The 95606-nt window shown below is 74.3% G+C and carries 86 protein-coding genes and 2 pseudogenes; 36 read left to right on the top strand and 52 right to left on the bottom strand.

Annotated elements, in window-relative coordinates; all coding sequences use genetic code 11:
• Positions 1–265: 265 nt before the first annotated feature.
• From AB0D08_RS10110 to AB0D08_RS10095, 4 genes are read right to left on the bottom strand one after another with little or no spacing between them, the layout of a single operon-like run.
• Complete coding sequence (locus tag AB0D08_RS10110) at positions 266–1051, bottom strand: DNA-formamidopyrimidine glycosylase family protein (RefSeq protein WP_033822348.1); 786 nt, start codon at positions 1049–1051, stop codon at positions 266–268.
• A gap of 26 nt (positions 1052–1077) precedes the next feature.
• Positions 1078–2574 (bottom strand): phosphatase PAP2 family protein, encoded by a 1497-nt coding sequence (locus AB0D08_RS10105; RefSeq protein WP_359887494.1) that lies wholly within the window; start codon positions 2572–2574, stop codon positions 1078–1080.
• Positions 2575–2583: 9 nt separating this feature from the next.
• Positions 2584–3132: a hypothetical protein gene (locus AB0D08_RS10100; RefSeq protein WP_359887491.1), complete on the bottom strand. Its 549-nt coding sequence runs from the start codon at positions 3130–3132 to the stop codon at positions 2584–2586.
• A complete protein-coding gene (locus tag AB0D08_RS10095; protein WP_359887490.1) occupies positions 3129–4289 on the bottom strand; it encodes an MFS transporter in 1161 nt (386 codons plus the stop codon). The genes AB0D08_RS10100 and AB0D08_RS10095 overlap by 4 nt, the downstream gene beginning before the upstream one ends.
• Before the next feature lie 210 nt (positions 4290–4499).
• Here AB0D08_RS10095 and AB0D08_RS10090 point away from each other — a divergent pair, with 210 nt between their 5' ends.
• Both AB0D08_RS10090 and AB0D08_RS10085 read left to right on the top strand, forming a co-directional pair.
• A complete protein-coding gene (locus AB0D08_RS10090) occupies positions 4500–5576 on the top strand; it encodes an NAD-dependent epimerase/dehydratase family protein (protein ID WP_359887488.1) in 1077 nt (358 codons plus the stop codon).
• Between the two features lie 135 nt (positions 5577–5711).
• Entirely contained in the window at positions 5712–7325 is a 1614-nt protein-coding gene (locus AB0D08_RS10085) for a serine/threonine-protein kinase (protein ID WP_359887485.1), read from the top strand.
• Between the two features lie 69 nt (positions 7326–7394).
• Here AB0D08_RS10085 and AB0D08_RS10080 read toward each other — a convergent pair whose 3' ends face one another.
• Positions 7395–7925, bottom strand: coding sequence for an ATP-binding protein (locus AB0D08_RS10080; RefSeq protein WP_359887482.1), 531 nt, complete (start codon positions 7923–7925; stop codon positions 7395–7397).
• A gap of 95 nt (positions 7926–8020) precedes the next feature.
• Here AB0D08_RS10080 and AB0D08_RS10075 point away from each other — a divergent pair, with 95 nt between their 5' ends.
• Entirely contained in the window at positions 8021–9586 is a 1566-nt protein-coding gene (locus tag AB0D08_RS10075) for a S8 family serine peptidase (RefSeq protein WP_359887479.1), read from the top strand.
• Between the two features lie 15 nt (positions 9587–9601).
• Here AB0D08_RS10075 and AB0D08_RS10070 read toward each other — a convergent pair whose 3' ends face one another.
• Positions 9602–10774 carry a HAMP domain-containing sensor histidine kinase gene (locus tag AB0D08_RS10070; RefSeq protein ID WP_033825736.1) on the bottom strand — a complete coding sequence of 391 codons (1173 nt, stop codon included), beginning with the start codon at positions 10772–10774 and terminating at the stop codon, positions 9602–9604.
• A 6-nt stretch (positions 10775–10780) separates the two neighbouring features.
• Positions 10781–11464 (bottom strand): response regulator transcription factor, encoded by a 684-nt coding sequence (locus tag AB0D08_RS10065; RefSeq protein ID WP_051814343.1) that lies wholly within the window; start codon positions 11462–11464, stop codon positions 10781–10783.
• Positions 11465–11620: 156 nt separating this feature from the next.
• On the opposite strand from AB0D08_RS10065, the pseudogene AB0D08_RS10060 reads away from it, so the two are divergent.
• The 4 genes and pseudogenes from AB0D08_RS10060 to AB0D08_RS10045 form a co-directional block, all read left to right on the top strand.
• Positions 11621–12310 (top strand): annotated as a pseudogene (locus AB0D08_RS10060) (glycosyltransferase family 2 protein); the annotation flags it as partial.
• A complete protein-coding gene (locus AB0D08_RS10055) occupies positions 12284–13069 on the top strand; it encodes a DUF2064 domain-containing protein (protein ID WP_359887510.1) in 786 nt (261 codons plus the stop codon). The pseudogene AB0D08_RS10060 and the gene AB0D08_RS10055, both read left to right, overlap by 27 nt.
• The gene (locus tag AB0D08_RS10050) at positions 13066–13752 is read left to right on the top strand and encodes a methyltransferase domain-containing protein (RefSeq protein ID WP_051814341.1); all 687 of its coding nucleotides are present in this window, start codon (positions 13066–13068) and stop codon (positions 13750–13752) included. The genes AB0D08_RS10055 and AB0D08_RS10050 overlap by 4 nt, the downstream gene beginning before the upstream one ends.
• Before the next feature lie 52 nt (positions 13753–13804).
• On the top strand, positions 13805–14641 hold the full coding sequence (locus AB0D08_RS10045) for a GNAT family N-acetyltransferase (RefSeq protein ID WP_359887476.1): 837 nt from the start codon (positions 13805–13807) through the stop codon (positions 14639–14641).
• Between the two features lie 202 nt (positions 14642–14843).
• Here the strand turns inward: AB0D08_RS10045 and ligD are convergent, their stop codons facing one another.
• Positions 14844–15734, bottom strand: coding sequence for a non-homologous end-joining DNA ligase (gene ligD, locus AB0D08_RS10040; RefSeq protein ID WP_033825739.1), 891 nt, complete (start codon positions 15732–15734; stop codon positions 14844–14846).
• Positions 15735–15766: 32 nt separating this feature from the next.
• Between ligD and AB0D08_RS10035 the strand changes: the two genes are divergently transcribed.
• A complete protein-coding gene (locus tag AB0D08_RS10035) occupies positions 15767–16789 on the top strand; it encodes a Ku protein (protein ID WP_033825740.1) in 1023 nt (340 codons plus the stop codon).
• A 52-nt stretch (positions 16790–16841) separates the two neighbouring features.
• Here the strand turns inward: AB0D08_RS10035 and AB0D08_RS10030 are convergent, their stop codons facing one another.
• Together AB0D08_RS10030 and AB0D08_RS10025 are read right to left on the bottom strand one after the other, a co-directional pair.
• Entirely contained in the window at positions 16842–17834 is a 993-nt protein-coding gene (locus tag AB0D08_RS10030) for a hypothetical protein (protein WP_359887473.1), read from the bottom strand.
• 102 nt (positions 17835–17936) lie between these two features.
• Positions 17937–18566 carry a glyoxalase gene (locus tag AB0D08_RS10025; protein ID WP_359887470.1) on the bottom strand — a complete coding sequence of 210 codons (630 nt, stop codon included), beginning with the start codon at positions 18564–18566 and terminating at the stop codon, positions 17937–17939.
• Positions 18567–18719: 153 nt separating this feature from the next.
• Here AB0D08_RS10025 and AB0D08_RS10020 point away from each other — a divergent pair, with 153 nt between their 5' ends.
• Positions 18720–20327, top strand: coding sequence for an alpha/beta hydrolase (locus AB0D08_RS10020; protein ID WP_359887467.1), 1608 nt, complete (start codon positions 18720–18722; stop codon positions 20325–20327).
• Between the two features lie 58 nt (positions 20328–20385).
• Here the strand turns inward: AB0D08_RS10020 and AB0D08_RS10015 are convergent, their stop codons facing one another.
• A complete protein-coding gene (locus tag AB0D08_RS10015) occupies positions 20386–21033 on the bottom strand; it encodes an NAD(P)H-dependent oxidoreductase (RefSeq protein WP_033825206.1) in 648 nt (215 codons plus the stop codon).
• Positions 21034–21138: 105 nt separating this feature from the next.
• Here AB0D08_RS10015 and AB0D08_RS10010 point away from each other — a divergent pair, with 105 nt between their 5' ends.
• A complete protein-coding gene (locus AB0D08_RS10010; protein ID WP_033825207.1) occupies positions 21139–21501 on the top strand; it encodes a helix-turn-helix domain-containing protein in 363 nt (120 codons plus the stop codon).
• A gap of 108 nt (positions 21502–21609) precedes the next feature.
• Here the strand turns inward: AB0D08_RS10010 and AB0D08_RS10005 are convergent, their stop codons facing one another.
• The 6 genes from AB0D08_RS10005 to AB0D08_RS09980 form a co-directional block, all read right to left on the bottom strand.
• Entirely contained in the window at positions 21610–22971 is a 1362-nt protein-coding gene (locus AB0D08_RS10005; RefSeq protein ID WP_359887463.1) for a carotenoid oxygenase family protein, read from the bottom strand.
• A 75-nt stretch (positions 22972–23046) separates the two neighbouring features.
• Positions 23047–23487: an SRPBCC family protein gene (locus tag AB0D08_RS10000; protein WP_359887460.1), complete on the bottom strand. Its 441-nt coding sequence runs from the start codon at positions 23485–23487 to the stop codon at positions 23047–23049.
• Between the two features lie 68 nt (positions 23488–23555).
• On the bottom strand, positions 23556–25067 hold the full coding sequence (locus AB0D08_RS09995) for an MFS transporter (protein WP_359887457.1): 1512 nt from the start codon (positions 25065–25067) through the stop codon (positions 23556–23558).
• Between the two features lie 157 nt (positions 25068–25224).
• Complete coding sequence (locus tag AB0D08_RS09990) at positions 25225–26928, bottom strand: beta-1,3-glucanase family protein (RefSeq protein ID WP_359887454.1); 1704 nt, start codon at positions 26926–26928, stop codon at positions 25225–25227.
• 365 nt (positions 26929–27293) lie between these two features.
• Positions 27294–27566 (bottom strand): hypothetical protein, encoded by a 273-nt coding sequence (locus AB0D08_RS09985; RefSeq protein ID WP_149038645.1) that lies wholly within the window; start codon positions 27564–27566, stop codon positions 27294–27296.
• A gap of 125 nt (positions 27567–27691) precedes the next feature.
• A complete protein-coding gene (locus AB0D08_RS09980; protein ID WP_033825214.1) occupies positions 27692–28624 on the bottom strand; it encodes an oxidoreductase in 933 nt (310 codons plus the stop codon).
• Positions 28625–28724: 100 nt separating this feature from the next.
• Between AB0D08_RS09980 and AB0D08_RS09975 the strand changes: the two genes are divergently transcribed.
• A complete protein-coding gene (locus tag AB0D08_RS09975; RefSeq protein ID WP_033825215.1) occupies positions 28725–29336 on the top strand; it encodes a TetR/AcrR family transcriptional regulator in 612 nt (203 codons plus the stop codon).
• Between the two features lie 154 nt (positions 29337–29490).
• On the opposite strand, the gene AB0D08_RS09970 is transcribed toward AB0D08_RS09975, so the two are convergent.
• From AB0D08_RS09970 to AB0D08_RS09960, 3 genes are all read right to left on the bottom strand, one after another.
• A complete protein-coding gene (locus AB0D08_RS09970; protein WP_359887450.1) occupies positions 29491–30435 on the bottom strand; it encodes a hypothetical protein in 945 nt (314 codons plus the stop codon).
• 229 nt (positions 30436–30664) lie between these two features.
• Positions 30665–31489: a hypothetical protein gene (locus tag AB0D08_RS09965; protein ID WP_033825217.1), complete on the bottom strand. Its 825-nt coding sequence runs from the start codon at positions 31487–31489 to the stop codon at positions 30665–30667.
• Positions 31490–31610: 121 nt separating this feature from the next.
• A complete protein-coding gene (locus AB0D08_RS09960) occupies positions 31611–32342 on the bottom strand; it encodes a hypothetical protein (protein ID WP_051814174.1) in 732 nt (243 codons plus the stop codon).
• A 133-nt stretch (positions 32343–32475) separates the two neighbouring features.
• On the opposite strand from AB0D08_RS09960, the gene AB0D08_RS09955 reads away from it, so the two are divergent.
• Positions 32476–33300, top strand: coding sequence for a VOC family protein (locus tag AB0D08_RS09955; protein ID WP_359887446.1), 825 nt, complete (start codon positions 32476–32478; stop codon positions 33298–33300).
• 70 nt (positions 33301–33370) lie between these two features.
• Here AB0D08_RS09955 and AB0D08_RS09950 read toward each other — a convergent pair whose 3' ends face one another.
• Both AB0D08_RS09950 and AB0D08_RS09945 read right to left on the bottom strand, forming a co-directional pair.
• Positions 33371–34945 carry a multicopper oxidase family protein gene (locus AB0D08_RS09950; protein WP_359887443.1) on the bottom strand — a complete coding sequence of 525 codons (1575 nt, stop codon included), beginning with the start codon at positions 34943–34945 and terminating at the stop codon, positions 33371–33373.
• 332 nt (positions 34946–35277) lie between these two features.
• Complete coding sequence (locus AB0D08_RS09945; protein ID WP_359887440.1) at positions 35278–35739, bottom strand: MarR family winged helix-turn-helix transcriptional regulator; 462 nt, start codon at positions 35737–35739, stop codon at positions 35278–35280.
• 62 nt (positions 35740–35801) lie between these two features.
• Between AB0D08_RS09945 and AB0D08_RS09940 the strand changes: the two genes are divergently transcribed.
• Together AB0D08_RS09940 and AB0D08_RS09935 are read left to right on the top strand one after the other, a co-directional pair.
• On the top strand, positions 35802–36203 hold the full coding sequence (locus tag AB0D08_RS09940) for a VOC family protein (RefSeq protein ID WP_033825221.1): 402 nt from the start codon (positions 35802–35804) through the stop codon (positions 36201–36203).
• A 98-nt stretch (positions 36204–36301) separates the two neighbouring features.
• Positions 36302–36949, top strand: a complete 648-nt coding sequence (locus tag AB0D08_RS09935) for a GPP34 family phosphoprotein (protein WP_033825222.1) — start codon at positions 36302–36304, stop codon at positions 36947–36949.
• Positions 36950–37039: 90 nt separating this feature from the next.
• Here the strand turns inward: AB0D08_RS09935 and AB0D08_RS09930 are convergent, their stop codons facing one another.
• The gene (locus AB0D08_RS09930) at positions 37040–37879 is read right to left on the bottom strand and encodes a potassium channel family protein (protein ID WP_063794528.1); all 840 of its coding nucleotides are present in this window, start codon (positions 37877–37879) and stop codon (positions 37040–37042) included.
• A 130-nt stretch (positions 37880–38009) separates the two neighbouring features.
• Between AB0D08_RS09930 and AB0D08_RS09925 the strand changes: the two genes are divergently transcribed.
• On the top strand, positions 38010–38576 hold the full coding sequence (locus tag AB0D08_RS09925; protein ID WP_359887436.1) for a stealth conserved region 3 domain-containing protein: 567 nt from the start codon (positions 38010–38012) through the stop codon (positions 38574–38576).
• A gap of 129 nt (positions 38577–38705) precedes the next feature.
• Entirely contained in the window at positions 38706–39149 is a 444-nt protein-coding gene (locus AB0D08_RS09920) for a low molecular weight phosphotyrosine protein phosphatase (protein WP_359887433.1), read from the top strand.
• Positions 39150–39189: 40 nt separating this feature from the next.
• On the opposite strand, the gene AB0D08_RS09915 is transcribed toward AB0D08_RS09920, so the two are convergent.
• From AB0D08_RS09915 to AB0D08_RS09895, 5 genes are all read right to left on the bottom strand, one after another.
• Positions 39190–39555 (bottom strand): cupin domain-containing protein, encoded by a 366-nt coding sequence (locus AB0D08_RS09915; protein WP_033825223.1) that lies wholly within the window; start codon positions 39553–39555, stop codon positions 39190–39192.
• 505 nt (positions 39556–40060) lie between these two features.
• Positions 40061–41203, bottom strand: a complete 1143-nt coding sequence (gene tgmC / locus AB0D08_RS09910; protein ID WP_359887431.1) for an ATP-grasp peptide maturase system methyltransferase — start codon at positions 41201–41203, stop codon at positions 40061–40063.
• Positions 41200–42171: an ATP-grasp ribosomal peptide maturase gene (gene tgmB, locus AB0D08_RS09905; RefSeq protein WP_359887428.1), complete on the bottom strand. Its 972-nt coding sequence runs from the start codon at positions 42169–42171 to the stop codon at positions 41200–41202. Before tgmB ends, tgmC begins: the two co-directional genes overlap by 4 nt.
• Complete coding sequence (locus AB0D08_RS09900; protein WP_359887507.1) at positions 42171–42407, bottom strand: putative ATP-grasp-modified RiPP; 237 nt, start codon at positions 42405–42407, stop codon at positions 42171–42173. Before AB0D08_RS09900 ends, tgmB begins: the two co-directional genes overlap by 1 nt.
• A gap of 826 nt (positions 42408–43233) precedes the next feature.
• Entirely contained in the window at positions 43234–43356 is a 123-nt protein-coding gene (locus AB0D08_RS09895; RefSeq protein WP_359887425.1) for a hypothetical protein, read from the bottom strand.
• A 566-nt stretch (positions 43357–43922) separates the two neighbouring features.
• Here AB0D08_RS09895 and AB0D08_RS09890 point away from each other — a divergent pair.
• Entirely contained in the window at positions 43923–45263 is a 1341-nt protein-coding gene (locus AB0D08_RS09890) for a tetratricopeptide repeat protein (RefSeq protein ID WP_359887423.1), read from the top strand.
• Positions 45264–45796: 533 nt separating this feature from the next.
• On the opposite strand, the gene AB0D08_RS09885 is transcribed toward AB0D08_RS09890, so the two are convergent.
• Positions 45797–48127 carry a tetratricopeptide repeat protein gene (locus tag AB0D08_RS09885; RefSeq protein ID WP_359887421.1) on the bottom strand — a complete coding sequence of 777 codons (2331 nt, stop codon included), beginning with the start codon at positions 48125–48127 and terminating at the stop codon, positions 45797–45799.
• 232 nt (positions 48128–48359) lie between these two features.
• Between AB0D08_RS09885 and AB0D08_RS09880 the strand changes: the two genes are divergently transcribed.
• The gene (locus AB0D08_RS09880; protein WP_359887419.1) at positions 48360–48995 is read left to right on the top strand and encodes an RICIN domain-containing protein; all 636 of its coding nucleotides are present in this window, start codon (positions 48360–48362) and stop codon (positions 48993–48995) included.
• Between the two features lie 280 nt (positions 48996–49275).
• The gene (locus tag AB0D08_RS09875; protein ID WP_359887416.1) at positions 49276–49896 is read left to right on the top strand and encodes an RICIN domain-containing protein; all 621 of its coding nucleotides are present in this window, start codon (positions 49276–49278) and stop codon (positions 49894–49896) included.
• Positions 49897–49971: 75 nt separating this feature from the next.
• Here the strand turns inward: AB0D08_RS09875 and AB0D08_RS09870 are convergent.
• Positions 49972–50226, bottom strand: a pseudogene (locus tag AB0D08_RS09870) (VOC family protein); the annotation flags it as partial.
• Between the two features lie 212 nt (positions 50227–50438).
• Here AB0D08_RS09870 and AB0D08_RS09865 point away from each other — a divergent pair.
• Entirely contained in the window at positions 50439–50984 is a 546-nt protein-coding gene (locus AB0D08_RS09865; RefSeq protein WP_359887414.1) for a hypothetical protein, read from the top strand.
• 40 nt (positions 50985–51024) lie between these two features.
• Here AB0D08_RS09865 and AB0D08_RS09860 read toward each other — a convergent pair whose 3' ends face one another.
• The gene (locus tag AB0D08_RS09860; RefSeq protein WP_359887504.1) at positions 51025–51396 is read right to left on the bottom strand and encodes a nuclear transport factor 2 family protein; all 372 of its coding nucleotides are present in this window, start codon (positions 51394–51396) and stop codon (positions 51025–51027) included.
• Positions 51397–51526: 130 nt separating this feature from the next.
• Between AB0D08_RS09860 and AB0D08_RS09855 the strand changes: the two genes are divergently transcribed.
• The 3 genes from AB0D08_RS09855 (at position 51527) to AB0D08_RS09845 (ending at position 53177) form a co-directional block, all read left to right on the top strand.
• A complete protein-coding gene (locus tag AB0D08_RS09855; RefSeq protein WP_359887411.1) occupies positions 51527–51817 on the top strand; it encodes a muconolactone Delta-isomerase family protein in 291 nt (96 codons plus the stop codon).
• Between the two features lie 31 nt (positions 51818–51848).
• Positions 51849–52412: a redoxin domain-containing protein gene (locus AB0D08_RS09850; protein WP_199520524.1), complete on the top strand. Its 564-nt coding sequence runs from the start codon at positions 51849–51851 to the stop codon at positions 52410–52412.
• An 87-nt stretch (positions 52413–52499) separates the two neighbouring features.
• On the top strand, positions 52500–53177 hold the full coding sequence (locus tag AB0D08_RS09845) for a flavodoxin family protein (RefSeq protein WP_359887501.1): 678 nt from the start codon (positions 52500–52502) through the stop codon (positions 53175–53177).
• A gap of 57 nt (positions 53178–53234) precedes the next feature.
• Here AB0D08_RS09845 and msrA read toward each other — a convergent pair whose 3' ends face one another.
• The 5 genes from msrA to AB0D08_RS09820 all read right to left on the bottom strand — a co-directional run bounded on the left by msrA (position 53235) and on the right by AB0D08_RS09820 (position 58717).
• Positions 53235–53741: a peptide-methionine (S)-S-oxide reductase MsrA gene (gene msrA, locus AB0D08_RS09840; protein ID WP_033825237.1), complete on the bottom strand. Its 507-nt coding sequence runs from the start codon at positions 53739–53741 to the stop codon at positions 53235–53237.
• Between the two features lie 126 nt (positions 53742–53867).
• The gene (locus tag AB0D08_RS09835; protein ID WP_359887408.1) at positions 53868–54794 is read right to left on the bottom strand and encodes a hypothetical protein; all 927 of its coding nucleotides are present in this window, start codon (positions 54792–54794) and stop codon (positions 53868–53870) included.
• Between the two features lie 787 nt (positions 54795–55581).
• Positions 55582–56412, bottom strand: a complete 831-nt coding sequence (locus AB0D08_RS09830) for an MBL fold metallo-hydrolase (RefSeq protein ID WP_359887405.1) — start codon at positions 56410–56412, stop codon at positions 55582–55584.
• On the bottom strand, positions 56405–57277 hold the full coding sequence (locus AB0D08_RS09825; protein ID WP_359887403.1) for an NAD-dependent epimerase/dehydratase family protein: 873 nt from the start codon (positions 57275–57277) through the stop codon (positions 56405–56407). The genes AB0D08_RS09830 and AB0D08_RS09825 overlap by 8 nt, the downstream gene beginning before the upstream one ends.
• A 225-nt stretch (positions 57278–57502) precedes the next feature.
• A complete protein-coding gene (locus AB0D08_RS09820) occupies positions 57503–58717 on the bottom strand; it encodes an MFS transporter (protein ID WP_359887401.1) in 1215 nt (404 codons plus the stop codon).
• A 177-nt stretch (positions 58718–58894) separates the two neighbouring features.
• On the opposite strand from AB0D08_RS09820, the gene AB0D08_RS09815 reads away from it, so the two are divergent.
• Positions 58895–59779, top strand: a complete 885-nt coding sequence (locus AB0D08_RS09815; protein WP_359887398.1) for a LysR family transcriptional regulator — start codon at positions 58895–58897, stop codon at positions 59777–59779.
• Positions 59780–59923: 144 nt separating this feature from the next.
• Here AB0D08_RS09815 and AB0D08_RS09810 read toward each other — a convergent pair whose 3' ends face one another.
• Together AB0D08_RS09810 and AB0D08_RS09805 are read right to left on the bottom strand one after the other, a co-directional pair.
• On the bottom strand, positions 59924–60817 hold the full coding sequence (locus tag AB0D08_RS09810; RefSeq protein WP_233289388.1) for an endonuclease/exonuclease/phosphatase family protein: 894 nt from the start codon (positions 60815–60817) through the stop codon (positions 59924–59926).
• 122 nt (positions 60818–60939) lie between these two features.
• Positions 60940–61482, bottom strand: coding sequence for a carboxymuconolactone decarboxylase family protein (locus tag AB0D08_RS09805; protein ID WP_033825245.1), 543 nt, complete (start codon positions 61480–61482; stop codon positions 60940–60942).
• Between the two features lie 114 nt (positions 61483–61596).
• On the opposite strand from AB0D08_RS09805, the gene AB0D08_RS09800 reads away from it, so the two are divergent.
• The 5 genes from AB0D08_RS09800 (at position 61597) to AB0D08_RS09780 (ending at position 66602) form a co-directional block, all read left to right on the top strand.
• Positions 61597–62190 carry an ABATE domain-containing protein gene (locus AB0D08_RS09800; RefSeq protein ID WP_359887394.1) on the top strand — a complete coding sequence of 198 codons (594 nt, stop codon included), beginning with the start codon at positions 61597–61599 and terminating at the stop codon, positions 62188–62190.
• Between the two features lie 38 nt (positions 62191–62228).
• The gene (locus AB0D08_RS09795) at positions 62229–63659 is read left to right on the top strand and encodes an amidase (RefSeq protein ID WP_359887391.1); all 1431 of its coding nucleotides are present in this window, start codon (positions 62229–62231) and stop codon (positions 63657–63659) included.
• Between the two features lie 162 nt (positions 63660–63821).
• The gene (locus tag AB0D08_RS09790; protein ID WP_359887388.1) at positions 63822–64886 is read left to right on the top strand and encodes a class I SAM-dependent methyltransferase; all 1065 of its coding nucleotides are present in this window, start codon (positions 63822–63824) and stop codon (positions 64884–64886) included.
• 58 nt (positions 64887–64944) lie between these two features.
• Positions 64945–65529 (top strand): helix-turn-helix domain-containing protein, encoded by a 585-nt coding sequence (locus AB0D08_RS09785; protein WP_359887385.1) that lies wholly within the window; start codon positions 64945–64947, stop codon positions 65527–65529.
• Between the two features lie 92 nt (positions 65530–65621).
• The gene (locus AB0D08_RS09780) at positions 65622–66602 is read left to right on the top strand and encodes a zinc-binding dehydrogenase (protein WP_359887383.1); all 981 of its coding nucleotides are present in this window, start codon (positions 65622–65624) and stop codon (positions 66600–66602) included.
• A gap of 55 nt (positions 66603–66657) precedes the next feature.
• On the opposite strand, the gene AB0D08_RS09775 is transcribed toward AB0D08_RS09780, so the two are convergent.
• From AB0D08_RS09775 to AB0D08_RS09760, 4 genes are all read right to left on the bottom strand, one after another.
• Positions 66658–67527, bottom strand: a complete 870-nt coding sequence (locus AB0D08_RS09775; protein WP_359887380.1) for an alpha/beta fold hydrolase — start codon at positions 67525–67527, stop codon at positions 66658–66660.
• Positions 67528–67587: 60 nt separating this feature from the next.
• A complete protein-coding gene (proP, locus tag AB0D08_RS09770) occupies positions 67588–69045 on the bottom strand; it encodes a glycine betaine/L-proline transporter ProP (protein ID WP_033825250.1) in 1458 nt (485 codons plus the stop codon).
• A 110-nt stretch (positions 69046–69155) separates the two neighbouring features.
• Positions 69156–69890 (bottom strand): SRPBCC family protein, encoded by a 735-nt coding sequence (locus tag AB0D08_RS09765; protein WP_359887377.1) that lies wholly within the window; start codon positions 69888–69890, stop codon positions 69156–69158.
• A gap of 84 nt (positions 69891–69974) precedes the next feature.
• On the bottom strand, positions 69975–70985 hold the full coding sequence (locus tag AB0D08_RS09760) for a LysR family transcriptional regulator (protein ID WP_033825252.1): 1011 nt from the start codon (positions 70983–70985) through the stop codon (positions 69975–69977).
• 210 nt (positions 70986–71195) lie between these two features.
• On the opposite strand from AB0D08_RS09760, the gene AB0D08_RS09755 reads away from it, so the two are divergent.
• The 6 genes from AB0D08_RS09755 to AB0D08_RS09730 are packed head-to-tail and all read left to right on the top strand — an operon-like array spanning position 71196 to position 78225.
• Positions 71196–72137 (top strand): xanthine dehydrogenase family protein subunit M, encoded by a 942-nt coding sequence (locus AB0D08_RS09755; RefSeq protein ID WP_359887374.1) that lies wholly within the window; start codon positions 71196–71198, stop codon positions 72135–72137.
• A gap of 24 nt (positions 72138–72161) precedes the next feature.
• Entirely contained in the window at positions 72162–72659 is a 498-nt protein-coding gene (locus AB0D08_RS09750) for a (2Fe-2S)-binding protein (protein WP_033825253.1), read from the top strand.
• Positions 72656–75049: an aerobic carbon-monoxide dehydrogenase large subunit gene (locus AB0D08_RS09745; protein ID WP_359887371.1), complete on the top strand. Its 2394-nt coding sequence runs from the start codon at positions 72656–72658 to the stop codon at positions 75047–75049. Before AB0D08_RS09750 ends, AB0D08_RS09745 begins: the two co-directional genes overlap by 4 nt.
• Positions 75046–76035, top strand: coding sequence for an XdhC family protein (locus tag AB0D08_RS09740; protein WP_359887369.1), 990 nt, complete (start codon positions 75046–75048; stop codon positions 76033–76035). Before AB0D08_RS09745 ends, AB0D08_RS09740 begins: the two co-directional genes overlap by 4 nt.
• Before the next feature lie 50 nt (positions 76036–76085).
• Positions 76086–76976, top strand: coding sequence for a MoxR family ATPase (locus tag AB0D08_RS09735; RefSeq protein WP_359887499.1), 891 nt, complete (start codon positions 76086–76088; stop codon positions 76974–76976).
• Positions 76969–78225, top strand: coding sequence for a VWA domain-containing protein (locus AB0D08_RS09730; RefSeq protein ID WP_359887367.1), 1257 nt, complete (start codon positions 76969–76971; stop codon positions 78223–78225). The genes AB0D08_RS09735 and AB0D08_RS09730 overlap by 8 nt, the downstream gene beginning before the upstream one ends.
• Before the next feature lie 351 nt (positions 78226–78576).
• Here AB0D08_RS09730 and AB0D08_RS09725 read toward each other — a convergent pair whose 3' ends face one another.
• From AB0D08_RS09725 to AB0D08_RS09715, 3 genes are all read right to left on the bottom strand, one after another.
• Positions 78577–78924: a hypothetical protein gene (locus tag AB0D08_RS09725; RefSeq protein WP_359887365.1), complete on the bottom strand. Its 348-nt coding sequence runs from the start codon at positions 78922–78924 to the stop codon at positions 78577–78579.
• A gap of 359 nt (positions 78925–79283) precedes the next feature.
• Complete coding sequence (locus tag AB0D08_RS09720; RefSeq protein WP_033825274.1) at positions 79284–80084, bottom strand: APH(3') family aminoglycoside O-phosphotransferase; 801 nt, start codon at positions 80082–80084, stop codon at positions 79284–79286.
• A gap of 14 nt (positions 80085–80098) precedes the next feature.
• Entirely contained in the window at positions 80099–81022 is a 924-nt protein-coding gene (locus tag AB0D08_RS09715) for a GNAT family N-acetyltransferase (RefSeq protein WP_359887363.1), read from the bottom strand.
• Positions 81023–81234: 212 nt separating this feature from the next.
• Here AB0D08_RS09715 and AB0D08_RS09710 point away from each other — a divergent pair, with 212 nt between their 5' ends.
• Positions 81235–84342, top strand: a complete 3108-nt coding sequence (locus AB0D08_RS09710) for an AMP-binding protein (RefSeq protein WP_359887360.1) — start codon at positions 81235–81237, stop codon at positions 84340–84342.
• A gap of 54 nt (positions 84343–84396) precedes the next feature.
• Here AB0D08_RS09710 and AB0D08_RS09705 read toward each other — a convergent pair whose 3' ends face one another.
• The 7 genes from AB0D08_RS09705 to AB0D08_RS09675 form a co-directional block, all read right to left on the bottom strand.
• The gene (locus AB0D08_RS09705) at positions 84397–85059 is read right to left on the bottom strand and encodes a hypothetical protein (RefSeq protein ID WP_359887358.1); all 663 of its coding nucleotides are present in this window, start codon (positions 85057–85059) and stop codon (positions 84397–84399) included.
• A gap of 8 nt (positions 85060–85067) precedes the next feature.
• Positions 85068–85862: a hypothetical protein gene (locus AB0D08_RS09700; RefSeq protein ID WP_359887355.1), complete on the bottom strand. Its 795-nt coding sequence runs from the start codon at positions 85860–85862 to the stop codon at positions 85068–85070.
• Entirely contained in the window at positions 85856–87010 is a 1155-nt protein-coding gene (locus AB0D08_RS09695) for a hypothetical protein (RefSeq protein ID WP_359887353.1), read from the bottom strand. The genes AB0D08_RS09700 and AB0D08_RS09695 overlap by 7 nt, the downstream gene beginning before the upstream one ends.
• Positions 87007–89274 carry a hypothetical protein gene (locus AB0D08_RS09690; RefSeq protein ID WP_359887350.1) on the bottom strand — a complete coding sequence of 756 codons (2268 nt, stop codon included), beginning with the start codon at positions 89272–89274 and terminating at the stop codon, positions 87007–87009. Before AB0D08_RS09690 ends, AB0D08_RS09695 begins: the two co-directional genes overlap by 4 nt.
• Before the next feature lie 247 nt (positions 89275–89521).
• A complete protein-coding gene (locus AB0D08_RS09685) occupies positions 89522–90460 on the bottom strand; it encodes a hypothetical protein (RefSeq protein WP_359887347.1) in 939 nt (312 codons plus the stop codon).
• Positions 90457–90879, bottom strand: coding sequence for a hypothetical protein (locus tag AB0D08_RS09680; RefSeq protein WP_359887344.1), 423 nt, complete (start codon positions 90877–90879; stop codon positions 90457–90459). The genes AB0D08_RS09685 and AB0D08_RS09680 overlap by 4 nt, the downstream gene beginning before the upstream one ends.
• A gap of 19 nt (positions 90880–90898) precedes the next feature.
• The gene (locus tag AB0D08_RS09675; protein WP_359887341.1) at positions 90899–95197 is read right to left on the bottom strand and encodes a CHAT domain-containing protein; all 4299 of its coding nucleotides are present in this window, start codon (positions 95195–95197) and stop codon (positions 90899–90901) included.
• Positions 95198–95606 lie beyond the last annotated feature (409 nt).

Raw genomic sequence — 95606 nt, 5'->3', positions numbered from 1 at the left:
CGTTCGTGCTCGCCAAGCCCCCACGAAAAACTCCCCATGATGGATCAACAGATACCGACAATCCGCACAGACGGGCGAATGCCAAGGAGACCCTATGGGTGGCCGGGGGGTGGCCGTCGTGGCCGGTTCCACCGAGCACGAAGCTTTGCATGATCTTTGCTCGACCTATCGGGCGAAGATCACAATCACGACATCACGATTTGTCGACACACTGTCAGAAATGCCGCTGTGACGTGGGATTTCGTCCGCCGCCGAGGTGACGGCGTCACCCCACCGGGCCGCGCTGGCAGTGCGGGCACCAGGTGGCGGGACGGTCCTGGGCGTGGGTGGCGGTGCGCAGCGGGGTTCCGCAGCGGGAACAGGGGCGGCGGGCCCGGCCGTACACCCAGTGCTGTCGTCCGGGCCTGGTCTCGCCGGTGGTGATGTGGCCGGGCCGGAGCTTGTTGGCGTCCAGGAGTTGGCGGGCGCGGGCGAGCAGGCGGTCGAGGGCGGGCAGCGAGCCGACGGGGGTCCAGGGGGTGACGCCCGCGAGGAAGCAGAGTTCGTTGGCGTACACGTTGCCGATGCCGGCCAGGTTCTGCTGGTCCAGGAGGGCCTCGCCGATCGGCCGCTCGGGCCGGGCGAGGAGGCGGCGGCGGGCCTCGGCGGCGTCCCAGTCGGGACCGAGCAGGTCGGGGCCGAGGTGCCCGACGGCGCGCTGCTCGTCGGCGGTGCGCAGCAGTTCGACGACGGGCAGCCGGTAGCCGACGGCGGTGTGCTGCTCGGTGCCGAGGACGGCGCGGATCTGGAACGCCGGACCGCCGCTCCAGCGTTCACCCGCCCGGTAGACCGCCCAGCGGCCGTCCATCCGCAGGTGGGTGTGGAGAGTGAGGCCGCCGTCGATCCTGGTGAGCAGGTGCTTGCCGCGCGGGACCACCTCGAGTACCCGGCGGCCGGTGAGGTCGGCGGTGGCGTGCGCGGGCACCCGCAGGTCGGCTCTGGTCAGCAGGTGGCCGGCCAGCGCGGCGTGCAGGTCGGCGCAGACGCGGTAGACCGTGTCGCCCTCGGGCATCGGGGCTCAACTCCGGCGCGGGCTCGTCACGGCACCGACGGGTGCTCGGGGCGGTAGACGGTCAGCGCCCGCGGCGACTTGTGCAGCAGCAGGCGGTCCGGGGCGCGGACCACCTCGCCGTCGACGGAGAAGTGGCCGACTCCGCGGAGGTCCGTCAGGTCGAGGGCCTTCAGCCGTACTTCGCGGTAGACCCGGGAGGTGCCCAGGGTACCGAGCAGGAAGGCGCCGACCAGCCGGGTGCGGGCGAACGGCGTGCTGCCGTCGACGGCGCGGATGTCGAGCCGGCCGTCCTGGAGGCTGCTGCGGTGGGTGGGGGCGAAGCCGCGCGGCTGGTACGGGCCGTTGCCGGCGAACAGCAGCCACAGCTGCCGGGGCACCCCGGAGACGCTGAGGTGCATCGGTTCGGCGGTGCGCAGCACCCGGACCAGGGCGAGACCGAGCGCGGGCCACTTGCCGAGCCGCTTCTCGTGGGCCTCGCGGACCCGGACCAGGTCCGGGTAGATCCCGATGCTGAAGGTGTTGAGGAAGGACCGGTCGGTGTCGTGGTCCCCGTGCTCGCCGTGGCCGCCGGTGGCCCGGCCGAGGTCGACGCCGGCCGCGCTGCCGGCCTCGACGGCCTCGGCGGTGGAGCGCAGGTCGGGGCTGCCGAGGTCGGCGGCGAAGTGGTTGAGGGTGCCGCCGGGGAAGACCGCGAGCGGCAGCTCCGCGCGGGCGGCGACGGTGGCGGCGAGGTTGACGGTGCCGTCGCCGCCGCAGACCCCGAGGGCTCCGCCGGCGCGGGCGGCGTCGGCGGCGGCGCGGTCCATCAGCGCGGCGAGGTCGTCGTCGGGACCGGCCACCCGCAGGTCGGCCTCGGGCAGCAGGGCGCGCAGCTCTTCGACGGCGCCGTCCGGGCCGTCGGCGCCGGCGCCGGGGTTGACCACCACGGTCAGGCCGCGGCCTCCGGGCAGGGCCGGCGCCTCGACAGCGGGCGGCGCTGCGGCGGCCGGCTCGGTGCCGCGCAGCGGCCACCAGCGCAGGGTGAGGGCGGCGAGGCCGGCGCCGAGGGCGGCGCCGGCCAGCACGTCGCCCGGGTAGTGCACACCGACGTACACCCGCGAGGCGATCACGCCGGCCGCGACCGGCGCCACCACGAGGCCGAGCAGCGGCGCTTCGAGGGCCACCCCGGTGGCGAAGGCCGCGGCGGAGGCGGAGTGCCCGGAGGGGAAGGAGGTGGTGGCGGGCTGGACCAGCAGCCGGCGGACGGCCGGGACCTGGTCGATGACCGGGCGCGGGCGCCGGGTGAGGCCCTTGGCGACGATGTTGGCGGACACCGAGGCGAGGGCGAGGGCGCCGACGCCGCGCAGTGCGGCCCGGCGGGCGGTGCGGTCACCGGTGGCGGCCAGGGCGGCGGCGGTGCCCAGCCAGAGCACGCCGTGGTTGGCGGCCCTGGTGAGTCTGGGCAGCACGGGGTGCGCGCCGCGCAGGCGGCTCAGCGCCACCCGGTTGAAGAGCCTGCGGTCGAGATCGTTGATCGCTCGCATGGGGCGAGCCTACGGCGGAGCGGGCCGCCGCGTCACCGACGCCCCGGCGGCGGGCGCTGTCTGATGGCGGCTCGGGGCGGTGGCGGGGGCAGCCGCGGGTGGCTCAGTCGGCGGGTCGGCCGGACGGTCGGCGGGTCTGCGGGGCGGTCGGCGGGTCGGTCGGCTGCCGGGCCTGGCCTGCGGCGGGCTCCGGGCCGGGCCGGACCCCGGGTCGGTCTCCGGGTCGGTCGTCGGGCCCGGCTTCGGGCCGGTTCTCGGGCCGCGTCCCCGGCCGTCCGTCGGACCGGATTTCGGGCGGGGGATGCAGAGGTACGCGAGGGTGGCCGCCAACAGGTAGGCGGCGGCGCCGACGGCCATGCTGGTGCGCACTCCGGTGGTGAGGTCGGCGGCGGAGGCGAGGAGCGACCCGCCGAGGGCGACCCCGGCGGCGCTGCCCACCTGGCGGGCCGTGTTGAACAGGGCGGAGACCGTACCGGCGTAGCCCGGCGGGGCGGCCGCCATCACGGTGGTGGTGGAGCCGGTGAGGGCGAAGGAGGTGCCGAAGCCGGCCGCCGTCATGGGCGCAACCAGCAGCGGGTAGGCCGGGTCGGGTCCGGCGGCGGCCCAGCCCGCCGCGGGTCGGGTCCGGCGGCGGCCCAGCCCGCCAGTCCGGCCGCCGCGACCGCCATGCCGGTGATCACCAGGGGGCGGTCGCCGGTGCGGTGGGCGAGCCGTCCCGACAGCGCCGAGGCGAACATGGTGACGGCGACCGCCGGGAAGAGCGCGAGTCCGGTGCGCAGTGCGCTGTAGCCGCGCTGGTGCTGGAAGTACAGGCTGGCGGTGAAGAGCATGCCGTAGTAGGCGAAGTTGAAGAGCAGGCCGATGACCGTCCCGCCGCTCAGCGCGCGTGAGCGCAGCAGCGGCAGCGGAAGCACGGGGGTGGCGGCCAGGTGTTCGCGCAGGACGAAGCAGCCGGCGGCGGCCAGGCACAGGGCGGCGCCGATCAGTACCAGTGGGTCCGACCAGCCCAGCCGGCCGGCCTCGTTGAGGACCGCGACGAGCAGGGCGACCGCCGCGACGACGGCGGCCTGCGCCGGGGTGTCGAGGCGGCGGTCCGGGTGGCGCGGGGAGGGCGCCACGGCGCGCCGGACCAGGGCGAGGCAGGCCAGGCCGACGGGCAGGTTGATGAAGAACACCCAGCGCCAGCCGAGGGTGGTGACCAGCAGTCCGCCCAGCAGGGGGCCGGCGGAGGCGGCGACCCCGGCGACCGAGCCCCACAGGCCGAAGGCGCGGGAGCGTTCGGCGGGTGAGGGGTAGGCCTGCTGGAGCAGGGCGAGGGAGCCGGGCACGATCAGGGCCGCGCCGAGCCCTTCGAGGAGCCGGGCGGCGACCAGGACGCTGGTGGTCGGCGCCAGTCCGCAGCCGGCCGAGGCGGCGGTGAAGACCGCGACCCCGGTGCAGAAGACGCGGCGGTTGCCCACTCGGTCCCCGAGGGCTCCGCCGGTCAGCAGCAGGCCGGCGAAGACCAGGGTGTAGCCGTCGGTGATCCACTGGATGCCGGTGAGCGAGGCGGACAGCTCGCGGCCGACCGCGGGCACCGCGACGTTGACGATGGTCACGTCCAGGATGACCATGAAGTAGCCCGCGCAGATCGCCAGCAGCGGGACCGACGCCCGGAGCGCGTCCCGGCGGTGCCGGGAGGGCCGGGCCGCCGGGCTCGGACGGGCGTCGCGCACTCGGCTCCTCCCGGCGGGCTGCAGGTGTCGGACATTCCCTCCCGTACCGCACCATACCGCCGGCCCGTGGGCGGCCCGGCTCCACCGCTCCGACCGGCCCGGCCGCCGGCCACCGGTCATCGCTCGCCATCACAGTGCTGCGTCTTACGGACATCTGACGGAGTGCCGTCGTGACCGTTCGGCGCCGGGCGGGCCGGTTAGCGTCGGGGCATGGAGATTCTGCTCACCGGCGGTGCCGGCTTCATCGGGTCCCGGATCGCGGCGCAGCTGACGGCGGCCGGCCACGGTGTCCGGGTGCTGGACGCGCTGCTGCCCGCCGTCCACCCCGGCGGCCGGCCGGCGCTGCCCGACGGCGTGGCCTTCTGGCACGGCGACGTCCGGGACCGCGCGGTGGTCGACAACGCGCTGCGCGGGGTCGACGCCGTCTGCCACCAGGCGGCGATGGTGGGCCTCGGACTCGACCTGGACGACGCTCCCGAGTACGTGGGCTGCAACGACCTGGGGACGGCGGTGCTGCTGTCGGCGATGGCCCGGGCCGGGGTGCGGGACCTGGTGCTGGCCGGGTCGATGGTGGTGTACGGCGAGGGCGCCTACCACTGTGCCGTGCACGGGCCGGTGGCGCCGGGGCCGCGCCGGGAGGCGGACCTGGACGGGGGCCGGTTCGAGCCGCCGTGCCCGCGGTGCGGCGCGCCGCTGGCGCCCGGGCTGGTCGGCGAGGACGCCGCGCTGGACCCGCGGAACGTGTACGCGGCCTCGAAGGTCGCCCAGGAACTGCTCGCCTCGGCCTGGGCCCGGGCGTGCGGCGGCCGGGTGCTGACGCTGCGGTACCACAACGTGTACGGCCCGGGGATGCCGCGCGACACCCCGTACGCGGGGGTGGCGTCGCTGTTCCGCTCGGCGCTGGCCCGCGGCGAGGCGCCGCAGGTGTACGAGGACGGCGGGCAGCGGCGGGACTTCGTGCACGTCGACGATGTCGCGGCGGCCAACCTGGCGGCGCTGGCCGCGGTCGCCGGGCGGCCGGCGGGCACTTCGCGGGCGTACAACGTGGGCAGCGGCGCGGTGCACACGGTGGGCGAGATGGCGGCCGCGCTGGCCGCGGCGTACGGCGGTCCGCCGCCGCGGGTGACCGGCCGCTACCGGCTGGGCGATGTACGGCACGTGACGGCGGACTCCGGGCGGCTGCGGGCGGAGCTCGGGTGGCGGCCTGCGGTGGAATTCGCCGCGGGGATGGCCGAGTTCGCGAAGGCGCCGCTGCGCGGCGAGCCGCAGCAGGTACCGGCGCTCTGACGCGGGACCGGGCTCCGGAGGGCTGACGCGGAGTCGGTTCTTCCCTGCTCGGCCGTCCCCGCGGACCGGTACGGTCGTCCCTGACCGGGCCCGGATCCGGGCCGGCAGGAGGGGCTGGGTGGGGTTGGGATGGGCATGGAGGCGCTGGAACCGGAGGATCCGCGGCAGCTCGGCGAGTACCGGCTGTTGCGGCGGCTCGGCGCGGGCGGCATGGGCCGGGTCTACCTGGGCCGGTCGGCGGGCGGACGGACGGTGGCGGTCAAGGCGGTGCACGGCGAGCTGGCGGCGGACGCCGAGTTCCGCACCCGGTTCCGCCAGGAGGTCGAGGCGGCGCGCCGGGTCGGCGGCCACTGGACGGCCCCGGTGCTGGACGCCGATACCGACGGCCCCCGGCCCTGGGTCGCCACCGGCTACGTGGCGGGGCCGGCGCTGGGCGCGGCGGTCCGCGAGTTCGGGCCGCTGCCGGTGTCCGCCGTCCGGGCCCTCGGTTCGGGGCTGGCCGACGCGCTGGCCGCGGTGCACGGCCTCGGTCTGGTGCACCGGGACGTCAAGCCGTCCAACGTGCTGCTGGCGCTGGACGGTCCGCGTCTGATCGACTTCGGCATCGCCCGGGCGCTGGACGCGGCGACCGCGCTGACCAGGTCGGGTTTCGTGATCGGCTCGCCCGGGTTCATGTCCCCCGAGCAGGCCCAGGGGCAGACCGCTGGTCCGGCCGGTGACGTCTTCTCGCTCGGCGCGGTGCTCGCGTACGCGGCCACCGGGGCCGCGCCGTTCGGTGAGGGGATCAGCGCGGCGGTGCTGCTGTACCGGGTGCTCCACGAGGCGCCGGACCTGACCGGTCTCGATGCGTCCCTGCGTGAGGTGGTCGGCGCCTGCCTGGCGAAGGAGCAGGCCGACCGGCCGACGCCGGAGCAGTTGCGGGACCGGCTCGCGGACGGTGCCGCACCGGGCGCGCGGGCGGGGTGGCTGCCGCCCGCGGTGTCGGAGTCGGTGGCACGGCTGGCGGTCGAGCTGCTCGGTCTGGAGTCCGCGGGCGACCACCCGGCGGCGGAACGCTCGGGGCCCGTGACCGAGTTGGACACCCCGGCACCGCCGGTGGACCGGCCGGTGGCTGACCGGCCGCCGACGGGCCCGGCCGGCCCTGTCGGCCCTGTCGGCCCCGACGGGCTCGGCCGGGGGCGGCGGCTGACGGTGCCTGCGCTGGTCGCGGGCGGTGTGCTGATCGCGGCCGCCGCGGCCGGGGCGGCGCTCTGGTACGCGGGGGACGGCGGTCCGGGCGGCCGTTCCTCGGCGGACGGGTCGGTGACGGGAGGGTCCGCCGCACTGTCGCCGTCGCCGTCCGGTTCGCCGTCCCCTTCTCCCTCGCCCTCGCCGTCGCCGTCGCCGAGCCCGTCGCGCCCGGCCGGGGTGGTGCCGGCGGTCTTCCTGGGGACCTGGCAGGGCGTGGTGACCACCACCGGCGGGCAGAAGGTCACCGCCACCTACCGCATCCAGCTGGTCCAGGGCCAGATCGGCGACACCGTGGGGCGGGCCGCCACCACGACGGCCGGGGGTGTCAGCTGCGGCGCGGCCTCGATCCTGGTGACGGCCTCGGAGCAGACCCTGGTGGTCGCCGAGTCGCTGACCACCAGCGGTTCGGGGTGCGGCGCGGAGGTGGCCGAGCAGGTCACGTTCGACCTGGAGGCCGACGGGCGCCTGCTGGTGAAGCAGGAGGGGTTCGCCGACAGCCACCTCAGCAGACAGCCGTGACCGGCCGCGCCATGACCGCCCGGGCCGTGACCGCCAGGTCCTGACGCCGCCGCCCGGGCACCGCCGCCGTCAGGTCCTGGCGGCGCGTGGGCCCCGGCGGGCGGCGCGGCGGGGGCGGCGGGTGCCGGGGGTGGCCAGGCCCAGGGTGAGGGTGATCCGGGCGCCGCCGAGCGGGCCGCGGTCGATCCGCAGGTCGCCGCCGGTGGCGGCCGCGGCCCGGCGGGCGATGTCCAGGCCGAGCCCGGTGGAACCGGCGCTGGTGCCACGGGCGAGGGCGCCGTCGGGGTCGAGGATGCCGGGCCCGGCGTCCTCCACGGTGAGCAGCACGCTCTGCGCGGTGCGCGTCACCCGCAGCGCGAACGGCGTGCCGGCGGCGGTGTGCCGGAAGACGTTGCCGACCAGCGAGTCGATCACGGCCGTCAGGTCGTCCTCGGGCAGGTCGACGGGGGTGGGCTCGCAGGTGACCTCGAGTTCGCAGGGCCGGTCCTGTGCCTCGGCCAGGGTGGCCCAGAACCCGGCCCGGCGGCGGAACGCGTCGGCCGCCTGGACCACCGCGTCGGGCGCACCGGAGGCGGGGCGGGGCGGACGGCCGGGCCCCACCGGCGGGGCCTTGCGGCCAATCTGATGATACGTCAGTCTATGGATGGCAAAGCCTTGTTCATCTTGGCTTACATCATCACGAGAGGGCCGCCGCCATGGCACTGCCCCTGCGCCACTCCTCCCACCGCGCGCTCGCCGCCCTGGCCGTCACGGCCGCACTGGCACTCGGCGCCGCCCAACCCGCCACCGCCGCCGCCCCGCCCGAGGGCGTCGTCGCGGGCGCGGACAGCCCGGGCGCCGTCCCCGGAAGCTACCTGGTCATCCTGCGGCCCACCCTGGCGAAGGCCACCGCGTCCGCGGGCGCGACGCTCGCCCACCGCTACGGCGGCACGCTGCGCCGGACCTTCGGTGCCGCCCTGAACGGCTACTCGGTGCAGCTGTCCGACCGCCAGGCCCGCCGGCTGGCCGCCGACCCGGCGGTGGCCGAGGTGGTGCAGAACCACCGGGTCGCCGCCGACACCACCCGTACCGGCCTGCCCTCCTGGGGCCTGGACCGGATCGACCAGAAGCGCCTGCCGCTCGACGACCGCCTGACCACCGTGGATTCGGGCGGCCAGGGCGTCACCGCGTACGTCATCGACACCGGGGTGCTGGTCACCCACGACGAGTTCGGCGGCCGGGCCTCCTCCGGCTACGACGCCGTCGACCTGGACGGTGACGCGGACGACGGCAACGGCCACGGCACCCACGTGGCCGCGACCATTGCCGGCAGCAGCTTCGGCGTCGCCCCGAAGGCCGCCGTGGTCGCCGTCCGGGTGCTCGACGACGACGGCTCCGGCACTACCGAGCAGGTGGTCGACGGGATCGACTGGGTCACCAGGAACGCCCACAAGCCGGCCGTCGCCAACCTCAGCCTGGGCAGCGACCCCGACGACGCGCTGGACGCGGCGGTCCGCAACTCGATCGCCTCCGGCATCACCTACGCCGCCGCGGCCGGCAACCAGGGCGTCGACGCCTCCGAGCACTCGCCCGCCCGGGTGCAGACCGCGATCACCGTCGGGGCCACCGACCGGGACGACCACCGCGCCTGGTACTCCAACTACGGCCCGCTGGTGGACCTGTTCGCCCCCGGCAGCGACATCACCTCGGCCTGGATCGGCTGGGACGAGTCCGAGAACACCATCTCCGGCACCTCGATGGCCACCCCGCACGTGACCGGCGCCGCCGCGCTCTACCTGGCCGGCCACCGCACCGCCACCCCCGCCCAGGTCGCCGCGGCGCTGACCGGCGCGGCCTCGCCCGGCTCGGTGCAGCAGGATCCCGGCGACGACACCACCGACCGGCTGCTGTACGTCGGCACCACGCCGATCCCGCCGCTCGGCAAGCGGTTCGACAACACCACCCCGGTCACCGTCGACAACAACACGGCCGAATCGCCGATCACCGTCACCGGCGTCCCCGGCCGGGCCCCGGCGATGCTCGACGTCCACGTCTCCGTCACCCACTACTGGCCCGCGGACCTGACGGCCGACCTGATCGCGCCGGACGGCCGCAGCTACCGGGTGATGACGGCCTCCGACGACCTGCTGCCGTCCCCGTACCACGTGCTGATCGGCGTCAACGCCTCCGCCTCGCCCGCCAACGGCGTCTGGCGGCTGCGGGTGTACGACCCGGCCGAGTCGTTCGGCGGGCAGCTGGACGGCTGGGCGCTGCAGTTCTGACCCGCCGGCCGCGGGTCAGCCGACCGCGGCCGCCGCCGACGGCAGGGCGATCTCGAAACAGCACCCACCGGAGACGTTGCGGACACTCGCCCGGCCGGCGTGCGCCTCCACGATGCCCCGGACGATCGCCAGGCCGAGGCCCGCGCCGGTGTCGCCCTGGTGCGGGCCTGCGCCCTGGCCCGCGGCCTGGTCCGGCGCGGTCCTGGGGGTACGGGCGCTTCCGCCGCGCCAGCCGGTCTCGAAGACCCTCGGCAGGTCGTGCTCGGGAATGCCGCCGCAGCCGTCGGTCACCGAGACCAGCACTTCATCGGCCTCGCGGCGGGCGGCGACCGCCACCACCCCGTCGGCCGGGGTCGAGCGGATCGCGTTGACCAGCAGGTTGCCCAGCACCCGGGTGATCTCCCGGCCGTCGACCTCGACCGGCTCGGCGGCCACCAGGGCGCCCTCCAGCCGGACCCCGCGCTCGCGGGCCAGCGGGTGGGCGCCCGCGATGGCGTCGCCGACCAGGTCGTAGACCGACACCCGGGCGGGGGTCAGGGTGAGCACCCCGGCCTGGATCCGGGACAGCTCGAACAGGTCGTCGACCATCCCGGTGAGCCGGTCCACCTCGGTGCGGATCCGCATCAGGTAGCGGGCCGGGTCCTCGGCCACACCGTCCTCCAGCGCCTCGGCCATCGCCCGCAGGCCCGCCAGCGGGGTGCGCAGGTCGTGCGAGATCCAGGCGATCAGCTCCCGGCGGGAGTGCTCCAGCATCTGCTCGCGCTGCCTGGACTCGGCCAGCCCGGCACTGGTGGCGGCCAGCTCGGCGCTGAGCGCGGCCAGTTCCGAGCCGAGCGGCTCACTGGGTGCGGTGAACCCGGCGTCGCTGCCGACCGTCCGGGCCGCCACCGTGAGCGCCCGGCTGCCCGCGACCACCTGGCGGCCCAGCACCGCAGCGGTGACCAGCGAGACGGCCGCGGCCATCAGGGTCACCGTGATCACCACCCCGAGGTCGTGGTGCGAGAGGAACATCGCCTGCGCCACGGCGAGCGTGCCGGCCGTCATGGCGAGGACCGTGACCAGCGCCACGATGAGCAGCGAGAGCGCGACCGAGCGGCGGCGCAGCAGGCGGACCACGGGCCAGCCCAGCAGGCCGGCGGAGGCGGCGCCGAGCGCGGCGAACAGGGCGATCAGCAGCAGGTCGTTCACGGTGGTTCAGCCCTTCGCCGGGTCGAAGCGGTAGCCGACGCCCCAGACGGTGCTGATCAGCACCGGGGCGGCGGGGTCGTCCTCGATCTTCTCGCGCAGCCGGCGGACGTGGACGGTGACGGTGGACTGGTCGCCGAACTCCCAGCCCCAGACGCGCTGCATCAGCTCTTCCCGGCCGAACGCCGTACCGGGGTGCCGGATCAGGAACGCCAGCAGGTCGAACTCGCGCAGGGTGAGCGAGAGTTCGCGTCCGGCCCGGTGGGCGCGGCGGGCCTGCTGGTCGAGCGTGAGGTCACCCGCGGTCAGCGGGCCCCCGGCCGGGGCAGCGAGTCCGGCGCGGCGCAGCACGGACTGGATCCGCAGGACCAGCTCGCGCGGGCTGAAGGGCTTGGTGACGTAGTCGTCGGCGCCGAGTTCCAGGCCGAGGATGCGGTCGGCCTCGTCGCCCTTGGCGGTGAGCATCACCACCGGCAGGTCGGCGCCGGCCTCGGTGGCGCGCAGCCGGCGGCAGACCTCCAGGCCGTCCAGGCCGGGCAGCATCAGGTCGAGGACGACCAGGTCGGGCCGGTGTTCGGCGGCGGCGGCGAGCGCCTGGTGGCCGTCGGCGGCGCGGTCGACCCGGTAGCCCGCGCGGTGCAGGTAGCCGGTGACGACCTCGGCGACGGTGGGGTCGTCGTCGACCACGAGGATGCGGCCGGTGGAGGGTGTCTGGATCACGTCTCCGAGGATAGGGAGGCGGGGCGGGCGGCTCCGACCGCCGGGGTGCCCCGTACGACTTCCGTAAGGTGCCGATGCGGCAATTGTCCCGATTCCCCGGGGTAGCTTCGGCGCGTGACGAGTCTCTCCCTGTCCCGTTCCCCCGTTCCCCGTCCCGTCGATGCGGCGCCCGTCGACGTGGTGCTGCCCTGCCTGGACGAGGCGGCGGCGCTCCCCTGGGTGCTCGGCCGGATCCCGTCCGGCTGGCGCGCGATCGTGGTGGACAACGGCTCCTCGGACGGCTCCGCCGAGCTGGCCCGCTCGCTCGGTGCCACCGTGGTGGCCGAGCCGCGCCGGGGTTTCGGCGCCGCCTGCCACGCCGGGCTGCTGGCCGCCACCGCCGAGCTGGTCTGCTTCATGGACTGCGACGGTTCCCTCGATCCGCGCCAACTCCCCCTGGTGACCGGCCCGGTGCTGGACGGCAGCGCCGACCTGGTGCTCGGCCGGCGCCGCCCGACCGCCCGCGGCGCGTGGCCGCTGCACGCCAGGATCGCCAACGCCGAGCTGGCCAGGCGCCTGCGGGCCCGGACCGGCGCCGCCCTGCACGACCTGGGGCCGATGCGGGCCGCCCGCCGGGAGCGGCTGCTGGCGCTCGGCCTCGGCGACCGCCGTTCCGGCTACCCGCTGGAGATGGTGCTGGCCGCCTCCGCGGCCGGGATGCGGATCGCCGAGCGGCCGGTGGAGTACCGGCCCCGGGCCGGCCGTTCGAAGGTCACCGGGACGGTGCGCGGCACCCGGCAGGCCGTCCACGACATGCGGGCGGTGCTGGCCGCCCCGCCGCCGACCCTGCTGGTGATCGCCAAGGAGCCGGTCCCCGGGCGGGTGAAGACCCGGCTGACGCCCGCCTGTACGCCGGTCCAGGCCGCCGCCCTCGCCGAGGCCGCGCTCGTGGACACCCTGGCGGCGCTCTCGGCGGTACCGGCCGGCCGGCGGCTGCTGGTCCTGGACGGTACGCCGGGCCGCTGGCTGCCGCCCGGCTGGGAGGTGGTCCCGCAGGTCCCGGGCGGGCTGGACGTCCGGCTCGCCGCGGCCTTCGCCGAGGCCGGCCCGGACGCGCCCGCGCTGCTGGTCGGCATGGACACCCCGCAGCTCACCGCCGCCGCCCTGGCCGAACCGCTCTCCCCCGCGCAGCGCGCCGGGACCGACGCCTGGTACGGCCCGGCCGCGGACGGCGGGTTCTGGGCGCTGGGCCTGGCCCGTCCGGACGCGGCGCTGGCCCGCAGGCTGCTGGTGGGGGTCGAGATGTCGACCGCGCGCACCGGCGCCGAGCTGCTGGCGCGGCTGGCGGCGGAGGGGCTGGTGGTGCGTGGCCTCGGCGAGCTGACGGACGTGGACACGGTCGAGGACGCCCGGCTGGTGGCCGGGCAGGCACCCGGCGGCCGGTTCGCGGCCCGCTGGACCCAGGTCGCCGCATCACAGGCCACCACATCACAGGCCACCGCGCCACAGGCCACCACATCACAGGCCACCGCGCCACAGGCCACCACACCACAGGCCGCCGCGGCGACGGCCGGACCGGCGACGGCGGTCCGCCGATGACCACGGCCACGCTGCCCTGGACCGACGACCCGTTCGCCGAGGCGATGCGGACCGGCCGCGGACCGCTGTGGCTGCGGCGCCCGGACGGCACCCGCCAGGTGCTGGAGGTGGACCGCTGGATCGGGCCCGTGGCCGGCGCCGACCACGGTCTGCTGCTGCGCTGCCTGGACTCCGGCCGGCCGGTGCTGGACATCGGCTGCGGGCCCGGCCGGCTGGTCGCGGAGCTGCTGGCGCTCGGTGTCCCGGCGCTCGGGGTGGACGTCACCCGCGACGCGGTGGCCCGGACGCTCGGCATCGGCGGGCTGGCGCTGTGCCGCTCGGTGTTCGAGCGGCTGCCCGGGGAGGGCCGCTGGGGCACCGCCCTGCTGGCCGACGGCAACCTCGGCATCGGCGGCGACCCCGACGCGCTGCTGCGGCGGGCGGCCCTGCTGCTCGCACCCGGCGGCCACCTGCTGGTGGAGGTCGAGCCGGCCCCGCTCGACGAGCGGCTGACCGTCCGGGTCGAGGGCCCGGGCGGGCGGCTCGGCCCGCCGTTCGCCTGGGCCCGCCTTGGCGCCGACGCCACCGTGCGCCGGGCGGCGCCGGCCGGGCTGACGGAGATCGAGCGCTGGTCCTCGCACGGCCGGTCCTTCCTCGCCCTGCGCCGTGACGGCCCGCGTTCGGCTGCCCGTGACCGATCGTGATCAAGCGGCCGAAACCGGTGGCGCGCACGGCGTCCGGTTGCTTTGATGCGCTGTGCACTTCTCGGAAACCGACACCAGGTCCCTGCTCGACCAGATCGAGCGCTACTACGACGCCGTACCCCGTTCCTCCGCCAGGGCCGAGGACTTCGGGCCGCTGACGCTCTTCGTACCGACCGCGGGCAGCTGGCCGTTCTACGGGCGGCCGGCCCTGGCCTGGCAGGGCCCGGCGGCGACCGCCGGCGATGTCCGGCGGGTGCGGGAGCGGCAGCGCGAACTGGGCCTGCCGGAGACCTTCGAGTGGGTCGACGAGAACGCGCCGGGGCTCCGGGCGGCGGTGGAGGCCGCCGGGCTGACCGTGCACGCGCACCCGCTGATGGCCCTCGACCCCGGCGCGCCCACGCCGCCGTCGGACCCGTCGGTCCGGCTGCTCGCCGCCGACGCACCGGAGCTGGCGTCCGCGCTGGCCGTGCCGCGGGTGGCGTTCGCCGAGCCCGGCACCGCGGTCGGCACCGCGGGCGCGGCCGAACTGGCGGCGTTCACCGCGGTGGTGGAACGCGACGGCACCGTGGACCGGGTGGCGGCGCGGATCCGGGCCGGGCTGACGGTGACCGCCGCCGCGCTGGCCGCCGACGGCTCCGCGCGCTGCTCGGGCATGCACCAGCCGGCGGACGGCGTCACCGAGGTGGTCGGCGTCGGCACCCTCCCGGACGCCCGCCGCCGGGGCCTGGCCCTGGCGGTCACGGCCTCTCTGGTGGCCGACGCCCGGGCGCGCGGGGCCGGCACGGTGTTCCTGTCCGCGGGTGACGAGGACGTGGCCCGGGTCTACGCCCGGGCGGGCTTCCGCCGGGTCGCCACCGCGCTGATCGCCGAGCCGGCCGAGTCGGCCTAGCAGCCCGGCTGACCGGCTGACCGGCTGACCGGCTGACCGACTGACCGGCTGACCGACGGCCCGGCCGACCGAACGCGGCACCGTGGGTCGTGGCGGCTGCCGATCACCACGACGGTGCCCGCCGTCGGGTCGCGCCACGGCCCGGTGCACCGGTTCGCGGCGGCCGGCCGGGAGGCGCACGGCTCCGCAGCCCGGCGGCCGGTCAGGAGGGCAGCGGGCCCGCGTCGGTCAGCAGCGGCGCCAGCAGGTCGCCGTCGGCGGCGTGGCGTTCCAGCACCTGGTCGGGGGTGAACGACAGCTCCTCGGCCCGGGTGCACGCCTCGATCTCCGCCCAGCTCACGGGCGCGGAGACCCCCGGGACGGCGGTGGCCCGCAGGGTGTACGGCGCGGCGGTGGTCTTGGCCGTCGCGTTCTGCGACCAGTCGACGAAGACCCTCCTCCGGCGCAGCGCCTTGGCCATCCGGGACACCACCAGGGCGGGGTGGTCGGCGGCGAGCCGTTCGGCCAGGGCCTTGGCGTAGCCGCTGACCGCCTTGGCCGGGGCGGGGGTCAGCGCCGCGTACAGGTGCAGTCCCTTGCTGCCGGAGGTCTTGGGGTGGGCGTGCAGGCCGTCGGCGGCGAGGTGGTCGCGGATCAGCAGGGCGACCCGGCAGCAGTCGGTCAGGTCGGCGCCGGGGCCGGGGTCGAGGTCGACCACCAGCCGGTCGTGGTGGGTGGGGCCGGTGTCGGCGGTCCACTGGGGGACGTGCAGTTCCAGGGCGTAGCCGTTGGCGACGGTCATCAAGGTGGCCAGGTCGTCGACGGCGACCCGGTCCTTGGGGCCCTCGTGGGTGGGGACGGTGAGGGTGTGCACCCATTCGGGCAGGCCGGGCGGCGGGTTCTTGGCGAAGAAGCCCTCCTCGCCGATGCCGGCCGGGAATCGCAGGAAGGTCGCGGGGCGGCGCAGCAGGTGCGGCAGCATCGCGGGGGCGATCTGCGCGTAGTAGTAGAGCGCCTCGCCCTTGGTCCACCCGGTGGCCGGCCACAGCACCTTGTCGAGGTGGGACAGGACCAGGCGGCGGCCCTCGACTTCCGTGACCTGGCGCTCCGGCATAACGTGGTAGATCCCCGCGAAAGGGATGGGCTATGCCACAGGTCACCTGGAAGGGCGTCATCACGTTCGGGCTGGTCAGCGTGCCCGTGCAGCTGTACGCCGCGACCGAGGAACACAGCGGGCCGACCCTGCACCAGGTGCATGCGAAGGACGGCTCGCGGATCCGGTTGAAGCGCTTCTGCGAGGTGGAGGGCGTCGAGGTCCCGTACAGCGAGGTGGTCAAGGGATTCGAGTCGCCGGACGGGCGCCAGGCGGTGCTGGAGGACGCGGACCTGGCCGAGCTGCCGCTGCCCAGCAAGAAGATCATCGACGTGCTGGCCTTCGTCCCGGCGGACTCCATCGACCCGCTGATGCTGAACAAGGCGTACTACGTGTCGACGGCGGACAAGGCGCCGGCCAAGCCGTACGTCCTGCTGCGTGACGCCTTGGTGGAGTCCGGTCAGATCGCGGTGACCAAGGTGACCATGCGGACCAGGGAGTCGCTGGCGGTGCTGCGCGTGCACGGCGACGCGCTGGTCCTGCAGACCTGCCTGTGGCCGGACGAGGTGCGCTCGGCCGAGGGGATCGCGCCGGACGAGAGCGTCACCGTGCGGCCTCAGGAGCTGAAGATGGCCCGGTCGCTGATGGACACCCTGTCGGAGGACTTCGACCTGTCGGCGCTGCACGACGAGTACCAGCAGGCGCTGGAGCAGGTCATCGAGGCCAAGCTGGCCGGGGTCGAGGCCCCGCACGGCGAACTGGAGCCGGCCGAAGGGGCGGGCGCGGATGTGATCGACCTGATGTCGGTGCTGCGCAGCAGCGTGAAGGCGGCCAAGGAGGGCCACGGCAAGGCGGCCTCGCCGGCTGCCGGCGAGGCGGCGGACGACGACGCGGAGGACGGGGACGGCGGGGAGGCGTCGGCGGCGCCCCCGAAGAAGAGCGCCCGGAAGCCGGCGAAGAGCGCAGCGGCCCGCGGCGCCGCCAAGAAGACCACGGCCGCCTCCGGGACGGCCGCGAAGAAGTCCACGGCCAAGAAGACCGCCGCGAAGCGGTCGGCGCCCCGCCGGGTCTCCTGACCGGGCGGCAGGGCCGTCCCGCCCGCGGGCGATGGGCGGACGGCCCGGCGGCTCAGGCGGTGCGCGCGGCCGGCTGGTTGTCCGCGCTGAGGACGTCGCCCGCGGAGGCCGATCCTGCTGCCCGCCGGAGGGCGCCGATCCCCGGGTCCGTGATCGACACGGTGATCGTGAAGGGGGGCGGGCCGGTGATGGTGCGGTGGGAGTCGGTCGGGGCGGTGAGCCGTTGCTGGACAGCGAGGCCGTCGACGCCCGGGCACAGGGCCTCGACCGGGAGCGTGAGCTGCGCGGTCCCGCCGGTGGCCGGATCGATCCGCAGGCTGCCCGACGGGGTGCGCCGGACCGTGTCGCCGACGGAGACGGGCAGGTCGTAGGCTCCGCCGACCAGGCCGTCGGGGCCCTCGATCTCGACCGCCACGCCCTGCGCGCCCAGCGGCGCGGCCAGGTCCAGCGGCGCCGGACCGCCGGGGCCGAGCAGCAGGCCGATGGTGAAGCGGCCGGGGTCGTCCCCCGACTCCTTCTCGAAACCGTAGGAGCCGAGGACCAGTTGGGGACCCGGGCGGTCGGTGGCCCCCGGTCCGCCGGGCGCGGTGGATCCGGCCGGCTGCGGGAAGTGGTGGTAACCCTTGGCGCCGCACCTGCTGCCGTCGGAGGTCCCGCCACCGGGCAGCGCGACGTCCCGGGTCGGCCGGCCCGGGGTGACCGCGCCCGGGCGGGCGGCCGGTGCCTTCCCGTCGGGCCAGGCGGAGAGGGCGAGGAGGACGGCGGCCACGGCGACGACCACGGCCACCACGGAGCGCCAGTTCCGGAAGCGGCCCCGGCGCGCGGCGGCCGGTCCCTCGGATCCGGGCGACCAGCGGCGTCCGCCGGGATCCACCGGTTCCTCGGTCCGCCAGCGGGCGGACAGCATCCGGGTCCGCGCGGAGGGTTCCTTGACGGCGGCGGCCCGGACGAAGCGCTCGTCCAGGACGAGCCCGTCGAAGGGGTCCCGGCTGCTCGGGTCGGGCCCGTCGTGGGGGCCCGGGTGAGGGTCATCGGCTATCGGCACCGGCTCATTATGGCGAGCCGGCCCGACGCCGGGACCGGCCGGGTGGCGGCCCGCACCGGACCCGCCGGACCTGCCGGACCTGCCGGACGGTCCGGGCGGCAGTCAGTGCACCCGGACCGGCGACGCGGCCTCCCAGGCGAACCCGTCCGGGTCGTCGAGCGGTCCGGCGTCGCCGCTGATCGCGAGCCGGTGCGAGCCGGTCCCGTCGACCGGCACCCCGAGGTCCTTGGCCAGGGCGCGGCGTCCGTACAGCGCGAGCTTGACCGCGCCCGACGGGCCGGCGAACTCGACGTACTTCTTGCCGAAGCTCCTCGCCACGGTGAGGCCGTGGCCGACGTAGAACCGCCGGCTCTCGGCCACGTCCGCCGTGCCCAGCAGCAGCACGGCCTCGTCGATCCGTCCGGTCGCGGGGCCGGTGTCCTTCTTCGCCGAGGTCGCGACCTTCCAGATCGTGCCGTCGGGGGCCCGGACGACACCGCCGTAGCCCCAGAACGACTTCGCGGCGGGCTTCAGCGCGGTGGCGCCGGCCTCGACCGCGGCGTCGACGAGGCGGTCGACGTCGGCGGGGCGGGCGACCGTGAGGGCGAGCGCGAACCCGCGGAAGCCGGTGGTCGGCGTGTCCGCCGCCCGCAGCCGCAGCTGCAGCGCGGCGCCCGGTCCGAAGGCGGCGTAGAAGCGTTCGGCGGCCGCGAGATCGGCCACCTCGAGGGTGACGGAGTGAATGGAAGCCATGACAGTCACGCTAGTTGGCGTCCCGGCGCGGGTGCTTCTCCATTCCTGACCGGTCCGGCCGGGGGTGGGAAGGGGGGGTGGGGAGGGCCCTACCTCCGGCGCTGCGGCCAGCCCCAGCGACAGGGCGGCGGAGCGCGGGCGAGAGTGAGCGTCATGACGACACCATCACGTCCCACGGGCGGGCGCGGGAGCGTCCGCGCGGTCCGGTCCGGCAGGTCGCCCGGCCGGCGGCCCGCGGCCCGCACCCGGCGCCTCGTCACGGCGGCGGCGCTGGTCGCGGCGGTCCTGGCGCCGACCACCGCGACCGCCGCCGGGTCACCGGAGGCGGCCACCGCCGGCGCCGTCACGGCCGCCGGCCGTCCGGCGCCGCCGCTGAGCTGGACGGCGTGCCCGTTCCCCGGTTCGCCGGCGGAGCTCCAGTGCGCTTCGATCCAGGTGCCGGTGGACTACGCGCACCCCGGCGGCGCGACGGCCACGGTCACCGTGGACCGGCTCCGGGCGACCGGCGGGCACCCCGTCGGCAGCCTGTTCTTCGACCCCGGCGGCCCCGGCGGCTCGGGCACCCGAGCCGTGTACGCGGAGTCCCTCGGGATGCACCTGTTCTCGGCCGCGACCCGGGAGAACTTCGACCTGATCGGCCTGGACCCGCGCGGTGTCGGACTCAGCAGCGCGGTCCACTGCGACCCGGAGCCGCTCAACCGTCAGGTCTCGCTGTTCCCGGTGGACGAGGCCGGTTTCGAGCGCCTGGTCACCCGCAACCGGGACCTCGGCGAGAGCTGCCGCCGTCTCACCGGCCCCCTGCTGGACCACCTCGACACCGTCAGCGCCGCCCGCGACCTCGAGGCCCTGCGGCAGGCGCTCGGCCAGGGGAAGCTGAACTATCTGGGCCTGTCCTACGGTTCCCAGCTCGGCGCGACGTACGCCGGCCTGTTCCCGGACCGGATCCGGACCCTGGCGCTGGACGGCGCGCTCGACCACTCGCTGTCCCTGACCTCGCTGCTGACCGACGAGGCCCGCGCGTACGAGGACTCATTCACCCGGTTCGCGGACTGGTGCGCCCGGGACGACTCCTGTGCCCTGCACGACACCGACGTGGGGCAGCTGTTCGACGGCCTGGTGGCCGCCGCCGACCGTATGCCGATCCCGGCGCCGGGGTGTGCCGGGGCGGGCGGCTGCCGGACGTCGGTGACCGGTGAGGACCTCCGGCTCGACCTGCAGGGCCTGCTGCTGTTCCCGTCCCGCCGTGGCGACCTCGCCCTCGCGCTGCGGCAGGCGCAGAACGGCGACGCCTCGGCGTTCTCCCAGTCCGTCGCCGCCGGCCCGGCCGACGACGAGGCCAACGGCAGCGCGATCGCGATCGAGTGCCAGGACTGGCCGACCCCGGTCCGGACCCTGGACGACCTGCGGCGGCTGCAGCGGCTCGGGCGCACGGTGGCGCCCCGGTTCGGCGGCGCGTCGCAGTCCTGGACCATCCTGGCCGGGTGCGTCGGCTGGCCGGCGCCGGTGACCAACCCGCCACGGCCGTACGGCGCCCCGCAGGCGCCGCCGATCCTGATCACCAATGCCACCCACGATCCCTCGACGGCGTACCCGTGGGCGGTCCGGATGCACCGCGGCCTGCCCTCCAGCGCACTGGTGACCCGGGAGGGCGACGGCCACACCAGCTACCTGGCCCAGGGCGCCAGCCGTACCAGGGACGCCATCGACGCCTACCTGGTCACCGGCCGGGTGCCACCGCCGGGCACCGTCTACCGGGACTGACCGGGCCGGCCGGACCCGGAGCCGCCGGGGCCGGGACGACCGGCCCCGGGCGGGGTGCTCAGGCGGCGAGGCGGGCGCTGACGGCCTTGGCCTTGGCCGCGGCGTCCTCGTGCGCCTTGGCCTTGGAGGCGTCGGCGGTCTCGATGAAGTCGGCCAGCGCGGGGTTGACCCGGGCGAGCGTGAACTCCGGCACCACGAAGTCGACCTCCAGGCCGAGCATGCCGGAGAGCACCTTCTCCAGGTAGGTGGTGACGAACTCGAAGCTCTCGCGCGGGCTGCCCGGGCCGTACGAGCCGCCGCGGGCGGAGACCACGGTGACCGGGGTGCCGGCCGCGGAGGGCCGCTCGCCGGCGGTGCGGCCCATCAGGATCACCTGGTCCAGCCACGCCTTGAGGCTGGAGGGGATGGTGAAGTTGTACATCGGGGTGCCGATGACGACGGCGTCGGCCTGCTCCAGCTCGGCCATCAGGCGCTCGCGCAGCTCGTACGCGGCCTGCTGCTCGGGGCTGCGGTGCTCGGCGGGGACGAAGCCCGCGGTGATGCCGGCGGCGTCCAGGTGCGGGACGTTCTCGGCCGCGAGGTCCCGGTAGACGACCGTGCCGTCGGGGTTCTGGGCCAGCCACTCGGCGCGGAAGGTCGCGGAGACCTCGCGGGAGACGGAGCCCTCGGTCAGTGCGGACGAGTCGATGTGCAGCAGCGTGGGCATAGCATGCCTCCCTTTCGGTAGTAACTGCAGCTTGGTGCGCAGCTGTCATTACAGTAGCAGCTTACTTTTAATAAGCCACTAGCGGAGGGGCAGTAGTCTGGTGGCATGGCGCAGGAAGCAGCACCACAGACCCACACGGCCTGTACCGGGGTGGACCTCGGCATCACCCGTGTCTTCGCCCTGCTCGGCAAACGCTGGACGGGCCTGGTGGTGGCCGTCCTCGGCGACGGGCCGGCCCACTTCGCCGAGCTTCGCCGCGCCATCCCGGGCATCAGCGAGCGCATGCTCTCCGACCGGCTCGCCGAACTCGCCGAGGCCGGTCTGGTGCTGCGCGAGGTCGACGAGGGCCCGCCGCTGCGGGTCCGCTACCAGCTCACCGAGTCCGGCTGCGCGCTCGGCCCCGCCATGACCGAACTGCGCACCTGGGCCGAACGGCACCTGCCCGCCACCCCGCCCGGCACCTGCTGACCCCGCCGCGCCGGTACCGGCGGGCGGGGGGAACTGCCCGCGGGCAACGCGAAGTCCCCGGGGCGGCGGGGTGCCGCGCCCGGGGACGGTGTCGGGGGACGGGGTGGGTCAGCTGTCGCTGCCGTCCAGGGCCGAGTCGGGGATCCACGAGCCGTGGATGCCGGCGGTGACGCGGCGGGGCAGGTGGACGGTGGCGACCCGGTCGAGGCCGGAGGCGTTCAGGACCAGCAGCTGCGAGGCGTCCTGCTTGAGGTCGGAGACGACCGTGAGCAGGTAGCCGTCGTCCTCGTTGACGGCGCCGGCCGCCGGGACGAACACCGCCTCGCTGGGCAGCCGGGCGTCGCCGATCTGGTGGATGCGGCGGGCGCCGGTGGTGCGGTCGTACTTGACCACGCCGTAGCCGCCGAAGCCCTCCTGGTCCGGGAAGGAGACCGCGTACTGGTAGCGGTTCTCGGCGCCCAGGTAGTCCTCGTTGAGGGTCGGGAACTCCACCGCCAGGTCGTCGATGATCTGCTCGTCGACGGTCCCGGCCGCCGGGTCGATCACCCAGCGCCGCGTGTAGGAACGGGTGTTGGGCTCGGTGCCGCGGCCGGGCGCGCCGACCCACCAGTTCCAGGACAGCCGGAACCCCTCCTGGTCCACGGTGGGGCCCTCCAGCACGATCCGGCCCTGGCCGTCCTCGTACGCGTTGGAGGTGTGCAGCATGTTGCCGGGCTCGATGGAGAACCAGCGGACCTTGGCCGCGCCGCCCTCGCCGCGCGGCATCACGCCGATCCGGGACGGCTGGCGGTCGCTCCAGCCGTACGGGATGCCGGAGTGCTCGTTCGGGTCGAAGGTGACGCTGCCCTCGATGAAGACCACGTGGTGGCGGGTGATGGCGAAGTCGTGCTTCAGGGAGGCGGTCGCGCCCGGGACGTCGGCGCTGTACAGCAGCTCCCCCTTGGCGTCGGCGACGTGGTAGGTCAGGAACGGCGGGAACGGCGACGAGCCGAAGAAGTGCAGCTCCCCCGTCACCGGGTCGGCCTTGGGGTGCGCGGTCATGGCGGTCCGCAGCTTGCCGTCGAAGTCGTAGGCACCGACGGTGTCCAGGTCCCGGGTCAGCTCGAACGGCAGGTTGGCCTCGCAGAGGGCGAGCAGGCGTCCGCCGTGCTCGATGACGTGGGTGCCGGCGGTGCTGGCGGTCAGGTCGGGGCCGTGCTCGGTCATGTACGGCGCGCCGTCGAGGGCCGGGGTGTGCACCCAGCGGTTGCGGTACCACTCGGCGCGGCCGTCACGCAGCCGGATGCCGTGGACCATGCCGCTGCCCTTGAACCAGTGGGTGGGGGTGACGCCGGGCTTGGGGTTGTGGCCGTTGCGGATCAGCCGGCCGGTCAGCTCCGGGGGCAGGGTGCCCTCGACGGTGAGCGCGGTGGCGGTGATCTCGTCGGCGACGGGGGTGTAGTGGCCGGTCAGGTACGGCTTGCTGGTCATGTTCGGTTCCTCGGATCGTAGGGGTTGATCAGGCGGGTCTGGCGTGCGTGAGTGGGGCAGCGGTGCTCCGCGGTCTCAGAGCTTCTGCTCGGCGCGGGACTTGAGGCAGTCGAGCCAGTTCTCCAGGGAGGTCTGCAGGGCCGTGGCCAGTTCCTCCACTGCGGCCTCGACGGGGGTGCCGCTCCAGGACTCCTCGGTGTGGACGGCGACCCGGTCGCCGCTCTGCTCGAAGGTCCAGGTGTGGATGCCGACGATGCCCTCGACGGTCCCGCCCCAGACGATCCGCCGTCCGGGTACGAGTTCGCGGATGGTGGAGGTGATGCTCAGCCCGTGGGTGCGCCAGATGAAGCTGCTGCCGACCGCCAACGGGCCGGCGAGCTTGGCCTGGTCGATGTCGACGTTCCAGACCGGCCAGTTGTCGATGTCGGTGTGCAGCGACCACACGGTGTCGAGCGGGGCGTCGATCAGCGTGGTCAGCCGGACGACGACGGGGGCGGCGGTGTCGATGGTGTGCATGCGCGGTCCTTGCGGGTACGGGTGGTGGGGGTGAGGACGGATCGGGTGGCCCGGTGGGCGGGTCCGGATCAGCGGGCGGGCGTGGGATCGGTGGGTGCGGTCTCGGCGGGCAGGCTCCGCGGGGCCGGCGCCGCGGCCGCGGTCCGAGTGCCCGGGGCGGTGGGGCGGGCGCGGCGGGTGAGTACCAGGGCGAGCAGTGCGGTGACCACCAGGACCGCGGCCGAGACGGCGAACGCGGTGCGGTAGCCGGCGGTGAGTGCCGCCAGGTGCGGCTGGTGGGCCGGTGCGTGGGCGGTGACGGACCCGGCCAGGGTGGCCAGGGCGGCGAGGCCGATCGCGCCGCCGACCTGGCGGGTGGTGTTCACCAGTCCGCCGGCCAGGCCCGCGTCCTGAGGCGGGACACCGTCCACGGCGAGCGCGGTGAGCTGGACGAACGCGGTGCTCAGGCCGAGGCCGATCAGGATGCTCGGGCCGAGGATGTCGGCCAGGTAGCTCCCGTCGACGGAGATCCGGGACAGCCACAGCAGCCCGGCGGCCTCGGTGAGCAGGGCCGCGGTCACGGTGGCGGTGGCGCCGATCCGCCGGGAGATCCGCGGTGAGAGCGCGGCGCCGAGCATGTTGGCCCCGGCGAGCGGGAGTTGGCCGGCGCCGGTGGCCAGGGCGCTGGCCCCGAGGACCTGCTGCTGGTAGAGCGGCAGGAAGAAGAACAGTGCGATCCACACCGAGCCCAGCAGCGCCATCAGCAGGTTGCCCGCGGCGACCCGGCCGGTGGCGAACAGCCTCGGCGGTATCAGCGCGTCCGTGCGGCGCCGCTCGATCACGGCGAAGGCCACCAGCAGCGCGGCGGCGCCAGCCAGGGCGCCGAGCACCGAGGGGTCCGTCCACCCCGCGGAACGCGCGGTGGTCAGCCCCCAGACGAGGCAGGTCAGCGCGAGGGTCACCGTGACGGTGCCCATCAGGTCGAAGCCGCCCGCCCGGCGGCCGGCCGGCTTCGGGACGAGGACCGCCACCGCCGCCAGCACCAGCGCCGAGCCGAGCGCGACCGCGTGGAAGATCCAGGGCCAGCCCCACGCCTGGGTGAGGACACCGCCCAGCAGGACACCGCCCGCCCCGCCCGCGCCGGAGACCGCGCCCCAGACGCCGAGCGCCTTGCCGCGCCCGGGGCCCGTCGGGAACTGGTCCATCGCCAGGGCGAGCGCCGCCGGGGCGATGGCCGCGGCGCCGAGGCCCTGGACGGCCCGGGCGGTGATCATCACGGCCGCGGAGGGGGCCAGTCCGGCGGCGGCCGACGCCACCGCGAACAGGGCGAGGCCCGCGATCAGTACCCGGCGGCGCCCGAGCAGGTCGGCCGCCCGGCCGCCCGCCAGGAGCAGCGCCCCGAACGCCAGGCCGTAGGCGTTGACCACCCAGGTGGTGCCGGTGTCGGACAGGCCCACCCCGGCGCGGATCTGCGGCAGTGCCACGTTCACGATCGAGGTGGCGAGCATGACGGTGAACTGGGCCGCCGCGAGTGACGCGAGCACGGCCCCCGGTCCGGGGCCGGGGGCCGCCCGGCCGGCCGTTGTGCGCTGGAGGTTCATGACGCACAGCCTCGGCCCGACCGCTGTTCACATTCCAGGTCCACCGGGGCCGGTGACTGTCCACTCCTGTCCGCACCTGTCCACTCCGGCCCGCCGGGTCCGGCCCGCCACGTCCGGCCCGGACCGCCGTCGAGGCCGGTCCCGGGCCGGCGGACCGTCAGGCGAAGGTGAACCAGTTGAGGTTGACGAAGTCGGCGGGCTGACCGCTGTCGAAGGTCAGGTAGACGTCGTGGACCCCGGTCGTCCGGGCGATGTCGGCCGGGACGGTGCGCCAGCTCTGCCAGCCGCCGGTGGCGGCGACGGCGAAGCCGCCGACCGGTGTGGCGGTGGGACTGCCGAGGCGGACCTGGACGAGGCCGCTGATCCCGGCGGCGGCGCCGGAGGCGACGCGGGCGCTGAAGCGGGTGGCCCCGGCCGTACCGAAGTCGACGGCCGCGTACTTCAGCCAGACCCCGTTCGCCAGCCACCCCATGTCGCTGCCGCCTCCGGTGTCGGCACAGGCTTCGGCGCGGCCGCCCGACTGGGCGGTGAACGCCTCGGCCTGGATGGTGGTGAAGGCACCGGTCCCGCCGCCGGGCGGGACGGTGGCGGTGGCCGTCGGGGTGGGCGAGCCGCCGGGGCCCGGGTCGCCGGTGGTACCGCCGACGGTGATGGTGAACCGGGTCGGGCTCCCGGACTGGACCTTGCCCTCGAAGTCCACGTTGGCGGGGTGCACGTCGTCGTACGGGAAGGCGTAGCCGAGCCCGTCCGGGGTGGTGGTGTGCAGGATCCGGGCGTAGTGGTTGGTGCGGGCGCGGGTGTAGAACGCGGCGGGGTTCTCGCCGTCCGGCTGGTGGGGGTTGTCCAGCAGGGTGGTCCGGTTGAAGGCGGCGGCCAGGCGTGCGCTCAGGTTGCCCATGAGGTCGTTGCCGGTGGTGAACGGTGCGTCGCTGCAGGAGAAGATCGCCCGGGTGGAGGGCTTGGCGAAGCTCCCGGCGCCGGCGAAGGTCAGCGTGTCGCCGTTCACCCGGCCGGTGACGGCGCCCCAGGTGAACTGGGTGTCGATCCGCAAGTCCTTGGTGCGGTAGGCGTTCCACACCTGGTCGACGTAGTCGTCGAAGTACCCCGCGAACAGTGAACTGTTGCCCCGGATCGCCAGGTTGGGGCTGAGGATCCGCAGGTCGGTGCCGTCCTTCTGGACGATCAGCTGGCTCCAGTCGCTGCCGTCGGCGGCGGACTGGGCGCGCAGCGCGGCGGCCACCTGGGCCAGCCCGTCGGCGGGGAGGCCACGGACCGCCTGGGTGCCCTGGGCGGTCTCCAGCCGGAACGAGATGGGCAGGCCCACCATGTCGACGAAGGTGATGTTGGCGTACAACTGGTCGGCGTTGTAGGTGAATTCGCAGAAGTCGTGCCGGACGCCCGCGTTGGGGTCGGTGGGGTTGCTGACGGAGGGCAGGGCGAGGCCCCCGCCGCGGTTCATCAGGAAGGTGAGCCTGGCTCCGACGGAGAAGTAGATCCGTCCGCTGTCCAGCCGGGGCAGGGTGATCTGGCGGGCGCCGGCGCCGGGGCCCTTGAGCGGGATGGCGCAGTCGACGCCCAGCGGCGTCTGGTCGTTGGCGGGGGACGGCGGGTGGTACAGGGTGGAGCCGTCCGCCTGGATGAAGGCCCAGGTGCCGCCGGCCGCGGGGTCACGTCCCAGGACGTAGGCGTAGACGGTCGCGTTGCCCGTGGTGTTGACCAGGTCCAGTGGCAGCGTGGCCGCCGTGGAGGCGACGGCGCTCGACTCGACCCACCTGGTCACGGCGGCGACGGACAGGGCCGCGCCCGCGGTGGCGGCGAGGAGCTTTCGGCGGGAGAGCGGTCGGTGGTGGCGCGGAGTCATCGAGGAACTTCCCTTCGGCGTGGGGGCCTGTGTTCGACGGCGTGCGGCGCAGCCCGAGGGGGCCGGGTTCGAGACGAGCGCCACCGGAGGCGGCCCGCCCTCCCGAGAGCGCTCTCAGCGAGCCCACATGCTATGCACCAGCCGACTCACGGACAAGGTTCACGGCACCCACACAACCGCCCTGACCTGCGACGATCTCCGCAGGCTCGATGACTTAAGGCCGCTTTAGGGTTCCCTTGACCCTCGGCGAAGGCTCGGCACGGCCGGAAACAGCCGGTCCACCGGCCTCACGGGCCGCGCCGGAGCAGGGTGCGGGAGCACCACCTCCGCCGCGCGGTCGGCCAGGGCCCAGCCGCCGGCTGCGGCTAGCGCCGCGGGCCGCCGCCCGGCCGTATCGCGGCCGACAGGTCCTCCGCGGACCGCAACGGGCAGAGCACGCCGTTGAGCAGGGCGGCGGAGATGGTGACCTGGTCCGACCACTCGATGACCAGCCGGTCCGCGCCACGCACGTAGCAGTTCCTGCCCCACACCCTGCTCGGCCGGTCGATCTCCGGGAAGTCGGCCGGTCGCGGGGAGAGGATCCGCGACCAACCCGCCCGCTCGATCTCCACGTCCCAAAAGCCCGGGCCAGCTATCATGACGACCTCCTTCAAGGTGCACGATACCTGCACGTCACGGGCGTATCCGGAGTCGTCCCGTCCACGGCCCCCGGCGGCCCCTCCACCCCCGGGCCCGGTGCACCGCACGAGCCCCCCGGCCGCGCTCAGCCGGCCGTTCCCCCCGCCGCGCCGAGGTCGGGGCCGAGGGCGGGGAAGGGCACCCCGGTGAGCTCCTCCGAGCGGTCCCACAGCCGGCGGGCCCTGCGGTCGTCGACGGCGTACGCGCTCGGCTGCGCCGGAGCCGGGTACCCGCGCAGCTCGCCCCGGCCGCCCGGGCCGGTGTAGCTGCCGCCGGGCAGCGGCTGGGTGGCCGCGTACAGGGACGGCAGTGCGCCCTGCTCGTCGGACTGGGCGATCACGCGGTTCGCGACGGCCATCACCAGGCGCTGCACTGCGCCCGCCGAGCGGCTCTGCAGGTTGGTGGCGGCGTAGCCCGGGTGGGCGGCGTGCGCGGTGACCGGGGATCCGGCCGCGGCGAGGCGGTGCTGGAGCTCTCGGGTGAACAGCAGGTTGGCGAGCTTGGACTGCTGGTAGGCGCGCCACGGGCGGTAGGACTTCTCGGAGTTGAGGTCGTCGAAGTCGATGTCCACCCCCGGTCGGCGGTGTGCGTTGGAGGCGACCGTGACGACCCGGCCGGTGATCTGCGGCAGCAGCAGGTTGGTGAGGGCGAAGTGGCCGAGGTGGTTGGTGCCGAACTGCATCTCGAACCCGTCGGCGGTGCGGGCCTCGGGGATGGCCATCACGCCGGCGTTGTTGACCAGGACGTCAAGCGGGCCGTCCCAGCCTGCGGCGAACCCGCGAACGGAGGAGAGGTCGGCCAGGTCCAGGCGCCGCACCTCGGTGCTGCCCTGGATGTCCGCCGCCAGCGCCTCGCCGCGGCGGGTGTCCCTGACGGCCAGCACCACGTGGGCGCCGGCCCCCGCCAGACGGCGGGCGGTGACGGCCCCGAGGCCGCTGGTGGCTCCGGTGACGACGATCGTGCGGCCGGCCTGCGAGGGCAGGTCCGCGGCCGTCCAGTTGCTGTGCGATGTGCTCATACCGCCAGGCTGCCACCGCACCCCTATGTTGTCAATGACTACATCGGTCCGCCCGCACCGCCCGGAACCGGGCCGACCAGCGGTTTGTTAGCATCCCGGCATGCCGGAACGGAGCTACCACCATGGCAATCTGAGGACCGTGCTCCTGGACGAGGCAGAGCGCGCGCTCATCGAGACCGGAGTCCAGGACCTGTCGCTGCGCGCCCTCGCACGGGATGCCGGGGTCAGCCACGGCGCCCCCCGCCGGCACTTCCCCGACCGCGCGGCGCTGCTCGAGGCGCTCGCCGTCCGCGGGTTCGAGAACCTCGCGGCGCGGCTGACCGAGGCCCTCGACGGCGCCCGGGGCGGCTTCGAGCCCCAACTGCGGGCGATCGCCCACGCCTACGTGGCGTTCGCGATCGGCCGGATGCCGCTGGTCGAGCTGATGTTCGCGAGCAAGCACCGCGAGGGCACGGATGCGACGCTGGCGGCGGCCCACGCCGCGTACGCCGTGCCGTTCGCCGCGATCTCGGCCGCCCGGCGCCGCGGCGAACTCCTAGGTACCGACGAACAGGCGGCGGGGCGGCTGGCCTTCGCCACACTGCACGGCCTGGCCGTCCTGCTGAACACCGGCATGATCGCGGACAGCGACGTCGCCGCCACCGTGGACACGGCGGTGGACGGCCTGCTCACCGGCCTCGCCGCCCACCCCGGCCGGGCCGTCGGCGCGTAGGAGCTGTCCGGCCGATCATGTGACTGCGCCTGATCCGCGCGATGTTCCAGGTACGGGGCGCGGAGAACGCGGTGATCCGTCGGACGCGGAGTGGGAACGGCTGCTGCCGTACCTGCGGGCGGGCAACGGCCGGTGCGGGTGGTGGCGTGATGTGTCACACGGGGACGACGACCAGGCCGGCGACGTAGCGGGCGAGCCGTGCCGGACCGTGCCCGGCGAGCGCCCGGTGGACGTAGCCGGGCACCGCGGGCCGCAGCCCGACGGCGACGTGGCGGAGGTGGGCGGTGCGGTGGAACCGCGCCATCGGCCCGGGCCCGTCGAGCAGGGTGACGCCGTCGGCGGCCCGGCCGGCACACTGGTGGTACGCGCACAGGGCGTCGTGCAGGCTCCGGGCGACCGCGCCCGCGCCGGACTGCGGTGCGCTCAGCAACCCGCGCAGCCGAGGGTGCACCCCCTGACCGGCGAGCTCGGCGTCGGTCGCGACGGGCGGGCACGGCCCGGCGCCGCGGGCGAGGAGCGGGGCGAAGGGCACGGCGCCGGCCAGCAGCCCGGGCCCGTCGAGGCCACCGAACCGGAGACCGGCGGCCTCCGCCTCGGCCGCGCGGTGGCGGAGGGTGGCTCGGACGGCCAGGGCGGGCAGCAGCGCCGCGGCGGCGGTGACGGCGTCGGGAGCGGTGGTCGCGGCGGCTGCGGCCTCCTCGGGCCCGGTGTGGAGCAGCAGCGCGGCCGGGACCTCCAGGTGCTCGGCGGTGTACAGCAGCCGGGTGAGCTGGGAGTCCGGGTCGGCCCGCCGGTCCGAGCCGATCCGCCACAGACCCGCGTGGCAGGTGAGGCTCCGCGTCTGGACCAGGCAGCCGAACCCCCGCCCACCGGGCTCCACCCACCACCAGAGCAGGTCGGCGCCGGTGGCCTTGCCGCGGTGGCTGTTGAACGAGACGTACCGGGCGTCGGGCGGCAACTCCTGCAGCAGCTCCCGGACGATCCCCTCCTCCGCCGTGAAACACCCGCGGAAGAGCTCCTGCGCCAGCCTCCGGGGGCGGCGACTGCGCGCTACGGCGCGGCCGTCGATCGGCATGCGCGCGCGGCCGGCCAGACCCATCAGCCGCACCCCTCCTCCGGCGCCCGGACCCGGCGGCGGGCGGCACCCGCCGCCGTGGTCGCACTCATGATGACCCATCGCCTACCCGCCCGGACTGCTACGCCCGGACCGCCCAAGGCATCGTCTCGTCGGGCCGGGCACTACGTCTACCTCGGCACCGTCACCGCAGCAGCACTCGTCGGCCGGCTACGCTCGTGATCGCCAGGACAGCGCTTAGGCGCGTTCAGGGTCAGGGGCGTCCGGGCCCGGGGGCATCCGGGCCGGGCGGCGTCCGGCGTCGGCGGCGCAGCCGGTCGCGGAGCGCCCGGATCCGGCCCGGTCCGGGCTGTTCCCGCGCCGCGGGGGCGGCGCGCCGGGGGGCCGCTCCGCCCGGGGAGCGGTACCGGTCGTAGTGGTACGGGCGGAGGCCGTCCGAGAGGAACGGTTGGCCGCCGTGGTCGATGGTGACGGTGCCGCGCCGGCCGAGGCAGGACCAGTCCAGCTCCAGCCGCCATTCGATCAGCTCACGTTCCCGGTAGCCGTCGGGCCGGACGATCAGGTACTCGGGGGCGCCGGAGGTGACGTAGAACGGGAAGTCGGTCCCGTCGAGGGGCGTCGCGCGCTCCAGCCGGGCCTCCCGGGTGGCTCCGCCGCCGGGCGTGGCGCCGTCCGCGGGTCCGGCTCCGCGGAGGTCGGCGTTGTAGTGGGCGGCGGCCCGGTCGAGCCCGACGCGGAACCGACGGGGGCTCAGGTCCGCCGCGTCCCACCAGCCGAAGCGCGCGATCCGGCGCACCACGACGGGCCGCAGCCCGTGCAGGATGACCGCCTGCGCGGTGAAGCTCTCCACGTAGAGGTGCACGGCGGTGTCCGGGCCGCTGCCGCCGCCTTCGTACGTGTAGCCGGTGCTGTCCGGCTGTTCGGTGTCCACCGTGACCGTCAGCTGCGGCTCCCCCGGGGCTCGCCCGGCGGGCCGGTCGACCGTCAGATGGCCGTGCAGCACGCCGACTTGGATCACCGTCTGCGCCTCGGCGCCGACGATGCGGTTGGAGATGCTGCTCTCGCTGTCCTCCGGCATGCCCCGCCAACGTCCGCCGCCCGCCCGGCGTGCCCGGGCCGGGGCGTGCGGGATCTCCTCAGCGCCCCCTCGTTCCGCCCTCGCACGCCGGTCGGCCGGACGCGCCCTTACTGACGACCGGTCAGCCGCGGTGGTCCGCGATCCGCCGGAGCACGGGGTGGTCGAGGTCGTCGTTGCCGACGACGATCGTGGCGTGCGCGACCGGGTCGGCCTCGGCGAGGTAGCGGCGGCAGGCGGCGTGGTAGCGGTTGTCGAAGGCCCGCTCGGCCTGGGCGAGGGAGCCCATCAGCTCGGTGTCGCGCCGGGTGCCGCGCCGGCGGGCGACAGGGAAGCCGGTGTCGGTGAAGACCACCTCGTCCCACAGTCCGGCCAGTTCGCCGCGCTGCAGGAAGCTGCCGTCCACCACCAGGACCGCGTCCACGGGTGCGGTGGCGGGCGGTTCGTCGATCGCCCGGTCGGTGGAGAGGTCGATGATGCGGCTGCGGTAGCGCCGGTCACCCCCGGGGCCGAGCGGGACCAGGACGTGCCGGGCGAACGCGGGGAAGTCGTAGGCGTCCTGGTAGTAGCCGATGGCGCTGTCGCGGCCCTGCCGGTGGCGGTGGGCGCGCGGGTGGTGGAAGCCGTCCATGGAGAGGTGGATCGCGGCTCGTCCGCGGTCGGACACCGCGGCGGCCAGGGCACGGGCGAGGGTGGTCTTCCCGGCGGCGGTGATGCCGTCCACCGCGACCCGCAGCGGATGTCCGGGCCGCCGGGTGGCGAGGTGGTCGGCGATGCGGCCGATCACCTGGTCCCGGGTGGGCGGTTCCGGCCGGCCCTCGGACCGCGGGGGTTCGTTCTTGATCGGTTCTGTCATTCCGCGAATCGTACTGGTACGTGTGCCGCCCGGGACCGGACCGGACACGCGCTTCGATCGCCCGGGGAGTCCGGACCCGGTGACCTAGCGTGGGACGGATACGCCGTCGTACACGACAGAGAGGTCGACCGACATGACCGGGTTCCCGGAGGGCGCGCCGTGCTGGGCGGACGCGATGTTCGCCGATGTGGAGGGCGCGAAGAGCTTCTACTCGGAGGTGCTGGGCTGGACCTTCGGTGAGGCGTCCAGCGAGTACGGCAACTACACGCAGGCCTACTCCGACGGCAAGGCGGTCGCGGCCGTGGTCCCGCCGATGCCCGGCAGCGAGGCGCCGTCGCAGTGGTGCCTGTACTTCGCGTCGCCCGACGCGGCGGCCACCGCCGGGAAGATCAGGTCCGCGGGCGGTGAGGTGGTGATGGATCCGATGCAGGTCGGCACCTTCGGCACCATGCTGATCGCCAGGGAGCCGAGCGGCGCCGTGTTCGGCGTGTGGCAGCCGGGCGAGCACCGGGGCTTCGAGAAGACCGGCGCGCCGGGCTCCTTCGCCTGGGCGGAGGTCTTCACCCGGGACAACGCAAAGGTCGACGGCTTCCTGCCGAGGGTGTTCCCGTACCGGGCCCAGCAGGTCGACATGGGCGACGACCCGGAGGCCGCCGGCATGGACTACCGGATCTTCGGCCTCGGCGGCAGCGGTCCCGAGAACGCGGTGCTGGGCCGGATGGGCATGGGCGAGGAGTTCCCGCCCGAGGTCCCCGCGTTCATCCAGGTCTACTTCGGCGTGGCGGACTGCGACGAGGCGGTCGCCAAGGCCACGAAGCTGGGCGGCCGGCTCCAGTTCGGTCCGATGGACAGCCCGTTCGGCAGGTTCGCCGCGCTGACGGACCAGCAGGGCGCCGCCTTCGCCGTGATCGACATGACGACCACCGCGGGCGAGATGCCGACCACCACGGACGTCTAGCGGATCCGGCCCGCACCGGCCGGGGCGGGCCGCTGCGGCTCGCCCCGGGCAGGTCCCCGGCCGGGCCGGCCTACTCGACCTGGAAGTTCCCCATCATCGCCATGTCCTCGTGCTCGAGGTTGTGGCAGTGCAGGATGTACCGGCCGGGGTACCCCCGGAACCGTACGAGGACGTCGACCGGCTCCTTCGGCCGGACGTCGACGGTGTCCTTCCAGCCGCCGTCCGACGGGTGCGGGTCGCCGCCGCCCCGGGCCACCACCTGGAAGTGCGCCAGGTGGAGGTGGACCGGGTGGTGGACGTCGCTGATGAAGCGCCACCTCTCCACGCTGCCCAGACGGGTGGTGGCGAGGGTGGTCTCCGGGTCGAAGGACTCGCCGTTGATCGTCCAGGCGTGGCCGCCGTGCGAGGTCCTGGTACGGCGGAAGGAGAACTGGCGGTGCGCGACCGCCTGGTCCTGCGACAGCTCGTCCGGGTCGGCCAGCCGGGCCGGTACCTCGCTGTCGTCGGCGGCCTCCCGGACCACCCGAAAGCGCATGACCCACCGGGTGTCGCCGTCCCCGAGCGTGTTAACCAGGGTGACGGTCGAGCCGACCGGCCAGGCGGAGAAGTCGACGACCACGTCGTAGCGTTCGCCCGGGGCGATGGGGACGGCGTCCAGTTCCACCGGCTCCGCCAGGAGCCCGGCGTCGCTGCCGATCTGGGTGAACGCGGCACCGTCGCGCGGCCCGGGCCGCAGGGCGAGGCGGTAGCGGCGGGCGTTCGAGCCGTTCAGCAGCCGCAACCGGTACCGGGCCGCGTCGACCTCCAGCTCGGGCCAGGGCGCACCGTTGACCAGCACCACGTCCCCGACCACGCCGGCCATGTAGGCGTCCTCGACGCCGGGCGGGTCGATCAGCTCGGGGTCGAGCGACGGGTACCGGAAGTCGCCGTCCTCGTCGAAGGCCCGGTCGCAGATCAGCAGGGGCAGGTCGCGCTCGCCGGAGGGCAGCGGCAGGGCCAGCTCGGCGCTGTCCCGGACCACGAAGAGTCCGAGCAGTCCGCGCCAGACCTGAGGGGCCGTGAAGTCCATCCGGTGGTCGTGGTACCAGAGCGTCGCGGCCCGCTGGTCCAGCGGGTAGCGGTACTCCTTCGTCAGCTCGGTCAGCTGCCGGCCGGCCGCCGGTGCGTCGTGGTGGCCGCCTGCCATCGCGTCGTGGTGCTGCCACCCGGCGGGGACCACCAGGTCGGTCGGATAGCCGTCCGAGTCCGGCGGCGTCACTCCGCCGTGCAGGTGCATCGAGGTGGGGACCGGCAGTTCGTTGCGGACGCTCACCACCACCGGCCGACCGGCCTGTCCGGTGAAGACCGGCCCGGGGAACAGGCCGTCGAAGCCCCACACCCGGGTCCTGACCCCGGGCAGGATCTCGACGTCCGCGGCACGCTGCACCACCTCGAAACGGTCACTGCCGTCGGCCTGCCGCACCGCCTTGGCGAGCGGCGCCACCGGCAGCGGCACCGAGAACGGCTCCGGCAGCTCGATCCGGCTGGTCAGCAACTCCCCGTTGATCACGCTGGCGGCCGCACGGCCCGCGAACACCCCGCTGCCCGCCATCGATCCGAGGCCGCCGGCCAGGACGAGGAAGGTACGACGGCGCAGCGGGCTCACCGGGTGCCCCCCGTGACCGGGTGCGACAGGCCGGGGACGTTGTGCGGTGCCGTCGTCATCCAGATCTCTCCCACTACTGATCCGAGCGCCGGCCCGGACCGTCGGGGTCGGTGTCCGGCGCAGGCGGTCCACACCTTCCTGAGGAAGATGACACAGGGTCAGGAGCCTAACCGGGCGACCTGCTGACCCCGGCGCCGCCGCGCCGGACGGCACGCCGCGACCGGCCGCCGCCGGAGGTCCGGTCGGCCGTACAGGTGACTTCCCCGCCCGGCTGTGCCGGCGGCGCTTCCGCCCGCGGCCGCACGGCCCTCTCCCCCGGCGCGCGGGGGTGGTCAGCCGCCGGTGGGGAGTGTCTCGAAGACCCGGTGCAGGAGGTCGGTGAGCTGGGTGCGTTCGGCGGGGGTGAGCGGGGTCAGGAGGGTGGCCTGGACGGCTTCGGCCTCGGCCTGCAGTTCGGTGAGGGCGGTGAGTCCGGCCGGGGTCGCGTGGACGCGGACGCGGCGGCGGTCGGCGGGGTCGCGGGTGCGCTCGACCCAGGTGGCGGCGGCGAGGTCGTCGACGACCTTGGTGATGTCGCTCGGGTCGACGGAGAGCCGGACGGCCAGCTCGCGCTGGGCGTGCGGGCCGAAGTCCGCGAGTGCGGCGAGCACCGCCATGTGCCACAGGCGCAGCCCGCGGCGGGCCAGCCGTGCGGCGAGCAGGCCGCGGGCGGCCTTGCCGGTTCGCGACAGCAGGTAGGTCGTGAGCCCGGTCAGGCTGGGCGGGAGGGTGTCCGGGGCCGGTTCGGGGTTCATGGCGATGATTCTAGGTGCTCACCTATAGTGGGTGTGGACCCATTATTTCTGGAGGCTACCGCGTGGACGCGCTGCACCCCCGCCTGCTGGTCACCCGCTTCGCCGAGACCTTCCGCTTCTACGACGCCGTGCTGCCCCGGCTCGTCGGCGCCCGCCTGGCGACGGGCGGGCCCGCCGGCCCGTACGCGCACTGGGACGTGGACGGGCAGGGCGTCCTGGTGCTGTTCGAGCGTGCCGCGATGGCGGCGGCGACCGGCCTCACCGCCGCGGAGTCCCCGGCGCCCGGCGGCGGCGCGATGTTCGTCTGCCGGGTGGCGGACGTCGACGCGGGACTGGCACTCTGCCTGGCCCACGGCGCCGAGGAGGTCGCGCCCGCCACCGACCGGCCGTCCTGGGGGCCGACCCTGCGGACCGCGCACCTGCGCGACCCCGAGGGCACGCTGATCGAGCTCCAGTCCTACTGAGGGCCGACCGGCCCGGCGCGGGCGTCCTCATCCGGACGGACGGCGGACCGGCCTTGCGGGCGATGCCCCGGCGCCCGCCGCGGGCCTAGGGTCGGTGCATGACCCGACCGCTGCATCTCGCGACCTATCTGATGGCGTTCGACACCGACCGGCAGACCCTCTTCGACCGCACCCGGACGGGGTTCCTGGTGCGGGCGGCGGTCCTCGCCGAGCTGGCCCGCCGCGGGAGCGTGGCCGACGACGGCGGCACGGTGGCCGTCGCGGAGGCCGAGCCGACCGGCGATCCGGTCCTCGACGCCGCGCTGACCGAGGTCGGTGCCCATGCTCGGCGCTGGAAGGCCTGGATCCGCCGGGACCGCGAGGACACCCTGGAGGCCGTCGAGCAGCAACTGGCCGTCCTGGGCGCGGTGCTGATCGAGGACCGCGACCCGTACGGGCCGCCCGCCCGGCGGCGGGTGCTGGTCCCGGACCCCGCCGAGGCGCTGGCGGTGCAGCGGGCGACCGCGGCGCTGCTGCGCGGCGAGGGCGACCCGGCGCGGGTCGGTCTCGGTGAGGCCGCACTGGCGGCGCTGGCCGCGGCCGGGGGCGTCGGCCTGGTCGTCTCCCGCGGTGAGCGCCGGGCCCACCGCGACCGGGTGACGGCGCTGACCGGGCGGCTGTCGGAGCTGTCGCCGGCCCTGGCCCGCGCGGTGGGCGGCCTCGGCACCACGCTGGTGGCGGCCCAGGGCGGGATGGGCGGCGGCTGAGCCGCGCCTGCGTGAACTCCGGCCACCGGCAACACCGGTGGCCGACACCACCGGTGACCGGGGTCCGGCGCTGCCGGGCCCGCCACCGGCTCAGGCCACCGGCTCGGTGGCGCGGGACGGCCCGGCGGGCGGCTCGGCGGACGGTTCCGCCGATGGCTCGGCGGACAGATCTGCGGACAGGCCTTCGGACGGCTCGGACGGCGGGTCGGCGGGCCGGACGGCGCCCAGCTCCGCGAGCTGCCGGCGCAGTTCGCGGACCTCGGCCGTGAGCTCCAGGATGGCCTGCTGGTTCTGGTGGTCGACACGTTCCTCCGCCTGGAAGCGGGCGACGAACCAGGCCGCGATGTTGGCGGTCACCACACCGAGCAGCGCGATGCCGGAGAGCATCAGGGCGACCGCGAGCAGCCGTCCCAGTCCCGTGGTCGGGGTGAGGTCCCCGTAGCCGACCGTGGTCATCGTGGTGAAGGACCACCAGAGCGCGTCGCCCAGCGTACGGATGCTGGCGGTCGGCGAGGAGCGTTCGATCTCCAGCACGGCCAGGGAACCGAACACCAGCAGGCCGAGCACGACCCCCGCGACATAGGTGGTCAGCCGGACCTGGGAGGCCATCCGCACCCGCCGCCCGGCCAGCAGCAGGGTGGAGACCAGGCGCAGCAGCCGCAGCGGCTGGACCAGGGGCAGCAGGACCGAGGCGAGGTCGAGCGGGTTGCTGCGGACGAAGGTCCAGCGCTGCTCGGCGAGGAGCAGCCGCATGCCGTAGTCCACGGCGAACGCCGCCCAGGCGGCCCACTCCACCCAGGTCGCACCGTGCAGGACCCACGGCCGGGCGTCGGGGGCGAGGATCGGCACGGCGTACGCCACGGCGAACACGACGGACAGGGCGATCAGCGGGTTCTGGGTGCGGTGTTCCCAGCGTTCGCGGCGGGTCATCCGGATGGCCTGCTTCCTGGCTGGTCGGCGTGTCGGGCCCTTCGACGGCGGGTGGAGCCGTGGCCATTGTGCCGGGCGCCGCGGGGTGGCGGCGGACGCCGAGCGGGCGGGTGGCGGCGGGTGACGGCGGGTGGTCCAGCTGCTGGGAAGCGTCCTCCCGGGTTGGGCTCATCAGCGCCTGGCAGACTCCCCGGCCTGCGCCGTTTCCGCCTTCGCCGCCGTACTGCCGCCCCCGGGCCCGCGGCTGCGGCGCAGCATCCTGGCGGACAGCGCCGAGCGGTTCGCCGAGCCGCTGGCCGTCACCGCCGGGACGGCCTTCCGCTCGGCGACCGACCTCGCGCCGGTGACCCTGGCCAGTCACCTCGCCCACGCCACCGGCCGGGCCGTCACCGGCGAGCTCGAGCACGGCTACTTCTGCGTGGACAGCGGGGACGACCTCGGGCGGCTGCGCGATCTGGCGGACCGCCGCTGGGCCGACACCTTCTGCCTCGCGGACGGTGTGCGCGACGCGATTCCGCGGGCGGAACAGGACCGCGCCGTCCGGGCCTTCCTACGGGACTGTTTCCCGGTCCCCTCCCCGTTCGAGGATCCGGCCGCGGGCGACCTCGGCCCGGCCGGTCCCGGCCCCGGCCCCGGCCCCGTTTCACCGTGCGGCACCCCCGCGCCCGACGGCCGCCCGGACGTCCTGGCGTTCTGACGTCCTGGTGCCCTGGTGTCCTGGTGTCGTCACCGGTGCAGTCGGCGGATCATGGTGGTGTTCCCTCCCCCGGCACGAGGGCCGTCGGCCGTCGGCCGGGCCCGCGGTTCGACCGATCGGAGCACGCCCGTGACCGCCGGCCCCACCGGCGCCCCGCTGCGCATCCTCACGGTCTGCCTGGGCAACTACTGCCGCAGCCCGCTCGCCGCCGCGGTGCTCGCCGCCAAGGCGGGCGCGGCCGCCGAGGTGAGCTCCGCCGGCCTGCTCGACCTGTGGGTCGGCGGGACCGCCCACCCCACGATGATCGCCGCCGCGGCCGGGCTCGGCTACGACCTCTCCGGCCACCGCCCCGTCCGGGTGGACGCCGCGATGCTCGACCGGGCGGACGTCGTCCTCGCCATGGACCGCTCCGTGCTGGAGCGGCTGCGGTCCCTCGGCGGTGCCCGGAACGCCGCCAAGATCCGCCTCTACCTGGACGGCCGGGACGTGCCCGACCCGATGGGCGGCACCGCCGAGGACTTCGCCGCCAGCGCGGCGATCATCGAAGCCGGGGCCGCCCGTCACCTGCCCTGACACCTGGCTCGGGGCTCGGGGCTCAGGGCTCAGGGGGCCGCTACCGCTGTTTGGCGTAGTCCGACAACCCCTGCCAGTCGATGACGACGCAGGGCTCGTCGCCCACCACCCAGGCGTCGTGGCCGGGCGGGCAGACCATGAAGTCACCGGGCCCGAAGTCGGCCGACTCGCCGTCGTCCATCACGATGTGCATCCGGCCGGAGATCACGTACCCCATGTGCGAGGCCTGGCAGGTCTCGGTACCCGCGAGCGGCTTGATGTGCGTCGACCACTTCCAGCCGGGCTCGAAGGTCCCCCGGCCCACCGCTCCCGCGTCCAGGTTGACCAACTCCACCTTCCCCGAGTCCTGCTCGAAGGGCCGGACCTCCTCGGGGCTGTCGAAACTCTTGCGGATCAGACCAGACATGACGTGCTCCTCACCCGAACGCCGGGATCCCTCCCTCCAGTCTCGGCTCCGGAGCCCCGGACGGCGACGCGCGGCCGGGCCTGGCCCGATCGTATCGACCCGGCCCGGTCAGCTCAGCCGGGATGTGGGGCGGGCAGGTCGGCGAGCATGCCCACAGGGTGTACCCGGAGCCGCTGGCCTCGATGTGGCCTGCGGGGGCGCGGTCGACCGCTTCGACGCGGTGGCGGTGGCACCTGGTGCAGCGCCGAGCAGGGACAGGGATGCGGGGCCACGTATCGCCGAGGGCGGTCAGGTCGTCGTCCTTGTAGGCAAGGTGTTCGCGGAGCTGCGCCGCCGTCAGCTGATCCGAACCGAGTTGGGAGTGGGGTCCCTCGTCACAGACCCGAGCGAGCGGCCCAAGGAGTACGCCCCGCCCTGCCGGATCACCAGGGGACGGGGCAAGGGCGCAGGGTAGGCGATGGTCGTTGCTTGAATGCGACGCCCTCCCCCACCGAGCCTATCCGGCTCAGATCGGGAGATCCCAGCCCGGACCGTCCGCGGTACCGAGCCAGACCCGCTGTCGTTCTTCGGACACGGTAATCCCGAAGCCGTCCTGGTGCGGCTTGCCTGCCGCCTGCCAGGCTTCGACGGCGGCTTCCACCTGGTCCCATAGCCGGAGTGGGCCGCGCTGGAGCACGGTCCACCCGCCGTCAGGGTTGGGCATGGTTCGGGCCTGCGATCCGGTGGCCACGTCCGAGAGGATCTGTTGCCTGCCCGCGCCCATCCGCTCGGCCGACGGTGCCGCGAGCTGTGCGACCCACCCGCCCGTCCACGTGCTAATGACCTCGGGGTCGATCCTGCTGGGCCTCTCGTTGCCGGGCAGCAGTGACAGGCTCTGGCGGGGCGGCCGGTCGTGCGGGCGGGCGATCATGAAACTGGTGAAGCCCGGGAGGAAGCGGCCTGTGGCCTCTCCGGGGGCGGTCACGGTGAGCAGGGCGAGGCCGAATGCGTAGGACCAACCGGAAAGGGTCACCAGGATCTTTCCGCCCGGCTTGACCTGGTGCAGCCACGGGGGCGGGACGTAGCGAACCGCACAGGTGGCGATGAGCCGGTCGTAATCGTCTCCGTTCGGGTCGCCGAGCAGCCCGTCACCGATGATCAGGCGGGGTGCGTAGCCGGCGGCTTTGATGGCAGCGGCGGCGGCCCCACCTACCACGGGGTCGTATTCGATGCTGGTGATGTTGGTGTCCCCGAGGCGGTGCGCACCGAGGGCGGTCGAGTAGCCCGTTCCTGTGCCGATCTCCAACACGCGATGCCCGGCCTCGGTGTCGAGCTGGTGCCACATGCGCAGGACCAGGGACGGCAGGGTGGATGACGAAGACGGGGCGCCGGTCACGGTGCCGTCGGGCACGTCCTCGGGGCGGGTTCGCCCGTCCAGTTGGGTGATGAGGGTCTGATTCGCGTAGACGCTCTCCAGCCATCCGGGCTCGCCCTCGCGGAAGGGCCGGTACTCGGTCGGGTTGCTCCCTTCGACCGGAAGGAAGTACGACCCGACGAACAGTTCCCGGGGGACGGTCTTCGCGGCGCGGTCCCACGAGGGATCGGTCACCAGGTCGTCCCTGGTGAAAGCGGCCACCATGGCTGCGCGGAGTTCGGCCGATGTGCTCACGTGTCGGAGCCTTTCTCTAGCTGGTCGGCGAGGGCATCGGCGATTGCTGCGGTGGTCTCCGCCGGCTGCCATGCCCACTGCCCGTTGGCGTTGCATTCAAAGAAGTACCAGGCGCCGTCAGAGGTCACGGCGAAGTCGAACGCGCCGAACACCAGGCCGAGTTCGGCAAGGTAGGCGGCGACCGGACGCGCGACCGCCTCGGGGATCTCGACAGGCGTGCACGTCATCAGGTCTTGCCGGTGGCGCCAGTCGAGATCGGGGCTGTCGATCCGGACCCCGAACAGGCGGTCACCGACGGCCGTCACCCGCACGTCGAACACCTTCGGCACCTTGGCTTGGAACAGGTGGGGACACGCGGACACCGCCTCGGTGATCTCGCTCGGGTCGACTCCCCGTACCCACACCTGTTGCGCAGTTCCCTCCGCGTTCCGGTACCGGCTGTCCCACAGTGGTTTGTAGACAGCTCCGCCGGGTTGGTTCGCGCAGAACTCGCGAGCCTCGTCCGGGTCTGCGGTGATGACCGTGTCCGGGACCAGGAATCCACACCGGGCGGCGGCAGCGAGCTGCGCGGGCTTGTACTCCGCATTGCGGATTCGCCACGGGTGGTTGACGTAATGCGCCCCGGGAAGGCACGCGAGGATGCCCCCCGTGCCCCAGAAGGCCTGTGCACTGACGAACTTCGCGTCGTGATCGGCCAGTCCGGGCGGCGCTTCGTACGGCGAGGGCCTGCGGACCCAGACAGACCGGACGTCGGTGATGTCGAGTTCCCGGCTCGGCGTACGCAGGGTGCCCCACTGTCCGTTCGTACGGTACGTGGCGGACAGCGAGGCACCCGTGCGCAGATCGGCGCCGGGATCGACACGGACAACCGGTACTCGGCGGTCAGCAAGGATGCGTAGCACCACATCGGCTGTCACGTCGTACGGGTTGGTCAGGACCAGTACGGCCCGGTGTCGACCCCCGGACATCAGCCCGTGCCCTGGTCCTGGTCGTTGGCCGGGATGCTGTCCATGTCGGTCGTCGGGTTCGCGCCCTGCCCGTCGCCGCCGCCCGTACTGGTGGGCGTGCTGGTGTTGGTGCTGGTGCCGTGCGCGCCCATCTCAACCGTGCGGCCGTGCTGGTCCACGATCACGGCCATTTGCGTCTCGGGGTCGATCACGGGGGTAAGGGCCGGGATCGCCGGTGAATCGGCGTACGGCCCCATGCGGGTCGTACCCCACGGTGCAGTTGTCATCTGTTCTGCGCCTCCGTTTCGCTGGTGGTGCTGACAGGATCAACAGCCCGGCCGGGTAGCCGAGTTGTGTCATCCCACCCCGATCGGCTCGGCCTGTCCAGGGCTGAGAACGGGAGGGGTGGAAGTGGCGCCCCGCCCCGAGCGGAATGGACCTCAACCACGGCCCGGGACGGGAGATTTGGGCCTGCTCTGGTCCATGAGGAGGGGGAGCCTCATGGATGGGACACCAGAGCGGGCGATCTAGGCGCGGACAGGGGCGCGGTGGCGCGCTTCCGCGTGTCTTCGGCGTCGCAGGGCCCGAGACCACTGCGCGACCCGGTGCGCTCGCTGGCCGGCGAGGGTGCCGAGCTGGTGCCAGCGCTGCACAACGGTGAGCCTCTGCCGGAGACCGGCGAGGCACCAGCGGCAGACCGACAGAGGCAGTTCGGCGCCGTCCAACTCGGCCCCACCGAGGGGCGTCACGTCCCGCTCGGCGAGGCAGCCCCAGCACAGTCCGGGCAGCCAGGGCAGTCCCGGCGGCACCTTCGGCAGGGTGCCCGTCTCGATCACGTCCCGGCCCGCCGAGTCCCGGCCGAGGGGCACGGCGCGGCGCGGACCCGGGCTCGTCTTCGGCGCTGCCACCCCTCGACCCACTCAGACCGGTACGCCGTGCAAATCATGGCAAGGGCAGCGGCTGTACACGCCCACACCCATCGGCGGACGCTCACCGGGTCAGCCATAGCGAGGGCTGCCACCACGCTGGCCTGCCCGCCTCCCACGACGACAAGCAGGGCGCCGGTCACCAGAGAATCGCGCTTCACGACGGTTCCTCCTCGGGGACCATCACCAGCGGTACGTAGGTCAGTTGCCCGAAGCTGCGGTGATCCTGGTGGTCCCGAAGGTGGGTGAATGTCCACGCGCGTGCAGCTTCGTAGTCCATCTGTTCACCGGAGTCGGCGCGGCACCGCGTGCCGTCCTCGTCCTCACCCTCACAGAAGTAGAGGTGAACCGGAGTCCGATCCCTGTCCTCCCCGATGGTCCATCGAAGGAACCGGAACACTCTGCGGCGCCCAATCTCGCGGGTGGGCATCGTCAACACACTCACTGACCACATCTCCTGTTGTTCGACGCCGTCTCTTCGCCGGCCAGCGCGGCTGTGCCCGCCCGGATGACCCGCGCCAGCCGCATGATCACGTCTGGGAGAGCAGCGCCCATGTCCACCAGGACCACGCCCGGGAGCCGCCCTGACTGCCAGTCGACCGCCAACGAGGGCAGCGGGCAGCCAGCAGCATCGGTTGCTTCTCCGAGCTCAGCCCGAGCAGCGTCAGCACGTCTGCGTTGCTCTCCCGTGGGGCGGGAGCGCAGAGACTCACCCACGGTGGTACTCCACATCGCCGGTTGATCCGTCTGCCTCTACGCAACCGCACCAACACGGAGAGCGGTAGTCTCGCAACGCTGAGGGGATATCAAACCCATCAAAGGCCATCGGCGCGGGGAGACAGGGACATGCCCGAGCGGCACCCAAACATCTCACTGGCACGCTTGTTGAAAGAGGCGAGGCTCTCGCAGGGCGCCTTTGCCAGGGCCGTCAACCTGGTGGGCACCGAGAGCGGGTCACCTACCAACTACCAACAGCCGGCTGTCTCCAACTGGCTTGCCGGGACCGAACCCCGTGCCGAGGCGCAGGCTGCCATCCTTGAGGCTCTAACCCGCCTTCTCGGCCGCCTGGTAACCCATGTCGAGGCAGGTTTCCCACCACCGCCCGACCAGCTCGCAACCCCGACAGGTACCGTCGAAGGGTTGATCGAGTTGGGGAGGCAAGATATGGACCCCTCGCGGCGGAGCGTACTCGGTGCAAGCCTGTTCGCGGTGGCGCTGACAGTCCCCGGGTGGCAGGACGTTCTAGCCCGCGCGGAATCGATCCAACGAGGTCGGACGATCCGGATAGGGATGGCCGAGGTGTCGTCCGTGATCGCCATGACCGAGCGACTGTCAAGCATCGATGATGAGTTCGGCGGCCGGGCCGCCCGCCCCATGGCGGCAAGCTACCTGGTTAATACGGTTGGTCCTTATTTGCGCGCTGCCGCCCCCCATGAGGTTCGGAGGGCGATGATGTCTGCGGCCTCCGATCTCTGCTACCTCACTGGGTACATGGCGGTTGACGAGGGATTGCACGGTCTCGCACAGCGCTACTACGTCAAGGCGTTGGAGCTAGCGGGCGTCGCCGAAGATCACTTGACCTACTGCACCACGCTCCGGGGCATGAGCGTTCAGGCCGTCGATCTCGGGCACGGGCGTCGCGCGATACAACTGGCTGACGCAGCGTCCGCCGCGTCCCCCGTCGCGGGCCCGAGGATGCGCGCCTTCCTCGCGGGGCAGCAAGCTCACTCCGCCGCCGTATCGGGAGACCGCCACGCCGCTATGCGCTACCTCACCGAGGCAGAGCGGGCGATGGACGTTGCTGAGTCGGAGAGCAAAGCTTTCGGGTCGTACGACCCAAGCTCACTCAACTATCACGTCAGTCAGGTGCGCTACGCATTGGCGGATGTACGCGGCTCGGTAGTCGCAATGATGGAGTCGGACCGCTTGCGGTACAGCGTCTATCAGCGCGGGCGTGTCCGGCATCGCGCCGTCCTTGCTGAACGCCAACTCCAGCTCGGCCACTTGGAGATGGCGTGCCAGACATGGCACCTTGCGCTAGATGACTACCCGAAGGTGCAGAGCAGCCGAGCCGACGACCGGATGCGGATCATGCTTGGGCTACTCACTGCACACCCCCGCAACCAACACGCCCGAGACCTGTACGAGCGGGCTCGCACCGTAGTCCCGGCGGACCTAGCGGCGTGACGCAGGGCGCCACCGAGGCCCCGCCACCCTGCCGAGGGGTGACGGGACTTTGCTGTGCCTACGCCGCGAGGGCGGCCAGCGCGGCAGGCCATACCAGCGGCCGTGATTCGTGTCGTTGCTCGGGCCCTCGCGGTACCCGAGATCAGCCGAAGCGGCATTGATCACGGCGTCAGCAGTGCCTATTGGTTCCCCCCGTGTTCGGGTATGGAAGAGCCCCGCCGGATCGGCCCCGGCCGGGGCTGGTGTTCTGTAGTTGGCCGTCTGGGGCGGCCGGGAGACGGCCTGACACAGCGCTCTTGCACGTCGCCTTGCCTGGCTCGCGGACCTGCCCGGCGACGTCGATGAAGGCTTCTCGAACGCCTGCGATGGAGGCACGGCATCATGCTCGACGGGTCGGCCCCGGACAAGACATCGGTCGCCGGACCCGGCGCGGTTCGACGACTTCATCGCCGGTGTCCCGGATGCGGGTTCGCGGGCGGACCGGAGGACGAGGCTGCCGGTGACCGCGGAGGTGCTTCCCCTATGGACGGCATTCATACCTCGATCTCTGCCAACAGCCGCCGGGCCTCGGCCAGGTACCGGTCGGCATCCAGCTCTTTGAAGATGACGGCCGCTTCCTGGAGACAGCTTCTTGCGACCGCCGGCCGCCCCTGTCCGAGCAGGGCCAGCGCCTGTCCCTGCAGTGCTTCACCCTCCCCGAAGCGATCACCGCTGCGGTGTGCGATCTCGCGGGCCTTGACGTTGTAGGTCTCTGCCGCCTCGAACTGGCCCAGGTCGCGGTGGCGTGAGCTGGTGACGTTGTACGCCAGGCCGAGGCGGTAGCCGTCGCCGCGCGATTCACGGATCGCCACCACCTGCAGCATCAGCTCCAGGGCCTCGGCGTTGCGGCCCAGACCGGACAGGCAGGCCGCCATGGCGTTGAGGGCCGACGCCTCGCGGTCGGTGTTGCCTTCGCGTCGGGCCAACTCCAGAGCCAGGGCGGCGGGTTCGAGGCCCAGCTGTGGGCGGTCGGTGCGGCCGTAGAAGATGACGAGGTTGTTGAGCACTGCGGCCTCGCCGTCGCGGTCCTCGAGGAGGCGGCGCGCGGTGAGGGCTGCTGTGAACATCTCCTCGGCCTCCTTCGTCCGGCCCAGTTCGGTGGCCGTCGCGCCCAGCCGGTTCTGGATCCAGGCCTGCTCGGCGAGGTCGCCGGTGCGCCGCACTCCGGACAGGGCGTCGGTGAGCAGGGTTTCGCACTCGGGCCAGTTCTGGTTCACGGCCCGGAGCACCGAGGCGGCGGCCGGGATCCGCCAAGCGGCTTCTGGGTTGCCGGCGGCTGTGGCGGCTGCCGACGCCGCGAGAAGGTTGGCGTGCTCGACTTCCAGCCATGCCACCGCGGCGGCGCGGTCGGTGAATTCCTTCGCTGGAGCCTGTGACGCGGAACGGGCAGGGGTCGGCATACCCAGTGAGGGCAGGAGCGTGGTCGCGGCCTTCTCGGCCGTCTGGGTGTACCAGTCCAGTAGCCGGTCCACCGCCGGGGCCCATTCAGCTGTGGACAGCTGAACGGCGGCCGTCTCCACCGCGTAGGCGCGCAGTATGTCGTGGAGTTCGAAACGCCCTGGCGACCGTTGCAGCAGGAGGTACTCGTCGCACAGGCCTTCAAGTGCCTTTCGTGCCGCGCGCGGAGTGATCCCGGCCAGTGCCGCGGCCGCCTCCGGCGTCACGTCGGTGCCCGGCTGGATCCCCAGCAGCAGGTACAGCAGCCGCGCGCCCGGAGGCAGGGCATCGAAGGACAGGTCGAACACCGGACGCAGCGAACGTCGTCCGACGGTCATCGCGTCCAGACCGCCTTGGATCAGGTGCTCCAGCAGGTCGCAGGCGGCCCAGGAAGTGCGAGCCTTCAGCCGCGCTGCGGCTATCGTCAACGCCAGGGGGAGGTTGCCGCAGGCTTCGGCGACCTTGGCCGCCGCGACGGGGTCGGTGTTGATCCGTTCCTCGCCTGCGACGGCCGCCAGCAGATCGACCGCCTCGGTCTCGTCGAGGACGTCGAGCTGGAGGATCTCGGCGCCTTCCAGGCCCGCCATGGTGCGCCGCGACGTGATGAGCACCAGGCAGTGCGCGCCGGCCGGTATCAACGGGCGGATCTGGTGCTCGTCGGCGGCGTTGTCCAGCAGGACCAGCGCGTTGCGTCCGTGGATACGGTCGCGGTACATGGCCGCGCGCTCGTCGAGGGGCTCGGGGATCTGCCGGCCCGGTACGCCGAGCTGTCGCAGGAATGCGTCGAGCACGGCGGTGGGATCGGCGGGCGGCCGTTCGGGGTCGAAGCCGCGGAGGTTCACGTAGAGCTGGACATCGGTGAAGTGTCCGGACCGGACCAGGTGATGCGCGGCGTGTACGGCCAGCTGGGTCTTGCCCACCCCGCCCATGCCCTCGATCACCGATACGACGACCGTGGCCGCCGGGTTCTCGGAGGCAGGTGCCATCGCAGTGTCGAGGAGCTGCTTCAGTACCGTCTCGCGGCCGGTGAACGTCGCCAGATCTGCGGGGAGCTGCCGGAAGACCCCTGTCGGGCCTCCGGTCATGGCAGCCCCGTGGACCCGGATGCAGGCCTCCCGCCAGCGATCCACCGCCGCTTCGTCCAGACCCAGCGCACGGACGATTGCGATCACCAGGTCGAAGTCCAGGCGACGACGCCGGGGGTTGAACGTGTCGACCACAGTTGTCTGTGCCACGGCCTGGGAACCGTGCCGCAGGAGGCCGATCCGCTTGACCAGCGTCCGATATGACGGCGCCCCCGCCCATAATCGCAGCCGGCCCAGCGCTTCGATGAACTCCGCAAGATCCCCGGCCGTGTCCGGGTCCGGCATCGAAATCCCCGCGGTCATGTCCCACCCCCGATCCGACCCGCCCTAGGCGGCGCCGAGGCGGTACGGGTCACTGTAGGGGTGTTCGGGTTCGTTCGGAATCCTCACCCTCATCGATCGGGCCGCGCCATCCTTGAGGACGAAGCCGGGCGGTGCACCAAGGGGTAGTTGACAGAGTCTCGGCAGCTGCACGAGCGCGGCCTCACCGGGAACCGATTCCCGGATCACCCACCAATCCAGGGGGCACCGAGAAATGAAGTTGCACAAGAGGCTGGCGGTTGCCGCGGCGGCTGTCGCGGTCGCGATGCTGGCGCCCGGAGTTGCCCAGGCAGCCGGTTCCGAGACCGGCCACCAGGGCCCGACGGCGTCGCGCCAGGTGAACCTGAGCAAGGCCGAGGCACTGACAGGGCAGGCCGCCTCGGCCCAGGGCACCGCCCTGCGGAGCGGGGCGCTCACCGGGCTCTACGTCCGGATCCACAGCCTGTACTCGAAGACCCCGGGCCAGTGTCTGGACGTCGACATCTGGGGCAAGGGCGCCAACGGCTCGAAGATCCAGACCTGGACCTGCAACAACTCGCCCCAGCAGGAATGGATCTACTGGAGCGACGGCAGCCTGGAGAGCGTGAAGTTCCCCGGCATGTGCCTGGACGCCGACACCAACGGCAACGGCAAGGACGGCAACCTCGTCCAGCTGTACAAGTGCAACGGTTGGGCGAACCAGCGTTGGTACCACCCCTCTGGCGACCTGGCCATCTACAACGTGCGCTTCAACAACAACAACACCAAGGTCCTGGACCGCGACGCCACCCAGCCGGGTGACGGCGCCAAGGCCCAGCTGTGGACCAAGAACTTCGCGTCCCAGCAGTGGTGGGAGATCAGGACCGCCTGAGCAACGACCGGACGTGCGAGGGTGCCGGACTGCAGGGACCGCCGACGGCCTGTGGTCCGGCGTCGCAGCCGCTACTGACCGACGGCTGCCACGCGATCGGCCCCACGGACCCCGTCACGTTCGGGGTTGCCGCTGCGGATCCGCGCCTCAGTGGCGCCCGCCGGGCCGCGCTGATGGCAGGTGCCGGTCCCCGCCGGAGCTGAATTCGGTAGCGACGGTGGGGATGTTCGAAATCGGAGGAGAGCCTCCGTCCCGAGTGTTCGACAGACCGACGCAACGAATGGAGAACATGTTGCCCAGGAAATCTGCGCACCTCATCGCGGACAGCCGCAAATACGCCGTCGGCCGCAAATTGATGAGAAGTGCAGCGGTGGCCGGAGCGGCTGCGCTCGTCCTGGCCGCGGGAATTCCCTCGGCCGGGGCCGCCAGCGGGTCCCCGCGATTCATGCTCAAGAGCTTCATCAACGACAACAAGTGCATGGCCATCGGAGCCGGCAGTACTGCCGGTGGCGCCGGTGTGATTCAGTGGGACTGCTACGGCGGAGGGGAGCAGCAGTGGTATGCCGTGGGCCCCTGGTATCCGGACAACAACAGGGTCCCGTACTATCAGATAGTCAACTTCAACAGCGGCAAGTGCCTTGCCGATCCGGGCACCAGCCCGTACAACGGAGTGCAACTCATCCAGTACGGATGCGACGGTGGACCTGAGCAGTTCTGGTATTTGGACGCCGACCTCGTCATGGGAACCGCGGTACAGCTGATCAGGTACCACAGCGGCCCGCGGTGGAACGTCGGCCAGTGTGCGGCCGACGGTGCTTCCAGTACTGCTAACGGTGCACCGATCGTCCAGTGGACATGCACCGGAGGCTCCGAGCAGCGGTGGTATCTGAAGCCCGTGTGACGGCTGGTACCGGAACGGCCTCGCGTGGATGCGTGCGCCCTGCTCGAGCTCGTGCAGGGCACAGACCGAGGCGCCGCGCCGGTGGCGCAGCGCCTGGGATCGGACGCTGACGTCGGTGGGGCTGACGTAGATGTGCGGCCGCAGCCTGCCCGGCCTCGGCTCGGCCGTGGGGCTGAGGACCAGCGTCGGCTGCAGCCCGCCGAACCCTTCCGGCGGCCCGATCTCCACCGCGCCGTCCTCGTCGGTGCCGAACACGGTGCAGGCCGGCACCTCGCACCAGAACGCCGCCAGAGGCTGCGGGTCCCGGCAGTCGATCACCAGCTCGGACATGCGACAGGCCGTGGCAGGCATCCCGCGGGCCGTCAGCGGGTGGTCGGGGTACGGCGTTCCGGACGCCGGCGGCTGGGCCGGTCGGGTGGGGTCCGGGCCGTACCGGTGTGGTGGCCGCCGGTCGCGGCGGGTGGGCGCGGGAGGCTGGGGCTCCGGAGGCAGGCAGGAGAGAGCGTGTGAGCCAGCGCGGCCGTAGAGGTGTCCGGGGCCCGGTGGCCGACGACAGGGGCGGGGGCGTCGACCGTCCGGGCGCCAATGCCGGTGTGCTGGGGACCGCACTCGCCGTCGTGCTGGCCTTCTCGCTGTCCCAGGGCGCGTGGGAGTGGTTCTCCACCTACCTCGGTGTGACGCTGCTGGTGGTGGTCCTGTCCTTCGGGCGGGTACCGCTGTGCTCACCGGGCCGGCAGGCCGCGTACGCGCTGGTGGTCGGTCTGTGCGTGGCACTGGCGCTGGCTCCGGCGATGCAGCGCTGGGACTGGCTGTTCCCGATGCCGGGCAACCGGGACGGATGCGTGGAGTCGGGCCGGTACGAGAGTCTGCGGACCGAGGCCGCGCTGGGGGACCTGGCCGCCGGTGCCGGGGACGCGCTCACCCAGGCCCAGCAGCAGCAGAGCAGTCTGGCCGTGGTCGACTGCCTGGCGGCGACCACCACCCGGTGGCTGCCGGTGTACGCGTTGGGGACCGCGCTGCTGGTGGGTGCGGTCGCCTGGGGGTGGGGGTGGACCCGGTCCCGGAGGACCGGCTCCGGATCGGCGTGAGCCGGCCCCCGGTGGCCTCGGCCGAAGCTGGACGCCTGCCTCAGCCGAGCCTGGAGACCTGGTAGTGGCCAATGAGCCAGCCGTCGCCGTCCTGCCGGACCAGGACGCTCAGGTGGACCGTGAGGGTCGGCCGGTCGACGAAGGAGAAGTCGACGACCAGATAGGCGAGGACCAGGTCCTCGGCGAGGCGTCTGGTCTCGAGGATCCGGTAGTCGGCCGTCATCCCGAGCGGCTGGGAGTCGTAGTAGTCCGCGACGCCCTGCCGTCCGACGCTGTAGGGGTGCAGGCCCTGGAAGATCGCGTCCTCCGTGAAGAGCGCGGCGACCTGCCGGGGCTCGTGGGCGTCGACGGCGGCCTTCCAGGGGTCGAGGACACTGCGCGCGACCGCCTCGTCCTGTGCCGTGGTGCTCATCGGGACCTCTCTCGTGGCATCGGTGTGCTGCGGGCTGTTCCAGCCTGCGGGCCGGGTGGTCGAGGTGCGCGCGGAGCAGGTCTTGGCGAGTATCACCCTGGGGGCGAGGTTGAAGGTTGAGGAGCAGCGCATGGAGTTCCTGGTGGACATGGTGACCACGGTGCCGGAGGGGACCTCCGAGGAGGCCGTGGCCGAGATCCGCGCCCGGGAGGCGGCACGGGCCCGGGAGCTGGCGGCCCAGGGCAGCCTGCTCCGGCTGTGGCGGCCCCCGCTCGCGCCGGGCGAGTGGCGGAGCTGGGGCCTGTTCAGCGCCGAGGACGCCGAGCGTCTGGAGCAGGTGCTCGCGTCGATGCCGCTGCGGGTGTGGCGGCGGGACGAAGTGACGCCGTTGTCCCCCCATCCGAACGACCCGGGCCGCTAGGACGCGCACGGACCGGAGCGAGGAGCTGAAGATGCGTACGGACATCAGGCCGGGCGGGGTGTTCCCCGACTACGAGCTGACCGACCACGCCAGGACCAGGCGCAGGCTGAGTGACCTCCAGGGGACGGATCCGATGGTGCTCCTCCTCTCGCGGGGCCACTACTGCCCCAAGGAACACCAGCAGCACCAGCAGCTGGCGGCGCACTATCCCGAGATCGCCGTGGCCTACACCCAGGTGGTCACCATCTCGACCGACGGCATCCTGGAGCTGGCGGAGTTCCGCGACTCGGTCGGGGCCCGGTGGACCTTCCTCTCCGACGCCGGGCGCAAGGTCCAGAAGGACCTGGACATCCAGGAGTACACCGACCCGCACCACGATCCGATGGTCCCGCACACCCTGGTGCTCAAGCCGGGGCTGGTCATCCACAGCGTCTACAACGGCTACTGGTACTGGGGCCGGCCGTCGGTCGAGGACCTGCGCCGCGACCTGCGCGAGGTGACCCGCGAGATCCGGCCCGACTGGGACCTGTCCGCACCGGGCCTGCGGGAGGCCTGGGACGGCGGCGACCGCCGCGGCTTCTTCCCCTACAAGTGACGTGCGACTGACGTTCGAGGAGTTCTCGTGACCGTTCCACCCGTCTCCCCCGGTGGCCCGCCGGCCCGCTACGACGACCTGCGGGCCATGGTGATCAACTGCACGCTGAAGCGCTCGCCGGAGCGGAGCCACACCCAGGGGCTGATCGACCTCAGCACCGGCATCATGGAGTGCCAGGGCGTGCAGGTCGAGACCGTCCGGGCGGTGGACGTCGACATCGCGACCGGTGTCTGGCCGGACATGACCGAGCACGGCTGGGAGACCGACGAGTGGCCGGTCCTCTACTCGAGCGTCATGGCCGCCGACATCCTGGTGCTGGCCGGGCCGATCTGGCTGGGCGACAACAGTTCGGTGATGAAGCAGGTCATCGAGCGGCTCTACTCCTGTTCGAGCCTGCTGAACGACGCCGGGCAGTACGCCTACTACGGGCGGGTCGGCGGCTGTCTGATCACCGGGAACGAGGACGGGGTGAAACACTGCGCGATGAACGTGCTCTACAGCCTGCAGCACCTGGGGTACGTCGTCCCGCCGCAGGCCGACGCGGGCTGGATCGGTGCGGCCGGTCCGGGCCCGTCCTACCTCGACCCGGGCTCCGGCGGGCCGGAGAACGACTTCACCAACCGCAACACCACCTTCATGACCTGGAACCTGCTCCACCTGGCCCGCATGCTCAAGGACGCGGGCGGCATCCCGGCGTACGGCAACCAGCGCTCCGGGTGGGACGCCGGCTGCCGCTTCGACTCGGAGAACCCTGAGCACCGCTGAGTTCGGCGCGGCCGACGACCTCGAGCGGACCCCGGTCCGGCCGAGGCCAGGGCTTCCCTAGGCGTCGGCGCGGCGGGGAAGCTTCCAGCCCGGGCGGGGGAAGTGGCAGGTGTAGCCGTTGGGGAATTTCTGCAGGTAGTCCTGGTGCTCGGGCTCGGCCTCCCAAAAGGGCCCGGCCGGGGTGACCTCGGTGACGACCTTGCCCGGCCACAGGCCCGAGGCGTCGACGTCGGCGATGGTGTCCTCGGCGACTCGCTTCTGCTCATCGGTGAGGTAGTAGATCGCCGAGCGGTAGCTGGCGCCGATGTCGTTGCCCTGGCGGTCCTTGGTCGACGGGTCGTGGACCTGGAAGAAGAACTCGAGCAGGGCCCGGAAGTCGGTCCGGGCCGGGTCGTAGACCACCTCGATGGCCTCGGCGTGGTTGCCGTGGTTGCGGTAGGTGGCGTTCGGGACGTCGCCACCGGTGTAGCCCACGCGGGTGGACACCACGCCGGGCTGGCGGCGGAAGAGCTCCTCCATGCCCCAGAAACAACCCCCGGCGAGGATGGCCTTCTCGGTCGCCATGGTTCCACTCCCTCAGTGACGGACATCGGCTTTCGCTGCTACTGACAACCTACGAGGCCGCCGTATTCCTGTGCACGCGCCGGCCGCTCCTCGTCCGGGTTCCGTAAGGAAACAGGACCGGCCGGTTCAGGGCGTGATCGACGGTCGCGGGCGCAGGACGGCGTTGAGGGAGGTTGCCGCCGTCACGTCGAACCCGGCCTGGCATGCGATTCCCAGCTGCTCCGCGACCTTGCGGATGTTGAGGTCGACCGCGGCCTCGGCGAGGGTGGCGAGTGCGTCGATCGCGGCGCGTGCCCGCAGTACGGCCGTGCTGACGAGGACGGCGCCGATGACGGAGGCCGGCCACCAGCCGGTGGAGACGGTGACGAGCAGGTAGGCCGTTTCCCAGGCGGCGAGCCGGCCGGCGTCCGCGTAGCCGTCCCGGACGCCCTGGATGTCCTTGCGGGCCTCGCTGTCGGCGACCGCCCAGATGTGCGGCCAGATCTCGGCGAGTTCGACGCCGTAGCGTTGCCGGACCCGACCGGCGGCGGTGGCCATGCGCTGGGCCGTCCAGGTCGGCCGGTCCGGTGGGCCGTCCGGGAAGCTCCGCTCCTGCTGCTCGAGCAGTCGGGCTTCGGTCGGACGGCGGCGGTTCGGCGTCGTCCCGTGGAGGTGATCGTGAAGGCGCTGGTCACGAGCCTCCTGGATGGCGCGGGTGAGGGTGGTCCAGCGACGGATGCGCCGATGGGTGAGCACCGTGACGTACCAGTGCGGCCGGTCCGGGATCCAGGCTCGCTCGAAGGTCCGGCCCGCCGAGGCCGCAGCTGCCCCGGCGGCGGTTGCGAGGGCGGTCACGAGCAGTAGGGCGGTGAGGAGCTCGGCCGGCTGCTGGTCTGCGTGCGCGCCGGCGAACGCGTTCAGGTAGGTGCGGAGGTACCGGAGGTCCACCGCGTGCCGGAATCCCGAGTGTCGCGCGATCACCAGGCACATGACGAAGAGCAGGCCGGGGCCGAGCAGCAGCGCGGCCCAGCGCTCGGCGGCCTTCTTGGAGATTCCCAGGAGCAGTGTGGTCACGGTGTCACGGCAGGAGGGTGAGAGGGCGGTCGACCAGGGCGCAGCTGGCCTCGCTCTCCTCGGCGCGGGTGCACCAGCGGAGCGGGCAGACTCGCAGGGGCGGTGCCCCACGAGGGGTCCGGACCCCCGGCAGCGGGCTCCACGTCCGGTCCGGCCGGGTCAGACCGTGAAGACCGCAGGTGGTCGCCGCCGAGTCGAGCTGGTCCAGGAGATCCGTCATCCTGTCCAACGGGCGGTCGTCCGAGGCCATCAGTTCGATCACCTGTCGGAGGAGGTCGTCTGCGCCAGCCGCGGGCCGGGCGCTTCGACGCTCTCGAGCCCCTGCTGGAGGAGAGGCTCGAGGACGTGATCGAGCTCCTCGGCTTCGGCGATCCGCTGGTGCGCGCACTCGCCGCTCGCCGGGCGTTGGACGACCTGAAGCAGCCGCGGCTGTGGTGACCGCGAGTACCTCCTCGCCGTGCATCGGGCCGAACCTCAGGCGGCCTGCATCGAGCTCACAGTGGCGGCCTACGGGATGAGACGGAGGGGTGAGAGCTGCCCGGCTGACGCGTCGAAGCCGCTACCGGCGACGACCTTCCGTCCCCTGAAGCAAGGGGATCTCGAAGTCCCACTCGAGTGCTCGGTGGCGTGGGTTCCGCTTCGCTGTCTCACCCTCGACCTCCAGCGGCGAGCTGGTGGGACGCCGGCTGCCGCTTCGACTCGGAGAACCCCTGAGCACCGCTGAGTTCCGGCAGCAGCCGGCCGGGCCCGCCCCACCGGCGCGTTCAGCGGATCCGTTCCGTCGTCGTCATGGGCAGGCCTCCGTCTCCAGTCCCAGTTCGAAGCGCAGGTAGCGGTCGACCGACCGGGCGAGGACCTCGTTGCCGTCGCTGGTGACGACGCGGTCCCACCATGCTCCGTAGATCCGCTCGAAGCGGTAGCCGGCGAGCAGTTCTCCGGCGGCGCGGACGGCGTCGGGCCGCTCCGGGATGTGGTTGGCGTAGCTGTACATGATCGTGACCCAGCGGCGGTCCGGGCAGACGTTGACCACATCGCCGCTGAACAGCGCACCCGCCCCGGAGCTCCAGTGCATCACCGTGCTGCCCGGGAAGTGGATGCCGGGGTTGATCAGCGTCAGGTCGTCGGTCAGCCGGTGGGTCCGTCCGCTCCAGAAGCGCAGGGCGGGGTCGGGGCGGCCGACCCACTGCCGGTCGGCCTCGTGCAGGTACACCGGAGCGTCGAAGGTGTGGGCCCACTCGACCATGGCGGAGTAGAAGTGCGGGTGGCTGATGACGATCGCGTCGATCCCGCCGGCCTGCTCCACTTCGCGGATCACCGCGTCGTCGAGGTAGGGCACGCAGTCCCACAGCACGTTGCCGGCGGCCGTGCGCAGCAGCAGGGCCCGCTGGCCGATGGCGAAGGCGGGGGTGCAGCCGATGCCGAGCACGTCCGGGCCCTGCTCCTCGAAGCGCATCTCGTGGCCCTCGCCCCGCAGTTCGGCGAGGCTGGTCCACTGCTGGCCGTCGGCCCCGACGTACTGGCGTTCGTCCAGGCAGACCGGGCAGTCGGGACGGGCGGCGGCGTACTGGGTGCCGCAGGTGCGGCAGATGGGCAGGGCGGATCCGGTGAGGTCAGCCACGGTCGCCTCCGGTCAGCTCGGTGAGGACGTACGGGCGGCTGGGCCGCCAGCCCAGCTCGGTGACGGCGCGGGACCCGGAGACGACCTGGTTCAGCGCCAGGGCCTCGGCGAACGGAGCGCCCACGGCCTCGGCGGCCTGCTCCAGCGGCCAGGGCTCGGCCCGGCCGGTGCCACCCGCGGCGACGTCGGCGGCGGCAGCGAGCGCGGCGACCGGCACCGCCTCGTGGGCCACGCCGTGCAGGACGCCTCCCGGCTCGGCCCCGGTCAGGGCCAGCACGAACAGCTCGGCGAGGTCGTCCACGTGCACCATCGGCCAGCGGGTGGCCGGCGAGCCGACATACCGGCCGCTGCCGTGCTCCTTCGCCCAGCCGGTCATCAGACCGGGGATGCCGCCGCCGTGGCCGTACACGATGCCGGGCCGCAGCACCACGGCGCGCACGTCCTCGGCCGCGCTCGCCAGCACGCGCTGCTCGATGCGCGGGCGGTAGCCGACGATGGTGATCGCGTCCGTGGCGGCGTCCTCGCCGACGGCGGTGTCGCCGGTGGCGCCGAGCACCCAGACACCGCTGGTGTACACGAACGCCCGCCCGGTGCCGCGCAACCCTTCGGTCAGTGCGCCCACGGCCGCAGCGTCCACCGGCTCCTCGCCGGTCGGCGTCGCGAGGTTCAGCACGGCGTCGATGTCGTCGGTGACGGCGGCCCGCAGCGAGGCGGGGTCGCGCAGATCGCCCACGCGCGACGCCGCGTCAGGACCGATCCGTTCGGCGTCCTTGACGAAGTGGACCACCTGATGGCCGTCCGCCATCAGCTGCCGCACCACGGCGGATCCGATGTAGCCGGTGGAACCCAGCACGAGTACCTTCACGTCTGTTCCTCTTCGATTGCTCGACGACAAGGGGTGACAACAACTAGGGGTGAACGGGGATGCGTTCGGGCTGGTGACGGTCGACGCCATGCGCAGGTCTTCCCGGCTCCTTGCGAATCGCTTTCAGGCGGGTACGGGTGGCTCATGAGCCATGACGCCGAGCAGCAGCTCGGCGGCCGGCGCCGGTGATGAACCAGACGCGGCTCGTGGATCCGGCCGTGGTGCTCATGTGCGGTGCTCCTCCTGTCCGGGAGAGGTCGTGGGAATGGGGGTGGCCGGGAGGGTTCGGCCAGCTGCTCGGCCGCGGCGTGCGCTGCGGACGGCCAGGGCGGTGAGGAGGGTGAAGAGGGCGCCGGTCGTCAGGACACCGTTGGTGCTGAGGTTGGTGGCGACGATCCCTCCAAGGAGGGCCCCGAGGGCGATGGCCAGGTTGTAGACCGAGGTGTTCAGGGCGGTGGCGGCCTCCGCCGAGTCGGGCGCCGCCTTGAGGATCCACGTCTGGACGGCGACCGGCACACCGCCGAAGGCCAGCCCCCAGCCCAGGAGCAGCAAGGTTCCGCCGACCGGGGTGCGGCCGGCGAGGGGGAAGACCGCGAGGATCGCGGTGAGCAGGACGCTGATGGTGACGACGGTCGCGCGGACGTTCCGCTCCGCGGCCGCACCGGCGAGGAAGTTGCCGAGGATGCCGGCGACGCCGAAGCCGAGCAGGAGCGGGCCGATCGCGCCCTCGCCGATCCCCGAAACGGTCCGCAGGATCGGGCTGACGAAGGTGAAGGCGGCGAAGTGGCCGCCGACCAGGAGGAACGTGGCGATGACGCCGGCGCGTACCACGGGGTGGCGGAACTGCTGCGGCAGCGTGCGCAGCCGAACGACCTGTTGGGCAGGCATCGAGGGCAGCAGGAGGAGCAGGCCGACCAGCACGAGGAGGCCCAGTGCGCCCGCGGCCACGAACGCAGTGCGCCAGTCCGCGAGACCGCCGATCAGCGTCCCGGCCGGTACGCCGAGGACGTTGGCCGCCGTGGCGCCGCCGAAGACCACCGAGATGGCCCGGGGTACGGAGCGATCCGGTACCAGCCGCACGGCGAGGCCGGCGGCGAGCGACCAGAAGCCGCCGATGCTGATCCCGATGAGGAAGCGCGCGCCCAGCAGGACGGTGAAGTCGGGTGCCACGGCCGACAGTCCGTTGGCCAGGACCATCAGGGTGATCAGGCCGATCAGTGCGACCCGGCGGTCGAGCCGTCCGATCGCCACCGGCAGCAGCGGCGCCGTGGCGGAGGCGACCAGGCCGGGGACAGTGACCATCAGGCCTGCGGTGCCCTCGGAGACGTGGAGAGTTCCTCCGATGAACGGGAGCAGCCCCACCGGCAGTGACTCGACGGTCACCAGGGCGAACGTCCCGACCGCCATGGTGGCGACGGCGAGCCAGCTCCTGAGGGGCACCCGATCGCTTTCGGACGGGGTGGGTGGCTTCCGGGCGTCGACGACGGTCATGGCACTCCGGTCCGGTAGGGATTCGTTGTGCTGACGATCCTTCAGGCGGACGCCACGGCCATCAACGCCCAAGATCAGTAGGATCCGATAAATCAGGCTTATGACGGGGGTCGGCGGCACATGGAGATGCGCGAGATCGAGGTCTTTCTGACACTGGCGGAGGAGCTGCACTTCGGCCGGGCGGCCGCCCGGCTGCACCTCACCCAGGCACGCGTCAGTCAGGTGATCGGCCGTCAGGAGCGGCAGCTCGGCGGTCTGCTGTTCGACCGCTCCAATCGCCGCCGGATCCGCCTGACCCCGCTCGGCAGTCAGCTGCGCGCGGATCTGGGGCCGGTCCACGCGCAGCTGCGGGACAGCCTCCAACGGGCCCGGTTGGCTGCCCGCGGCAGGACCGCACGCCTGCGGGTGGGCATGATGCCCTTCAACGTGCCCGACCTGCACCGCTACTGGGAGGCGTTCCGGTCCCGCCACCCCGAGTGGGAGCTGCAGGTGCGCAGGGCACCGTACGTCGAGCCGTTCGCCAGGCTCCGTGACGGCGACATGGACGTCTTCGTCACCTGGCTGCCGGTGGACGAGCCCGATGTCACCGTCGGCCCGGTCCTCTTCCACGACCCCCGCGTACTGGCCGTCGCCGCGGACCACGACCTCGCAAGTCACGACGCCGTTCCGCACGAGGCGCTCGCCGACTTCGCCCACGCCATGGCCCCCGCCATGCCCGACTACTGGGAGGACGCCTACCTGGGGTTCTACACACCCCGGGGCAGGACCATCGAACGCGTCGAGGAGGTCACCAACGCGGACGAGCTGATCCATCTCGTCACCACCGGCGAGATCGTCCACCCCTTTCCCTCGCACGTCACCCGGTACTGGTCCATGTCCCACGTGCGCTTCCTCCCCATTCCCGAGATGGGGACGATGCCGTACGCCCTGGTGTGGCGCCGCGACGGCGAGAGCGAGCTGGTCCGGGCCCTCGCCCGGACCGTCCGCGAGATCGGCGCCCTGCACTTCTGAGTTCCCGGGTCCAGGACGACCACCTGGCAACCGGTCGCGGGAACCGGGCAGGTCCGGACGGCGGACGGCCGGGCCGAGCGCTTCGCACTGCCGTTGGCCCGCATGCTCAAGGACGCGGGGGCGTCCCGGCGTGGGCCGGTGGGGTCACAGCGGCAGGTCGAGGACCAGGGGCCGGTGGTCCGAGATCGGTGTCCTGGGCGCCCGTATCGCCTCCGGCCGGTGCGGGCCGGGTCCGGTCGCGAGGATGTGGTCGAGTTGCACCCGTGGGCGGTGCGACGGGAAGGTCGGGACCCGGGCCAGGTCGCGCCAGCCCGACCGGGGCGACGGGGAGAGCAGGTCTGCCGCGCCGAGCGTCGCCGCCGGGAGCGCGCCGGCGAGGTTGAGGTCGCCCAGCAGGATGTGCGGCCGGGGCAGGTCGGCGATCCAGCCGTGCACGGCGAGCAGTTGGCGCACGTTCCAGCCCGGGACGAACGACAGGTGCAGCGCCACCGCCGTGAACGGGCCGCGCCTGCCCTCCAGTACGGCGGCCAGTGCCGCGCGCGGATGGTCGCGGATCACCGTGAGCCCCGCCCGGCCGGCCACCGGCAGCGGCAGGGCGACCGGGGGCGCGGCGAACCGTCGGGCCCGCCACTCCAGGACCGGCAGGCGGGACAGCAGCGCGATGCCGTGCGAGGGCACCTCCCCGTCGTGCCCCGTGCCCGGCGGGCCGTAGACCCGCAACCCCGGCTCGGAGCGGTCGGGTTCCCATCGGCGGCCCGGCCTGGCCCGGGCGTGGAACGCGGAGGCGTAGCGCCAGTCGGCGGCGCCGGTCGCCTCGGCGACCGCCCGCGCCTGGTCGAGCCGACCCGACCGCTCCTGGTGGCGGTCGAGTTCCTGCAGCGCCAGCACGTCGGCGTCGAGGGCGGCGACGGCGTCGACGAGCGGCCGCACGGTGGGGGTGTCCGGGCCCGTGGTCGGCGCCGGGCGGCCGCTGGCGAGGAGCTGCCGCCCGTGCAGGACGTTGAAGGTCGCGAGGCGCACCACTGCGGATCCGGTCACGGTCCGACCGTACAACAGGGTTGCCGGGTGCCTCTCCTGACGGGAGCTCGGGTGGCACCGGACCGCCCCGCGAAGGCGGGGGCGGGGGCCGGCCGGGGGTCCGGCCGGCCTCCGCGGGCCGGTCAGGCGAGGTGGCTGACGTGCGGCCAGTCGATGTCGACGTCGGCGGCCTTGTTGAAGTAGTTGGTGAAGACGTTGAGCGCCACATTGGCGATCACCTCGGCCACCTCGCCGTCCGTCAGTCCGGCCTCGCGGGCGGCCTTCAGGTCGGCGTCCTCGAGCTCCCCCCGGGTGCGGGTCAGCGTCACGGCGAGGGCCAGTGCGGCGGCGGTCCGGGCGTCCGCCGAAGCGCCGCGCCGGGCCTGCTCGGCGGCGTCCGGGGAGAGCCCGGCGAGCTCGGTGGCGATGTGGGTGTGGGCGGAGAGGCAGTAGTCGCAGGCGTTCTCCTGCGCCACCGCGAGGGCGATGGCCTCGCGGGTGGCGGCCGGGAGCCTGCCGCCGCCGAGGGCGCCGGAGAACTCGAGGTAGCCCTTGAGGACGGCGGGGCTGTTGGCCATCACCTTGGCCATGTTCGGGGTGACCCCGAGGGCGGCGCGGACGGTGGAGAGGAGGGCGGCGGCGGGGGCGGTCGCCTCGGTCGGCTCGATGATCGGAAGTCGCGACATGGGGATGCTCCTGGATGGTTACGCAACCAACGTTCTAATGGTTGCTGGCTGCTCTAGCCGTTAGAACCATGCCATGGGACTCTCACGGTTGCAAGTCCGCCGTACCATGAGGAGGTGGACCTGAACGCATACGAGAGCGGTGGCGCCCCCCTGCTGGGCGAGCCCCTGCCGATCGAGCTGGCCAACGCGACGTACGCCGTGCGCGGCCGGCTGGTGGACGGGCTCACGACCGTCGAGCACGCCGCCGCCTGGCTGCGCGACAACCGGGCCCGGTTCGCCACCGCACTCGACGACGACGCTCTGCTCGCCCTCGACGAGGCGGACCTGCGCGCGATCCGGTCGCTGCGCGACGCGGCCCGCACGCTGATCGACGCCGCCGCCCGCGGTACGGACGCGCCCGCCGAGGCGGTCGGCGAACTCAACCGCCACGTGCGGCGCGCCCCCAGCTGGCGTGAACTGGCCACGGGCCCCGGCCCGGCCACCCTCACCCGCAGCGCCGCGGCACCCGTCCCCGCCGCCCTCGGTGAGATCGCCCAGGCGACCGTGGACCTGGTCACCGGCCCCGAGCGCGAGCTGCTGAGGGCCTGCCAGGCGCCGGGCTGCGTCCTGTACTTCCTCAAGAACCATCCGCGCCGCGAGTGGAGCGGCCCGGACTGCGGCAACCGCGCCCGTGCCGCCCGCCACTACGAGCGCACCAGGCAGAGCTGAACCGCCGGGGCGGCCCGGCGGCGGAAGGAGGGCCGGCGATGGATCCCCGTCCGCCCGTGGAGCCCGATGCCACCGAGCTGGCCGCGATGGTGCGGCGCCGCGAGGTCACCCCGGCGCAGTTGGTCGAGGCGGCCGTCGAGCGGATCGAGCGGCTCGGCCCCGCACTCAACGCCGTCGTCATCCCGATGTACGAGGCCGCGCTCGCGGCCGCCGACCGGCCGCCGCAGGGCCCGTTCGCGGGGGTGCCCTACCTGCTCAAGGACCTGGCCACCGAGGTCGCCGGGGGCCGGTTCACCGAAGGTTCCCGCTTCCTGCGCGGCCATGTCTCCGGCTACGACAGCGAATTGGTCCTCCGGCTGCGCCGGGCCGGGCTGATCGTCCTCGGCAGGACCAACACCCCCGAGTTCGGCATGGTCCCCACCTGCGAGCCGGTCCTGCACGGGCCGACCTGCAACCCCTGGGACCCCACCCGCTCCACCAGCGGATCCAGCGGCGGCTCGGCGGCGGCCGTCGCCGCCGGGCTGGTGGCGGCGGCGCACGGCAACGACCTGGGCGGCTCGATCCGGTTCCCCGCCTCCGCCTGCGGCCTGTTCGGGCTCAAGCCCACCCGCGCCCGCAACCCGCTCGGGCCGGAGTACGGCGACGTGGTCGGCGGCTGGGCCTGCGAGCACGCCCTCACCCGGTCGGTGCGCGACAGCGCCGCGCTCCTCGACGCCACCTCCGGGCCCGCCCCGGGCGATCCGTACCCGGCGCCGCCCCCGCTGCGGCCGTTCGCGCTGGAGGTCGGGGCCGACCCCGGCCGGCTGCGGATCGCGTACACCGCCCGCACCCCGGACGGCTCCCCCGGGCACCCCGACTGCGTCGCCGCCCTCGACGACGCCGTCGCCCTGTGCGAAGAGCTCGGCCACGAACTGACGGAGGCGGACCTGCCCGGGCTGACCCCCGCGGTCGGCGCGGCCATCGGCACGGTGTTCGACGCGGCCACCGCGTGGATCGTCCGCTACTGGGTCCGCCGGCTCGGCCGCGAGCCGGCGGAGGACGAACTGGAGCCGCTGACCCGCGCCTACCGGGCGGCCGGTGAGCGGGTCGGCGCCGCGGACTACCTGCTCGCCGTCGAGGACCTCCAGGCGTTCGCCCGGGTCGTCGCCGCCTTCCTCGCCCGCTTCGACCTGTGGCTGACCCCGACCATGTCCACACCGCCCGTCCCGCTCGGCGAGATCACCTCCACCGAGGACGATCCGCTGCGGGCCGCCCGCAACGGCGGCCGGACCGTTGCCTACCCGGCGGTGGTCGCCAACCTCACCGGCAACCCCGCGATGTCCGTCCCCCTGTGGTGGAACCCGGCCGGGCTGCCGGTCGGGGTCCACTTCCTGGGCCGCTTCGGCGACGAGGCCACCCTGCTGCGGCTGGCCGCCCAGTTGGAGGCCGCCCGGCCCTGGTCCCGGCGGCGGCCGCCCGTGCACGCCTGAGCCCCCGCGGGAGGGGCGCACGACCGGGGTCGTGGCCGGGTGCCGCCCGGCGTAGCGTGGCAAGGAGGAGAGGGTCTCCGCTGCGGTCTCATCGGGCTGCGTCGCGGGCGCGTCCGGCGTCGCCCGGCTCTCCCCGGACCCGCCCGGTGGGGAGGAGGAGCGATGTCGGTCGTGGAACTCGATGCGGCCAAGCAGGAGGCGTTCGCAGGACGCATGATCGAGGTGGTCAACGACGCCTGCCTGGGGCTGATGGTGAGCCTGGGCCACGAGGCCGGACTGTTCGACGCGATGTCCGTCCTGCCGCCCGCCACCAGTGCGGAGATCGCCCGGGCCGCCGGGCTGAGCGAGCGCTACGTACGGGAGTGGCTCGGCGCGACGGTGGTCGGCGGGATCGTCGACTACCGGCCCGCGGACGGGACCTACGTGCTGCCGCCGGAGCACGCGGCCTCGCTCACCAGGGCGGCGGGGCCGGACAACCTGGCCCGGATCGCGCAGAACCTGGGCATGATGGGCGAGGTCGAGCAGCGGGTGCTGGCGGCGTTCCGGACCGGGGCCGGGGTGCCGTACTCGGCGTACCCGCGCTTCCAGGCGCTGCAGGCGGAGGAGTCCGGGCAGGTGTACGACCTGGCGCTGGTGGACGGGATCGTGCCGCTGGTGCCCGGCCTCACCGAGCGGTTGCAGCACGGCATCGACGCGCTGGACATCGGCTGCGGGCAGGGTCACGCGGTCAACGTGCTGGCCGCCGCGTTCCCCGCCAGCCGCTTCCGCGGGCTCGACGCCTCGGAGCAGGGCATCGCCGCGGCCCGTGCGGAGGCGGCCGGACTGGGGCTGCCCAACGTCGAGTTCGAGGTCGGTGACTGCGCCGCGCTGACCGGCTCCTACGACCTGATCACGGCGTTCGACGTGATCCACGACCTGGCCAGGCCGACCGCCGCCCTCGCCGCGATCTCCGGGGCGCTCGCCGAGGACGGGGTGTTCCTGATGGGCGACATCGCCGCGTCCAGCCGGCTGGAGGAGAACCTCGACCACCCGCTCGGGCCCGCGCTATACACCTTCTCGGTGTTCTACTGCATGTCCGTCTCGCTGAGCGAGGGCGGGGAGGGACTCGGCACCGTGTGGGGCGAGCAGACCGCCCGGCGGATGCTCGCCGAGGCCGGGTTCGGCCGGGTCGAGGCCGAGCGGGTGGAGGGCGACATCCTCAACGTGTACTACGTGGCGCGTCACTGAGGGCGGCCCCCAGCGGGGGCCGCTTGTTCTTGAATAGTCGCTCATGTATGGTCCTGCCATGCCCCGACCCCGCGAATTCGAGCCCGACACCGTGCTCGACCAGGCCATGCGCAAGTTCTGGGAGCGCGGCTACCGGGCCACCTCGATCGAGGACCTGGTGAAGGCGACCGGCGTGAAGCCGGGCAGCATCTACAGCGCCTTCCCGGGCGGCAAGCGGGCCCTGTTCCTCAAGTCGCTGGAGCGCTACTCCAAGCTCGTCGTACCGCAGAAGCTCGGCGAACTGGAGGCCCCGGGGGCGTCCCTGACGGAGCTGCGAGGCTACTTCGACGGACTGGTGCGCGACCTGCTCAGCCCGGAGGGCCGGCAGGGCTGCCTGCTGGTCAACACCGCGATCGAGAACGCGGCCGAGGACGACGAGGCCGCGGCCGTCGTCCGGGGCCACCTGGCCCGCCTGGAGAACTGCATGGCCGCCGCCCTGGACACCGCCCGCCTGCGGGGCGAGGTCCGGACCTCGCTGGACCCGGCCGGCACCGCCAGGCTGCTGGTCGCCACCTGCCAGGGGCTGATGGTCGTGGGCAAGGCCAACCCGGACGAGGCGGTCCTGCGCGCGATCACGGACAACGCGTTCGCCGCCCTCGCCTGACCACCGGACACCACACCCTCCGGGCCACCGCACCTGCGGTGGCCCTTCTTCCGGCCCAATATTTGAATGACCACTCAAGAACGGATCCGATCATGAAGGCCATCGTCATCTCCGCCCACGGCGGCCCCGAGGTGCTCACCCTCACCGAGCTGCCCGACCCCGTCCCCGCCGACGGCGAAGTACTCGTCCGCGTCAGGGCGTTCGGCCTCAACCACGCCGAGGCCTACATGCGGGCCGGCGCCTGGGGGCAGGTGGCGGCCGTCACCGGGATCGAGTGCGCCGGGACGGTCGAGTCCGACCCGTCGGGCCGGCTCCCGGCCGGGACCACCGTGGTGGCGGTCCTCGGCGGCATGGGCCGGACCCGCAACGGCAGCTACGCGGAACTGGTGACCGTCCCGGCCGGCAACGTCGTCGAGGTCCGCTCCGGCCTCGGCTGGGCCGAACTCGCCGCCGTCCCCGAGGTCTACGCCACCGCGTGGAGCGGCCTGTTCGGCAACCTGGAACTGCGGTCCGGCGAGACGGTCCTGGTCCGCGGCGCGACCTCGGCCCTCGGCCAGGCCGCCGTCAGCCTCGCCGTCGACCACGGCGCCCGGGTGGTCGCCACCACCCGCAGCGCCGGCCACCGCGCCCTGCTCCGGGAGCTCGGCGCGCACCAGGTGCTGATCGACGACGGCCGGCTCACCCCGCAGGTCAGGGACGGCGGGATCACCGTGGACGCCGTCCTCGACATCGTCGGCAACAGCGTCCTGCGGGACTCCCTGGCGCTGGTCCGGCCGCGCGGCCGGGTCTGCCAGATCGGTTTCCTCGGCGGCTTCGACCCGGTGCCGGACTTCGACCCGATCGCCGACCTCCCCAGCGGGGTCCGGCTCAGCTTCTTCGCCAGCGCCTTCGTCCTCGGCACACCGGAATTCCCGCTCACCGACGTCCCGTTGGACGAGATCTACGCCAAGGTGGAGGCCGGCACGCTGCCGGCCGGCCCGGTCCGGGTCTTCCGCTTCGAGGAGATCGTCGAGGCACACCGGGTCATGGAGAGCGGTACGGCGCTCGGCAAGATGGCCGTCACCGTCGGCTGACCCGCCGCCACCGGCCGGGCGCGCGGCTCCCGCGGGCCCGACCGGTGGCGGGCCGTCAGACCAGGTGCCGCCGGAAGAAGTCGGCCGCCTCCGCGCCCACCCGGGCGCGGGCGCCGGGGTCGGCGGGTTCCGGGGCGAAGAAGTCGTCGTGGCGGACGTCGGGGCCCGCCGAGCGGCCGCTCGCGGTGGGGATGTGCTCCAGGTACGGCCGGGTGTCGGCCTCGTACGGGGTGACCTGGTCGGCGCCGCCCCAGCGGATCTCCACCGGCACCCGCACCGTCGCCAGGCTCTCCGGGGTGACCAGCGCGCCGATGCCCGGGGCCACCTGGAAGACCGCCCGCACCCGGGCGTCCGAGTGGTCGGCCGCGGCGGCCTCGAGCGCGCCCTGCAGCAGGTCCTGATGCGGGTGCTTGGTCCGCAGCGCCTGGAGCACGTCCGGGAACTCCGGGACCTCCGGCAGGGGCACGGCCCCCGTCAGCACCGCCGTCAGGAGCCGAGGGTCGACGCGCGCGCCGGCCAGGGCCGCCGCCGTGTACCCGCCGAGGGAGAATCCCGCCACGCCGACCGGGCCCAGCGGCCGTTCCCGGGCGAGCGCGTCGAGGACGAAGGTGACGTCCCGGGGTCGCTCCCAGACGTTCAGGAAGCCCTCCGGCTCGTAGCCGTCGACGTAGTTGTTGCCGTGGTGGTCGAGCGCCGCCACCCGGAGACCGGCCTCCAGCAGCGGCCGCACCAGCCACTCCAAGGCGCCGCCGGAGCCGCCGGTGCCGTGCGAGAGGACCACCAGCGGGCCCGGCTCGGACGGCGTCCGGTCCGGCTCCCACCGGTAGACCCGGACCGGACGCGGCCGGGCCGGGTCCCGCAGGTCGCTCCGGGAGCCGTCGTACAGGACCTGGATCAGCGGCTGTTCCTGACTGGAGATCATCATGGCGGCATCCTAGGAACGTCCGCCGACACCCCGAGGCCCGGCCCCGGCCCCGAGCGGGGATCAGCCGGCGCTCCTCGCGCCGCGGGCGGCGGCGACCAGCTCGCGGGCCTCACGGTCCGAGGCGACGGCCGGGGGCGAGCCGGGCAGCGGGCGTCCCGCGCTCTCCGGCATCATCCGCACCGCGACCAGGCCGATCACTGCGGCGGCCATCATGTAGTAGGCGGGCATCATCCGGTTGCCGGTGGCGTCGATCAGCGCGGTCACCGCCAGCGGGGTGGTGCCGCCGAACAGCGAGACGGAGACGTTGAAGCCCACGGCCATGGCGCCGTACCGGATGTGGGTCGGGAAGAGTGCGGGCAGCGCGGCGGGCATGGTGCCGGTGAAGCAGGTCAGCAGCAGGCACAGTCCGCCGACGCCGAGCAGGACGCCCCACGGGCCGCCGTGCCGGATCACCAGCAGCGCGGGAACGGAGAGCAGCAGGAAACCGGCGCAGCCGGCCAGCAGCACCGGGCGGCGCCCGATGCGGTCCGACAGCCGGCCGACCGGGGCGTTGACGGCCATCATCAGCACCATCGCGGCGATGACCACCAGCAGTCCGCGGGTGGCGCCGACGCCGAGTTCGGCGGTGAGGTAGGTCGGCAGGTACGACAGCAGCATGTAGTCGGTGACGTTGTAGACCAGGACCAGCGCCATGCAGAGCAGCAGGGCCCGGCGGTGCCGGGTCAGCAGGTCACGCAGGCGGCTCTTCGGACGCTGCCGTTCCGCGGTCTCGGCCTGCTGCTGGAGGGTGCGGAAGGCCGGGGTCTCCTCCAGCCGCATCCGCAGGTAGAGCCCGATCAGGCCGAGCGGCCCGGCGAGCAGGAACGGCAGTCGCCAGCCCCAGGAGAGCAGGCTCGGCTCGTCCAGGGCGGTGGTCATCGCGGTGACCAGGCCGGCGCCGGCGACGTAGCCCACCAGGGTGCCGAACTCCAGCCAGCTGCCGAGGAATCCGCGGCGCCGGTCGGGTGCGTACTCCGCGATGAAGGTGGTCGCGCCGCCGTACTCGCCGCCGGTGGAGAAGCCCTGCACCATCCGGGCGAGCAGCAGCAGGGCGGGCGCCCAGATGCCGATGGCGGCGTACGAGGGGATCAGGCCGATCGCGAAGGTGCCCGCGGCCATCATGATCATGGTGGTGGCGAGGACCTTCTGCCGCCCGATCCGGTCGCCGAGCGGGCCGAAGACCAGTCCGCCGAGCGGCCTGATCAGGAAGGCGGCGGCGAAGGTCCCGAAGGTGGCCAGCAGCTGGGTGGCGCCGCCGGCCGTCGGGAAGAAGACCTTGCCCAGGGTGACCGCGAGGTAGCTGTAGACGCCGAAGTCGAACCACTCCATGGCGTTGCCGAGGGCGGCGGCGGACACCGCGCGCTTCAGCATCTTCGGGTCGACGACGGTGACCTCGCCGGGGGCGGGGGCCCCGGTCGCAGGGACCGGGGTGGGGCCGTGGCCGGTGGACTCGGGGGTTCGGACGGACGTCTGACTCAAGGGGTTGGCCTTCGGTGTCGGGAACGGGTGACCGCTCCCGCCTCACCGCCTCCGCGCTGGTCAAACCCCTGGGCCGCGGTACTGAGAGATCCCTCACGGACCCCGGCGGGTCACTGCGGCGGCCGCCGGCACCCGCGGGCGCGGCGCAGCCCGCCGAGGAGCAGAAGCAGGACCAGTGCCCCGAGGGCGACCGGCGCCAGGCGCTTGAGCAGCGGGCCGCGGGCCAGCGCGACCAGGTCCAGCGGCTCGGCCTCGGGCGGGGTGGCGGGCGCGGCGGGCGCGGCGGGCGCCTGCCGGGGAGCCGGTCCGGCGGGCGTCACGGTCGCCGCCGCCACGGTCGGCTGCGGCGCCGTGGGCTGCTCGGGCCGGGTGGGCTGCTCGGGCTCCGGGGGCTGCTCGCGGCCTGCGGCCAGGTGTTCCTCCAGGCAGTCGACGAACTGCCCGATCAGCTTCTTGCTGATGTCGGTCATGACGCCCGCGCCGAACTGGGCGACCTTCCCGGAGACGCTGAGCCGGGTCTCCACGGTCACCCGGGTGCCGTCGCCGTCCGGGGCGAGGCGTGCGGTGATGTGCGCGTCGGCGTTGCCCTGGCCGTGGGTGTCGCGGCCGGCGGCCTTGAGCCGTACGGTGTGCGTCGCCTCGTCCTGCTCCTCGAACGTGGCGGTGCCGCGGTACTGGACGGTCACCGCGCCCACCCGGACCTTGACGGCGCCGTGGAAGCGGTCGCCGTCGACCTCGGTGAGCACGGCTCCCGGCATGCAGGGGGCCAGCCGTTCGACGTCGGTGAACAGGTCCCAGGCGGGTCCGATCGGAAGACTGACCCGGAACTCGTTGGTGAACTCCATGCGGACGGGCCTCCTAGCCGGTAGCGCCCCCTCCCGTCCAACGGTGGCCCGGCGCACCCCGATTCCCGCTCCCCCGCGCCGCGCTCAGGTCCACAGACTCACCCGTACGGTCGGCCGGTAGTGGCCGGCCGGCACCCCGGCGGCCCGGGCCAGCAGGCTGCGGACGGCGGCGGGCGTGGTGACGAAGCGGCACAGCGCGGCGGCCGTCGGGGTCCGCCGGTCGCCGTGCAGGGCGCTGGCCCGCAGCACGGCGTCGACCGGTGTGCCGGGGACGGCGACCACGGTGAGCACCCGGCGGCGCAGTTCGTCGCGGACCAGGTGGGCGGGGGCGAGGGCCAGTCCGTCCCCGGCGACGGCAGCGCCGAGGGCGGCGCCGGCGCTGGGGAAGACGGCGGCGGCGCGCTCGCCGACGCCGTGCCGGGTCAGGAACGCGCCGCCGGGGGTGGCCGGGTCGAGGCCGCCCGGGCCGAGCAGCCAGTGCTGTCCGGCGAGCCGGCCGACCGGCAGGTGCAGCCGGCCGCCGGCCAGGTGGTCGATTCCGGCGCCGAGGTGGTGCGGGGCGGCGACCACGACGAGGGGGACGCGCAGGAAGGGGATGTGTTCGAAGGTGTCCGGGCGCAGCGCGGTCCCGCCGGTGCCGTCGGGGTCGGCGTCGGCGAGGCCGATCGCGATGTCGGCGCGCCGGTCCAGCAGCAGTTCGACGAGTGCGCCGGCGGGCACCGCGAGGGTGGTGGTCTCGACGTCCCGGTACTGGCGGACGAAGGCCTCCAGCAGGGGCGGGACGATCTGCTCGGCGATCGTCTCGGTGGCGGCCAGCCGCAGGTGGGAGCCCTCGGTGCCGGCCTCGCGGACCTTGCGGCGGGTCTCCTCGGCGAGGCCGACGATCTCCGCGGCGCCGGCCGCCAGCCGCCGCCCGCCGGGGGTCAGGGCGATGCCGCCGGCGGCCCGGACGAAGAGCTGGTCGCCGAGTTCGCGGCGCAGCGCGGCGACCGAGCCCGAGACGGCGGGTTCGCTGACCCGCAGCGAGATCGCCGCGGCCTTGACGGAGCCGAGCCGGGCCACCGCCAGGAACGCCTTCAGCTGGGTGAGGGTCATCGCCGCCTCCCGCGGGCCCGGCGCCGGGGCCCTTCGGCGCCGGTCGGGGTCGGTCGGTGCCCGGCTCCCTCCGGTTCAGCCACGGGGGGCTCTTAACCATTCCCCTAAGTCGGCGTTGACCGGTCCGTCCGGCGGGCCGACAGTGTGGTTGTGCGGCGATGAAGGCCCGTCCCGGCGTCCGTTCGGCGCCTCGCGTGAGCAGTGCGGAGCGTGAGCGCGACGGATGCCACCCGTCCGCGGCCGTCGCCCGAGACGCTGTTGGAGGCCACCGTGCAGGTTCCCGCGTCATTCGAGTACCGGCGGGCGTCGAGCGTGGAGGACGCGCTGGCGCAGCTGGAGCGGTTCGGCGAGGAGGCCAGGGTGATCGCCGGCGGGCACAGTCTGCTGCCGATGATGAAGCTGCGGCTGGCCCGTCCGGGGCTGCTGGTCGACATCAACGACCTGCACGAGCTGGACTACGTGCGGCTGGAGGGCGACGAGCTGTGCGTCGGGGCGCTCACCCGCCACCGCGAGCTGCTGGAGTCCGAGCTGGTCGGCCGGCTGTTCCCGATCTTCCACGACGCCGAGCGGGTGATCGCGGACCCGCCGGTGCGCAACCGGGGCACCATCGGCGGCTCGCTCTGCCAGGCCGACCCGGCGGAAGACCTGTCGGCGGTGTGCGCGGCCGTCCGTGCGGTGGCGGTGGTGCTCGGTGGCGGGGGCCGGCGCCGGGTGCCGATGGCGGAGTTCTACCGGGGTCCGTACGAGACGGATGTGGGGACCGGCGAGATGCTGGTGGAGATCCGGGTGCCGGTCGTACCGGGTGCCGGCAGCGCGTACGAGAAGGTCGAGCGCAAGACCGGGGACTGGGCGATCGCCGCCGCGGGCGCCGCGCTGTCGGTGGTGGACGGGCGGATCGCCTCGCCGGGGATCGGGCTGGCCGCGGTCGGCGTCTCGCCGGTCGGGTACCGGCGGGCGGAGGAGGCGCTGGCCGGGCGGGAGCCGTCGGCGGAGGTGTTCGCCGAGGCGGGCCGGATCGCCGCCGAGGACTGCGATCCGGTGACCGACACCCGTGGAACCGCGGCCTACAAGCGCCACCTGGCCGGGGAACTCACCGAACGCGCCCTGCGCCGGGCCGCCGAGCGGGCCGGCCGGCCCGTCGCGGCGGCCTGACCGGGCCGGAAGGGCTGGACGACGATGCAGGTGACCATCAACGTCAACGGCGAGGACCGCACCGCGGAGGTGGAGGCCCGGCATCTGCTGGTCCGCTTCCTGCGTGACGACCTCGGGCTGACCGGCACCCACTGGGGCTGCGACACCAGCAACTGCGGCACCTGTGTGGTGCTGCTCGACGGCGAGCCGGTCAAGAGCTGCACGGTGCTGGCCGTGATGGCGGACGGGCACCGGGTGCGCACGGTGGAGGGGCTGGAGGGGGCGGACGGCCTCGACCCGGTCCAGCAGGGCTTCATCGAGCAGCACGGGCTGCAGTGCGGTTTCTGCACCCCGGGCATGATGCTCACCGCCCGGGCGCTGCTGGACCGCAACCCGGACCCCACCGACCAGGAGATCCGCGAGGCGATCTCGGGCCAGCTGTGCCGGTGCACCGGTTATCTGAACATCGTCCGCGCCGTCCAGTGGGCCGCGCGGCACCCGCTGGAGGCCTCGGCCGCCCCGAGCGCGGGGAGCACGTCATGACCACCGTCGAGGAGACCGGGGTCGACCAGGAGTCCGGGTCGGCGCCGGAGCAGGAGCGCCCGATCGGGTACGGGCGGTTGAAGCGCAAGGAGGACCCGCGGTTCGTCCGGGGCAAGGGGCACTACGTGGACGACGTGCAGTTGCCCGGCATGCTGCACGGCGCCGTGCTTCGCAGTCCGCTGGCGCACGCCCGGATCCTGTCGATCGACACCTCGGCGGCCGAGTCGCACCCCAAGGTCCGGGCCGTGATCACGGGTGCCACGCTGGCCGGTCTGGGCCTGGCCTGGATGCCGACGCTGTCGATGGACACCCAGGCGGTGCTGGCCACCGACAAGGTCCGGTTCCAGGGCCAGGAGGTGGCGTTCGTGGTGGCCGATGACCACTACGCGGCCAGGGACGCGATCGAGCTGATCGACGTCGAGTACGAGCCGCTGCCGCCGGTGATCGACGCGCGCCGGGCGCTGGACGCCGACGCCCCGCTGATCCGGGACGACCAGGAGGGCCGGACCGACAACCACATCTTCGACTGGGAGTCCGGTGACCGGGCCGCCACCGACACGGTGTTCGACCGCGCCGAGGTGGTCGTCGCCCAGGACATGCTGTACCCGCGGGTGCACCCGGCGCCGCTGGAGACCTGCGGCTGCGTGGCCGACATGGAGCCGGTGGACGGCAAGCTCACCCTCTGGTCCACCACCCAGGCCCCGCACGCGCACCGCACCCTGTACGCGATGGTGGCGGGCCTGCCGGAGCACAAGATCCGGGTGGTCGCGCCCGACATCGGCGGCGGCTTCGGCAACAAGGTCGGCATCTACCCGGGCTACGTCTGCGCGATCGTGGGCTCCATCCTCACCAAGAAGCCGGTGAAGTGGGTGGAGGACCGCTCCGAGAACCTGATGAGCACCTCCTTCGCCCGGGACTACCACATGCACGGCGAGATCGCCGCGACCCGCGCGGGCCGGATCCTCGCGGTACGGGTCAAGGTGCTCGCCGACCACGGCGCGTTCAACTCGACCGCCCAGCCGACCAAGTACCCGGCCGGGTTCTTCCACGTCTTCACCGGCTCGTACGACATCGAGGCCGCGCACTGCGCGGTCACCGGCGTCTACACCAACAAGGCGCCCGGCGGCGTCGCCTACGCCTGCTCGTTCCGGGTCACCGAGGCGGTGTACCTGATCGAACGGATGGTGGACTGCCTCGCCGACGAACTCGGCGCGGACCCGGCCGAGTTGCGGATGCAGAACCTGCTGCGGCCCGAGCAGTTCCCGTACCCCAGCAAGACCGGGTGGGAGTACGACTCGGGCAACTACCGGGTCACCCTGGCCAAGGCGCTGGAGCTGGCCGACTACCCGGCGCTGCGCCGGGAGCAGGCCGAGCGGCGCGAGCGCGGCGAACTCATGGGCATCGGGCTGTCGTTCTTCACCGAGACGGTCGGCGCCGGGCCCCGCAAGCACATGGACATCCTGGGCCTCGGCATGGCCGACGGCTGCGAGCTGCGGGTGCACCCGACCGGCAAGGCCGTGGTGCGGATCAGCGTGCAGAGCCAGGGGCAGGGCCACGAGACCACGTTCGCCCAGATCGTCGCCGAGGAGCTCGGCATCCCGCCCGAGGACATCGACGTCGTCCACGGCGACACCGACCAGACGCCGTTCGGCCTCGGCACCTACGGCAGCCGCTCGACGCCGGTCTCCGGCGCCGCCGCGGCGGTGGTCGCGCGCAAGGTCCGCGACAAGGCGCGGATCATCGCCGGCGCCATGCTGGAGGTGTCCGCCGACGACCTGGAGTGGGAGAAGGGCCGCTGGTTCGTCAAGGGCGACCCGACGGCCGGCCGGACCATCCAGGAGATCGCGCTCGCCGCGCACGGGTCGCTGGAGCTGCCCGAGGGGGTGGAGGGCCACCTGGAGGCCACCACGGTCTACAACCCGCCCAACCTCACCTTCCCGTACGGCGCCTACCTGTGCGTGGTGGACGTCGACCCGGGCACCGGCGCGGTGAAGGTGCGCCGCTTCGTCGCGGTCGACGACTGCGGCACCCGGATCAACCCGATGATCATCGAAGGCCAGGTGCACGGCGGCCTCGCCGACGGCGTCGGCATGGCGCTGAGCGAGATCATCAGCTTCGACGAGGACGGCAACTGCCTGTCCGGCTCCTTCATGGACTACCTGGTGCCCACCGCGCTGGAGGTCCCCGCCTGGGAGCTCGGCCATACCGTCACCCCCTCCCCGCACCACCCGATCGGGGCCAAGGGCGTCGGTGAGTCCGCGACCGTCGGCTCACCGCCCGCCGTCGTCAACGCCGTGATGGACGCGATCGGGGTCCGGCACGCCGACATGCCGCTCACCCCCGGGCGGGTCTGGCTGGCGATGCACGGAGGTGTGGAGGCGCCGCAGTGAGTGCCGACACGGCCCTGGAACGGCGGATGGCCGACCTGAGCGCCCGGCAGGTGCCCTTCGTCAGGGCCACCGTGGTCCGCGCCCTGCACCCGACCAGCGCCCACCCCGGGGACACCGCGCTGGTCCTGGCGGACGGCCGGATCGAGGGCTTCGTCGGCGGGGTCTGCGCCGAGGCGACGGTACGCCTGCAGGCCCTGCGGGTGCTGCACAGCGGCGAATCGGTGCTGCTGCGGATCTCCCCCGACGCCCCCGCGGCCCCGCAGGAGCCCGGCCCCGGGCACTTGGCCGGCACCGCGCCGGACGGGACCGTCCTGGTGGCCAACCCCTGCCTGTCCGGCGGCGAGCTGGAGATCTTCCTGGAACCGCTGCGACCGGTCCCCGTGGTGCTGGTCCTCGGCGAGACCCCGATCGGGCGCAGCCTGGTCGCGCTGGGCGGCGGGCTCGGCTACGACGTCCGCGCGGTCGCCGGCACCGCCGCGGACCCGGACCCCGCAGGCGTGGACACCGAGGAGCTCGCCGGGGCCTCGGCCGTGGTGGTCGCCTCGCACGGACGCCAGGAGGAGGACCTGCTGACCCGCGCCGTACGGGCCGGGGTGCCGTACGTCGCGCTGGTCGCCAGCCACCGGCGCGGGGCGGCGGTCCTGGCGGGCCTGGACCTGGACGACGCCCAGCGCAGCCGGATCCACACGCCGGCGGGGCTGTGGCTCGGCGCCCGCACCCCCGGCGAGATCGCGGTGTCGATCCTCGCCGAACTGGTCGCCTCCCGGCACGCCGTGCTGGTGCACAGCGAGGACGTCGCCGCAGCGGCGGACCCGCCGCCCGCCGCGGAGCCGCGCACCGCGGTCGACCCGGTGTGCGGGATGACCGTCGCGGTCCTCGAGGACACGCCGTCCTCGGACGTCCGCGGCCACCGGCACTGGTTCTGCTCGGCCGGCTGCCGGGACCGGTTCGAGGCCGACGGCGCCGTCCCCGCGGAGCAGCCGTGACCGCGCCCGCCACCGGACCCGCGGGCGGGTCCGGCGCGGCGGCGCGCACCCTGGTCGCCCGCGCCGCACCCGACCCGCAGGCGCTGCGCGCGGCCCTGGACGGACTCGGGTACCTCACCGACACCGGCCTGACCACCGCCCTCTACCTGGCCCTGCGCCTGCCGCAGCCGCTGCTGCTGGAGGGCGAGCCCGGCGTCGGCAAGACCGAGGCCGCCCGCGCCCTGGCCGGTGTCCTCGGCGGCCCGCTGATCCGGCTGCAGTGCTACGACGGACTGGACGCGGCCGAGGCCCTGTACGAGTGGAACTACCCCCGCCAGCTGCTCAGCATCCGGCTCGCCGAGAGCCGCGGCACCGCGCTCGCCGAGGCCGACCTGTTCACCGACGCGTTCCTGCTGCGCCGCCCGGTGCTCGCCGCCCTCACCCACCCGGGCCCGGCCCCCGCGGTGCTGCTGATCGACGAGATCGACCGCGCCGACGACGACTTCGAGGCCTTCCTGCTGGAGGTGCTGGCGGAGGCCAGCGTCACCATCCCCGAACTGGGCACCGTCCGGGCCGCCGTCGAGCCGGTCGTCGTCCTCACCTCCAACCGGACCCGCGACCTGCACGACGCGCTGAAACGCCGCTGCCTCTACCACTGGATCGACTACCCCGACACCGAACGGGTGGTGGAGATCGTACGGCGCCGGGTCCCCGGCACCAGCGCCTCGCTCGCGTCCGAGGTCGCGGCGGCGGTACGGCGGCTGCGCAGCCTGGGGATCCAGAAGCCCCCCGGCATCGCCGAGAGCATCGACTGGGTGTCCGCACTCACCCTGCTCGGCGTGGAGCGGCTCGACGCCGACGCCGCGGACCGCACCCTCGGGGTGCTGGTGAAGTACCGCGAGGACCACGACCTGGTCCGCGAACGCGGCCTCGGCTGGCTGGCGGGTACCCCCGATGGCTGAGCCCGGCACCCCGCCGCCGGACCTCGACTGGCCCTCGCTGGCCGCCCGCTTCGGCGCGGCGCTGCACACGGCGGGCGTGCCGGCCGCGCCGGACCGCTCGGCCCGCTTCCTGGACGCCCTGCGGCTGCTGCCGCCCGTCGACCGGCCGGCCCTGTACTGGGCGGCCCGGCTGGCGTTCGTCACCGCGCACGAGCAACTCGACCCGTTCGACCGGGTGTTCACCGCGGTGTTCGGCGGCCGGACCGACCCGGCGGAGTCCCGCGGCTCCCCCGGCAACCCGCCGCTGCCCGGGCTCGCCCCGAAGCCCGGCCCGCCCGACCCGGCCGCGGCCACCTCCCCCGCGCCACCGCGGCGGCAGCCCGCACCGCTGCCCAGCGGCGGGCTCCACGTCGACCCGGCCGACCGGCCGGGCCCGCGGCCCGGCGACACCGGGGTGCAGCGCCTGGTCGGCAGCAGCGCGGAACTCCTCACCCAACGGGACTTCGGCACCTTCGGCCCCGGCGAACTGGGGGAACTGGACCGCCTGCTGGACCACCTGGTGCTCCGGGTCCCGCTGCGCCGCACCCGCCGCCGCCGCGCCGACCCCAACGGCCGCCGCATCGACCTGCGCCGGAGTCTGCGGCGCAGCCTGCGCAACGGTGGTGAGACGGTACGGCTGGCGCGCTCGCGCGGCCGGCTGCGCCGCCGCCCGCTGGTGCTGCTGTGCGACATCTCGGGCTCCATGGAGCCGTACACCCGCGCCTACCTGCGGATCTTCTCCCGGCTGTGCTCGCGCGCGGGGGCGCCGGTGCCCGCCGAGATCTTCGTGTTCGCCACCCGGCTGACCAGGCTGACGCCCGTGCTGCGGCACACCGGCCCGGACGCGGCGCTGCGCCGGGCCGGCCGGACCGCGCCCGACTGGTCCGGGGGCACCCTGATCGGCCGTGCGCTCGGCGAGTTCACCGACCGCTTCGGGCGCCGCGGGATGGCCCGCGGGGCGGTGGTGGTGATCTTCTCCGACGGCTGGGAGGGCGAGGACCCGGCGGCGGTGGGCCGGGAGACGGCCCGGCTCGGGCGGCTCGCCCACCGCGTGGTGTGGGTCAACCCCCGCAAGGCCGCGCCCGGTTACCTGCCGCTCGCCGCCGGGATCGCGGCGGCGCTGCCGCACTGCGACGCCTTCGTGAGCGGGCACAGCCTGGCGGCGCTCCCGGAGGTCTTCGACGCCATCGCCGGGGTGGCTCCCACCCGGACGGTCCGCGGGCGCCCCTGACCGCGGGCGCCGGTTCCCCGCCGGGGACGGGCATCGGGTGGTACCGCGCATGCACGGTTCGCGTCGGATCGGCGCACGGCTCCCCGGACTCCGGCCGAATGCCGGGGAGCATCGGGCACCCGGCGGACATTGTGGGCGGGCCCTACCGGGTGGCCGGCGCGGCTCGTCGTCGGGGCGGAACGGCTCCGGGGCGGCTCGGGGCGATGTCCGGGAGGGAGCCGGGCGGTGGGTGGGCGCCACCGCCCGGCCGGTGCGCGGGGGTTCAGCGGGTCCGCTCCCGCCCGCGCCGTTCGGCCGCCCCGGCGGCCGGTGGGCCCGCGGCCGCTTCCGGGGGACCGCCGCGGGCGGGCGTCAGAGCGGCAGGAAGCGGACCGACCTGAGCAGCAGCCGGTCGCTGGCCGAGCCACCGGGCGGGAGCAGGTAGGCGGGGCCCGTGCAGCCGGGGAACAGGTGCACCATCGCGACGTCGTCGGTCAGGTTCTGCGGGGCGAAGGCCGGCTCGCCGCGGCCGGCGGCGTCCTCGGGCACGTCGGTGCAGGAACCGTCGGCCGGGCCGGTGAGTTCCCCGGCGGTCCGTACCCCGAGCTCGTTGACGTAGGTGTACCGGAAGACGCCCCGGGCGGCGACGGCCTGGCCGGGGACGGACCACAGAAGGGCGAGGGCGGCCGCGGCGACGGCTGCGGTGGTGCGGATACGCATGGCGGGGAGAGCTCGCTTTCCCGTCGGTTGGTACTGGGACGGGATCACCCTAGAAGGGGGCCGAACGGGCGAAACGGTTCTCCCGACCGGGTCGCGCGTGTCGAACGGCGGTCCTGCCGAGCCACCCTGACGCCCGGTCGGCACGGTGCGGGCGCCGGGGCCTTTCCGACACCTCGCGTGGGGTCAGCGCGCGTCGGTGGGCGCGCGGCCGGGTGCGGCGGCCAAGCGCCCGCGTACTGCGACGCACCTCGGCGATTCACCGGTACGTCCAGGTAGGCCCACCTCCCGGCCGGAGGCCGGGGAGCGTCGCGCCCCCGGCGGGAATCGCCGGACAGGCCCTACCCGCACCCCCGCGCCGGTCAGCAGAACTCGTCGAGCAGTTGGTAGAAGGCGATCCGCCGGGTGTCCACCCCGCCGGGCGGGTCGTAGCGGGCCAGGAAGCGGTCGGCGAGCCCGGGGGCGTACTGGGCGTTGACCGGGGCGGCGAGGCTGCGGGCGGCCAGCGCGAGGTCGGCGTACCGGTCGGCGCGGCCGAGCCGGCCGAGGTCGATCAGGCCGGTGACCCGCAGGGTGTCGGGGTCGAGCAGGACGTTGGGCAGGCAGAGGTCGCCGTGGCAGACCACCACGTCCTCCACCGCCGGTACGGTGGCGGCCAGTTCGGCCAGCAGCCGGTCGGCGCTCCAGCCGGTGCGCCGTTCGTCCAGGTCGTCGAGGTCGACCAGCCCGGCCGCGGCGGCGTGCCGGGCGTCCGGCAGCGTGACGGCGAGCGTCCGGTCGAAGGGGCAGGCGGCGGCGGGGAGTGCGTGCAGCGCGCGGGCCAGGTCGGCGAGCGCGTCGACGACGGCGGGCAGCTGCCCGGCCGGCCAGGGGTCGGCGGCGGAGCGCCCGGGGACGGCCCGGGTGAGCAGCCAGCCGCCGGCCGGGCCGGTGTCCCGGTCCAGGATCTCGGCGGCCGGGATGCCCTGGGCGGCGAGCCAGGCGGTCCGCTCGGCCTCCGCCGCGAGGTCGAAGCCGGAGTCCGGGTGCACGGGCGGCCCGGCGATCTTGAGGTAGCCGGCCTCGCCGTGCCGTTCCAGCCGGTACACGGCGGCGCCGGAGCAGCCGACGGTGACCGGTGTCCAGGTGTGGCCGGCGAAGCGGCGGCGCAGCCCGGCGGGCACCTGCGGCGCCACGGTCAGCCTCCGGCCGGGCGGGCCATGGCGAACTCCATTCCACGGCCGGGCTGTTCGTCGTCGACCGGCTGGACCTGGCCGGTGCGGTGGAAGCCGTGCCGGGCGTAGAGCCGCTCGGCGGGCGCGTTGCCTTCGGCGACCCAGAGCCGGACCGCGGGGCGGCCGAGCTCCTCGGCCCGCTCGATCGCGGCCCGCACCAGCCGGTCGCCGACGCCGAGACCGCGGGCCTGCGGGTGCACCCACATCGAGACCAGCTCCGTCTCCCCCTCCCCCGCGGTGACCAGCCCGACCAGTCCGCGCGGCTCGCCGTCCAGTTCGGCGACGACGGTGTTGCGGGCGGCCAGCCGCTCGCGCCAGCGCTCCTCGGTGAACTCGGCCTCGCGGGCGTGGGTGGAGCCGAAGGCTTCGGGCGCCTGGGCGAGCGCGGCCAGCCGGACGTCGCGGTAGCGGGTCCACTCGTCGGCGGCGAGGCGGCGGACCGCCGGGGCCGGAGCAGGGGCCGCCGGGGGCGTCGCGGAGGATGGCGGGGTGGCGGAGGGTGTCGGGGTGGTCATGTCCGGGACGATGCCACCGGGCCGCGCGGGTGCGCAATCGGATTGCGGCCCGGGCGGGCCGTCCAGCAGCGACCACAGGCGCGCCTCGTCCTGCTCGCTCAGTCCGAAGGCCGCCGCGAACAGGCGCAGCGTCCCGGCCGACAGCAGGCGTCCGCCGAGGGCGCGGGAGACCCGGTCGCGCAGGGTGCGGGGCAGCATCTCGCTCTCCTCCCCTTCGCCGTTGGCCCACAGCCACTGGGCCAGCACCCGGGTGACGGCGGCCTGGTTGACCGGCGCGGGGGTGGCCCGGGCGACCTGGCGCACCCAGCGCGTGCGGTACGGGCCGGGGCGGGCGAGCAGGTCGGCGAGGTGGAGTCCGGCGGCGGTGGGCACGGTGACGCTCCTCCCTGGGGTCGAGGACACGGGGCGGCGGGCACGGGTCGGCGGGCCGGCGGGTGCCGCACGGGAGTGCGACACAGGTGCGACACAGGGCCGGTACGCTCGCGAGGCCCGTTCATTGGTCCAGACCATAGCGGAGCCGCCGGCCCCGGCGCCACGAACCGTCAGTACGCTGACCACGCAACGGAGTTGGGGCGGCACGGCAGATGTCCGCCCAGCCGCACCTGGAGCCCGCCATCACCCCCACCGCGCACCCCGCCGCGTCCGCCCCGACCGTCCCCGAACTGCTGGACGCCCGGGCCGCCGAGCACCCGGACCGGGTCGCCCTGCAGGTCCTCGGCGGCGGCGCCGTCACCTACCGGGAGTGGCGCGAGGACGCCCTGCGGGCCGCCGCCGAACTGGCCGCGGCGGGGGTCGTCCCCGGGAGCCGGGTCGCGCTGCGCTTCGGCAACCACGAGTGGGAGCGGTACGCCGTCGCCTTCCTCGCCGTCCAGTACGCGGGCGGCGTCCCGGTGCCCGTCCGGGAGGACCTGGGCGAGCCCGACGCGGCCCGGCTGGCCCGGCTCGCGGAGGCGGGCCACACCCTGCGCAGCCCCGCCGCGCCCGCCCTGCCCGGTGTGGCCGACCTGGTGCTGGACGCCCTGCTGGCCCGGCACCCGCGGGTGCCGGACGGCCCGCCGCACCAGGTCCGGCCCGAGGACCCGGCGCAGGTGATCGGCACCTCCGGGACCACCGGCGAACCCAAGGGCGTCCTCGCCGCGCACGGCAACCTCACCGCCGGGCTGTCCCTGCGCCCGCGCCCGCGCCCGTACGCGCACTCCCGGCACGCACTGCACGCCTTCCCGATCGGCACCAACGCCGGACAGGTGATGCTGCTCGGCGCCCTCACCGGCGCCCCGGCCGTGCTCAGCCTGCCGCGCTTCGACGCCGAGGAGTTCGGCGCGGCGGTGGAGAAGTTCCGGGTCGGCACGGTGTTCCTGGTCCCCTCGATGGCGGTGGAACTGCTCAACTCCGGTGCCGCGCGGCGGCACGACCTGTCCAGCGTGGTGCTGGTCAGCTCCTCGGCCGCCGCCCTGCCCACGCCGGTCGCCGCCGCGCTGGCCGCCGCCCTGCCGGGCGCGCTGCTGGTCAACACGTACACCTCCGCCGAGGCCGCACCCGCCCAGCTCTCGGCCGTCTTCGATGCCGCCCGGCCCGGCTCGGTGGGCCGCCCGGCCGACCCGGGGGACCTGCGGGTGCTGGACGCCGCCGGGGAGCCGGTGCCGGCCGGCGAGGTGGGCGAGGTGTGGCTGCGCCAGCCCGGCCCGCCGCGCAGCTACCTGGGCGCCCCGGCGGGCGGGCCGGCCGTGTTCCGCGACGGCTGGGTGCGGATGGGCGACCTCGGACGCCTGGACGCCGACGGCCACCTGTACCTGGTCGACCGGGAGAGCGACGTCATCAAGTCCGGTGCGCTGAAGGTCTCCACGCTGCGGATCGAGGAGGTGCTGCACGAACACCCGCAGGTCGCCGACGCGGCGGCGCTCGGCCTGCCGCACCCGGTGATGGGCGCCGTCCCGGTGGCGGTCGTGGTGCCCGGGCCGGACGGCCTCGACCTGGACGCCCTGCGGGTGTTCCTCGGCTCCCGGCTGGGCCGCCCCGAGCTGCCGGTGCGGATCGTCACCACCGACCGGCTGCCCAGGAACCCCACCGGGAAGGTGGTCAAGCACCGGCTGCGGCCGCTGTTCGACCGGGAGCCGGCCGGGCCGGCCACTGCCCCGGCCTCGCCGGCCGAGCTCCGGCTGGCCGCGATCTGGCGGCGGCTGCTGGGCCGCCCGGTCACCGATGTGGCGGCCGAGTTCTTCGCGCTCGGCGGCGACTCGTTCCGGGCGGTGCAGCTGGCCGCGGCGATCACCGAGGAGTTCGGGGTGGCGGCCGGTACCGCGCTGGTCTTCGAACGGCCCTCGCTGCGCGCCCAGGCCGCCTGGCTCGACGCACCGGGACGGCCGGCGGCCCCGGCCGGCGGCGACGCGCCCGCGGCGGGCACCGTCACGCCGTACCTGGCCGCGCTGCGGGCCCAGCCGCACGCCGTCGCGCTCAGCTCGCAGCAGGAGAACTTCTTCCGCTGGATGGCCGAGGCACCGGGCCGGGACGCGGGCGCCGTGTGCGCGCTGTTCCACGTCACCGACCGGCTGGAGCCGGAGGTGCTCGGCCGGGCGCTCACCGAGGCGGTCCGGCGGCACCCGGCGCTGCGCACCCGCTTCGAACCCGTCGACGGGCTGCCCGGCGTCGTCCGGGCGGTCCTCGACGAGCGGCCGAACGCCCGGATCACCCTGCTGGAGGCGCCCGGTGCGAGCGACGCCGAGACCGACGCCCTGCTGATCGCCGAACGCGACCGGCTGACCGACCTGGCGCGCGACCCGATGGCCCGCCTGCTGGTGGTCAGCCGCGGCCCCGAGGAGCACGTGGTGCTGCTGGCCGTGCACCACATGGTCGGTGACGGGTGGTCGGTCGGCGTGCTGCTGTCCGACCTCGGGGTGCTGTACTCGGCGCTGCGGCGCGGGCGCAGCGCACCTCCGGTGCGGCCCGGCCCGGACTACCGGGAGCTGGTCGAGTGGTCGAACGCGCACTGGCCCGCGTCCCGGGAGCACTTCGCCGCGGCGCTGGCCGGCGCCCCGGCGGCGGTCGAGCCGTTCACCGGCCGCCGGACGATCGACCAGGTCCTCACCCGGGGGCACGAGTTCACCCTCGGCGCCGAGCGGTCGGCCGCGCTGCGCACGCGGGCGGCAGAGCTGGGCGGCACCCCGTTCCTCGCCGTCACCGCGGCCTGGGCCGGGCTGCTCGCGGCCCGCAGCGGCCGGGACGACCTGGTGGTGATGACCCCGGTGCCGGGCCGGCCCCGGCCGGAGGCCGAACGGGTGGTCGGCTGCTTCGTGCAGTCACTGCTGCTGCGGGTGGACACCTCGGGCCGCCCCGGCTTCGCCGAACTGCTGGACCGGCTGCGGGCCACCGCGACCGCCGCACTCGACCACCAGCTGTACCCGTTCGCCGAGTTCAGCCCGGCGGCGCCGTTCGCCGCCTGGCTGCGGTACGAGGCCTGGGCGGCGCCCGCCCAGCTGCCCGGCCTGAAGTGCGGCCCGTGGGAGCTGCCGCGCGGCAGCACCGTGCCGTGGCCGCTGCCCGGCGGCGACCTCGGCGTCCCCGAGCTGACGGTGGTCGAGCAGCCGGACGGCAGCCTGCGGTGCTGGCTCCAGTACAACGCGCTGGCCTTCGACGAGCCGGTGATCGCCGCGCTGGCGGCCGAGTTCGTGGCGGCGCTGGAGGCCGCCTGCGGCTGAGCCCGCAGCGCCCGGCCCGCCGCCCGGTGACGGGCCGGGCGGCGGTCCGGGCGGTCAGTGCGTGTCACCCCGGAGCGCGGCGGCGATCCGCTCCGCCGCAACCGGCCATGCGTGCAGACGCAGCGCCTCGGCCAGGGCCTCCCCGGTTTCGCGCACCCGCGGACCGGGCGGCAGGCCCGCGGCGAGCAGGCGGCGCGACCCCTCGTCGCTACGGGCGACCGCCTCGGCGGTGTCCCCGACGATCAGCAGCAGCCTGGCCAGCAGCCACAGCGCCTCGGCGTGGACGAGGGCGTCGCCCGGCCGGTCCGACCGTTCGAGCCGGTCGCACAGGTCCTCGGCCGGGCGCAGCTGAGCGGTGGCCTGGTCGAGGAGCCGGTCGAGGTGCTCGTTCAGCGAGGGCGCACCGATGATGTGCCGGCTCAGGTAGGACGTGGCCTCGGCCACCGCCCACGGGATGTCGGGCTGGCCAAGCGGGATCCTCCGCTGCGTGCCGCCGCCGCCGGACGGCCTCCAGAACACCAGCTCCCGCCTGCCCCCCGAGGCCAGCACGAGGCCCCTGAAGGCCCTGGCCTCACCGTGCCGTTCCGACGACGTTCCGGTGACGATCGGCAGCGCGATCGAGGCCGGCTTCAGCGAATGGCGCGGTCCGGCCAGTCCGTCGACCAGCAGGTGGAAGTCACCGGAGTGGGCCCGCAGCGGCGCCCGCAGGGCCTCCATCCGGACGGTCAGGTCATCAGCCAGACCAGTACCGCCAAGGCCAGCAGCACCGCCCCCACCAGCGCCGCCAGCACCCCCGGTGCCAGGGTGTCCCGGACCGGGCCCGGGCCCTCGGCTTTTCCCAGGCGCTCAACTCCCCTCAGCCGGCCCTCGTGCAGCAGGACGGCGACGTCCTCCCGCAGTTCGGCGGCCGCCCGCCGGGCGCCGTCGGCGCTGTCCAGCAGATGGGTGGTGAACGCGTACCCGCTCGCCGCGCCGTCGACCAGCTGCCGGGTGCGGGCCCGGAACGCCCGCACCGCGGTGTCGTCGCCGGCCGCGCCCGCCCAGGATCCGGCGACGCCCCCGTCCTCGGGCGCCGGCTCGCCGCTCCCCGCCACGCCCTCGCGCAGCGCGTCCAGGATCCGCAGCGCGACGTCCTGCGACGCCCCGGACAGCAGGGCGTCGACCAGCTCGGCGTCGAAGGCTGCGTCGACGGCCCGGCCCAGCCCGGTCCTGGCGTCCTCCTCCAGTCCGCACCGCACCAGCCACCGGGCGAGCGCGGGGTCGTCCTGGACGTCGTCCACCACCACCGTGTGGCGGATCGCCGTACCGACCACGTCGGTCCGGCCCGACGGGATGCCGCTGAGCATGACGGCCGTGCGGCCGGCCGTGCGGCGGACCACGAGTTCGGCGTCCTCGGCGAGCTGCCAGGGTGCGACGGCCTCCCACCACGGCTGCGGCGGGGCGTCACCGAGGAAGGCGTAGTCGAGGCGCCGCGGGGTGCCGCGGGTCATCAGGTAGGCGCGGGCTCGGCCGCTCACCATTCCTCCACTCGTTGGTCCGCGGGTTCCTTCGCGATGCGTTCCAGGACGGCCTTCAGCTGCTGCTGGCGCTGTGCGGTGGCGACGATGGTCTGCCGGCTGTCCAGCCGGGTGTTGCGGTTGGCGAGCGCCTCGCCGGAGACGTAGTAGTCCACGGCGCCCCAGAAGCCCTTGGGTTCGACCTTGCGTTCCAGGGCCTGCTGGTAGACCGCGACCGCCGCCGCGGCGCGTCGTCGCTCCTCCACGTCCTGTCCGGCCACCACGCACCGGCACAGCTCCTGCATCACGGTCCCGGCGGCCTTGGGCCGGACCACCGGCGGGATCTCCCGGAACCGGTAGTGTCCACGGAAGTCCAGCGCGGGGTCGCCGTAGACGTCCACGGTCTGGATCCACTCGCCCTCGATCAGGTCCACGCAGCCGTAGGTGTCGATCGGCGCGTAGACCACGCGGATGGCGCGGTTCTTCGCCTCGGCGTTGACCACGGCGACGGTCTCCCGGTACTTCTCCCGCACCAGCTCGCGCAGCCGGGCCGACTCCCGGCCCTTGCCGCCGTTGTCGTCGAAGTACTTCTCGCACTTCAGCGGGGCCAGGACCAGGACGGCCGGCTCCTCGCGGTGTTCGGGCTGGTTGCGTGCCTGGGCCCACTTACGGGCCATCGCCTGGACGTCCTCGAAGCCCAGCAGGTCGACCGCGGCCCGTCGCTGGGCGGGCGTGACCGCCTCCATCAGGACCGCCGCCTCCACCGGGACCAGCAGCATCAGGCTCTCGGTGATGTGCGCCTCGCATGCGGCCCAGCTCTCCTTGGCCGCCGCGCTCTGCGGGCGGGTGTCGGGGTCGAGCCAGCCGCCCGGGTAGTCGAGGATGCTGAACGGGATCTGCACGGAGCTGTCCCCGACCGCCTGCAGGCTCACGTCGTACAGCGCCATCGACTGCGTTCCGCCGAGCGAGCTCGCCTCGAACTCCCGCCCCTCGACGGCCCGTCGGAGGTTCCGGCGGTTGCGGCGGACCCGCAGTTCGGTCTCCTCCCCCATGGCCAGGCTGATGCCGCTGCCCGCCAGCATGGTCTCCGTCTCGGCGAGGATGGCGGTGATCAGGGTCGTCTTTCCGACCCTCGACGGCCCCACCATCGACGCCTTGAACGACAGCGTCAACGTGTCCTCCTCTCGGTCTCAGGGCGCTGCACCCGCGCGTCGCCGGTCATCCGGCGCAGTTCGGCGACCAGGTGCCGGAGCCGGTGCACCCGGGCCGACACGGACTGCGGCCCGGTCCGGTCACCGGGCCAGAGCCGGTCCTGGAAACCGGCCACCAGCCGGCGGAACTCCGCCTCGGAGGACTCGGCCCGCACGAAGGCGTCCTCGAACTGCTCGCCGTAGGCGAAGAGCACCTGGGCGGTGGTCCCGGGCTCCTGGGCGAGCACCCCCTGCGCGTCGTACGCGGCCTGCCGGGCCAGCTGGGTGATCCGCTCCAGCAGCAGTCCGGCGCCCTCGTCCGTGCGGGGCACCGACAGCAGGGTCGCGGGTCCGCTGTCGTGCGCGGGATCGTCCGGCTCCGGGAGCAGGACCTCCAGCGCGCGGCGGACCCGGGGCAGCGCGCGGGTGCGGTAGTCCAGCCGGACGTCCAGGGCGAAACCCAGGGTCTCGGCGAGTTCCGGGCACGGCTCGGGGGCGTCCCGCAGGACGGCCGCCAGGTCGGACAGCACGTGCTGCGCGGGGCCGGCGGTGTCCTCGACGAGCAGGGTGAGCCGGGGCCCGAGGGCGGCCGCGAGGCCGGCCCAGTACTCGTCGCGGCGCCGGCTCAGCAGGCTGTCGACGGCGGAGAACCGGCGGGCCATCTCCACCCGGATGCGGTTGAGTTCGGCCGATGCGAACGGCAGCGACGCCCGGTCGACCCGGAACCGGTTGAGCGCGCGCTGCCGCCAGGCGTCCGCGCCCTGGCCGAAGCCGTCGAGCACCCAGGCGCGCACCTCCTGGTGGACCTCGGTGATCCGCTCGTAGAACTCGGTGTCCTCGAAGTCGTCGGCCGCCCGGCCCTTGAGGGTGTCGACCCAGCCCTGTACCGAGGCCGCGACCTCGGCCCGCAGCTCCTCCGCCCGGGCGATCGACTGCTCGGTGGAGGTCGGCACGGCGGCGGCCCGCAGCCGCTGCGCCCAGGCGGCGGCCTGCTCGGCGATCCGCTCCCGGTGCTCCTCGCAGACCCGCACCGCGTCCTCGATGGCCGCCCGGTCCATCCGCGGCAGGGCGAGCGCCAGGTGTTCCAGCACGGGCCGCAGCACCTGGTCGCGGACGGCGTCGCGGTCGGCGCCGTCGGCGGCCACCACCCAGTAACCGCGCCCGCCGGACGCGTTGTTGAGCCGCTTGTCGAGGTCGTCCTGCAGCGCGGCGATGTTCTCGGGCAGGCAGCCGCCCGTGTTGACCAGGACCAGCGCGAAGTCCCGGACGTCGGCCGTCGTGCAGACGCTGCCGATCAGCTGCAGCGCGCGGGCGTCCTCCTGGGCCCACATGGAGTTGGTGTCGGTGGGCCGCTTCACCACGATCACGAAGTCGATGTCGTTGCGCAGCCCGTCGAGGTGGTGCTCCTCCGCGCGGGGCACCAGCTCCCCGAGGCCCGGCATGTCGACCAGCCCGAGCGCCGTCAGGTCCTCCAGCGGGAAGGCGCAGGTGATGGCGGCGTCCCGGACGGCGAGGTACGGGCGGGCCGCCTGCGCGGACGGCTCCGGGTAGGCCACCCACTGCCGGATGTCGGTGAGGTCGACGGTCCTGGTCTCGCCGGTCAGGTACGGCCGGTAGCTCTCGACGGCCTCCTGGGCCTCCTGGAGCCGGGCCAGCACCGGGGCCAGCCGCGGCTTGTCCTGCGGGCCGAGCCCGTCGGCGACGTGCCCGTAGCCGTGCCGGGCGAACTCCTCCACGCTCTGCGGGGCCCGGCCGAGCCCGAGTTCGGCGTGGTAGGGCGCGATCACCTCGGCCAGGAAGGAGGCCGCGGTGTGCATCCGCAGGCGGGCGCCCCGGTCGGTGGCGGAGTGGTAGATGCGGCTGCGGACCGCGGTGACCGGCTGGCCCCGGCCGCTGGGGATCTGCCGGTCGTCCAGTCCGGACAGGGCCTGCAGCACCGTGCTCTTGCCGTTGCGGGCCCGGCCGCTGACCCCGATGTTGACGGTGCCGCGGTTCACCCGGGCGCGGACGGTGGCCAGTACCCCGAGGCAGTCCTCGACGGCGGCGGCCATCTCCGCCGTGTCAGGCGCTCCGAGGACCGGCTGCGCCGGGTCGGGCTCGCCGGCGAGGTCCGGGGCCGCGGCCTCGCCCAGCGTGGCGACCAGCTGCCCGATCCGGGTCCAGCGGTCGATCTCCTCCTCGACCACGGGCCGGTACTCGCCCCGCCTCCGGAGCACCTCGTCGAGTTGTTCCCTGATGCTGCTCACAGCGAGATGTCCCCTGTGCTCATCCGAGTGGGTTGGTGGTCGCCGCGTCCCGCGGGCGTCCCGGGTCCCGGCGCGGCCACCACCCCGGACCCCCCGGTGCTCGGCCCCGCCGGATCCTCACGCTAGCAAAGCCGACCATGCTCCGATCGGCACTTGGTAGATCTCTCAACTCCCGTTGCACAAGGGAGATATGACGGGTCTTCGACAACCGAGGCACACGGTCCCTGGCGGCGCGCGCAAGGTGCCGTCAGGGACCGTCGTGCCGGTAGGCGGTCGGGAACCGGGCGGCGCGGTTCCAGGACCGGCACAGCCCCTCCGCCAGTACCCGCTCCGCGTCGGCGTCCGCGGGCAGCGGAAGGTGCAGCGCCCGCAGCAGGTCGAAGCGGTGGAGGTCGAAGGCGGTCTGCACGGCGGCGCGGTAGACCGGCACCGAGTGCACCGCGCTGCGGTACGCGAGTGCGCCCAGGGCGGCCGGGAGCAGGGTGAGCAGCACCCACCAGCCGGCCGGCACCAGCAGCGGCAGGCCCGCGCACGCCGCCACCAGCCCGACGCCCGCCAGGGTGACGGCCTGGTCGAGCGCGTCGCGGGCGTCGTCGGCCAACAGCCGCGCCCGGTCCGGCAGGACGGGGTACAGCCGGGGCCAGGCCGCCGCCGCGTCCCAGCCGTACCCCGCCCCGGCGGCGCCGTACAGGGCCGCGAGGGCGTTGCCGAGCGCCGTCGGCCGTACGTCCGGGTCCTGCCGCGGGTACGCCAGGTCGAGTTGCCGGGCCGCCCGGTACGCCGAGTGCAGGAGCGCCGCCCGCTCCGCCGCGGGCCGGCTCGCCAGATCCGCCGGGAGCGCCGACCTCCGCTCCAACCTTGCCCTGGCCCGCCGGTGACGGGTCAGCCGCCGTCCCCGGAAGGGCATCGGCCAGGACCCCTGCCACAGCCGGTGCAGGGCGGGCAGCGAGGACTGGGTCAGGAAAGCGGCGACCAGCACGACCAGGAGCAGCAGGGCGATCTCCGCACCGCCCAGCCCGGTGGCCTTCGCCCAGGCGCGGGAGAAGGACACGCCTCCCTGCGGGGCGCCGGCCCACACCAGGCACAGCAGATAGAGCGCCCCGGCGCACACCGGCACCAGGGTGACCAGCAGGAAGCGGCGGGAGAACACGGACAGGGCCGGTCCGGCCAGGTCGGAGAGGTTCACCGCAGGATGCCCCGCTCCGTCATGGTGTCCCCGTGGACCGGACAGCGCGGAGCGTCGCCGTACACCGTGACCAGCCCCTCGGCGCACCCGGAGACCGGGCACGCGTACGTGACGCCGACGGCCTGCCCGATCGGCTCGTCGGTGATCGCGGCGACCAGCCGCAGCCCCTCGCCGCCCGCCATCGGCACCGTCATGCCGTAGTTGTCGCGCAGGTGGGCCCGGCCGGTGACCACCTCGCCCGGCTCGCCCGCGACCCTGATCACGATCCACGGGCGCAGCTGCGGGTCCTGCGCGACGGCCTGTTCGAGCAGGTCACAGCCCTCCTCGAAGGAGCTGCCTGCGGGCAGTTCCAGGACCAGGGCGTCCGCCGGGGGCGGGGTCGGCGCGGCAGGGTCTGCCAGGTCGTCGAACGCGTTCATGGTGGCCTCCGGTGGCGGTTCAGACTCCGACGTGGACATAGGGGGCCCAGGCCCAGAGCCTGGCCCTGGGCGCCGCGGGCGGTGAGCGGCGGGCCAGCACGGCCCGGTGCAGGTGGCGGGCGGTGTCCGCCGGGTCGAACGGCGGCGGGCCGGCCGCTGCGGGGTGGCCGCCGGACGCCGGCGCGTACACCTCGCCCGCGACGGCGGTGGTCTCGGCGGCGTCGACGGGCCACAGGGTGGCGACGGCCTGCCGCCAGCCCGCGAAGGTCATCGCGGCGGCGATGCTGATCAGCTCGTCCGGGGTGCGCGCGTCGACGGTGGCGGTCCGGCACGCCGTCAGCGAGACCAGCACGCCGTCCGTGCGCTCGGCCGCGAGGACGGCGATCGGCACCACCCCGTCCTCCAGCACCAGGCCGCTGCGCTGCGGACGGGCCGGGTCGTGGTGGCCGTGGCACATCACGTGCAGCACCGTGTGGTCCGGCAGCGCCGACAGGACCCGCCGGGAGTCCGCGCGGCCGTCGGCAAGGACGGTGGCGTCCGGGAAACGGTCCGTGATCAGCCGGTGCTGGATGTCGGCGCCCGGCAGCGCGGCCGTCCCCGGCACCCGGTCGGCCAGCACGCCCAGCACCCTGGGCGGCCCGGTGACGTCCGGCCGGGTGGCCGCGGCGGCGAGCGCGGCCACGGTCGGGGTGTAGGACGGGACCACCCGGTCGACCAGGCTCGTGCCCGGCGGCGCGTGGTACCCCGCAGCGTGCAGCGGCAGCAGCGACAGCAGACCGGTGGGGCACCACCACAGCCTCGGGAGGTGCCCGGCACCGTCCGGCGCCGCCACCGCGAGGACGTCCAGTACGGGGACCGCGACCCGGTCCCAGAGCCACTCGGCCAGCTCGGCCAGGACGCGGTTGAACGGGCCGGTGACACCGACACCGGGCGCGCCCGCCCGCTCGGCGGCCCGCTCCTCGAACCGCCGGACGGCCGCCTGGTGGACCTCCGCCCGTGCCTCGACCTCGGCGGCCGTCAGGCCCGCCAGCGGCACCACGCGGACTCCCGTGCGCTCGACCAGGAGGGCGTCACACCGGTGCCGGGAGACGTTGACCACCACGACCGGGCCGGGGACGCCCGCGCACAGGTCGGCCGCGGCGGGGCCCGCCAGGAACCCCGGGACCAGGGCCCGCGCCTCGGCCACCGCCTCCTCCCACCGGCGGGCCGCGTCCTGGAACCGGTCGGCGCCCGGGTCCAGCAGCCGCAGCCCGCGTCCGGCCCGGCGTTCGTCGGCCACCGGCCCGGCGGCCGGGTGGGCCGCCAGGGAGCCGGCCCGCAGCACGGAGGCGGCCCGGCGGAGCCGGTCGGCCAGCGCCGGGTCGACGGCGTCCACCGCGTCCAGGTCGCCGCGCAGGTCGAGGAGTTGACGCCACAGCACCGCCCTGGCGCTCTCCAGCAGCTCCAGCGCCCCGGCGGGATCGCCGTCCGCGAGGGCGGCGGCAGCCGCATCGGGCCCCAGCGCGGACCACCGCCGCAGCAGTCCCCGGACGCCGGCCACGTCCAGGCCGACGGCCGCACAGCGGCGCAGCAGGTCGACGGCGAGCCGGTAGTCGCGGTGCGCCCTGCCGGTGTCGCCGAGCCCGGCGGCGAACCGCGCGCCGGCTTCGGCGGCGACCAGTCGGCTCGGCAGCGGGGCCGGGTCGGCATCGGCGACCTCGGCGAGGTGGGCCAGGGCCCGGTCCGCGTGCTGCCACCCGGACGCGTCGGCGGGGGCGGTCGTTCCGCCGCCGTCCTCGCCGTCGTCCTCGGCCCTGGTTACGGCTGCGGCTGCGGCTGCGGCTGCGGCACCTGCGGCTGCGGCACCTGCGGCTGCGGCTGCGGCACTTGCGGCCGCGGCGTCGGCCCGGTGGAGGCCCAGTTCGGCCTCGGCCGCGAGCAGCAGCAGCTCGTACCGGTGACTCCGAGCCGGGCGGCCGTCCCGGAGGGCGCCGGCGGCCAGGCCGAGGGCCCGGTCGAGGTCACCGCGGGAGTGTTCCGGGGCGGCGTCGGCGCGGGCGAGCAGTGCGCGGACGAGTTCCCGCAGCGCGAAGGAGTCCGGCCGGGCGTCGGGCGGGGTGAGGGCGTGGGCCTCGGTGGCGGTCTCCACCGCCTCGGTGAGCCCGTCCAGGGCCGACTGCCGCAGGGCGGCGGGGTCCGGCGAGGTGGCCGCCCCATCCGTGCCGCCGGAACCGCCGGCGGGGCCCGCCTCGGCCTGCCGCGCGGCGGCCGTCGGCGGCCCCGGCGGGGTCGCAGGGTCCGCGTCGATCGCGGTGAGGACCGCGTCCGCCCGGTCGCGTAACGCCGCGGCCAGACCGGCCAGCAGGGCCGGACGGGCGGTGGGGTCGTCGAACGCGGGGTCGTCGACCGTGGTGCGGCAGGCAGCCCGGGCGGCGTCCACGGCGTCGGCGTGGAGGTCGGGCTCGTCGAGCACCCGGGCCGCGAGCCGCAGCGCGACCTGGAGGCTGTGGAACCGGCCCGGCCGAAGCCGCGAGTCCTCGGGGGTCAGGCGCACGATCTCCCGGTGCAGCGCGATCAGATCCTGCGCGTCCTGCTCGGAGGGAACGGTCTGCAGGCGGTCCGCCAGCAGTGTCCCGAGGTTGTGCCGGCGCAGCGCCTGGTCCTCCCCGCCGCCCAGGGCCACGGCGCGCCGGGCCTGGTCCACGGCGTCGGCGAAGTCCCGGTCGCCTGCGCCCGGCCCCCGCAGCCGGGCGCGTTCGGCGAGTGCGGCGGCGAGGCGGGAACCGCACTCGGCGGCGGCCGGGTGGTCGGGCGGGACGGCGCGGACGGCGAGTGCGGCGGTCAGCACGGCACCCTGGAGCTGGTCGGTGTCCCCCGTCTCCTGGTAGGTCGTCAGCTGGGCCGAGGACAGTACGCAGAGCCTGCCGAAGTCGTCCGGGGAGGACGGGGCCAGCTCGACCGCGGCGGCGGCGCAGGCCAGCGCCTCAGCGAGGTCGTCGCGGTCCGGCCGTCCGTCCACCGTCCGGCGCACCAGCAGCGCTTCGGCGAGGTTGCCGAGAGCGCCCGCGCGGTCGGCGGCGGCCGGGGCCGGGGCGCCGCGGTCCGGACCCGCGCAGGCCCGCAGGTCGGTGACGGCCGCGTCGAGGTCCTGCCTGCCGCCGTAGCGGTCGAAGCGGTCGAGCCGGGCCAGGCCCCGGCAGGAGAGCGCGAAGGCGTGCAGGCCGTCGACGGCCTGCCCGGCCCGGGTGTCCGCCACGGCCTGCTCGGCGTGGGCGACCGCCGCGTCGAAGTCCTCCCGGCGGTCGTGCAGTTGGGCGCGCCGGCCGAGCAGGTGGGCCAGATCGATGCGCAGTGCCGGTTCGGGCGAGGCTGCTGGTGCTGCCGGGGCGGCGGGCCGGCCGTCGGAGAGTGCGACCGCCCGGGTCTGCTCCCGGATGGCCTTGTCCAGGTCGGCGGGGTCGCGGCGGGGGTTTCCGTTCAGGAAGCGGTGCAGGAGCAGCTGCGCGAGCAGAGCGCGGGCCTGGCAGCTCCGCCCGTCCTCCGGCAGGAACGTGACGGCTTCCCAGAGCGTCCGGAGGGCGCGCTCCAGGAAGCCGGCCTCCGTCGGGTCCAGCGGGCTGTACTCGGCGGCTCCCTGCATCGGCACACCGGCCAGGGCGGACAATGCGACCCCGAGCGCGACGTTGGCGGCCGCCCGTTCCTCGGATCGCGAGGGCAGGGCCTGGACCCCGGCGTACAGGATGTCGGCCGCGGCCGACCAGGCGGCCTGCGGGTCGTCGCCGCCGCGGTCCGCCGGGCGGGGCCCGGCCGTGAGGTCCGCCTCCAGCAGACGCTCCATCAACAGCTCGCCCAGGACGACGGCCGACTGCGGGTCGACGCCGCCGTACGCGGGCGATCCCCGGCGGTAGCGGTCGACGGCGTCCACGGCGGCCGGGAGGTCGGCCGGTCGGCCGTGATCCAGCAGCGCGCCCGCGAGCGCGGCCCACGGCCGGTGGTCCTCGGGCAGCGGACCGTGCCCGGAGATCACGTCCTCCGCTCCCGCCGGTACCAGCTCGGGCCGGCCCCTGCGCAGGACCTCGACGAGGGTCCGCGCGGTCCGCTGGTGACCGAGCCGGTCACGGGAGTACCGGCCGGCCTCGCAGCGGCACAGCGCCAACCACAGGGCGAGCCACAGTTCCTCCGGCTCCCCGGTCACACCGCCGCGCCCGTCGGCCAGCCGGCCCTCGCGCACCATCGCGGCGACCTCGGCGTCGGCGTCCGGGCCGAGGCCGCTGACGTCCCGGTGGCGGAGGTAGGCGACGATACGGCGGGCCACCGCCGCCTTGAACGCGGGATTCACGGCAGGGTTCCTCCGGGTTCGACGGCCAGGGGCCCCGGGGGTCTGCAGCGAACCCCTTGACCCACAATTTACCGACGAGCCGCCTCGCCTGACGCAGCGTCACCAATTTGAGACCCACCCAGGGGCGCATAGACCTGCGCAAAGCGGAAGGCACAACGCCGTACCTCCCGACGCACGTTCAGGCCCCGCATCCCCACCCAGCGCTCACGGCACCCCCAGGGGCGCGGGGAACTGCGCGAAACGGAAGGCACCACGCCGCACCATCCGACACCACAACCTCAACGCACCACCCACCCAGGGGCGCGGGGAACTGCGCGAAACGGGAGGCACAACGCCGCACCTTCCGATTCGCGCATCTCCATCAGGTCGACGCCGTCGTCCTGCCGGGCGGATTCAGCTACGGCGACTA

This window comes from Kitasatospora sp. NPDC048540 (assembly GCF_040651175.1).
Lineage (GTDB): Bacteria > Actinomycetota > Actinomycetes > Streptomycetales > Streptomycetaceae > Kitasatospora.
Note: the sequence above shows the minus strand (reverse complement) of the source record. Positions and strands in the feature narration are given on the sequence as shown.

Excerpts from the sequence above, each read along its gene's own strand:
- AB0D08_RS10110 (WP_033822348.1), bottom strand. The coding sequence starts at position 1,051 with ATGCCCGAGGGCGACACGGTCTACCGCGTCTGCGCCGACCTGCACGCC.
- AB0D08_RS10085 (WP_359887485.1), top strand. The coding sequence starts at position 5,712 with ATGGAGGCGCTGGAACCGGAGGATCCGCGGCAGCTCGGCGAGTACCGG.
- AB0D08_RS09805 (WP_033825245.1), bottom strand. The coding sequence starts at position 61,482 with ATGTCGCGACTTCCGATCATCGAGCCGACCGAGGCGACCGCCCCCGCC.
- AB0D08_RS09750 (WP_033825253.1), top strand. The coding sequence starts at position 72,162 with ATGCAGGTGACCATCAACGTCAACGGCGAGGACCGCACCGCGGAGGTG.
- AB0D08_RS09745 (WP_359887371.1), top strand. The coding sequence starts at position 72,656 with ATGACCACCGTCGAGGAGACCGGGGTCGACCAGGAGTCCGGGTCGGCG.
- AB0D08_RS10035 (WP_033825740.1), top strand. The coding sequence starts at position 15,767 with ATGCCACAGGTCACCTGGAAGGGCGTCATCACGTTCGGGCTGGTCAGC.
- AB0D08_RS09705 (WP_359887358.1), bottom strand. The coding sequence starts at position 85,059 with ATGGAGGCCCTGCGGGCGCCGCTGCGGGCCCACTCCGGTGACTTCCAC.
- AB0D08_RS09975 (WP_033825215.1), top strand. The coding sequence starts at position 28,725 with ATGCCGGAACGGAGCTACCACCATGGCAATCTGAGGACCGTGCTCCTG.
- AB0D08_RS09780 (WP_359887383.1), top strand. The coding sequence starts at position 65,622 with ATGAAGGCCATCGTCATCTCCGCCCACGGCGGCCCCGAGGTGCTCACC.
- AB0D08_RS09815 (WP_359887398.1), top strand. The coding sequence starts at position 58,895 with ATGCGCGAGATCGAGGTCTTTCTGACACTGGCGGAGGAGCTGCACTTC.
- AB0D08_RS10010 (WP_033825207.1), top strand. The coding sequence starts at position 21,139 with ATGGCGCAGGAAGCAGCACCACAGACCCACACGGCCTGTACCGGGGTG.
- AB0D08_RS10090 (WP_359887488.1), top strand. The coding sequence starts at position 4,500 with ATGGAGATTCTGCTCACCGGCGGTGCCGGCTTCATCGGGTCCCGGATC.
- AB0D08_RS09890 (WP_359887423.1), top strand. The coding sequence starts at position 43,923 with ATGCCCGAGCGGCACCCAAACATCTCACTGGCACGCTTGTTGAAAGAG.
- AB0D08_RS09700 (WP_359887355.1), bottom strand. The coding sequence starts at position 85,862 with ATGGTGAGCGGCCGAGCCCGCGCCTACCTGATGACCCGCGGCACCCCG.
- AB0D08_RS09885 (WP_359887421.1), bottom strand. The coding sequence starts at position 48,127 with ATGACCGCGGGGATTTCGATGCCGGACCCGGACACGGCCGGGGATCTT.
- AB0D08_RS10025 (WP_359887470.1), bottom strand. The coding sequence starts at position 18,566 with ATGGCTTCCATTCACTCCGTCACCCTCGAGGTGGCCGATCTCGCGGCC.
- AB0D08_RS09995 (WP_359887457.1), bottom strand. The coding sequence starts at position 25,067 with ATGAACCTCCAGCGCACAACGGCCGGCCGGGCGGCCCCCGGCCCCGGA.
- AB0D08_RS10105 (WP_359887494.1), bottom strand. The coding sequence starts at position 2,574 with ATGCGAGCGATCAACGATCTCGACCGCAGGCTCTTCAACCGGGTGGCG.
- AB0D08_RS09785 (WP_359887385.1), top strand. The coding sequence starts at position 64,945 with ATGCCCCGACCCCGCGAATTCGAGCCCGACACCGTGCTCGACCAGGCC.
- AB0D08_RS09955 (WP_359887446.1), top strand. The coding sequence starts at position 32,476 with ATGACCGGGTTCCCGGAGGGCGCGCCGTGCTGGGCGGACGCGATGTTC.
- AB0D08_RS10075 (WP_359887479.1), top strand. The coding sequence starts at position 8,021 with ATGGCACTGCCCCTGCGCCACTCCTCCCACCGCGCGCTCGCCGCCCTG.
- AB0D08_RS09960 (WP_051814174.1), bottom strand. The coding sequence starts at position 32,342 with ATGACAGAACCGATCAAGAACGAACCCCCGCGGTCCGAGGGCCGGCCG.
- AB0D08_RS09860 (WP_359887504.1), bottom strand. The coding sequence starts at position 51,396 with ATGAGCACCACGGCACAGGACGAGGCGGTCGCGCGCAGTGTCCTCGAC.
- AB0D08_RS09980 (WP_033825214.1), bottom strand. The coding sequence starts at position 28,624 with ATGAGCACATCGCACAGCAACTGGACGGCCGCGGACCTGCCCTCGCAG.
- msrA (WP_033825237.1), bottom strand. The coding sequence starts at position 53,741 with ATGGCGACCGAGAAGGCCATCCTCGCCGGGGGTTGTTTCTGGGGCATG.
- AB0D08_RS09725 (WP_359887365.1), bottom strand. The coding sequence starts at position 78,924 with ATGCGTATCCGCACCACCGCAGCCGTCGCCGCGGCCGCCCTCGCCCTT.
- AB0D08_RS10020 (WP_359887467.1), top strand. The coding sequence starts at position 18,720 with ATGACGACACCATCACGTCCCACGGGCGGGCGCGGGAGCGTCCGCGCG.
- tgmB (WP_359887428.1), bottom strand. The coding sequence starts at position 42,171 with ATGTCCGGGGGTCGACACCGGGCCGTACTGGTCCTGACCAACCCGTAC.
- AB0D08_RS09895 (WP_359887425.1), bottom strand. The coding sequence starts at position 43,356 with ATGGACTACGAAGCTGCACGCGCGTGGACATTCACCCACCTTCGGGAC.
- AB0D08_RS09680 (WP_359887344.1), bottom strand. The coding sequence starts at position 90,879 with ATGAACGCGTTCGACGACCTGGCAGACCCTGCCGCGCCGACCCCGCCC.
- AB0D08_RS10000 (WP_359887460.1), bottom strand. The coding sequence starts at position 23,487 with ATGCACACCATCGACACCGCCGCCCCCGTCGTCGTCCGGCTGACCACG.
- AB0D08_RS09795 (WP_359887391.1), top strand. The coding sequence starts at position 62,229 with ATGGATCCCCGTCCGCCCGTGGAGCCCGATGCCACCGAGCTGGCCGCG.
- AB0D08_RS09845 (WP_359887501.1), top strand. The coding sequence starts at position 52,500 with ATGGTGATCAACTGCACGCTGAAGCGCTCGCCGGAGCGGAGCCACACC.
- AB0D08_RS10015 (WP_033825206.1), bottom strand. The coding sequence starts at position 21,033 with ATGCCCACGCTGCTGCACATCGACTCGTCCGCACTGACCGAGGGCTCC.
- AB0D08_RS09930 (WP_063794528.1), bottom strand. The coding sequence starts at position 37,879 with ATGACCCGCCGCGAACGCTGGGAACACCGCACCCAGAACCCGCTGATC.
- ligD (WP_033825739.1), bottom strand. The coding sequence starts at position 15,734 with ATGCCGGAGCGCCAGGTCACGGAAGTCGAGGGCCGCCGCCTGGTCCTG.
- AB0D08_RS09760 (WP_033825252.1), bottom strand. The coding sequence starts at position 70,985 with ATGACCCTCACCCAGCTGAAGGCGTTCCTGGCGGTGGCCCGGCTCGGC.
- AB0D08_RS09900 (WP_359887507.1), bottom strand. The coding sequence starts at position 42,407 with ATGGGGCCGTACGCCGATTCACCGGCGATCCCGGCCCTTACCCCCGTG.
- AB0D08_RS09985 (WP_149038645.1), bottom strand. The coding sequence starts at position 27,566 with ATGATAGCTGGCCCGGGCTTTTGGGACGTGGAGATCGAGCGGGCGGGT.
- AB0D08_RS09880 (WP_359887419.1), top strand. The coding sequence starts at position 48,360 with ATGAAGTTGCACAAGAGGCTGGCGGTTGCCGCGGCGGCTGTCGCGGTC.
- AB0D08_RS10100 (WP_359887491.1), bottom strand. The coding sequence starts at position 3,132 with ATGACGGCGGCCGGCTTCGGCACCTCCTTCGCCCTCACCGGCTCCACC.
- AB0D08_RS09765 (WP_359887377.1), bottom strand. The coding sequence starts at position 69,890 with ATGGAGTTCACCAACGAGTTCCGGGTCAGTCTTCCGATCGGACCCGCC.
- AB0D08_RS10050 (WP_051814341.1), top strand. The coding sequence starts at position 13,066 with ATGACCACGGCCACGCTGCCCTGGACCGACGACCCGTTCGCCGAGGCG.
- AB0D08_RS09915 (WP_033825223.1), bottom strand. The coding sequence starts at position 39,555 with ATGTCTGGTCTGATCCGCAAGAGTTTCGACAGCCCCGAGGAGGTCCGG.
- AB0D08_RS10005 (WP_359887463.1), bottom strand. The coding sequence starts at position 22,971 with ATGACCAGCAAGCCGTACCTGACCGGCCACTACACCCCCGTCGCCGAC.
- AB0D08_RS10055 (WP_359887510.1), top strand. The coding sequence starts at position 12,284 with ATGCGGGCGGTGCTGGCCGCCCCGCCGCCGACCCTGCTGGTGATCGCC.
- AB0D08_RS09935 (WP_033825222.1), top strand. The coding sequence starts at position 36,302 with ATGACCCGACCGCTGCATCTCGCGACCTATCTGATGGCGTTCGACACC.
- AB0D08_RS09850 (WP_199520524.1), top strand. The coding sequence starts at position 51,849 with ATGCGTACGGACATCAGGCCGGGCGGGGTGTTCCCCGACTACGAGCTG.
- AB0D08_RS09710 (WP_359887360.1), top strand. The coding sequence starts at position 81,235 with ATGTCCGCCCAGCCGCACCTGGAGCCCGCCATCACCCCCACCGCGCAC.
- AB0D08_RS09990 (WP_359887454.1), bottom strand. The coding sequence starts at position 26,928 with ATGACTCCGCGCCACCACCGACCGCTCTCCCGCCGAAAGCTCCTCGCC.
- AB0D08_RS09970 (WP_359887450.1), bottom strand. The coding sequence starts at position 30,435 with ATGGGTCTGGCCGGCCGCGCGCGCATGCCGATCGACGGCCGCGCCGTA.
- AB0D08_RS09875 (WP_359887416.1), top strand. The coding sequence starts at position 49,276 with ATGGAGAACATGTTGCCCAGGAAATCTGCGCACCTCATCGCGGACAGC.
- AB0D08_RS09775 (WP_359887380.1), bottom strand. The coding sequence starts at position 67,527 with ATGATGATCTCCAGTCAGGAACAGCCGCTGATCCAGGTCCTGTACGAC.
- AB0D08_RS09730 (WP_359887367.1), top strand. The coding sequence starts at position 76,969 with ATGGCTGAGCCCGGCACCCCGCCGCCGGACCTCGACTGGCCCTCGCTG.
- AB0D08_RS09855 (WP_359887411.1), top strand. The coding sequence starts at position 51,527 with ATGGAGTTCCTGGTGGACATGGTGACCACGGTGCCGGAGGGGACCTCC.
- AB0D08_RS09945 (WP_359887440.1), bottom strand. The coding sequence starts at position 35,739 with ATGAACCCCGAACCGGCCCCGGACACCCTCCCGCCCAGCCTGACCGGG.
- AB0D08_RS09965 (WP_033825217.1), bottom strand. The coding sequence starts at position 31,489 with ATGCCGGAGGACAGCGAGAGCAGCATCTCCAACCGCATCGTCGGCGCC.
- AB0D08_RS09790 (WP_359887388.1), top strand. The coding sequence starts at position 63,822 with ATGTCGGTCGTGGAACTCGATGCGGCCAAGCAGGAGGCGTTCGCAGGA.